The organism is Amycolatopsis silviterrae (assembly GCF_042684085.1).
Lineage (GTDB): Bacteria > Actinomycetota > Actinomycetes > Mycobacteriales > Pseudonocardiaceae > Amycolatopsis > Amycolatopsis silviterrae.
In genome coordinates this window covers 160,572-271,971 of the sequence record NZ_JBHUKS010000016.1, presented here as the reverse complement: position 1 = coordinate 271,971, position 111,400 = coordinate 160,572, and the positions used below count along the sequence as shown (strand labels likewise).

General features: G+C 70.0%; 106 protein-coding genes (2 of these 106 only partly in view). 53 read left to right on the top strand and 53 right to left on the bottom strand.

Going from position 1 to position 111,400, the window contains the following annotated elements:
- Positions 1-547 carry the 5' portion of an SDR family NAD(P)-dependent oxidoreductase gene (locus tag ACFSVL_RS24035; RefSeq protein ID WP_378307777.1) on the bottom strand. It extends 278 nt beyond the left edge of the window, so 547 of the gene's 825 nt are visible here — the first part of the coding sequence; the start codon lies at positions 545-547; its stop codon lies off the left edge, out of view.
- A gap of 69 nt (positions 548-616) precedes the next feature.
- On the opposite strand from ACFSVL_RS24035, the gene ACFSVL_RS24030 reads away from it, so the two are divergent.
- Both ACFSVL_RS24030 and ACFSVL_RS24025 read left to right on the top strand, forming a co-directional pair.
- Positions 617-1,387, top strand: coding sequence for an SDR family oxidoreductase (locus ACFSVL_RS24030; RefSeq protein ID WP_378307775.1), 771 nt, complete (start codon positions 617-619; stop codon positions 1,385-1,387).
- 13 nt (positions 1,388-1,400) lie between these two features.
- On the top strand, positions 1,401-2,606 hold the full coding sequence (locus ACFSVL_RS24025; protein WP_378307773.1) for an acetyl-CoA C-acetyltransferase: 1,206 nt from the start codon (positions 1,401-1,403) through the stop codon (positions 2,604-2,606).
- Between the two features lie 51 nt (positions 2,607-2,657).
- On the opposite strand, the gene ACFSVL_RS24020 is transcribed toward ACFSVL_RS24025, so the two are convergent.
- A complete protein-coding gene (locus ACFSVL_RS24020) occupies positions 2,658-4,226 on the bottom strand; it encodes an AMP-binding protein (protein ID WP_378307771.1) in 1,569 nt (522 codons plus the stop codon).
- A 73-nt stretch (positions 4,227-4,299) separates the two neighbouring features.
- Between ACFSVL_RS24020 and ACFSVL_RS24015 the strand changes: the two genes are divergently transcribed.
- A complete protein-coding gene (locus ACFSVL_RS24015; RefSeq protein ID WP_378307769.1) occupies positions 4,300-4,911 on the top strand; it encodes a TetR/AcrR family transcriptional regulator in 612 nt (203 codons plus the stop codon).
- 5 nt (positions 4,912-4,916) lie between these two features.
- Here the strand turns inward: ACFSVL_RS24015 and ACFSVL_RS24010 are convergent, their stop codons facing one another.
- Genes ACFSVL_RS24010 through ACFSVL_RS23980 form a run of 7 tightly spaced genes read right to left on the bottom strand, consistent with a single transcriptional unit; the run spans position 4,917 to position 11,033 of the window.
- On the bottom strand, positions 4,917-5,687 hold the full coding sequence (locus ACFSVL_RS24010) for a CoA-transferase subunit beta (protein WP_378307767.1): 771 nt from the start codon (positions 5,685-5,687) through the stop codon (positions 4,917-4,919).
- On the bottom strand, positions 5,684-6,556 hold the full coding sequence (locus tag ACFSVL_RS24005) for a CoA transferase subunit A (RefSeq protein ID WP_378307765.1): 873 nt from the start codon (positions 6,554-6,556) through the stop codon (positions 5,684-5,686). Before ACFSVL_RS24005 ends, ACFSVL_RS24010 begins: the two co-directional genes overlap by 4 nt.
- A 23-nt stretch (positions 6,557-6,579) precedes the next feature.
- Positions 6,580-7,011 (bottom strand): VOC family protein, encoded by a 432-nt coding sequence (locus ACFSVL_RS24000; protein WP_378307763.1) that lies wholly within the window; start codon positions 7,009-7,011, stop codon positions 6,580-6,582.
- On the bottom strand, positions 7,008-8,054 hold the full coding sequence (locus ACFSVL_RS23995; protein WP_378307761.1) for an acyl-CoA dehydrogenase family protein: 1,047 nt from the start codon (positions 8,052-8,054) through the stop codon (positions 7,008-7,010). The genes ACFSVL_RS24000 and ACFSVL_RS23995 overlap by 4 nt, the downstream gene beginning before the upstream one ends.
- Entirely contained in the window at positions 8,054-9,007 is a 954-nt protein-coding gene (locus ACFSVL_RS23990) for an acyl-CoA dehydrogenase family protein (RefSeq protein ID WP_378307759.1), read from the bottom strand. The genes ACFSVL_RS23995 and ACFSVL_RS23990 overlap by 1 nt, the downstream gene beginning before the upstream one ends.
- A complete protein-coding gene (locus ACFSVL_RS23985) occupies positions 9,004-10,158 on the bottom strand; it encodes an acyl-CoA dehydrogenase family protein (RefSeq protein WP_378307757.1) in 1,155 nt (384 codons plus the stop codon). The genes ACFSVL_RS23990 and ACFSVL_RS23985 overlap by 4 nt, the downstream gene beginning before the upstream one ends.
- Positions 10,155-11,033, bottom strand: a complete 879-nt coding sequence (locus ACFSVL_RS23980) for an enoyl-CoA hydratase (RefSeq protein WP_116202405.1) — start codon at positions 11,031-11,033, stop codon at positions 10,155-10,157. Before ACFSVL_RS23980 ends, ACFSVL_RS23985 begins: the two co-directional genes overlap by 4 nt.
- Before the next feature lie 97 nt (positions 11,034-11,130).
- On the opposite strand from ACFSVL_RS23980, the gene ACFSVL_RS23975 reads away from it, so the two are divergent.
- From ACFSVL_RS23975 to ACFSVL_RS23965, 3 genes are read left to right on the top strand one after another with little or no spacing between them, the layout of a single operon-like run.
- Positions 11,131-12,309, top strand: coding sequence for an acyl-CoA dehydrogenase family protein (locus ACFSVL_RS23975; RefSeq protein ID WP_378307755.1), 1,179 nt, complete (start codon positions 11,131-11,133; stop codon positions 12,307-12,309).
- The gene (locus ACFSVL_RS23970; RefSeq protein WP_378307753.1) at positions 12,306-13,106 is read left to right on the top strand and encodes an SDR family oxidoreductase; all 801 of its coding nucleotides are present in this window, start codon (positions 12,306-12,308) and stop codon (positions 13,104-13,106) included. Before ACFSVL_RS23975 ends, ACFSVL_RS23970 begins: the two co-directional genes overlap by 4 nt.
- Positions 13,107-13,123: 17 nt before the next feature.
- Positions 13,124-14,275, top strand: coding sequence for an acetyl-CoA C-acetyltransferase (locus ACFSVL_RS23965; protein ID WP_378307751.1), 1,152 nt, complete (start codon positions 13,124-13,126; stop codon positions 14,273-14,275).
- 264 nt (positions 14,276-14,539) lie between these two features.
- On the opposite strand, the gene ACFSVL_RS23960 is transcribed toward ACFSVL_RS23965, so the two are convergent.
- Both ACFSVL_RS23960 and ACFSVL_RS23955 read right to left on the bottom strand, forming a co-directional pair.
- Positions 14,540-15,598 carry an NAD(P)H-dependent flavin oxidoreductase gene (locus tag ACFSVL_RS23960; protein WP_378307749.1) on the bottom strand — a complete coding sequence of 353 codons (1,059 nt, stop codon included), beginning with the start codon at positions 15,596-15,598 and terminating at the stop codon, positions 14,540-14,542.
- A gap of 18 nt (positions 15,599-15,616) precedes the next feature.
- Positions 15,617-16,375, bottom strand: coding sequence for an enoyl-CoA hydratase family protein (locus tag ACFSVL_RS23955; protein WP_378307747.1), 759 nt, complete (start codon positions 16,373-16,375; stop codon positions 15,617-15,619).
- 93 nt (positions 16,376-16,468) lie between these two features.
- Between ACFSVL_RS23955 and ACFSVL_RS23950 the strand changes: the two genes are divergently transcribed.
- Genes ACFSVL_RS23950 through ACFSVL_RS23940 form a run of 3 tightly spaced genes read left to right on the top strand, consistent with a single transcriptional unit; the run spans position 16,469 to position 19,072 of the window.
- Positions 16,469-17,377, top strand: coding sequence for an SDR family oxidoreductase (locus ACFSVL_RS23950; RefSeq protein ID WP_378307745.1), 909 nt, complete (start codon positions 16,469-16,471; stop codon positions 17,375-17,377).
- Entirely contained in the window at positions 17,374-18,159 is a 786-nt protein-coding gene (locus tag ACFSVL_RS23945) for a MaoC/PaaZ C-terminal domain-containing protein (protein ID WP_378307743.1), read from the top strand. The genes ACFSVL_RS23950 and ACFSVL_RS23945 overlap by 4 nt, the downstream gene beginning before the upstream one ends.
- Before the next feature lie 10 nt (positions 18,160-18,169).
- Complete coding sequence (locus ACFSVL_RS23940; protein WP_378307741.1) at positions 18,170-19,072, top strand: NAD-dependent epimerase/dehydratase family protein; 903 nt, start codon at positions 18,170-18,172, stop codon at positions 19,070-19,072.
- A gap of 44 nt (positions 19,073-19,116) precedes the next feature.
- On the opposite strand, the gene ACFSVL_RS23935 is transcribed toward ACFSVL_RS23940, so the two are convergent.
- A complete protein-coding gene (locus tag ACFSVL_RS23935; protein ID WP_378307739.1) occupies positions 19,117-20,034 on the bottom strand; it encodes a 3-oxoacyl-ACP reductase in 918 nt (305 codons plus the stop codon).
- Between the two features lie 654 nt (positions 20,035-20,688).
- Here ACFSVL_RS23935 and ACFSVL_RS23930 point away from each other — a divergent pair.
- The 13 genes from ACFSVL_RS23930 (at position 20,689) to ACFSVL_RS23870 (ending at position 35,241) form a co-directional block, all read left to right on the top strand.
- Positions 20,689-21,825: a steroid 3-ketoacyl-CoA thiolase gene (locus ACFSVL_RS23930; RefSeq protein ID WP_378307737.1), complete on the top strand. Its 1,137-nt coding sequence runs from the start codon at positions 20,689-20,691 to the stop codon at positions 21,823-21,825.
- Between the two features lie 5 nt (positions 21,826-21,830).
- Complete coding sequence (locus tag ACFSVL_RS23925) at positions 21,831-23,894, top strand: acyl-CoA dehydrogenase family protein (RefSeq protein WP_378307735.1); 2,064 nt, start codon at positions 21,831-21,833, stop codon at positions 23,892-23,894.
- 22 nt (positions 23,895-23,916) lie between these two features.
- Positions 23,917-25,116, top strand: a complete 1,200-nt coding sequence (locus ACFSVL_RS23920) for an acyl-CoA dehydrogenase family protein (protein WP_378307733.1) — start codon at positions 23,917-23,919, stop codon at positions 25,114-25,116.
- Between the two features lies 1 nt (position 25,117).
- Positions 25,118-26,221 (top strand): acyl-CoA dehydrogenase family protein, encoded by a 1,104-nt coding sequence (locus ACFSVL_RS23915; RefSeq protein ID WP_378307731.1) that lies wholly within the window; start codon positions 25,118-25,120, stop codon positions 26,219-26,221.
- Positions 26,222-26,230: 9 nt separating this feature from the next.
- A complete protein-coding gene (locus ACFSVL_RS23910) occupies positions 26,231-27,082 on the top strand; it encodes a MaoC/PaaZ C-terminal domain-containing protein (RefSeq protein ID WP_378307729.1) in 852 nt (283 codons plus the stop codon).
- Entirely contained in the window at positions 27,082-28,206 is a 1,125-nt protein-coding gene (locus tag ACFSVL_RS23905; protein WP_378307727.1) for a steroid 3-ketoacyl-CoA thiolase, read from the top strand. Before ACFSVL_RS23910 ends, ACFSVL_RS23905 begins: the two co-directional genes overlap by 1 nt.
- Before the next feature lie 10 nt (positions 28,207-28,216).
- Positions 28,217-29,029, top strand: coding sequence for an SDR family NAD(P)-dependent oxidoreductase (locus ACFSVL_RS23900; RefSeq protein ID WP_378307725.1), 813 nt, complete (start codon positions 28,217-28,219; stop codon positions 29,027-29,029).
- A gap of 19 nt (positions 29,030-29,048) precedes the next feature.
- A complete protein-coding gene (locus ACFSVL_RS23895; protein WP_378307723.1) occupies positions 29,049-30,662 on the top strand; it encodes a class I adenylate-forming enzyme family protein in 1,614 nt (537 codons plus the stop codon).
- Positions 30,663-30,959: 297 nt separating this feature from the next.
- A complete protein-coding gene (locus tag ACFSVL_RS23890) occupies positions 30,960-31,508 on the top strand; it encodes an FAS1-like dehydratase domain-containing protein (protein ID WP_378307721.1) in 549 nt (182 codons plus the stop codon).
- Positions 31,508-31,933, top strand: coding sequence for a Zn-ribbon domain-containing OB-fold protein (locus ACFSVL_RS23885; RefSeq protein ID WP_378307719.1), 426 nt, complete (start codon positions 31,508-31,510; stop codon positions 31,931-31,933). The genes ACFSVL_RS23890 and ACFSVL_RS23885 overlap by 1 nt, the downstream gene beginning before the upstream one ends.
- Complete coding sequence (locus ACFSVL_RS23880) at positions 31,930-32,313, top strand: acyl dehydratase (protein ID WP_378307714.1); 384 nt, start codon at positions 31,930-31,932, stop codon at positions 32,311-32,313. Before ACFSVL_RS23885 ends, ACFSVL_RS23880 begins: the two co-directional genes overlap by 4 nt.
- An 82-nt stretch (positions 32,314-32,395) precedes the next feature.
- On the top strand, positions 32,396-33,571 hold the full coding sequence (locus ACFSVL_RS23875) for a lipid-transfer protein (protein ID WP_378307708.1): 1,176 nt from the start codon (positions 32,396-32,398) through the stop codon (positions 33,569-33,571).
- Positions 33,571-35,241, top strand: a complete 1,671-nt coding sequence (locus ACFSVL_RS23870; RefSeq protein WP_378307706.1) for an AMP-binding protein — start codon at positions 33,571-33,573, stop codon at positions 35,239-35,241. Before ACFSVL_RS23875 ends, ACFSVL_RS23870 begins: the two co-directional genes overlap by 1 nt.
- Here the strand turns inward: ACFSVL_RS23870 and ACFSVL_RS23865 are convergent, their stop codons facing one another.
- Together ACFSVL_RS23865 and ACFSVL_RS23860 are read right to left on the bottom strand one after the other, a co-directional pair.
- Positions 35,242-35,847: a TetR/AcrR family transcriptional regulator gene (locus ACFSVL_RS23865; RefSeq protein WP_378307705.1), complete on the bottom strand. Its 606-nt coding sequence runs from the start codon at positions 35,845-35,847 to the stop codon at positions 35,242-35,244.
- A 52-nt stretch (positions 35,848-35,899) separates the two neighbouring features.
- Complete coding sequence (locus tag ACFSVL_RS23860) at positions 35,900-36,496, bottom strand: TetR/AcrR family transcriptional regulator (protein WP_378307703.1); 597 nt, start codon at positions 36,494-36,496, stop codon at positions 35,900-35,902.
- Between the two features lie 61 nt (positions 36,497-36,557).
- Here ACFSVL_RS23860 and ACFSVL_RS23855 point away from each other — a divergent pair, with 61 nt between their 5' ends.
- A complete protein-coding gene (locus tag ACFSVL_RS23855) occupies positions 36,558-37,421 on the top strand; it encodes an oxidoreductase (RefSeq protein WP_378307701.1) in 864 nt (287 codons plus the stop codon).
- Positions 37,422-37,425: 4 nt separating this feature from the next.
- Here the strand turns inward: ACFSVL_RS23855 and ACFSVL_RS23850 are convergent, their stop codons facing one another.
- Both ACFSVL_RS23850 and ACFSVL_RS23845 read right to left on the bottom strand, forming a co-directional pair.
- A complete protein-coding gene (locus tag ACFSVL_RS23850; RefSeq protein ID WP_378307699.1) occupies positions 37,426-38,286 on the bottom strand; it encodes an alpha/beta fold hydrolase in 861 nt (286 codons plus the stop codon).
- A 77-nt stretch (positions 38,287-38,363) separates the two neighbouring features.
- Positions 38,364-38,696, bottom strand: a complete 333-nt coding sequence (locus ACFSVL_RS23845; protein WP_378307697.1) for a VOC family protein — start codon at positions 38,694-38,696, stop codon at positions 38,364-38,366.
- Between the two features lie 140 nt (positions 38,697-38,836).
- Here ACFSVL_RS23845 and ACFSVL_RS23840 point away from each other — a divergent pair, with 140 nt between their 5' ends.
- The 4 genes from ACFSVL_RS23840 (at position 38,837) to ACFSVL_RS23825 (ending at position 44,377) form a co-directional block, all read left to right on the top strand.
- Complete coding sequence (locus ACFSVL_RS23840) at positions 38,837-39,493, top strand: TetR/AcrR family transcriptional regulator (RefSeq protein ID WP_378307695.1); 657 nt, start codon at positions 38,837-38,839, stop codon at positions 39,491-39,493.
- Positions 39,494-39,909: 416 nt separating this feature from the next.
- Positions 39,910-41,436: a Re/Si-specific NAD(P)(+) transhydrogenase subunit alpha gene (locus tag ACFSVL_RS23835; RefSeq protein WP_378307693.1), complete on the top strand. Its 1,527-nt coding sequence runs from the start codon at positions 39,910-39,912 to the stop codon at positions 41,434-41,436.
- A gap of 19 nt (positions 41,437-41,455) precedes the next feature.
- Complete coding sequence (pntB, locus tag ACFSVL_RS23830) at positions 41,456-42,874, top strand: Re/Si-specific NAD(P)(+) transhydrogenase subunit beta (protein WP_378307691.1); 1,419 nt, start codon at positions 41,456-41,458, stop codon at positions 42,872-42,874.
- A gap of 528 nt (positions 42,875-43,402) precedes the next feature.
- Positions 43,403-44,377 carry an NADPH:quinone oxidoreductase family protein gene (locus ACFSVL_RS23825; protein ID WP_378307689.1) on the top strand — a complete coding sequence of 325 codons (975 nt, stop codon included), beginning with the start codon at positions 43,403-43,405 and terminating at the stop codon, positions 44,375-44,377.
- Here the strand turns inward: ACFSVL_RS23825 and ACFSVL_RS23820 are convergent.
- From ACFSVL_RS23820 to ACFSVL_RS23810, 3 genes are all read right to left on the bottom strand, one after another.
- A complete protein-coding gene (locus ACFSVL_RS23820; protein ID WP_378307687.1) occupies positions 44,355-45,209 on the bottom strand; it encodes a helix-turn-helix transcriptional regulator in 855 nt (284 codons plus the stop codon). The two genes, ACFSVL_RS23825 and ACFSVL_RS23820, sit on opposite strands and share 23 nt — an antisense overlap.
- A 54-nt stretch (positions 45,210-45,263) precedes the next feature.
- Positions 45,264-46,133 carry an NADP-dependent oxidoreductase gene (locus ACFSVL_RS23815; protein ID WP_378307685.1) on the bottom strand — a complete coding sequence of 290 codons (870 nt, stop codon included), beginning with the start codon at positions 46,131-46,133 and terminating at the stop codon, positions 45,264-45,266.
- Positions 46,134-46,202: 69 nt separating this feature from the next.
- Complete coding sequence (locus ACFSVL_RS23810) at positions 46,203-49,217, bottom strand: BTAD domain-containing putative transcriptional regulator (protein WP_378307683.1); 3,015 nt, start codon at positions 49,215-49,217, stop codon at positions 46,203-46,205.
- 58 nt (positions 49,218-49,275) lie between these two features.
- Between ACFSVL_RS23810 and ACFSVL_RS23805 the strand changes: the two genes are divergently transcribed.
- Positions 49,276-50,460 carry an MFS transporter gene (locus tag ACFSVL_RS23805; protein WP_378307681.1) on the top strand — a complete coding sequence of 395 codons (1,185 nt, stop codon included), beginning with the start codon at positions 49,276-49,278 and terminating at the stop codon, positions 50,458-50,460.
- Here ACFSVL_RS23805 and ACFSVL_RS23800 read toward each other — a convergent pair.
- The 8 genes from ACFSVL_RS23800 to ACFSVL_RS23765 are packed head-to-tail and all read right to left on the bottom strand — an operon-like array spanning position 50,457 to position 57,646.
- On the bottom strand, positions 50,457-50,954 hold the full coding sequence (locus ACFSVL_RS23800) for a GNAT family N-acetyltransferase (protein ID WP_378307679.1): 498 nt from the start codon (positions 50,952-50,954) through the stop codon (positions 50,457-50,459). The two genes, ACFSVL_RS23805 and ACFSVL_RS23800, sit on opposite strands and share 4 nt — an antisense overlap.
- A complete protein-coding gene (locus ACFSVL_RS23795) occupies positions 50,951-52,138 on the bottom strand; it encodes a M20 metallopeptidase family protein (RefSeq protein ID WP_378307677.1) in 1,188 nt (395 codons plus the stop codon). The genes ACFSVL_RS23800 and ACFSVL_RS23795 overlap by 4 nt, the downstream gene beginning before the upstream one ends.
- Positions 52,135-53,202 (bottom strand): LLM class flavin-dependent oxidoreductase, encoded by a 1,068-nt coding sequence (locus ACFSVL_RS23790; RefSeq protein ID WP_378307675.1) that lies wholly within the window; start codon positions 53,200-53,202, stop codon positions 52,135-52,137. Before ACFSVL_RS23790 ends, ACFSVL_RS23795 begins: the two co-directional genes overlap by 4 nt.
- Complete coding sequence (locus ACFSVL_RS23785) at positions 53,199-54,101, bottom strand: ABC transporter substrate-binding protein (RefSeq protein ID WP_378307673.1); 903 nt, start codon at positions 54,099-54,101, stop codon at positions 53,199-53,201. The genes ACFSVL_RS23790 and ACFSVL_RS23785 overlap by 4 nt, the downstream gene beginning before the upstream one ends.
- Positions 54,098-54,817: an ABC transporter ATP-binding protein gene (locus ACFSVL_RS23780; protein ID WP_378307671.1), complete on the bottom strand. Its 720-nt coding sequence runs from the start codon at positions 54,815-54,817 to the stop codon at positions 54,098-54,100. The genes ACFSVL_RS23785 and ACFSVL_RS23780 overlap by 4 nt, the downstream gene beginning before the upstream one ends.
- The gene (locus ACFSVL_RS23775) at positions 54,814-55,659 is read right to left on the bottom strand and encodes an ABC transporter permease (protein ID WP_378307669.1); all 846 of its coding nucleotides are present in this window, start codon (positions 55,657-55,659) and stop codon (positions 54,814-54,816) included. Before ACFSVL_RS23775 ends, ACFSVL_RS23780 begins: the two co-directional genes overlap by 4 nt.
- Positions 55,656-56,645, bottom strand: coding sequence for an NrtA/SsuA/CpmA family ABC transporter substrate-binding protein (locus ACFSVL_RS23770; RefSeq protein ID WP_378307667.1), 990 nt, complete (start codon positions 56,643-56,645; stop codon positions 55,656-55,658). Before ACFSVL_RS23770 ends, ACFSVL_RS23775 begins: the two co-directional genes overlap by 4 nt.
- Complete coding sequence (locus ACFSVL_RS23765; RefSeq protein WP_378307665.1) at positions 56,642-57,646, bottom strand: ABC transporter substrate-binding protein; 1,005 nt, start codon at positions 57,644-57,646, stop codon at positions 56,642-56,644. Before ACFSVL_RS23765 ends, ACFSVL_RS23770 begins: the two co-directional genes overlap by 4 nt.
- 208 nt (positions 57,647-57,854) lie before the next feature.
- Between ACFSVL_RS23765 and ACFSVL_RS23760 the strand changes: the two genes are divergently transcribed.
- Positions 57,855-58,640 (top strand): IclR family transcriptional regulator, encoded by a 786-nt coding sequence (locus tag ACFSVL_RS23760; RefSeq protein ID WP_378307663.1) that lies wholly within the window; start codon positions 57,855-57,857, stop codon positions 58,638-58,640.
- Here ACFSVL_RS23760 and ACFSVL_RS23755 read toward each other — a convergent pair.
- Genes ACFSVL_RS23755 through ACFSVL_RS23745 form a run of 3 tightly spaced genes read right to left on the bottom strand, consistent with a single transcriptional unit; the run spans position 58,637 to position 61,898 of the window.
- On the bottom strand, positions 58,637-59,683 hold the full coding sequence (locus ACFSVL_RS23755) for an LLM class flavin-dependent oxidoreductase (protein ID WP_378307661.1): 1,047 nt from the start codon (positions 59,681-59,683) through the stop codon (positions 58,637-58,639). The two genes, ACFSVL_RS23760 and ACFSVL_RS23755, sit on opposite strands and share 4 nt — an antisense overlap.
- Positions 59,680-60,945, bottom strand: a complete 1,266-nt coding sequence (locus ACFSVL_RS23750; protein ID WP_378307659.1) for an LLM class flavin-dependent oxidoreductase — start codon at positions 60,943-60,945, stop codon at positions 59,680-59,682. The genes ACFSVL_RS23755 and ACFSVL_RS23750 overlap by 4 nt, the downstream gene beginning before the upstream one ends.
- On the bottom strand, positions 60,942-61,898 hold the full coding sequence (locus ACFSVL_RS23745; RefSeq protein ID WP_378307657.1) for an LLM class flavin-dependent oxidoreductase: 957 nt from the start codon (positions 61,896-61,898) through the stop codon (positions 60,942-60,944). Before ACFSVL_RS23745 ends, ACFSVL_RS23750 begins: the two co-directional genes overlap by 4 nt.
- 180 nt (positions 61,899-62,078) lie before the next feature.
- On the opposite strand from ACFSVL_RS23745, the gene ACFSVL_RS23740 reads away from it, so the two are divergent.
- Positions 62,079-62,210 (top strand): hypothetical protein, encoded by a 132-nt coding sequence (locus ACFSVL_RS23740; protein WP_378307656.1) that lies wholly within the window; start codon positions 62,079-62,081, stop codon positions 62,208-62,210.
- Positions 62,207-63,286 (top strand): YeiH family protein, encoded by a 1,080-nt coding sequence (locus ACFSVL_RS23735; RefSeq protein ID WP_378307654.1) that lies wholly within the window; start codon positions 62,207-62,209, stop codon positions 63,284-63,286. Before ACFSVL_RS23740 ends, ACFSVL_RS23735 begins: the two co-directional genes overlap by 4 nt.
- A 52-nt stretch (positions 63,287-63,338) precedes the next feature.
- Here ACFSVL_RS23735 and ACFSVL_RS23730 read toward each other — a convergent pair whose 3' ends face one another.
- Complete coding sequence (locus ACFSVL_RS23730; RefSeq protein WP_378307652.1) at positions 63,339-64,703, bottom strand: aspartate aminotransferase family protein; 1,365 nt, start codon at positions 64,701-64,703, stop codon at positions 63,339-63,341.
- Positions 64,704-66,065: 1,362 nt separating this feature from the next.
- On the opposite strand from ACFSVL_RS23730, the gene ACFSVL_RS23725 reads away from it, so the two are divergent.
- The gene (locus ACFSVL_RS23725; RefSeq protein WP_378307650.1) at positions 66,066-66,743 is read left to right on the top strand and encodes a LysM peptidoglycan-binding domain-containing protein; all 678 of its coding nucleotides are present in this window, start codon (positions 66,066-66,068) and stop codon (positions 66,741-66,743) included.
- A 271-nt stretch (positions 66,744-67,014) separates the two neighbouring features.
- Here ACFSVL_RS23725 and ACFSVL_RS23720 read toward each other — a convergent pair whose 3' ends face one another.
- Positions 67,015-67,818 (bottom strand): helix-turn-helix transcriptional regulator, encoded by an 804-nt coding sequence (locus ACFSVL_RS23720; RefSeq protein WP_378307648.1) that lies wholly within the window; start codon positions 67,816-67,818, stop codon positions 67,015-67,017.
- A gap of 78 nt (positions 67,819-67,896) precedes the next feature.
- Here ACFSVL_RS23720 and ACFSVL_RS23715 point away from each other — a divergent pair, with 78 nt between their 5' ends.
- The 7 genes from ACFSVL_RS23715 (at position 67,897) to ACFSVL_RS23685 (ending at position 73,644) form a co-directional block, all read left to right on the top strand.
- Positions 67,897-68,643: an SDR family NAD(P)-dependent oxidoreductase gene (locus tag ACFSVL_RS23715; RefSeq protein WP_378307646.1), complete on the top strand. Its 747-nt coding sequence runs from the start codon at positions 67,897-67,899 to the stop codon at positions 68,641-68,643.
- A 25-nt stretch (positions 68,644-68,668) separates the two neighbouring features.
- A complete protein-coding gene (locus ACFSVL_RS23710; protein ID WP_378307644.1) occupies positions 68,669-69,409 on the top strand; it encodes an SDR family NAD(P)-dependent oxidoreductase in 741 nt (246 codons plus the stop codon).
- Positions 69,410-69,454: 45 nt separating this feature from the next.
- Positions 69,455-70,066, top strand: a complete 612-nt coding sequence (locus tag ACFSVL_RS23705; protein ID WP_378307642.1) for a M23 family metallopeptidase — start codon at positions 69,455-69,457, stop codon at positions 70,064-70,066.
- Positions 70,067-70,140: 74 nt separating this feature from the next.
- On the top strand, positions 70,141-71,088 hold the full coding sequence (locus ACFSVL_RS23700) for a cation diffusion facilitator family transporter (protein ID WP_378307640.1): 948 nt from the start codon (positions 70,141-70,143) through the stop codon (positions 71,086-71,088).
- Positions 71,089-71,157: 69 nt separating this feature from the next.
- The gene (locus tag ACFSVL_RS23695) at positions 71,158-71,505 is read left to right on the top strand and encodes a BlaI/MecI/CopY family transcriptional regulator (protein ID WP_378307638.1); all 348 of its coding nucleotides are present in this window, start codon (positions 71,158-71,160) and stop codon (positions 71,503-71,505) included.
- On the top strand, positions 71,502-72,422 hold the full coding sequence (locus tag ACFSVL_RS23690; protein WP_378307636.1) for a M56 family metallopeptidase: 921 nt from the start codon (positions 71,502-71,504) through the stop codon (positions 72,420-72,422). Before ACFSVL_RS23695 ends, ACFSVL_RS23690 begins: the two co-directional genes overlap by 4 nt.
- Before the next feature lie 49 nt (positions 72,423-72,471).
- Positions 72,472-73,644, top strand: a complete 1,173-nt coding sequence (locus ACFSVL_RS23685; RefSeq protein ID WP_378307634.1) for a L,D-transpeptidase — start codon at positions 72,472-72,474, stop codon at positions 73,642-73,644.
- Positions 73,645-73,798: 154 nt separating this feature from the next.
- On the opposite strand, the gene sbnA is transcribed toward ACFSVL_RS23685, so the two are convergent.
- The 13 genes from sbnA to ACFSVL_RS23620 all read right to left on the bottom strand — a co-directional run bounded on the left by sbnA (position 73,799) and on the right by ACFSVL_RS23620 (position 89,909).
- Positions 73,799-74,773, bottom strand: coding sequence for a 2,3-diaminopropionate biosynthesis protein SbnA (gene sbnA, locus ACFSVL_RS23680; RefSeq protein ID WP_378307632.1), 975 nt, complete (start codon positions 74,771-74,773; stop codon positions 73,799-73,801).
- Between the two features lie 41 nt (positions 74,774-74,814).
- Positions 74,815-75,882, bottom strand: coding sequence for a 2,3-diaminopropionate biosynthesis protein SbnB (gene sbnB / locus ACFSVL_RS23675; protein WP_378307630.1), 1,068 nt, complete (start codon positions 75,880-75,882; stop codon positions 74,815-74,817).
- Complete coding sequence (locus tag ACFSVL_RS23670) at positions 75,879-76,892, bottom strand: TauD/TfdA family dioxygenase (protein WP_378307628.1); 1,014 nt, start codon at positions 76,890-76,892, stop codon at positions 75,879-75,881. The genes sbnB and ACFSVL_RS23670 overlap by 4 nt, the downstream gene beginning before the upstream one ends.
- A gap of 26 nt (positions 76,893-76,918) precedes the next feature.
- A complete protein-coding gene (locus ACFSVL_RS23665; protein ID WP_378307626.1) occupies positions 76,919-79,399 on the bottom strand; it encodes a non-ribosomal peptide synthetase in 2,481 nt (826 codons plus the stop codon).
- Positions 79,400-79,431: 32 nt separating this feature from the next.
- Positions 79,432-81,951: a Pls/PosA family non-ribosomal peptide synthetase gene (locus tag ACFSVL_RS23660; protein ID WP_378307624.1), complete on the bottom strand. Its 2,520-nt coding sequence runs from the start codon at positions 81,949-81,951 to the stop codon at positions 79,432-79,434.
- A 919-nt stretch (positions 81,952-82,870) separates the two neighbouring features.
- Positions 82,871-83,458 (bottom strand): nitroreductase family protein, encoded by a 588-nt coding sequence (locus tag ACFSVL_RS23655; RefSeq protein WP_378307622.1) that lies wholly within the window; start codon positions 83,456-83,458, stop codon positions 82,871-82,873.
- A gap of 613 nt (positions 83,459-84,071) precedes the next feature.
- Positions 84,072-84,458, bottom strand: coding sequence for a histone-like nucleoid-structuring protein Lsr2 (locus ACFSVL_RS23650; RefSeq protein WP_378307620.1), 387 nt, complete (start codon positions 84,456-84,458; stop codon positions 84,072-84,074).
- Between the two features lie 130 nt (positions 84,459-84,588).
- Positions 84,589-85,845 carry a bifunctional 3,4-dihydroxy-2-butanone-4-phosphate synthase/GTP cyclohydrolase II gene (locus tag ACFSVL_RS23645; RefSeq protein ID WP_378307618.1) on the bottom strand — a complete coding sequence of 419 codons (1,257 nt, stop codon included), beginning with the start codon at positions 85,843-85,845 and terminating at the stop codon, positions 84,589-84,591.
- Positions 85,846-85,923: 78 nt separating this feature from the next.
- Entirely contained in the window at positions 85,924-86,364 is a 441-nt protein-coding gene (locus ACFSVL_RS23640) for a MarR family winged helix-turn-helix transcriptional regulator (RefSeq protein ID WP_378307616.1), read from the bottom strand.
- 3 nt (positions 86,365-86,367) lie between these two features.
- Complete coding sequence (locus ACFSVL_RS23635; RefSeq protein ID WP_378307614.1) at positions 86,368-87,603, bottom strand: CynX/NimT family MFS transporter; 1,236 nt, start codon at positions 87,601-87,603, stop codon at positions 86,368-86,370.
- Entirely contained in the window at positions 87,600-88,283 is a 684-nt protein-coding gene (locus ACFSVL_RS23630) for a FadR/GntR family transcriptional regulator (RefSeq protein WP_378307612.1), read from the bottom strand. Before ACFSVL_RS23630 ends, ACFSVL_RS23635 begins: the two co-directional genes overlap by 4 nt.
- A gap of 276 nt (positions 88,284-88,559) precedes the next feature.
- Positions 88,560-89,141, bottom strand: a complete 582-nt coding sequence (locus ACFSVL_RS23625; protein WP_378307610.1) for a TetR/AcrR family transcriptional regulator — start codon at positions 89,139-89,141, stop codon at positions 88,560-88,562.
- Positions 89,142-89,150: 9 nt separating this feature from the next.
- Positions 89,151-89,909: a creatininase family protein gene (locus ACFSVL_RS23620; protein WP_378307608.1), complete on the bottom strand. Its 759-nt coding sequence runs from the start codon at positions 89,907-89,909 to the stop codon at positions 89,151-89,153.
- Between the two features lie 117 nt (positions 89,910-90,026).
- Here ACFSVL_RS23620 and ACFSVL_RS23615 point away from each other — a divergent pair, with 117 nt between their 5' ends.
- From ACFSVL_RS23615 to ACFSVL_RS23595, 5 genes are read left to right on the top strand one after another with little or no spacing between them, the layout of a single operon-like run.
- Positions 90,027-91,199 (top strand): LLM class flavin-dependent oxidoreductase, encoded by a 1,173-nt coding sequence (locus ACFSVL_RS23615; RefSeq protein ID WP_378307606.1) that lies wholly within the window; start codon positions 90,027-90,029, stop codon positions 91,197-91,199.
- Positions 91,196-92,008 (top strand): enoyl-CoA hydratase/isomerase family protein, encoded by an 813-nt coding sequence (locus tag ACFSVL_RS23610; RefSeq protein ID WP_378307604.1) that lies wholly within the window; start codon positions 91,196-91,198, stop codon positions 92,006-92,008. Before ACFSVL_RS23615 ends, ACFSVL_RS23610 begins: the two co-directional genes overlap by 4 nt.
- Before the next feature lie 11 nt (positions 92,009-92,019).
- Complete coding sequence (locus ACFSVL_RS23605) at positions 92,020-92,799, top strand: enoyl-CoA hydratase/isomerase family protein (protein WP_378307602.1); 780 nt, start codon at positions 92,020-92,022, stop codon at positions 92,797-92,799.
- Positions 92,792-93,292 carry a flavin reductase family protein gene (locus ACFSVL_RS23600; RefSeq protein ID WP_378307600.1) on the top strand — a complete coding sequence of 167 codons (501 nt, stop codon included), beginning with the start codon at positions 92,792-92,794 and terminating at the stop codon, positions 93,290-93,292. Before ACFSVL_RS23605 ends, ACFSVL_RS23600 begins: the two co-directional genes overlap by 8 nt.
- A gap of 43 nt (positions 93,293-93,335) precedes the next feature.
- Positions 93,336-95,138, top strand: a complete 1,803-nt coding sequence (locus tag ACFSVL_RS23595; protein WP_378307598.1) for an AMP-dependent synthetase/ligase — start codon at positions 93,336-93,338, stop codon at positions 95,136-95,138.
- Positions 95,139-95,640: 502 nt separating this feature from the next.
- On the opposite strand, the gene ACFSVL_RS23590 is transcribed toward ACFSVL_RS23595, so the two are convergent.
- Positions 95,641-96,006 (bottom strand): VOC family protein, encoded by a 366-nt coding sequence (locus ACFSVL_RS23590; RefSeq protein ID WP_378307596.1) that lies wholly within the window; start codon positions 96,004-96,006, stop codon positions 95,641-95,643.
- A 72-nt stretch (positions 96,007-96,078) separates the two neighbouring features.
- On the opposite strand from ACFSVL_RS23590, the gene ACFSVL_RS23585 reads away from it, so the two are divergent.
- Positions 96,079-96,270, top strand: coding sequence for a DUF2795 domain-containing protein (locus ACFSVL_RS23585; RefSeq protein ID WP_378307594.1), 192 nt, complete (start codon positions 96,079-96,081; stop codon positions 96,268-96,270).
- Between the two features lie 81 nt (positions 96,271-96,351).
- Here ACFSVL_RS23585 and ACFSVL_RS23580 read toward each other — a convergent pair whose 3' ends face one another.
- The 3 genes from ACFSVL_RS23580 to ACFSVL_RS23570 form a co-directional block, all read right to left on the bottom strand.
- Positions 96,352-96,711: a hypothetical protein gene (locus tag ACFSVL_RS23580; RefSeq protein ID WP_378307592.1), complete on the bottom strand. Its 360-nt coding sequence runs from the start codon at positions 96,709-96,711 to the stop codon at positions 96,352-96,354.
- Positions 96,712-96,774: 63 nt separating this feature from the next.
- Positions 96,775-97,965 (bottom strand): zinc-dependent alcohol dehydrogenase, encoded by a 1,191-nt coding sequence (locus ACFSVL_RS23575; RefSeq protein WP_378307590.1) that lies wholly within the window; start codon positions 97,963-97,965, stop codon positions 96,775-96,777.
- Between the two features lie 44 nt (positions 97,966-98,009).
- Entirely contained in the window at positions 98,010-98,621 is a 612-nt protein-coding gene (locus ACFSVL_RS23570; protein WP_378307588.1) for a UdgX family uracil-DNA binding protein, read from the bottom strand.
- 84 nt (positions 98,622-98,705) lie between these two features.
- Between ACFSVL_RS23570 and ACFSVL_RS23565 the strand changes: the two genes are divergently transcribed.
- The 4 genes from ACFSVL_RS23565 to ACFSVL_RS23550 all read left to right on the top strand — a co-directional run bounded on the left by ACFSVL_RS23565 (position 98,706) and on the right by ACFSVL_RS23550 (position 102,244).
- Positions 98,706-99,833 (top strand): NAD(P)-dependent malic enzyme, encoded by a 1,128-nt coding sequence (locus ACFSVL_RS23565; protein WP_378307586.1) that lies wholly within the window; start codon positions 98,706-98,708, stop codon positions 99,831-99,833.
- A gap of 14 nt (positions 99,834-99,847) precedes the next feature.
- Positions 99,848-100,810, top strand: coding sequence for a CHAD domain-containing protein (locus ACFSVL_RS23560; protein ID WP_378307584.1), 963 nt, complete (start codon positions 99,848-99,850; stop codon positions 100,808-100,810).
- Positions 100,811-100,825: 15 nt separating this feature from the next.
- Entirely contained in the window at positions 100,826-101,233 is a 408-nt protein-coding gene (locus tag ACFSVL_RS23555) for a DUF6292 family protein (RefSeq protein ID WP_378307582.1), read from the top strand.
- Positions 101,234-101,437: 204 nt separating this feature from the next.
- A complete protein-coding gene (locus ACFSVL_RS23550; protein WP_378307580.1) occupies positions 101,438-102,244 on the top strand; it encodes a SigB/SigF/SigG family RNA polymerase sigma factor in 807 nt (268 codons plus the stop codon).
- A gap of 470 nt (positions 102,245-102,714) precedes the next feature.
- Here the strand turns inward: ACFSVL_RS23550 and ACFSVL_RS23545 are convergent, their stop codons facing one another.
- On the bottom strand, positions 102,715-103,170 hold the full coding sequence (locus ACFSVL_RS23545; RefSeq protein WP_378307578.1) for a hypothetical protein: 456 nt from the start codon (positions 103,168-103,170) through the stop codon (positions 102,715-102,717).
- Positions 103,171-103,327: 157 nt separating this feature from the next.
- Between ACFSVL_RS23545 and ACFSVL_RS23540 the strand changes: the two genes are divergently transcribed.
- From ACFSVL_RS23540 to ACFSVL_RS23530, 3 genes are all read left to right on the top strand, one after another.
- Complete coding sequence (locus ACFSVL_RS23540; protein ID WP_378307576.1) at positions 103,328-104,566, top strand: helix-turn-helix domain-containing protein; 1,239 nt, start codon at positions 103,328-103,330, stop codon at positions 104,564-104,566.
- 111 nt (positions 104,567-104,677) lie between these two features.
- Positions 104,678-105,907: a metal-dependent hydrolase family protein gene (locus tag ACFSVL_RS23535; RefSeq protein WP_378307574.1), complete on the top strand. Its 1,230-nt coding sequence runs from the start codon at positions 104,678-104,680 to the stop codon at positions 105,905-105,907.
- 145 nt (positions 105,908-106,052) lie between these two features.
- A complete protein-coding gene (locus ACFSVL_RS23530) occupies positions 106,053-108,116 on the top strand; it encodes a prolyl oligopeptidase family serine peptidase (RefSeq protein WP_378307572.1) in 2,064 nt (687 codons plus the stop codon).
- Here ACFSVL_RS23530 and ACFSVL_RS23525 read toward each other — a convergent pair.
- Positions 108,106-108,885 (bottom strand): helix-turn-helix domain-containing protein, encoded by a 780-nt coding sequence (locus ACFSVL_RS23525; protein ID WP_378307570.1) that lies wholly within the window; start codon positions 108,883-108,885, stop codon positions 108,106-108,108. The genes ACFSVL_RS23530 and ACFSVL_RS23525 overlap by 11 nt on opposite strands.
- Before the next feature lie 58 nt (positions 108,886-108,943).
- On the opposite strand from ACFSVL_RS23525, the gene ACFSVL_RS23520 reads away from it, so the two are divergent.
- Positions 108,944-109,837, top strand: coding sequence for an alpha/beta fold hydrolase (locus ACFSVL_RS23520; protein ID WP_378307568.1), 894 nt, complete (start codon positions 108,944-108,946; stop codon positions 109,835-109,837).
- On the opposite strand, the gene ACFSVL_RS23515 is transcribed toward ACFSVL_RS23520, so the two are convergent.
- Both ACFSVL_RS23515 and ACFSVL_RS23510 read right to left on the bottom strand, forming a co-directional pair.
- Complete coding sequence (locus ACFSVL_RS23515) at positions 109,830-111,176, bottom strand: MFS transporter (protein ID WP_378307566.1); 1,347 nt, start codon at positions 111,174-111,176, stop codon at positions 109,830-109,832. The two genes, ACFSVL_RS23520 and ACFSVL_RS23515, sit on opposite strands and share 8 nt — an antisense overlap.
- Positions 111,177-111,192: 16 nt before the next feature.
- Positions 111,193-111,400: the 3' end of a hydroxyacid-oxoacid transhydrogenase gene (locus ACFSVL_RS23510; protein ID WP_378307831.1), read on the bottom strand. It continues 1,058 nt past the right edge of the window; 208 of the gene's 1,266 nt are visible here — the last part of the coding sequence; the start codon falls outside the window, past its right edge — the gene reads right to left on this strand; it ends in the stop codon at positions 111,193-111,195.

The window sequence follows — 111,400 nt, the reverse complement described above, 5'->3', positions numbered from 1 at the left end:
GGACGCCATGTCGGCCGACCTCGACGGCCAGGCTCTTCGTGAAGGCGGAAACCCCGGCGTTGTAAGCGGAATACACCGCATGTCCGGGAATGCCGCGGAAGGCTTCCACCGTCGAGTTGTTCACGATGACGCCCGCGCCGTGCGAGATCATGTGCGGCAGCACCCGGTGGGTGACCTTGAAGACGTGCAGCAGGTTCAGTTCGTGCAGCCGCGCCCACTGTTCCGGTGTGCTGTGCAGGAAATCCCGGGAAGCGGGACGGAAATCGCCGACGTTGTTGACCAGGACGTCGATCCGGCCGTCGCCCAAGCGCAGGGCGGCAGCGGTGACGGCCTCGGCCACCTCGTCCACCACGATGTCGCCGATGACCGTTTCGCACACCCCGCCCGCCGCCTCGATTGCGGCCTGAGCGTCAGCAGCGGCGGCGGAATCGAGGTCGTTCAGCACCACCGCGTCCCCGCGTGCGGCCAGGCGGCGGCTGGTCGCCCCGCCGATCCCCAGTGCGCCTCCGGTGACGATGCTGACTCGGCGGATTGCTTCCTGTGGCATGGAAAACCTCCTCGTCCTCAACCTAGCATTTGTTTGGTAAGCTGAGCGCTCCCGGCGAGAAGGAGCAGCATGCCTGTCAGCTTCGACCTGTCCGATCGCGTCGTCCTCGTCACCGGCGGAGCGCGCGGCGTCGGCGACGGCATCGTGGCGACGTTTCTCGAAGCGGGGGCCGAGGTCGAGATCTGCGGGCGCACCGAGCCGGAGAAGCTCCGCGAGGTGGACGGCCGGACGGCGCGGTTCACGCAGGTCGACGTGCGGGAGCCGGAGCAGGTCCAGGCCTGGCTGGCGGCGGTCGGCGAGCGGCACGGGCGGCTCGACGTCGTGGTCAACAACGCCGGCGGCGCGCCGTTCGCGCAGTTCGCCGAGGCCTCGCCGCGGTTTCATCGCAAAATCAACGATCTCAACTTCCTGGCCGCGGCGTACGTGCTGCATTCGGCGTATCCGCTTCTCAGTGAGACACCGGGAGCCTCGGCGGTGAACGTCACGTCGATTTCGGCGCGGCGGGCTAGTCCGGGCACTGCGGTGTATGGCGCGGCCAAGGCGGCGCTGGAGAGTCTTACCACCAGCTTGGCGGTCGAGTGGGCGCCGCGGGTGCGGGTCAACGCGGTCAGCTGCGGGTTGGTCGAGACGCCCGGTTCTGAGGACCACTACGGCGATCCGGCGCAACGTGACGCGGTCGCCCGGACTATCCCGCGTGGACAGTTCGCGTCGCCGGCCGAGGTCGGACAAGCGTGTCTGCTGCTCGCGTCGCCGCTCGCGAGCCATGTCAGCGGAGCAGTGCTCAATGTGGACGGAGGCGGCGAGTGGCCGGCTTTCCTCCAGCACACCCCCAACGCCTGAGGAGGGCCCAGCTGTGCCTGAAGCCGTGATCGTCTCCGCCGCCCGTTCGCCGATCGGGCGGGCGTACAAGGGATCGCTCAAGGACCTGCGGCCGGACGACCTCGCCGCGCAGATGGTCGAAGCCGCGCTGGCGGCGGTTCCGGAGGTCGACCGGATCGACGACCTGATGCTCGGCTGCGCGCAACCGGCCGGGGAGCAGGCGTACAACCTCGGCCGGATGGTCGCGCTGCGGCTCGGTCTCGACGCGGTGCCTGGCACGACGGTGCACCGGTATTGCGCGTCTTCGCTGCAGACCACGCGGATGGCGATGCACGCCATTCGCGCGGGCGAGGGCGACGTGTTCGTGTCGGCGGGCGTGGAGTGTGTTTCCCGGTTCTCCCAGGGCAAAGCCGACGGGATGCCGGACACGAAGAACCCGCTGTATGCCGACGCCATGGCGGTGACGGAGAAACGCGCCGGTGGCGGTCTGCAGTGGACAGACCCGCGGAAAGACGGTGCGCTGCCGGACGTCTACATCGCGATGGGCGAGACCGCGGAGAATGTCGCTGACCATTGTGGAGTGTCCCGGGCGGACCAGGACGCGTTCGCGGTGCGCAGCCAAAACCGCGCGGAAAAGGCGGGAGCGTTCTGGCAGAAGGACATCACGCCGGTGACGCTTCCGGACGGCACCGTGGTGTCCACAGACGACGGTCCGCGAGCGGGAGTGACGCTGGAGAAGGTGTCGCAGCTGAAGCCGGTGTTCCGTCCAGATGGGACAGTCACGGCGGCGAACTGCTGTCCGCTCAACGACGGGGCGGCCGCGCTGGTCGTGATGAGCGACGTCCGGGCGCGGGAGCTGGGGATCCAGCCGCTGGCGCGGATCGTCGCCACCGGGGTGTCCGCGTTGAGCCCGGAGATCATGGGGCTCGGGCCGGTCGAGGCGAGTCAGCAGGCGCTGGGCCGGGCGGGACTGTCCGTTGAGGACATTGATCTGGTGGAGATGAACGAGGCCTTCGCCGCGCAGGTGCTGCCGTGCGTGGATCAGCTGGGACTGGAGATCGACCGGGTCAACGTGCACGGCGGGGCGATCGCGCTGGGGCATCCGTTCGGCTCGACGGGAGCGCGGATGGCGACGACGTTGCTGCACGGCCTTCAGGAGAGGGACGCGACGTTCGGGCTGGAGACGATGTGCGCGGCGGGCGGGCAGGGGATGGCGATGGTGCTGGAGCGCCTGGCCTAGAAGCTCGTGAGTGGCAATCCCGGTTAGAACCGGGATTGCCACTCACGAGGCTCAGCCCAGCTCCCGCTTCACGATCTTCCCGCTGGCATTGCGCGGCAGTTCGGCGATAGCCACGAACTCGCGCGGCACCTTGAAGTTCGCCAGCCGCTCCCGGCAGTACTCGCGCAGCGCGGCCGGATCCAGCTCGATCCCCGCCCACAGCGTCACGTAAGCGCGGCCCACCGAGCCCATCCGCTCGTCGTCCACGCCGATCACCGCGGCCTCCACGACGTCCGGGTGCGTGCTCAGCACGTTCTCCACCTCGGCCGGGTACACGTTGAACCCGCCGACGGTGAACATGTCCTTGAGCCGCCCGGTGATCTTGACGCAGCCGTGCTCGTCCAGCCGCCCGACGTCGCCGGTGTGCAGCCAGCCGCCGTCGTCGATCGCCGCCGCGGTCGCGTCCGGGTCGTCGAAATAGCCGAGCATCACGAACTCGCCCCGGATGAGGATTTCGCCGTCGGCGCCGACCGGCACGTCCTTGCCCTCCCCGTCGACCGCCCGGATCTCCAGCCCGGGCACCGCCGGACCGGTCGTGTGCGCGACGTGCTGAGGGTCTTCGTTCGGCCGCGACTGGGTGGCCACCACGCATTCAGTCAGCCCGTACGCCTGCGCGACCTGCTCGAAGCCGAGGATTTCCAGCATGTCCGAGAACAGGTTTTCCGGCACCGACGCCGCGCCGGCGATCGCGAAGCGCAGCGACGACAGGTCGAACTCGCCGCGCCGCGGGTGGTTGATCAGCGTGGTGAAAATGGTCGGCGCGCCCGGCAGGACCGAGATCCCGGCCCGCTGGACCAGCTCCATCAGCGCGACCGGGTCGAAGGTCAGCACCGGGTAGATCGTCGTGCCCGCGGTGATCGCCGCGACCACCCCGGCTTTGTAGCCGAACGAGTGAAAGAACGGGTTGACGATCGCGTACTTGTCGGCGGGGGTGAGCGAAGCGCCCTTCGCCCACACGTCCGCGACACCGATCGTCTGGGCGTGCGTGCTCATCACGCCCTTGGGGACGCCGGTGGTGCCCGAGGTGTACAGAATGTCCGCCACCGTGGAAGGCGTCACCACGGATTCGTCGACAGCGGGCACCGACTCCGCTCCGGCGAGGAATTCGTTCCACGGCAACGCGACACCGTCGGATCCGAGGTCGATCACGGTGTGCAGCTGCGGAAGCCCGGGCACCGCACCCGAACCGCCGGAACCCGAACGGGCGGCGGCCTCGGTCAGCATCCCGAGGTAGTCGTTGCCGAGGAATCCGTTGCACAGCACCAGTACCGAAGCGCCGGACCGCTCCAGCACCACCCGGGCCTCCTCGCCGCGGTACCGGGTGTTGATCGGCACGAGCGCCGCGCCGAGACACTGCGCGCCCAGGAACGCGAGAATGAACTCGACCCGGTTCGGCGACCACACCGCGACCCGGTCGCCGGAGCGGACGCCGGCCGCGGCCAGCGCGCGGGAAACGGTGCGTACCCGCTCCCGCAATTCCGTCCAGGACAGCTGTGTCGTACCGTCGACCACAGCCGGAGCGTCGCCGTGGCGGCGGGCGGCTTCGTCGAGCAGGGCGGGCATCGTGCGAGGTGTCGACACGCGGGTCTCCTCACTGAACAAGTGCTTGTTCGGTAGCATAGGGGAAAGCAGCGGGCAGGAAGGGATCCATGCGATGACTCCGCGAACCGGCCGGGCCCCGGCCAAAAACGGCGGCACCCGGCGCGGAGAGCTGCTGGGCATCGCCGCCCAGCTGTTCGCGACCAGGGGCTACTCCCAGACCACCGTCCGCGACATCGCCGACGAGGCGGGCATCCTTTCGGGGAGCCTGTACCACCATTTCGCGTCCAAAGAAGACATGCTCCGCGAGATCCTCAAGGAGTTCATGGACGACCTGCTGGCCGCGTTCACCGAGATCGCCGGGAAGGACGGCACGCCGCGCGAGCAGTTCGACGCGCTGGTGTACACCGCCTTCGCGACCATTCACGAGCGGCCGTTCGCGGTGGCGCTCTACCAGAACGAATCGGCCGTCGTCGGGAGCCTCGCCGATTTCGAATTCGTCGGGAAAGCATCGCTGAAGATCGAAAAACTGTGGCTCGGCGTGCTGCAGGCGGGCCGCGAGACCGCCGAGTTCCGCGCCGACCTCGAGACGAGCCTGGTGTACCGGTTCATCCGGGACACCGTCTGGTCGTCGGTCCGCTGGTACAACCCGCGCGGCAAGCTCCGCCACGACGTCGTGGCGGAGCAGTACCTCTCGATGCTGTACGGCGGTTTGCTCGCCGGCTGAGCGGTTCAGGACCGGGACACCTTGACCTCCCGGTCCCGGGCGCCCTTCGGATCGAGCACGGTGCGGATCAGCTCCAATTCGTGCTCGTCCGGCTCCCGGGAGACCCCGGCGTCGCTGAAGTCCAGCTCGAAACCGGTATTCGAGCGCACCTCGTCCTCGGTCACGCCCGGGTGCAGCGAACGCACCTTGAGCCGGCCGTCGGCGTCGTAGTCGAGCACCGCCAGATCGGTCACCACCACGCCGAGGTGGTGGAACCGCAGCGCCGTCGAGGGATGCGCGCGGGCCCGGTCGTTGCCGACGCCGGACACGATGTCCACCCGGTCCACGAAGACCCGGCTCGAATGCCGGCTCACCCAGTAGTCGGTGCGGTGGTTGACCGTGTTGCCCGGTGCCCCGCGCATGCCGATGAGCTGGCGTTTCGGCTTCCGCCAGTCGCCGATGAGCGAGATGTTCTGGTTGCCGAACCGGTCGATCTGGCTCGCGCCCATCATCGAATGCCGACGCCCGGTGTTGAGGATGTCGAAGATCCGGCCGAACGGGGCCCACGCCTCGACGGTGCCGCCGGCCGCGGCCGTCTTGCCCAGTGGCGGCGGGTCGGCCATGAAGTGGCATTCGCCGTCGGACAGCACCAGTTCGGGGGAGTGGGTGAGCCGGGCCAGCCGCGCGCTGATCGCCGGCACCGTGCCGACCGCGTGGGCCAGCACCTCGCCGGAGCCGCGCCACGCGTCGGAGCACGCGGCGATGCAGACCTCGGCGCGGGTCGCGGTGGCATTCATGCGGACTCCTTTTCGGTCGCGCGGTGGAAGGCGCGCACTGCTTCGTGGTAGCTGGCCTCGTCGCCGGTCAGGAAGGTTTCGCGGAAGCGCTGCCACGATTCCTCGTCCTGCGCGGACTGCGCGTAATGCCGCTGGAACGCCTCGTCGCGGCCGTAATCCGGGTCGCACGAGGTGAAGTGCGCGCCGTTCGGGGCCTCGATCACGCCGTTCACGAACATCCGGCTGATCAGCAGCGACGTCGACCGCTCGGTGGCGGTGAGGTCCTCGGTGTCCACGATCTTCTCGACGCTCAGCAGCGTTTTGTCCGACGCCATCGCGAACAGGTCGTCGAAGTACGGGTCCGGGCCGAGGAACTGGCCGTTGCCGAGGGTGTCGCTGCGGTTCAGGTGCAGCAGCGAGACGTCCGGGCGCACCGCCGGGACCGCGATGTAGACGTCGTCGTCATAGGGCGACGCGACGGTCTTCAGCTCCGGGTTCATCAGCAGCACATCGCTTTCCAGCCCGGACCGCGTCGGCAGGAAGGACAGCCGGTTCGCGCCCGCGCGGAGCGAGGCGACGAACATGCCCTCGTCGTACTCGGTCGTCTCGACCCGGCCGCCCTCGCGCGCGGCGCGGAAATGCGGGTCGAGCGGGATCGTGTCGAGCGTGACGAACCCGTAGATCACCCGGCGCACCTTGCCCGCCGCGCACAGCAGCCCGACCTCGGGCCCGCCGAAGGTGACCAGCGTGAGGTCTTCGACGTCGCTGCGCAGCAGTTCGCGCACCATCGCCATCGGCTTGCGCCGCGACCCCCAGCCGCCGATCCCGACGGTCATCCCGGACCGGACGTACTCGGTGACGCCGTCCAGGGTCATGGACTTGCCGCCCATTCGTTCCTCCATATTCGTCTTGCTCAGCCGGGCAGTTGCACCAGTTCGACGCGGACCCGGTCCGGATCGAGCATGTAGACCGCGCGGCAGCCCGCCATCGGATGGCTGGTGACGATCGGCTCCGAGATCGCGACAACCCCACGGCCGCGCAGCCGCTCAAGCGTCGCGTCCAGGTCGGTTACGGTGATCGCGACGTGCGCGGCGCCCGCCTGACCGTGGTCCGGGTCGAGGCGCGTCGGCGACCCGTTTTCGTACTGCAGCAGTTCGACCACCGTGTCCCCGTCGTCCGCCGAAACGAAGCTCTGGCGCACGATCACGCCGGGATATCCGGTGACTTCGTCGATCCGCGGGCCGCTGCGTTCAAAGGGACCTTCGACGTTGCCGCCCAGCAGATCGCGGTAGAAGTCCGTCGACGCGGCGAGGTCGTGCACGGTGATTCCGACGTGGTGGATCATAGCCGCGCCCGGTGTTCGCGAGCGTCGCCGAAGAGGTGCGCCAGCGCGTGCGCTCGTTTGAAGTACAGCTGTGCGTCGTGCTCCCAGGTGATCGCGATTCCGCCGTGCAGCTGGACGGTTTCGGCCGCGACGGTGGTGAAAGCCTCGCTGCACCACGATTTCGCGTACGCCGCCTGCTGGACGAGATCGTCGCCGTTGCCGGCCGCGAACCCGGCCGCCCACGAGATCGAGCGGGCGGTTTCGACCTGCACCAGCATGTCCGCGACCCGGTGCTTCAACGCCTGGAACGAACCGAGCGGACGGCCGAACTGCTCGCGTTCCTTGAGATGCGCGACGGTCCGGTCCAAACAGGACTGAGCGCCGCCGACTTGCAGTGCGGTGCAAGCGATTGCGGCGATCGCGTGCAGCCGGGGGAGGGCTTCGGCGAAGTCGGCGGCAAGCAGGGTCGCCGGGGTGTCGCGGAATTCGACCTTGGCGAACCTGAGCGTCTGGTCGACCGCTGGGGTCGCCTCGGCGGTGGCGTCGGCTTGGAACAGCGCGGGGCGGCCGTCGGCCATCGCGACCACCAGCAGGTGCGCCGCCTGCGCGCCGTCCAGCACCAGCGTCGCGGTGCCGTTCAGCTTTCCGCCGGAGGCGACCACATCCGAACCGTCGGTGCGATGCCGTCCGGTACGATCCGCCCAGGCCAGCGCGACGACCTCGCCCGCCGCGATCCCGGGAAGCAGCTCCGGCGCGTCCGCGGCCAGCAATGCCTGCGCGGCAAGCACTCCGGACCCCAACAGCGGCGACGGCGTCAGGCTCGCGCCCAGCTCCTCCAGCACGACATGCGTTTCGAACAGGCTGAACCCGGCCCCGCCGTACTCCTCGGGAATGGCCAGCGCCGCGACGCCGATCTGCTCGCACAACGCGGACCACAGCTCGGTGTCGTACCCGGCCGGCGAATCGATCGCCGCCCGCAGATCGGTTTTCGCAGCCCGTCGCGTGACCAGGCCGCGGACGGCAGCGGCGAGTTCCCGCTGCTCGTCGGTCAACGCGAAGTGCATCAGCGACCCCTCATCAGGCTCTCCAGCACCCGCGCGCGGTGCACGGCCGGCGTGCCCCAGCACCCCACGAGCGCCCGGACACGCAATAGCCACAGGCTCAGGTCGCATTCGAGCGTGTACCCGATCGCGCCGTGCAGCTGCAGTCCGGTGCGCGCGGCGAGCTGGGCCGCGTCCGAGGCGGCGACCTTCGCGGCCGAGATCGCGCGGGCGCTGGGCTCGCGAGCGGCGCCCAGCAGCAGCGGACGGGCGAAGTCGAGAGCCACGCGGACGTCGGCGGCGGCGTGCTTGAGCGCTTGGTACTCGCCGATCACGCGGCCGAACTGGCGTCGTTGGCCGAGGTAGGCGACAGTGTCGGCCAGCATCCGCTCGCCGCAGCCCAGCAACTCCGCCGCGCAGGCGAGGCTGGCGAGGTCGAGCACCTCTGCGCGCCTTTCCGGCGTGAGCGGCTGAACCTCGGCACCGGTGGTCACCTCGAACAGGTGCCGAGAAGGATCGACCGACTCCAGCGGCCGACCGATTTCCGCGCGGGACAAGGAATCGCCGACCACGAAGACGTCCGTCGCGACATCCGCGTCCAGCGCGTACGGAGTGTCCGGCGGGCTCGCGAAGGTCACCACAGCGTCCCCGGAGGCTAGCCCGGACAGCAGCGCAGCGTCGGTGAGCAGTGCGGGAGCGGCGGCGATGGACTCGATCACCGGACCCGGCACGCCGTGGTACCCGAGACGCTCGAAGGCCACGATCAGGTCGACCGGGGTCCCGCCGACGCCGCCGTGTTCCTCCGGCACGCCCAGCGCGGTGACGCCCAGCTCGGCCAGCTGCTTCCACAGCAGCAGCCCGGATTCCGGCCGCTTGGCCGCCCAGGACCGGGTGACGCCGGGGACGTCGGCCGAGCCCAGCAGGGCGTCCAGCGCTTCGGCGAACGCGCGCTGTTCGGCGGACAGCCGGAACTTCATGCTTGTGCCTTCCTGCGTTCGCCGCGGGGGAGGCCGAGCAGCCGTTCCGCGACGATGTTGCGCTGGATTTCGTTGGTGCCGGCGTAGATCGGGCCGCCGAGGGCGAACAGGTAGTCCTCGCTCCAGCGTCCGCGCAGCTCCTGCTCCGGGCCGAGCAGGTCCAGCGCGGTTTCCTGGATGCCGAGGTCGAGGCCGGTCCAGAAGAGCTTGTTGACGCTGCCCGCCGCGCCGACGTCGCCGCCGTGCTGCACGTGGTCGACGGTGTCCCAGGTGTAGAGCCGGTAAGCCTCGGCCTTGATCCACGCGTCGGCCACGCGGTCGCGCAGGTGCGGGGCTTGGGCGCCGCGTTCGGCCCAGAGGTCCAGCAGCCGGTCCGCCGCGGCGAGGAACCGGCCCGGCGAACGCAGCGACAGGCCGCGTTCGTTGCCCGCCGTGCTCATCGCGACCCGCCAGCCGTCGCCTACCCCGCCGAGCACGTCCTGGTCCGGCACGAAGACGTCGTCGAAGAAGATCTCGGCGAACCCGCAGTCGCCGTCGAGCTGGGCGATCGGCCGGACGGTGACGCCGGCGGAGTCGAGCGGGAACAGGAAGTAGGTGAGGCCGCGGTGCCGTTCGGCTTCGGGATCGGAGCGGAACAGGCCGAAACCCCAGTCCGCGAACGGGGCGCGGGAACTCCAGATCTTCTGTCCGTTGAGGACCCAGCCGCCGCGTTCGTCGTCGCGCACGGCGGTGCTGCGGATCCCGGCGAGGTCGCTGCCCGCCTCGGGCTCGGACCAGGCCTGCGCCCAGATCCGGGTGCCGTTCGCGGTCAACGGCAGGTGGCGCTGGCGCTGGTCGTCGGTGCCGTGCTCGAAGATGATCGGGGCCAGCAGCGAGATGCCGTTCTGCGCGATCCGGGTCGGCGCGCCGCTGAGGTAGTACTCCTCCTCGAACAGCACCCACTCGGTCAGCGTCGCGTCGCGGCCGCCGTACTCGGCGGGCCAGGTGACCACCGACCAGCGGCCCTCGGCGAGCTTCGCCTCCCACTCGCGGTGCGCGCGGGCCCCGTCCTCGGTGTCCATCGACGGCAGCGGACCGGGGCTGTTCTCCTTCAGCCAGGCCCGGGCCTCCGCGCGGAACTCCTCTTCCGCGGCGGTGAATTCCGGGCTCATGACTCTCCCGCGGCTTTCTTGTTGGCCTTCGCCATCGAACGCGCGTCGAGGCCGGCGAGCGAATCGGTGTCCAGCTCGGCGTTGTGCGCGTGCGCGGCGTGGTGCAGGCCGAACACCGAGTCCATCCCGGACCGCATGCCCATCAGGTCTTCGGCTTGGTTGACGGCCTTCTTCGTGAGCGCGAGGCCCAGCTGCGGCATCTGCGCGATCCGCTCGGCGATGGCGAACGTCGCCTCTTCAAGTTCCGCGCGCGGTACGACGTGGTTGACCATGCCGAGCGCCTGCGCGCGGTCCGCGCCGAACCGGTCCCCGGTGTAGAGGAACTCCTTCGCCGCGCGCGGGTTCATCACCCACGGATGCGCGAAGTACTCGACGCCCGGGATGCCCATCCGCACCACCGGGTCGGAGAAGAACGCGTCGTCGGAGGCCACGATGAAGTCGCACGACCAAGCAAGCATCAGGCCGCCCGCGATGCACGCGCCCTGCACCATCGCGATCACCGGCTTCGGGATCTCCCGCCAGCGGCGGCACATGCCGAGGTAGACCTCCGACTCGCGGGCGAACCGCGAATCGACGCCCGCCCGGTCGGTGTGGTCCCACCAGATGACCGCTTTGCGCTCGAAGCTCTGGTCGACGTCGCGGCCGGGGGTGCCGATGTCGTGCCCGGCGCAGAAGTGCTTGCCGTTGCCCGCCAGCACGATCGCCTTGACGTCCGGGTCGTCCACCGCCTTGGTGAAGGCGGCGTCCAGCGCGTAGGTCATCTTCGAGTTCTGGGCGTTGCGGTACTGCGGCCGGTTCAGCGTGACGACCGCGACCGGACCGCGCACCTCGTACGTCACGACCTGTTCGTCAGTGCTTTCTTCGGTTCCGCTCAACGCGCATCACTCCTTCTCGGTTCGGCGGCGATGCTACCAAACAAGTGCTTGGTTTGGTAGCGTGGCGGGACCGGGCACCGGCGAACCAGGAGGACGGGTGGATCTTCGCTACACCCCCGAGGACGAGCAGTTCCGCGCGGACGTGCGCGAGTGGCTCGCCGACCACCTCGCGGGCGAGTTCGCCGCGCTGAAGGGCCTCGGCGGCTCCGGTCGCGAGCACGAGGCGCCGGAGGAGCGGCAGGCGTGGAACCAGCACCTGGCCGCGCACGGGTGGACGTGCCTCGGCTGGCCGGTCGAGCACGGCGGCCGCGGGCTGAGCCTGCTGCAGCAGGTGATCTTCCACGAGGAGTACGCCCGGTCCAACGCGCCGGCGCGGGTCAACCACCTCGGCGAGGAGCTGCTCGGGCCGACGTTGATCGCGCACGGCACGGACGAGCAGCGGCGGCGGTTCCTGCCGGGGATCGTCGGGGTGACCGAGCTGTGGTGCCAGGGGTATTCCGAGCCCGGCGCGGGCTCCGACCTGGCCGGGGTGCGGACGCGCGCCCGGCTGGAGGGCGGCGAGTGGGTGATCGACGGGCAGAAGATCTGGACGTCGCTCGCTCAGCACGCGCAGTGGTGTTTCGCGGTGGTGCGGACCGAGGCTGGGTCTCGGCGGCATGCCGGGCTGTCGTATCTGCTGGTGCCGATGGATCAGGCCGGGGTCGAGGTGCGGCCGATCCGGCAGCTGACCGGGACCAGCGAGTTCAACGAGGTCTTCTTCGACGGGGCTCGGACCGCGGAGTCGCTGGTGGTCGGCGCGCCTGGCGACGGGTGGCGGGTCGCGATGGCGACGCTCGGGTTCGAGCGCGGGGTTTCGACGATCGGGCAGCAGGTCGGGTTCGCCCGAGAGCTGTCGGGAATTGTCGCTACCGCCAAGGAGAATGGGCGCTATGACGATCCGGTGGTGCGGGATCGGCTGGCGCGGGCTTCGGTGGGGCTCGAGGTGCTGCGGGTGCACGCGTTGCGGACGTTGAGTGCTTACGAGGCCGGGTCGCAAGGGCCGGAGGCTTCGGTGTCGAAGCTGTTGTGGGCCCGGTGGCACCGGGAGCTGGGGGAGCTGGCGATGGACGTGCGCGGCGGGTCCGCGCTGACCGCGTCCGGGTCTTACGATCTCGACGCGCAGCAGACGCTTTTTCTGTTCAGCCGGGCCGACACGATTTACGGCGGGTCGGACGAGATTCAGCGGAATATCATTGCCGAGCGGGTGCTTGGCTTGCCTAAGGAGCCGCGACTGTGAGCGTTAAACCGGAACAGCCCGCGCCTGATTACGTGCCCGGGCACGGGTTGCTCGCCGAGCGCGTGGTCGTGGTGACCGCGGCGGCGGGCGCGGGGATCGGGGCGGCGGTCGCCCGGCGGTGCCTGGAGGAAGGCGCGCGGGCGGTCGTCATCGGGGACACCCACGAGCGGCGGCTTGGCGAAGCGGCTTCCAAGCTGGGTGCGGAGTTCGGCGCGGAGCGGGTCGTGTCGGTGGTGTGCGACGTGACCAAGGAGGAGCAGGTCGCCGCTCTGCTGGACGCTGCCGAGCCGTTCGGCGGGGTCGAGGTCATGGTGAACAACGCCGGTCTCGGGGGCACGGCTTCGATCACGGAGATGACTGACGAGCAGTGGTCTTTGGTGCTCGACGTGACCTTGACGGGGACTTTCCGGTGTATTCGGGCGGCTTCCCGGCGGATGATCGCGCGCGGCACTCGCGGGGTGATCGTCAACAACGCTTCGGTGATCGGCTGGCGGGCGCAGGAAGGTCAGGCGCATTACGCGGCGGCCAAGGCCGGGGTAATGGCGTTGACGCGGTCCGCGGCGATGGATCTGGCTGCTTCGGGGATTCGGGTCAACGCGGTGTCGCCTAGTTTGGCGATGCATCCGTTCCTGGAGAAGGTCACGACCCCTGAGCTGCTGACCGAGCTGAAGGGGCGCGAGGCGTTCGGCCGGGCCGCGGAGCCTTGGGAAGTCGCGAATGTGATGGTGTTTCTCGCTAGTGCTTATTCGTCTTATCTCACCGGTGAAGTCGTCTCGGTGAGCAGTCAGCATCCCTGATCCGGCTGGAGGATTTCGTGCCTGAGGCATATGTGGTCGACGCGGTTCGCACTCCGGTGGGGAGGCGTGGCGGGTCGCTCGCCGGAATGCATTCGGCTGATCTGGGGGCGCATGCGATCAATGCGCTTGTTCAGCGGACCGGTATTGATCCTGGTGCGGTGGACGATGTCGTGTTCGGGTGTTGCGACACGATCGGGTCGCAGGCGGGGGATGTCGCGCGGACTGCTTGGCTGGTGGCTGGGCTGCCGGATCACGTGCCCGGGGTGACTATCGACCGGCAGTGCGGGTCCAGTCAGCAGGCGGTGCATTTCGCGGCGCAGGGCGTGATGTCCGGTACGGCGGATTTGATTGTCGCCGGGGGCGTGCAGAATATGTCCGCGATTCCGATTTCTTCGGCGATGGTGGTGGGGCAGCAGTTCGGGTTCAGCACGCCGTTCGCGGAGTCGCCGGGGTGGCAGGCTCGGTATGGGGACCAGGAGGTGTCGCAGTTCCGGGCGGCTCGGATGATCGCGGAGAAGTGGGGGCTTTCTCGGTCCTCTCTGGAGGAATTTGCGTTCGAGAGTCATCGGCGGGCGTTGGCGGCGATTGATGCTGGGCGGTTTTCCCGGGAGATTTCGCCGGTGGGTTCGTTTTCGGTGGATGAAGGGCCTCGGCGGGATACTTCTCTGGAGAAGATGGCTGGGTTGAAGCCGTTGGAGGAGGGGAGTCCGCTTACTGCTGCGGTGGCTTCGCAGATCAGTGACGGGGCTGGGGCTTTGTTGATGGCTTCGGAGCGGGCGGTGGCGGAGTATGGGTTGACGCCTCGGGCTCGGGTGCATCATCTCAGTGTGTATGGGGCGGATCCGGTGTGGATGTTGACCGCGCCTATTCCGGCTACTCAGCGGGCGTTGGAGAAGGCTGGGATGTCGGTGGGGGATATCGATTTGTTCGAGTGCAATGAGGCGTTCGCGCCGGTGGTTTTGGCTTGGATGCGGGAGATTGGGGTGCCTTGGGAGAAGGTGAATGTTAACGGCGGGGGGATTGCGTTGGGGCATCCGATTGGGGCTACTGGGGTGCGGTTGATGACTACTTTGCTGCATGAGCTGGAGCGGAGTGGGGGGCGGTTTGGGTTGCAGGTGATGTGTGAGGGTGGGGGGCAGGCCAACGTGACTGTTCTGGAGCGGTTGTAGGGCTCGTCGCCTGGCGGCGACATTGCGGCCGGGTGTTGCGGTGGGGCACCCCGAAGCCCGAGTGTGCTGACAGTTCGGGGGTGCTTGTCAAGGCGGGAAAGATGCCTTGACAAGCACCCCCGAACTGCAGGGCGGCTTCGTATCGGGGTGCGGGGGTGGGGCTGGGTGCCTCGCTGGGGTGGGTGCGCGGGTGCGGTTTGGGGCTGTGAGGGGAACCCTGAGGGAATCAGCGTCTGTGAAGGTTCCCCTCACGGACCTTCGGGGTTAGGTGAGCAGGGCGCTGGTGGCTTTTAGGCGGTCTTGTGCGCTGTTGACGATTCTGGTTACTAGTTCCGCGCAGGTTGGCAGGTCTTCGATTACTCCTACTACCTGGCCTGCGGCCAGCATTCCTGCTTGGGTGTCGCCTTCTACCAGGCCTGCTTTGAGGAGCATGGGGGTGTTCGCGGCCAGCATTGTTTGGGTCCAGGAGCGGTCGCTGGCGCGTTTCATGCGCAGGCCGTCGTTGATCAGGGCGGGCCAGGATTGGCCGCTCAGGCGTTTGAAGTCCTTGGTGCGGCGCAGGGTTCGGGCCAAGCGTTGGACGACGCCTTCTTTGGTCAGGCCCTCGATGAAAGGCGTGCGCAGCAGGCGGTGTGGCATGCCGTCTGCCTTGGTGGTGACTACTGTGCCGTCCAGACCGAAGCCTAGGTAGGTGCGTTTGATTTCGTCTGGCACTGCGCTGTCGCTGGTGAGCAGGAAGCGTGTGCCCATACCGATTCCGGCGGCACCGTAGGACAGTGCGGCGGCCAGGCCCCGGCCGTCGAAGAAGCCTCCGGCGGCTACTACTGGGATGTCGACCGCGTCCAGCACCGACGGGAGCAGCAGGGTCGTGGCGGTCGGGCCGGTGTGGCCGCCGCCTTCGCCGCCTTGCATCATCACCATGTCCGCGCCCCAGGAGGCGACTTTTTCGGCGTGTCGGGCGGCGCCGACGGTTGGCATTACTACTAAGCCGTGGTCTTTAAGGCGGGCGATGAGGTCTTTCTTTGGGGCCAAGGCAAAGGACGCCACCTTGACACCGTGCTGGATGAGCAGGTCGGCGCGTTCGGGGGCGTCGGCGGCGTCTGCGCGGAGGTTTACGCCGAAGGGTTTGTCCGTGCGCTGCTTGACTTCCTTGATGGCGTGGTCCAGCTCGTCGTAGGTCATCGTGGCCGAGGCCAGGATGCCTAGGGCGCCGGCGTTGGCCGTCGCGGAGACCAGGCGCGGGCCGGCTACCCAGCCCATGCCGGTCTGCACGATCGGGTGGGTGACGCCGGTCAGTTCGGTGAGCGGAGTGCGGAGAGGCACGGGGGTCTCCCGGAGGGGTCAGTCGTTCATCGGGCGGCCGGTGGCGACGAAGGCGTCGCGGTGTTCGTCGGCGGCTCCGATGAGGTTGAGTTCGAAGGTGTAGCCCTGTTCGTAACGGTAGCTGCGGTTGACGTCGATCGGGTCGATGCCGTTCAGCGCGGCTTTCGCGGCCCGGATGACGCGCGGGTCCTTCGCGGCCACCTCGGCGGCCAGGGCGAGTGCGGCGTCGTGCAGGTCGGCGGCGGGGACGGTTTCCAGGACCGAACCGTGCTGGACCAGGTCGTTCGCCGAGATGGTGCGGCTGGTGAAGTAGAGGGTGCGCATCAGGTGCTGGGGGACCAGGCGCGCGAGGTGGGTCGCCGCGCCCAGTGCGCCGCGGTCCACCTCGGGGACGCCGAAGTACGCGTCGTCGGCGGCGATGATCGTGTCGCAGTTGCCGACCAGGCCGACGCCGCCGCCGAGGCAGAAGCCGTTCACCGCGGCGATCACCGGCACGGCGCATTCGTAGATCGCCTTGAAAGCCAGGTAACAGCCGCGGTTCGCGCCGACGAGGGCGTCGAAACCGGTGGTGCGCTGCATTTCCTTGATGTCGACGCCGGCGTTGAAGCCCCGGCCCTCGGCGCGGAGCAGGACGACGTGCACCGCCGGGTCTTCGCCCGCGTCGCGCACGGTTTCGGCGAGGTGGAACCATCCGGCGACCGGCAGGGCGTTCACCGGCGGGTAGTCCATGGTGACCACGAAGGTGCCGTTGTCGTGGAGCTGCGTGGAAATCGTCACGTGCGTTCCTAACCTAGCGATTGCTTGGTAGCCTAACACTTGCTTGGTTTACGGGGAACCGCCTCGCCGGACTGGTTGACGAACGGAGAAGATGTGAGCGGGATCTTGGAGGGCCGGGTCGCGATCGTGACCGGCGCCGGCCGCGGACTCGGCCGCGAGCACGCGCTGGAACTCGCCCGCCAGGGGGCGCGGGTCGTGGTCAACGACCTCGGCACGTCGGGCGCGGGCGAAGGGGCGTCGGACGGTCCGGCGGGCGAGGTGGTCGAAGCGATCCGTGCGCTGGGCGGCAAAGCGGTGGCCAACGGGGCCGACGTCGCGGACTTCGCGGCGACGGAAGCGTTGGTGCGGCAGGCGGTCGAGGAGTTCGGCGGGCTGGACATCGTCGTGAACAACGCCGGATTCGTGCGCGACCGGATGATCGTGACCACCAGTGAGCAGGAGTGGGACGCGGTCGTCGCGGTGCATCTCAAGGGGCATTTCGCGTTGATGCACCACGCCGGCGGCTACTGGCGTGCGGAGTCGAAAGCCGGGCGTACGCGGGCGGCGCGGATCGTCAACACCACGTCCGGTGCCGGTCTGCAGGGCAGCGTCGGTCAGGGCAGCTACAGTGCGGCCAAGGCCGGGATCGCGGCGTTGACGCTGGTCGGAGCCTCGGAACTGGGTCGCTACGGCGTCACGGTGAACGCGCTGGCCCCGGCCGCGCGCACCCGGATGACCGAGGGACCGTTCGCGGACAAGATGGCCGCGCCGGAGGGCGGGTTCGACGTGATGCACCCGGGCAACGTGTCGCCGGTCGTCGCGTGGCTCGCCAGCGAGGACGCCGCGGACGTCACCGGCCGCGTGATCGAGGTCGAGGGCGGCCGGATCTGCGTGGAAAACGGCTGGAGCCACGGCCCGTCCCGCGAGCTGGACCGGCGCTGGACCGCCGCCGAAGTCGGCCCGGCCGTGCGCTCGCTGCTGAGCGAAGCGCCCACCCCCGAACCGGTTTACGGGGCACAGTGAGCAGCCCCGCGGACTGGAAGGGCCGCGTGCTCGGCGAGCGCACGGTCGCCTACACCGACCGGGATCCGATCCTCTACGCGCTCGCCATCGGCGCCCGGCCGGACGAACTCGACTTGGTGTTCGAGGACCGGCTTCGGGTGCTGCCGCCGTTCGCGCTGACGCTCGCCCAATGGGCCCCCGACGTCCTCGGCTCGGCCGGGGCGTTCGAGGTCGGCAACGCGGTGCACGGTTCGCAACGGCTCGAAGTCCTGAAGCCGCTGCCGCCCTCGGGGGAGATTTCCATGCGGGCCCGGGTGCCAGAAGTGTGGGACAAGGGCAGCGCGGCGGTGTATGACGTGGCCGTCGAATCGGACTACTTTGTCGCTACGTGGTCGTTGTTCTGTCCCGGTATCGGCGGCTTCGGCGGCGAACGAGGTCCTGGCCGTCCGGCTGCTTTGGACAGTCCGGAGTGGACTGTTCCACTGTCTACTGCGGACAACCAAGCCCTGCTCTACCGGTTGCTCGGGGACCGGCACCACATTCACGTCGACCCAGCGGCCGCGGCTGGAATCGGCCAGCCCCGGCCGATTCTGCACGGTTTGGCCACTCTCGGTGCTGGCGCGTTGGTCGCCGCACGCCAGCTCGGCGCGCACCCGGCGGACCTGACGTCGTTGGAAGGCCGCTTCGCCGCGCCGGTGTTCCCCGGCGAGGAATTGCAGGTCGAAGGCTGGTCGGACGGCGCGCTGCGGATCACGTCGGGACGCGGCCCGGTCGTCGACGGCGGACGAGTCCACTTCGGATAGAGGAATGCGCATGAAGGTCCTGGTCATCGGCGGCACCGGCATGATCGGCGCGAACACCGCCGTGCACCTGAGCCGCTCCGGGCACGCCGTGACGGTCGCCGGACGACACGAACCCGACGCCGATTCACTGGTGGCTGGCCTGCCGGTACTGCTCGGCGACTACGCCCACGGCGGTTTCGACGAGGCCGCGCTGGCCCCGTTCGACGCGATCGTTTTCGCGGCCGGGCAAGATATCCGGCATGTCTCCGGCTGGGGCGACGAGGAGTTCTGGCGGACGTATCAGATCGACGGCGTCACCGCGATCGCGGCGCGTGCGAAACGCGCCGGGGTCGGCCGTTTCGTGCAGATCGGCAGCTATTACCACCAGGTCCGGCCGGATCTCGCCGAAACGAACCCGTACGTGAACGCCCGTCGCCTGGCTGACGAAGGCGCGCGTGCGCTCGCCGGGGACGGGTTCGCGGTGTGCACGCTGAACCCGCCGTCGATCGTCGGGATGGCCCCCGGCCGGTCGACCCGGCAGTTCGCGAAAATGCTGGCCTGGGCGGACGGGGACCTGGTCTGCAAGGTGCCGGACTTCGCCCCGGCGGGCGGCACGAACTACCTGTCCGTGCGGAGCCTGGCGGAGGCCGTCGAAGGCGCCCTGCTGCGCGGGGAATCCGGCGCGGCGTACCTGGTCGGCGACGAAAACCTCAGCTTCCGGGACTACTTTCAGCTGGTTTTCGACGTCTCCGGCTCCGGTCGGACCCTGGAGGAACGCGACGAGGAACACCCGTTCCTGCCCGACCGGGTGCTTGTTCCGGGCCGGGGCGCGACGATCTCGTACGAACCGGACGCCCGCGAGACGGCGCTGCTGGGCTACCGCCGCCGGGACATCCGGCCGATGCTGGAGGAGATGACGGCGGCGGTGCGGTGAGCCGGGTCGTGAGTGGCAATCGCGGTTCTAACCGGGATTGCCGCTCACGAGGTCTCGGTGTCGTCGAGAGCAACGATCTCGCTGGCCGCAAACGTTTTCCGTGGGTCGCGGTCGGCGAAGTACGGCGTGATCGTCCGTTCCAGTTCGGCTGGGTCGAACGCGCCTTGGCCGGAGACGAACCGATGCTCGACGGTCGGCGGAGCGAGCAGCGCGACCATGTCGCCGTACACCACGAACACCTGCCCGTTCACCGCCTCCGCCGCCGGTGAGGCGAGGTATGCGACGAAGGCCGCGACCCGTTCCGGGGCGAGGATGTCCAGGTCGCCTGCGGTGCGTCCGGTGGTGAAGATTCCGTCCGTCATCGCGGTGCGGGCGCGGGGGCAGATCGCGTTCGCGCGGACGCCATAGCGGCTCAAACCCCGTGCGCAGGAGAGGGTCAACGCGGCGATCCCGGCCTTGGCCGCGGCGTAGTTCGGCTGGCCCGCTCCGCCGAGGAGGAATGCCTCCGAGGACGTGTTGATCAGACGTCCATAGGTGGGCTGGCCAGTGCTTTTGCTGATCTGCCGCCAATGCCGGGCCGCCGCGCGGGACAGGGCTGCGTGACCCTTCAGGTGGACTCGGATGACGTCGTCCCAGGACTTTTCGTCGAGGTTGAAGAGCATCGCGTCGCGGGTGATGCCGGCGTTGTTGACGACGACGTCCAGCGTTCCGAAATGCTCGGTCGCGGCGGTGACGAGGTCTTCGGCGTACTGCCAGTCGCCGATGTCGCCCGGTACGGCCAGTGCCCGGCCGCCCTGCGCCTCGATTTCGGCGGCCACCTTGTCCCCGGCCTCGCTGACGTCGTTGACGACGACGTTCGCCCCCGCCGCGGCGAGCGCCAGCGCTTCGGCCCGGCCGAGCCCGGCTCCGGCGCCGGTGACGATCGCGGTGCGGCCGGACAGGGCGGTGCTGGGGTGGGACACGGGGCCTCCAATGCCGGGACGGGGATGCGGCCATGGTGCCGGGGGCGGGCCCGTGGCGGGCGGTCGCTCCCGGTGAGTGGCATCGGCGGCTCGGGGTTAGGGAGGGGTGCCGCACGCTGGCCGGGTGGCCGGGGCACGCGAGGCAGGCGCCGGGTGACTGGGCGATTCGGGCGGTCGGCCACGCGAGGCAGGTGGCTGGGCGATGCGAGACAGGTGCCGGGCGGCTGGGCCGCACGAAGCAAGTGGCTGGGTGGTGTGCGGGGCAGGCGCCGGATGGCCGGGCTGCACGAGACAGGTGCCGGATGGTTGGGCGATGGCTGGGCAGGTGCCGGACGGCTGGACCGCACGAGCCGGGTGCCGGGCCGCGCGGGGCGGATGCCGGGCGACCCGGCCGCGCAGGGCAGGCATCGGGCGACCCGGCAACGCGAGGCAGTCACCGGGCGACCCGGCAATGCGAGGCAGGCACCGGGCGCCCGGGCCGCACGGGGCAAGCCCGCCCGCCCCGAACCCCGCCCACCCGAAACGCCCCCCCAGGCCACTCCCGCTCACCAGTACGCGCGCTTGTCCCGCCCACGGCCCCGGAGCTAACCTCCAACCAAACGCTTGCTCGATTACCCGCGAGGCCGGCACGGCCCGCGAGAAGGAGATCCGGGCTTGAAAGACACCACGCCAGTCCTCGTCGACGCGGTTCGCACGCCGTTCGGCAAGCGCGACGGCTGGGTTTCCGCGCTGCACGCCGTCGAGTTGCTCAGCCGGGTCCAGCGCGGCGTCCTCGACCGCACCGGTGTCGAGCCGGACGCGGTCGACCAGGTGATCGGCGGGTGCGTCACGCCGCTGGGCGAGCAGTACGGCCATGTCGTCCGCACCGCTTGGCTCTACGGCGGTCTCCCTCCCGCGACCGGAGCCACCACGATCGACGCCCAGTGCAGCACCTCGATGCAGGCGTCCTTCCTGCTCACCGGCCAGATCGCGAACGGAACAGCCGATGCGGGCGTCGCGTGCGGAGTCGAGTTGATGTCCCGCGTGCCGCTCACCCCGAAGCAGGGGACCGGCGCGGGCACGCCGAGGCCGGCCGACTGGGCGCTGGAAACTCCCGACCAGTACACCGCCGCGGATCGCATCGCGCGGAAGCGCGGGCTGACCCGGGCGGATCTCGACGCGTTCGGCCTCCGTTCCCAGCATTACGCCCGAAAGGCTTGGGACGCGGGGCTTTTCGACCGTCAGGTGCTCCCGCTGGAGCTGCCGGACGGGGAGCCGGTCACCCGCGATCAGGGGCTCCGTGAGACCTCGACGGAAGCGCTCGCCGGTCTCCGGCCGACCGTCCCGGACGGCCTGCACACGGCGGGTACCTCGTCGCAGGTCTCCGACGGCGCGAGTGCCGCGTTGTTCCTGTCCCGGAGCCGCGCCGACGAACTGGGCCTCCGGCCGCGGGCGCGGCTGCTCGGGCAGTGCGTTATCGGCGGCGACCTGGAGTACCTCCTCGACGGGCCGGTCGACGCGGCGCGGAAGCTCCTCGACCGCACCGGCCTGACGATCGGCGACATCGATCTTTTCGAGGTCAACGAGGCATTCGCCGCCGTCCCGCTGTCCTTCGCGCGGGCGCACGACGTCCCGGAGGACAAGCTCAACGTGCTCGGCGGCGCGATCGCACTCGGCCATCCGGCGGGCGCGACCGGCATCCGTCTCCTCGCGACGGCCGTTGAGGAACTCGAACGCCGCGACGCCAGTCTCGCGATGATCGCGATCTGCGCCGCGGCCGCCACCAGCTGCGTGCTCGTCGAACGGATCTGACCCCCATGCCCATCGCCCTGTCCGAGGAACACCGCGACCTGGCTGAATCCGCCGCCGGGTGGGCCTCTCGCTACGCGCCGGGTGCCGAGCCGACGGAGTTCTGGAAAGCTCTGACTACGCAAGGCTGGCATTCGCTGCACTTGCCGGAATCCGCTGGTGGGCAAGGTGCTGGGCTGCTCGAACTCGCCGTGGTGGCCGAGCAGTTCGGCCGATATCTCGTGCCTGGTCCGTTCCTGCCGACGGTCACCGCCAGCGCCGTTCTCGCCGTCGCCGGACCCTCGGAAGGGTTGACCGCGTTCGCTGCCGGTGCCACCGGAGCGGTGGTGCTCGACGGTCTGCGCGCGGCCAAAACTGCTGACGGCTGGCGGATCGACGGCACCAGCGCTCCGGCGCTCGGCCTCGCGGAGGCGGAGATCGCGGTGGTCCGTGCTCAAGAGGTCTGGTTCGTGCTGCGCCCGGAGCCCGGTCAGCTGGTCGCCGTCGAAGCGGTTGATCTCACCAGGTCGGTGGCCCGGCTCAGGCTGGAGAACTTCCTGGTGCCCCGGGAAAATGTCGTCAAGGTCAGTTCCGAGAGCGCGGAGCTGGCGCTTGCGGTTCCGGCGGCGGCCGAGGCGGCGGGACTGTGCGGCTGGGCCTTGGACTGCGCCGTCGACCACGTCCGCACCCGCGTCCAGTTCGGCCGTCCGATCGGTTCCTTCCAAGCCGTCCAGCATCGGGCGGCGGGGATTCTCCTGCACCGCGAGCGCGCTACGGCCGCCGCCTGGGACGCGGCCCGCGCCGAGCGGCATTCCCGGGCGCAGCAAGCGCTTGCTGCCGCGCAGGCCCGGCACGCCGCGCTCCCGGCGGCCGTGGACGCGTCCGTCAGCTGCGTCCGCCTCCTTGGCGCGATCGGCTTCACCTGGGAACACGACGCGCATCGCTACTGGCGGCGCGCCGTCGCGCTGTCCGGGTCCCTCGGCCGTTTCACTGCCCGAGCCCTCGGCGAACGCGACGTGCCCCGCGACCTGACCCTCGCCAGCCCGGACGACTGTCCCGAACTGCGCCGTCAGGTCGCTTCCGTGCTCGACCAGGCGGACGAGCGCTTGCTCGCCGACGCCGGTCTGGCCGCCCCGCACTACCCAAAGCCGTACGGGCTTGACGCCGGACCGCTCGAACAAGCCGTCATCGCCGAGGAGTTCGACCGGCGCGGAATTCCCCAGCCAACGACAGTGATCGGCGAATGGGTCCTGCCGACCCTGCTCACGCACGGCTCCCCGGACCAGCGCGAGCGGTTCGTGCTGCCGACCCTGCGCGGCGATCTCCGCTGGTGCCAGCTGTTCAGCGAACCGGGCGCGGGCTCGGACCTCGCCTCGCTCCGCGCCCGCGCGACCAAAGTGGACGGTGGCTGGCGGATCTCCGGGCAGAAGGTTTGGACGTCGCTGGCCCACGAGGCGCACTGGGGCGTCTGCCTCGCCCGGACCGACCCGGACGCGCCGCGCCACCGGGGAATCTCGTACTTCCTCGTCGACCTGGCCGCCGACGGCGTCACCGTCCGGCCGATCCGGCAGGCCACCGGACGCGCGGAGTTCAACGAGGTCTTCCTGGACGACGTGTTCGTCCCGGATCGCGATCTGGTCGGCGAGCCGGACAGCGGCTGGCGGCTCGCGACGACCACGCTGGCCAACGAGCGGCACAACATGGGCTCGACCCTCGCGCACGGTTCGTCGGACCGGATCCGCCAGCTGCTCCGCGACGATCCGGCGCTGGCCGGCGACCCGGAGGCGCTGGCCGCGCTCGGCCGGTGCGTCTCGCGGGAACTCACGCTCGCCACCCTGGGCCTTCGCACCGCGCTGGCCCGGCTCGCCGGGCTGGACCTCGGGGCCGAGGTCAGCGTGCAGAAGGTGCTCAGCGCGCTCGCTCAGCAGGAGGGTTCGCGCGAGCTGATCGCCCTGCTCGGCCCCGGCTCGGCGAGCGCGGAGGACGGGCACGTCCTCGACCATCTCGGCCTGCCCGCGGTGCTGTTCGGCGGCGGCACCGTGGAAATCCAGCTCAACGTCATCGCCCAGCGGGTCCTCGGCCTGCCCCGCTGACCCCCCGACCACGAGGAGAGACATGCATCCGGAGCTGTCGGAGCGCTCGCGAACGCTCCGCGCCGAACTGCGCGCGTACTTCGCCCGCGTCATCGACGAGGACGACCGCCGAGCGCTGGTCGAGCAGACCGAGGGCGGCCCGGTGTTCGACCGGATCCTGCGCCGGATGGGCGCGGACGGCTGGCTCGGCCTCGGCTGGCCGGAGGAGTACGGCGGCCGCGGCGAGGACCCGGAAGCGCTTTTCGTGTTCTACGACGAGGTATTGCGCGCCGGTGCCCCGCTGTCGCTGGTCACCCTGAACACCGTCGCGCCGGCGTTGATGCACCACGGCACCGAGGAGCAGAAGAAGTTCTTCCTGCCGCCGATCCTGCGCGGCGAGCTGATGTTCGCCATCGGCTACACCGAACCCGGCGCGGGCACCGACCTGGCGTCGCTGCAGACGCGGGCGAAGATCGACGGCGACTCGCTCGTCATCAACGGCAACAAGATCTTCACCAGCGCCGGGATCTTCGCCGACTGGATCTGGCTGGCCGTGCGGACCGATCCGGACGCACCGCCGCACCGCGGCATTTCGGTCGTGCTCGTGCCGACCGACACCCCGGGCTTCTCCGCCACCGAAATCCATACCGTGGGCGGGATCAGCACCTCCGCGACGTACTATGCGGACGTCCGCATTCCACTGTCCAATGTGGTCGGCGAGCTGAACAACGGCTGGCGGCTCATCACCAGCCAGCTCAACCACGAACGCGTCGCCCTCGCCGCGCGCGGCGGCATCGCGAACCAGATGTACGACGCGGTCCTGAAGTGGGCTCGGGAGGAACCCTTCGGACCGGGAACGGTGTACGACCTGCCGTGGGTCCGGCACACCCTGGCCGAGGTGTACGCGCTGCTGAGCGCCACCGACCTGATCAACCTGCGCCTGGTCGCCGACGTCGCCGCGGGCACGCTCGGCGGCGGGGATTCCGCCGCGGCCAAGGTATTCGGCACCGAAGCGGTGGTCACCGCGTACAGCAGGCTCCAGGAAGTGCTCGGTGCGCGCGGCCTGCTGCGGCCTGATTCGCCCGGCGCGGCGGTGAACGGACGCGTCGAGACGCTCGCCCGGCGCGCGCAGAACAACACCTTCGGCGGCGGCACCAACGAGGTGCTGCGCGAGATCGTCGCCGCGAAGACTCTCGGCATGACGCTGTCCGCCCGCCGTCGTCCGGAAAAGGCCAGGAGCTGACATGGATTTCGACCTCAACGACGATCTGGACGCGGTCCGCGAGCTGGCCGCCAAGATCTTCGCCGACCGCGCGACTGTCAACCGGGTGGTGGCCGTCGAGAAGCAAGGCGGCTTCGACGCCGACCTCTGGCGCGTGCTCGCCGAAGCGGATCTCCTCGGCATCTGCCTGTCCGAAAAGGACGGTGGAGCCGGGGTGGGCGTGACCGGGATGGCGGTGCTGCTGGAAGAACTGGGCCGACAGGTCGCGCCGGTTCCATTGTGGAACGTCCTGGCGGGCGGCGTGCTTCCGGTCGCGCAGTTCGGCAGCGAAGACCAGCGGAACCGGATCCTGCCGCGCGTGCTGGACGGTTCGACGCTGCTGGTCGGCGCGTTCGACGACACGGTTTCGGTCACCGCAACTCGGCGCGGTGACGATCTCGAACTCACCGGTGAAGTGGTTTCGGTCCCCGCCGGGGCGCAGGCTGATCTGGTTTTGGTGCCGGTGAAGGAAGCCGATCAGGTCCACTTAGTACTCGTCCCGACCGTTCACCTCAGCGTGACTCCGGTCCAGGTCACCAGCCGTGAAAGCCACGCGTCGATCGTCTTCACCGGCGCGGTGGTCACTCCGCAGGACATCCTGGCTTCCGGCGCGGACGCTCTGCAGTGGACACTCCGGCGGCTCCGGGTCGCGCTGGCGGCGGTCAGTGTCGGCGTGTGCGCTCAGGCGTTGTCGACCACCGCGAAGTACACCTCCGAACGAGTCCAATTCGGACGTCCACTGTCGACAAATCAAGCTGTCGCTCTGCGGGCCGCCGACGCGTATCTGGACACCGAGGCGATCCGCGTCTGCACGCAACGCGCCGCCTGGCTGATGGACGAGGGCCGCGAGGACGAAGCGGAGATCGCCGCGGTGGTCGCCAAATGGTGGGCGTCGCGGGGCGGCCTGCGGGTGGTGCACGCGACCCAGCACCTGCACGGCGGCATCGGCGCGGACGTCGACTATCCGATCCACCGCTACTTCCTCTGGGGCCGCCAGCTCGCCTTCACCCTCGGCACCGCCGACGCGCTCGCCGCCGAACTCGGGGACCGGTTGCCGTCCGCGCCCCCGATCGGCGCACCGGCCTAGGAGACCACCGTGCCCATCGATGTCGACAAGGCGCTCAACGCCCCGCCGCGCACCCAGCGGCTCGCCTGGACCACGCGGGACGTGCTGCTGTACCACCTTTCCCTCGGTTCCGGCACCGAACTCCGGTACGGCTACGAACGGGACCTCGAAGTCCTGCCGACCTTTGCTCTCGTTGCCGGACAAGGCATTTCCGCCGGAGACCGCCCGTCGGAAGGGCTGACGCTGCCGGGCGTGGACGTAGACCTGGCGAGGCTGCTGCACGCCGGGCAGGTCGTCACGCTCCACCGGGACCGGCTCCCGGCGTCCGGCGAAGCGGAACGAACCACGCGGATCACGGAAGTGCAGGACAAGGGCAAGGCCGCCGTCATCGTGCTGGCCCACGAGGTCGCGGACGATGACGGTCCACTATGGACGTCCACAATGTCCATCTGGGCCCGCGGCGAGGGCGGCTTCGGGGGAAGCCCAGGCACCGCGGCCAAACGGAAGCCGGAGGGCGACCCGACGCACGTCCTGGACGTCGCCACCACCCCCGACCAGGCCCTGCTTTACCGGCTGAACGGGGACCTCAACCCGCTCCACGCAGACCCGGAGTTCGCCGCCGCAGCGGGCTTCGCCGCACCGATCCTGCACGGCCTCGCGTCCTACGGCCTCGTCGGGAAAGCCGTCGTGGACCACTTCCTCGACGGCCGCCCAGCGCGGCTCCGGGAACTCGGCGCACGCTTCGCCGGCCCGGTCATCCCGGGCGAAACGCTGCGGATCTCGTTGTGGCAGCAGGAAGACGGCTTCTCACTACGGGCGACCTGCGGCGACCGGGCGGTCCTCACCGACGCTTGGGCCCGCACGACTTCAGGAGGCGCATGATGGGCACCCCAGTCCTGGTGGACGCGATCCGGACCCCGTTCGGGAAGCGGCGCGGCGCGCTGTCCGGCATTCACGCCATCGAGCTGCTCGGCTACGTGCAACGCGGGATCGTCGAGCGCACCGGCATCGACCCGGCGCTGATCACCGACGTGGTCGCCGGATGCGTCACGCAGGCCGGGGAGCAGTCGGGCAACGCCGGCCGGTTCGCCTGGCTGCACGCCGGGCTCCCGGAGGAAACCGCGACCACCACCATCGACGCGCAATGCGGATCCGCGCAGCAGGCTGTGCACCTGATCGCCGCGCAGATCGCGGCCGGGCAGGTGGACGTCGGCGTGGCGTGCGGGGTCGAGTCGATGAGCCGGGTGCCGCTCCTGAGCAACCTCGGCGACGCGGGACGGCCGCGGCCGGAGTCCTGGCAGGTCGACCTCCCCGCCCAGTACGAGGCCGCCGACCGGATCGCGGGACGGCGCGGGCTGACCCGTACGGACCTGGACGCGTTCGGGCTCCGCTCGCAGCAACGGGCTCGCCGCGCCTGGGACGAGGGCCGGTTCGGCCGGTCGATCCTGCCGGTCCCGCTCGACGGCGGCCAGCCGTTCGACCGCGACCAGGGCCTGCGCGACACCAGCACCGAGGCCCTCGCCGGGCTGGCCTCGATCGAGGAGGGCGGCCTGCACACGGCGGGCACGGCATCCCAGATCTCCGATGGCGCGTCGGCGGCGCTGCTGGTGGACGCCGACCAAGCGTTCGGGTTGCGGCCGCGCGCCAGGCTGGTCGCGCAGACGATCGTCGGCGCCGAACCGAAGTACCTGCTGGACGGCCCGATCCGCGCCGCCGAACGCGTGCTCGGCCGGGCCGGGATGACCATCGCGGACATCGATTTGTTCGAGGTCAACGAGGCGTTCGCGGCGGTCCCGCTGTCGTTTGCCCGCACGCTCGGCGTCGACGAGGACCGGCTCAACGTCAACGGCGGCGCCATCGCGATCGGCCATCCGGTCGGCGCGACCGGAATCCGGCTGCTCGCGGAGATCGTCGACGAACTGGAGCGGCGCGACCAAACGCTTGGCCTGGTCGCGATCTGCGCCGGCGGCGCGCAGGCGACCGCGGCGATCGTGGAACGGCTCTGAGATGTACCCGTTGAGCGGTTTCGACGGCAAAGTCGCGGTGGTGACCGGGGCGGGCCGGATGCGGTCGATCGGCCGGGCCATCGCGGTCGAGCTGGCGAAGGCTGGCTGCGCGGTCGCGCTGACCGGCAGCGGCCGCCCGCCGGAGCAGTACCCGCCGGACGAGCAGGCTGCGAGCTGGCGCGACATCCAGTCCGTGGCCGAGGAGATCCGGCAGTTCGGCGGGCAGGCCCTGCCGGTGGTGAGCGACGTCGCCGACCCGGCGGAGGTCGACCGTCTGCTGGCCGCCGTCCTCGACGCGTTCGGCCGCGTGGACATCGTCGTCAACAACGCCGCGGCCGCGCGCGGCCCGGATCGCCTGCCGGTGCTGGACCTCGACGTCGAGACCTGGGACCGGGTCATCGCGGTCAACCTGCGCGGGCCGTTCCTGATGACCAGGGCGTTCGGCAGGCAGCTGGTCGAGCAGGGCGACGGCGGGGTGTTCGTGAACATCTCCTCGATCGGCGGGAAGCTGTCCGGGGCCGGGTCGGCGGCCTATTCGGCGTCGAAAGCCGCGCTGCAGTCGCTCACCTCCTCGACGGCGAAAGAGCTGGGCCAGCACGGGATCCGGGTGAACGCGCTGTGCCCGGGCGTCGTCGGCACGAGCCGGCTCGACGACGTGGACCCGGCTTCGTGGACCGAGTACGTTCGCGCGCAGGTGCCGTTGCGGCGGGTGGGCGAGCCCGCCGACATCGCGGCGGCCGCGGTGTTCCTGGCCAGCGCCGAGGCGGGCTGGGTGACCGGGCAGTGCTGGAACGTCGACGGCGGGCAGCTGACCATCCGATGAGCACTACGGGAGGCGACCGATGACCGATCGGGACGACATCATCGCGCGGCTGACCGCGCCGGGCGCGAAGTTCGAGATCCGGCCGGAACCGGTCGCGGGCCGCCCGGCGAAGGTGTTCGCGCGGCGGCATCGCAGCCTGACCGAACTGCTGGAGGCTTCGCGGGAGTTCGGCGATCGCGAGTATCTGGTCACAGTGGACAGTCGGCTCACGTTCGCCCAGCATTACGACCAGGTCGCCGCGCTCGCCTCGGTGCTGCGGACCGAATACGGCGTCGGACGCGGGGACCGGGTCGCGTTGTGCGCGGCGAACTGTCCGGAATGGATAGTCGGATTCTGGGCGGCGGTGTCGCTCGGCGCGATCGCGGTCGGGATGAACTCGATGTGGGCCGCGCCGGAGATCGCGCACGGCGTCGACCTGACCACGCCGAAGGTCGCGCTGACCGACGCGGCCCGGAAACCGCTGGTCGCCGGGTGCCCGGTGCTGGAGGTCGACAGCCCTGAGTACCGGGAACTCCTGGCGCGCCACGAGGGTGCCGCGCTGAAGCCGGAGCTGGTCGACGAGGACGACCCGGCCGTCATCCTGTTCACGAGCGGCACGTCCGGGCATCCGAAGGGCGCGACGCATTCGCATCGCAACGTGCTCGCCGCGGTCTGGTTCCACCTGTTCAACGACGCGCTCGCCGCCGAATTCGGCCGCCCTGCGCGGGGTCGCCGGTTCCTGCTGGCCACGCCGTTGTTCCACATCGCCGCCTTGCACAACCTCGCCGTCGTCCGGCTCGCGGTGGGTGACACTGCGGTGCTGTACCAGGGGAAATTCGACATCCACCGGGTGCTGGACCTCGTGCAGGCCGAGCGGATCACCAACTGGGGCGCGGTCCCGACGATGCTGTCCCGCCTGGTCGAGGCCGATCTCTCCGGCTACGACCTCAGCACGCTCAAGACGGTCTCGGTCAGCAGCGCGCCGTCGACCGCCGAGCTGAAAGACCAGCTGCGGGACGCGTTGCCCGGCGCGGCCGCTTCGCTGAGCACGAATTACGGCCTGACCGAATCGTCCACTGCGGCCACCCTCGCGACTCCCGCCGAACTCCTCGCCGACCCGGACACCGCGGGCCGCCCGGTGCCGAACATGGAAGTGCAGATCCGCGACACCGAAGGCCGTCCGGTCCCGGACGGCACTGACGGCGAGATCCACCTCCGCGGCCCGCAGGTGATGCTCGGCTACTTCAACGATCCGGCGGCGACCGCGGCCGCGTTCACCGAGGACGGCTGGTTCCGCACCGGCGACCTCGGCCAGCTGCGCGACGGCGCACTGACCGTGCTGAGCCGCCGGAGCGACCTGATCCTGCGTGGCGCGGAGAACATCTACCCGGCCGAGGTGGAGGAACAGCTCGCCGGGCATCCCGGGGTCGCGGAGTGCATCGTGGCCGGGCTGCCGGATGCGGACTACGGGCAGATCGTCGCGGCGAAGGTCGTCTTGCGGGAGCAGTCCGAAGTGGACGCGGACAGTCTGCGGGCCTACCTCGGCGACCGGCTCGCCCGGTACAAGGTGCCGACGGCGTGGTTCCTGACCAGGGATCCGTTGCCGCGCAACGCGACCGGGAAGGTGGTCCGGCGGCTGGTGCGGTGGTCGTGAGCGGCAATCCCGGTTAGAACCGGCATCAGCACTCACGAGTCACCCACCCAGCGGGACCGCCGCGCCCGCCCCTAGCCCCAGCCTCGCGTTGCCGGGCGCGACGCTGCGCGCCCGTGCGGCGACGTCGAAGGCGGATGCCGCGACCAGCCAGGCCGCCGCTCGAAGGGGCTCGTGAGCGGCAATCCCGGTTAGAACCGGCATCAGCACTCACGAGTCACCCACCCAGCGGGACCGCCGCTTGCCCGCCCCGGCTCCCGCTCCTAGCGTCCCTGCCAAACGCTTGTTCAAGGAGGGGTGATGACCGGTCTCCGGACGGACTTCGCCGAGTTCACCGGCCAGCAGGCCGAGCCGCCGCGGGTGGCCCGGTACGCGGTGAACGAGGCGATGATCCGCAACTGGGTCGAGGCGGTCGGCGACCGCAATCCGGTGTACGTCGACGACGCCGCGGCGAAGGCGACCGGCCGCCCCGGAGTCATCGCGCCGCCGGCGATGTGCTCGACCTGGATCATGGCCGGGTACCGGCGCTACCGCGAGATCCAGGAGCTGCGCCGCGAGGGCGCGGTGGAGGACTTCGCGTACTCGCGGCTGATGAGCGTGCTCGACGCGGCGGGCTACACCTCGGTGGTGGCCACCGACGTCGAGCAGGAGTACGTCCGCGAGATCACCCCGGGCACGCACGTGACCTGCCATTTCACCATCGAAGCCGTCTCGGAGGCCAAACGCACCGCGCTCGGCTACGGGCACTTTGTCACGCTGCGCAAGCACTACCTGGACGAAGCGGGCGACCTGCTGGTCGACGAGCGCTTCCGGATCCTGCGCTTCCGCCCGGCCGAGCGGAGCGCGTGATGGGGGAGCACACCGCGGTCCCGCGCCTCACGATCACCCAGGACAACCAGTTCTTCTTCGCCGCCGCGCGCGAGGGACGGCTGGAGATCCAGCGCTGCACCGACTGCGGCACCCTCCGGCATCCGCCCGGCCCGGCATGTCCGGCGTGCCGGAGTTTCGGATGGGACACCGTCGTCGCGAGCGGCCGGGCGGTCTTGCACAGCTGGACGGTGCTGTATCACCCGAAGGACCCCGCGTTCGACTACCCGCTCGCGGTCGGCCTCGCCGATCTGGAGGAGGGCGTCCGGCTGGTCGCGGACCTCGCCGGGGTCGACCACGACCGGCTCGAGGTCGGGCTGCCGCTGCAAGTGGGCTTCAGCGAGCACGCGCACGGCGAAATCCTCCCGCAGCTTCGGCCGCGAGACCCGAAGGAGCACACCCGATGACCCTGGCTCTCGGGGACCGCCTGCCGGAGCTGGCGATCCCGTTCGACCGCACCACGATCGTCGCCACCGCGATCGCGTCGCAGGATTTCGAGGACGTGCACCACGATCCGGGCAAAGCTCAGGAACGCGGGATGCCGGACATCTTCATCAGCATCAACGCGACCAACGGGTTCATCGACCGTTATGTCACCGACGTCTGCGGCCCGGCGACGCGGATCCGCAAGGTGTCGCTGCGGCTCGGGCTGCCGTTGTTTCCCGGGGACACGCTCACGTTCGCCAGCGAGGTGATTGAGGTGACGGAGGACGCGGCGACGATCAAGGTCACCGGAAGTCACGATCGCGGCGTGCATGTGTCGGCTCGAGTGACGGTGGCGGCATGAGCGCAGCTTGCAAGCGAATCATGGATATTCATGCCGGCACCTCCCGATTGGCCAGCGTGCAACTCCTTATGGAGGTGTCGGAATGAGTTTTGCGAGGCAGGCCGCGATCGCCGGGATCGGTGCGACGGAGTTCAGCAAGAATTCCGGCCGCAGCGAATGGCAGCTAGCCTGCGAATGCGTGCTCGCCGCCCTTGCTGACGCGCAGATCCCCGTCGAGGAGGTCGACGGATTCGCGTTGTTCACCATGGAAACCAATCCGGAGATCGCGGTCGCGCGGGCGCTGGGGATTCCGCAGCTGAAGTTCTTCAGCCGTATTCCGCACGGCGGCGGCGGGGCGTGTGCGCCGGTGCAGCAGGCGGCGCTCGCGGTCAGCTCCGGTGTCGCGGACGTGGTTGTGGTGTACCGGGCGTTCAACGAGCGTTCCGGGCATCGGTTCGGGGCCGGGCCTCCGCCGTTCGCGTACACCGCGAACACCGATCAGGAATACCGGAACTGGATCAATCCGTACGGCCTGCTCACCCCGGCGCAGCAGGAAGCCTTTCTTGCCCGGCGGTATATGCACAAATACGGGGCCACGAGCGAGGATTTCGGCCGCGTTTCGGTGCTTTCGCGCAAACACGCGGCGGTGAACCCGAAAGCCTGGTTCCACGAACGCCCGATCACTCTCGAAGATCACCAGTCGTCGCGGATGATTGCCGATCCGTTGCGGTTGCTTGATTGCTGTCAGGAGAGCGACGGCGGGCAGGCATTGGTGATCGTGAGCGCGGAGCGGGCGCGAGACCTGCCACATCCGCCCGCGGTGATCGCTGGGGCTGCGCAAGGCGTTGGTCCGCAACAGATTTCGATGAGCAGCTACTACCGGGACGACATCGACGAAATGCCCGAGGTACAGCTGGTCGCCGAGCAGTTGTGGGCGCAGGCCGGAGTGGGCCCGGAAGGCATCGACGCCGCGATTCTGTATGACGCCTTCACGCCGATGGTGTTGTTGCAGCTGGAGGAATACGGATTCTGCGGCCGAGGCGAAGCGAAGGACTTCATCGCCAGCGGTGCGCTCGAACTCGACGGACGGCTGCCGGTCAACACACACGGCGGCCAGCTGGGGGAGGGGTACATCCACGGGGTCAACGGGATCGCCGAGGGCGTCCGGCTGATTCGCGGCAGCTCGGTCAACCAGCCGGCGAAGGCGCTGGAGCACGTGCTCGTCACCGGCGGATCCCCGGTGCCGCACTCCGCGCTCGTGCTCGCGGCGGACCGCTGATGGAGACGTTCGCGGAGGTCGTCCGGTCCCGGCGCGGGGACTCGCACGAGGCGTTGCGGTTCGAGGGCCGGAGCTGGACCTGGGACGAGGTCGTCGGCGAGGCCGCCGCGCGGGCCTCGCTGTTACGCAGCTTCGAACCGGGCGCTGGCCGGACGCAGCGGCACGTCGGAGTGCTGCTGCAGAATCTGCCGGACTTCGTGTTCTGGATTTTCGCCGCCGCGCTGACCGGCGACGTCCTGGTCGGCATCAACTCCACCCGGCGGGGCGCGGAGCTGGCGGCGGACATCAGCCACACGGACGTCGACGTGCTGCTCACCGAACCGCTCTACGCCGAGGAGGTCGCGAGCCTCGACCTGCCGGCCGTCCGCCGGGTCCTCGACGTGGAGTCCGCCGAGTATCGGGAGCTGCTGGCCGGGCACGCGGGTGCGGAGGCACCCGCGAGCCTGCCGGACCCTGCGGCGATCTTCCTGCTGCTGTTCAGCTCCGGCTCCACCGGCACGCCGAAGGCGGTGATCTGCGGCAACGGCCGCCTCGGCCGGTTGACCGACGCGCTGGCCGAGCGCGTCTCCCTGCACCGCGATTCGGTCACCTACCTGTGCCTCCCGCTGTTCCACGGCCACGCGATCATGATGAACCTGGCCGCGGCGGCGAAGGTCGGCGCGACGGTGGTGCTGGTGCGGAAGTTCTCCGCATCGCAGTTCGTGCCGGACCTCCGCGCGCACGGCGTGACCTACTTCAACTACGTCGGCCGGGTGCTCAGTTACGTCGTCGCGCAGCCGGAACAGCCGGGCGATGCGGACAACCGGCTGGAGGTCGCTTTCGGTTCGGAAGCCGCGCCGGGCGAATCCGCCGAATTCCGCCGTCGATTCGGCTGTGAAGTGCGGGAAGGCTACGGTTCCAGCGAAGGCGGAATCCGCATCGTGCCGGACCCGGATGCGCCGCCGAACGCGCTGGGCCGCCCCGCGCCGGGAATGCGCGCGGAAATCCGCGACCCGGACAACCGGGAATGCCCGCCCGCCGAATTCGACGAGAACGGCCTGCTGCGCAACGGCGAGGAAGCGACCGGCGAGATCGTCGCGGTGGGCCGCGGGAAAACGTTCGAGGGCTACTACCGCAACCCCGCCGCGATGGCCGAGCGGCTGAAATTCGGCGGCGCGGACTTCTGGACCGGCGACCTCGGCTACCGCGACCGCGACGGCTACCTGTACTTCGCCGGCCGGGCCGCGGACTGGCTCCGGGTCGACGGCGAGAACTTCGGCACCGCCCCGGTCGAGCGGATCCTGGGCCGGTACCCGGGATTCGCGGTGGCGCACTGCTACGGCGTGCCCGACCCGAAGACCGGGGACCTGCTGATGGCCGCTGTCGTCCTGGCGGAGGATGTCGTGTTCGATCCGGCCGGGTTTGACGAATTCCTTGGCGCACAACCGGATCTCGGTACGAAATGGCGACCGACGTTCGTCCGGATCCTCGACGAGGTGCCGGTGACCGGCAGCGGCAAGGTGGACAAGGCGCCGCTGCGTGCGCAGGGCTGGGAGGGCGGCCGGGTCTGGTACGCGCCTCGCCGGACCAGTCCGTACCGGCTGCTCACCGAGGAGGACCGGAGGGAGTTGCGGGCGGAGTTTGTGGCCCATGGCCGGGAGAATTCGCTGCCTGCGGCGTCTCGGCGTTGATCACCGGGGCGGCAGTCCGCGTGCGAGTGCGGCGAAGGTTTCGCGCAGTGTCGCCGGTACGGTCTTCTCCAGGCTCTCGTCCAGGAACCGGTTCAACACCGTCGTCATCGCCGCGATCGCCACGTCCGACACCAGTTGCGGATACAGATCGCCGACCCGCGTGCCGGTGCGGTCGGCGATCGCCGCGACCAGCTCGGCGGTTTCCACCCGGGCCAGCGCGGTGCGCATCTCCGGGGTCGCGCTCCACGCCTGCACCGCGCTGAGCTGCTCGGACGGCGGCTGACCGTAGGGCACGCCGTCCACGCGCAGCGGTTCGATGAGCGCTTCGGCGAGCGCGGTCCACAGCGGTTCGTCCGCCGGGCGTTTTCGCAGCAGGCCGGCGCTCAGCCGGATCCGATGGCCGTGCCGGTAGGCGACCGCGTCGTATTTCGTGGCGAAATAGTTGCTGAAGGTGCGCAGCGAGACCCCGGCGCGCTCCGCGATGTCCTCGCGGACGACGTTGTCTGGACCTCTCTCGTACATCAGCGCCACGGCGGCGTCGCTCAGCGCTTTGCGCGTGTCGAGCTTCTTGCGTTCTCGCAAGCCGAGCGGTCGTTGGTCAGCCATGCCGACCACGGTATCCAACCCGCCGCCACATTCGCCGGAATGACCGGTTTCGTTATGGACGCGCGCCGCGCAGGAACTGTTCGACCGCGGTCTCCACGAGCCCGTCGAGCAATTCCGGCGGAACGAGGTCGCCGTTGCCGAGGGTCGCGATTCCGTGCATCGTCGCGAACAGCACGACCCCGATCCGCTGCGGCGGCCCGTCCTGCAGCGCACCTTGTTCCTGTCCTTCGACGATCAGATCGTTCATCAGCCGGAACGGCGCTTCGGCGGCTTCGACGATCCGGGACGCGCCCGGGCGGTGTTTGCTGGTGTACATCAGTTCGAGCAGCGCCGAGTTATCGGTGGCGAAGCGGGTGTACGCCATTGCCGCCGCGCGCACGCGGGCCGGGAAGCCGTCCGCGGCCTTCAGCGCGGTGCGCAGTGCGGTGTCCAGCCGGGCGAATCCCGCTTCGGCGAGCGCGTCGAGCAACGCCTGCCGATCCGGGAAGTGCCGGCGCGGCGCGGCGTGGCTGACACCGATCTCCCGGGCCAGGTCGCGCAGCGACAGCTGGTCGGCTCCGTGCGCGCGCAGACCGCGCTCGGCCGCGTCGAGCAAGGCGGTGCGGAGGCTGCCGTGGTGATAGGGGCGGTCGTCGGGCGGGGCGGGCACCCGATCAGTCTAGCAGCATGTTTCCGTTGACAACATTGTTGCCGGTGCCTACTTTGGGGGCATGGACCTTCTTCCGCAAAACCAGAACGGCCGCACCGCCGTGATCACCGGTGCGAACAGCGGGCTCGGCCGCGAAACCGCCGCGGTACTGGCGGCGAAGGGCGCGCGGGTGGTGCTCGCGGTGCGCAATACGCGCAGCGGCCGCGAGGTCGCCGCCCAGCTGCCCGGCGACGTCGAAGTCCGGCGGCTCGACCTCGCCGATCTGGCGTCGGTCCGCGCGTTCGCCGCGGAGTTCACCGAACCGATCGACCTGCTGATCAACAACGCCGGCATCATGATCCCGCCGCTGTCGCGCACCGCGGACGGCTTCGAATCGCAGTTCGGCACCAACCATCTCGGCCATTTCGCGCTCACGAACCTGCTGCTGCGCCAGATCCGCGGCCGCGTGGTGACAGTTTCGTCCCACGGGCACCGGGTCGGCTCGATCGACTTCGACGACCTGAACTGGGAGCGCAGGCCGTACCGGGCGACGGCCGCCTACGGGCAGTCGAAACTCGCGAACCTGCTGTTCACCGCAGAACTTCAGCGCCTGCTGAAAGAGGCCGGTTCGCCGGTGCTCGCGACCGCCGCTCATCCCGGCGTGGCGGCCACGAATCTGTTGAAGGTCGACTCGTCGGTGGCGCAATTCGGCACTCGCCTGCTCGCGCGATCCCCGGCCGACGGTGCCCGGCCGACGCTTTACGCCGCCCTGGCCGAAATTCCCGGCAACAGCTTCGCGGGCCCGCGTCACCTCCTGCAAAACTTCGGTGCGCCGAAACTCGTTGGCCGGTCGCGGAAAGCGCGTGACCGGGAGACTGCTCGTCGCTTGTGGACAGTCTCCGAGGAGTTGACCGGGGTGCGCTTTCCGCTGACCGTTCCGGCCTGACGCGTTATTTCGCGGTCGCGCCGGTTTCGGCCAGGAACGCGGTCAGTTCCTTGGCCAGCCGTTCCGGCTGGTCCTCGGGGATCAGCGTGCCGCTGTCCGGGATCTCGACCAGCCGGCCGTCCGGAAACAGTTCGGCGAGCCGCCGCCCGTGGCCGGCGGGCATCATCCGGTCCTTGTCCGCCCATACGACGAGAACCGGCCGCTCGAACGCCCGCAGCCGCTCCGTCCAGGCGAGGAGTTCGCGCCGCGGCGGGCTTCCGGTGGCGAATTTGACCAGATCCCGGCGGATCTCCTTGTCCCGCAAGGCTGGTGTGAACCAGCCGTCGAGGATGTCGTCGGGAATCCGGTTTTCGCACATTCCGCCGTACGCGGCTTTGGCGTGCCGGTAGAACCAGGTCCGGGTGAGCTGGGCGTGCAGTGCCGGTCCGCCGGGGAGCCGGAGCAGTTTCACCGCCGGTCGCGCGGGTTTGGGCGGGAAATTGTCGAACGCCTCGCAGGCGACCAGCACAAGCCGGCCGACCCGCGCGACATGGTCCGCCCGCGCCATCCCGTCGGCGACGAGGAATTGGCCGCCGCCCCAGTCGTTGAGCACGACAGTCGCGTCGCGAAGGCCGAGTTCGGCGAGGAATTCGCCGAGCAGCCGCGCGACGCCGAACTGGGTCAGGTCCGCGTCGGGCCGCATGGGCGCGAGATGGGCGCCGAGCGGCAGCGTGGGCAGGATGCAGCGGTAGCCGTCCAGCAAGGGGACGACCTTGCGCCATTGCGTGCCGGACATCGGAAACCCGTGCCCGAACACCAGTGCCGGTCCGGTGCCGCCGGTGTCCGCGTAGTCGATCGGCCCGGCGGACAGTTCCACGCGCGGCATCGGCCCTCCTCGGTCTCGCGACTAGAGCGTTCTCTCTAGTCGCGAGACTAGGCCGGGCGAGGGCGGCCGCGCAACGGTCACTTCCCGGTGAAGACCACGCGGTTCCCGTCCGGGTCGGTGAGCGGCAGGATGCGCGCGCCGCCGCCGGGCTGCGGGCCGTCGTGGGCGGCGCCGGCCTTCGTCGCGTGCGCGGCGGCGGCGTCGAGGTCTGTCTCGTCGAGGACGACGGTCGAGCGGCCCGCGCGATCGGGTTCGGACCACACCTGCAGCCCGAAAGTGTCGCCGAGGTGCCATTCGAGCAGGCCGGGCATCGGCCGGGTGTCGGGACCGCGGCCGAACAGGGCGGTGTACCACTTCTCGGCGCGCTCCAGGTCGGAGACGGTGCACTGGGCGAGTGCTCGGCGGATCATGGCGGTCCCTCCTGGAGTGATTGTGATCTGCAAGCACTCTCAGGGGACCATAAGTGCTAGCGAAGTGCAAGCACTTGCCTCGCGAGGGCTGATCAGCGGCCTATTATGAGCAAAAGCTCATCTCGTTCAGGAGGTCCGTGATGGCCGGAAAGCGGCTGCAGCCGCGCAAGGAGCCCCGGCAGGTGCGCGGCGAGCTGACCCGGCGGCGGATCCTCGCGGCCGCCCGGCAGGTGTTCGCCGAGCTGGGGTACGCGGCGGGCACCACGAACCGCATCGCGGAGCGGGCGCGGGTGTCGATCGGGTCGCTGTACCAGTACTACCCGAACAAGGACGCGATTCTCGTCGCGCTGGTCGCGGAGCATCTCGACGCGGGCGAGGAAACCCTGCGGCGGCACCGGGAAACCGCCGGGGAGCCGGAGACGCTGGAAGGCGCGCTCCGGGAACTCGTGCACGTGGCGATCCAGAACCACCTCGACGATCCGCAACTGCTGCGCGTGATGGTCGAGCAGGCCCCGCGCGCGCCGGAATTGCTGGAGCAGGTCGCCCGGCACGAGCAAGAGCGGATCGCGGACGTGCGCGGTTTGCTCGAGCGGTTCCCGGAGACCGCCGTGCCCGCCGCGTCCACTGTGGACATGGCGGCGCGGATCGTGGTGAACACCGTGGAACTGCTCGTGCACAAGCTGATCGCCGGGCCGGAGCCGCTCGATCTGCCCGTGTTCGAGGACGAGCTGGTGACCATGCTGACCCGCTACCTCGCGCCGGCGGGGTCCGAGCGGAGCAGCGGGTTGCGCCGTTGAGTCGGCCGAGGCCGCGACGCCGGTTGTCAAGTGTCGGACATCACTGTGGACGTCGTGATCGATCAGGCAATCGATCCCGAAATCACCGGGGTGGCGCAACGCGGGCGACGAAGGCCGGGACCCGCTGGGCGGGACCCGGGGCGGTTCGGGCGGGTAGTCGGCGGTTTCGCGCGAACGCCGGCGCGGCGCGGGGACCTCGGCGCTTCCGGCGGCCGGGGCGGTAGCCCGGCGCTATGACCGTGCTCTCTTCGCGCCCGTCTTGGGAAAACGGCCTCCGGTTGGCTGCCGGAGCCGGGGCGGCGTGGGAGTATCCAGCGCATCTGTACCTGAAGCGGGCGAAGTCGGACCAGTGGCGACCCAAAACGCCGTCAGGCCCGGCCGGCGGATCTTCCGCGGACGAGCGGGAAGGAGACAGCATGCTGATCGGGGTGCTCAAGGAGGCCCAGCCGGGGGAGACGCGGGTCGCGGCGACTCCGGAAACGGTGGGCAAGCTGCGCGGGCTGGGTTACGACGTGGCGGTGGAGCCGGGCGCGGGGCTGGCGTCGGGGTTTTTCGATGAGGCGTATGTGGACGCGGGTGCGACGTCCGGGCCGGTGGCGGATGCGGATGTCGTGTTCGGGGTCAACGCGCCGTCCTCGTCGCAGTTGGACGCGGTGAAGTCTGGCGCGACGGTGGTGAGCTTGCTGGCTCCGGCGTTGAAGCCGGAGCTGGTGGAGGATCTGGCGAAGCGGCCGATCACGGCGCTGGCGATGGACGCGGTGCCGCGGATCTCGCGGGCGCAGTCGCTGGACGTGCTGTCGTCGATGGCGAACATTGCCGGGTATCGGGCGGTGGTGGAGGCGGCGCACACGTTCGGGCGGTTCTTCACCGGTCAGGTGACGGCAGCGGGGAAGGTGAACCCGGCGAAGGTCCTGGTGGTGGGTGCGGGTGTCGCGGGGTTGGCGGCGATCGGCGCGGCTGGGTCGCTGGGGGCGATTGTGCGGGCGACGGACCCGCGCCCGGAAGTCGCCGATCAGGTGAAGAGCCTGGGCGGTGAGTATCTGTCCATCGAAGACCCGAACGCGGAGGTTTCCGCTACCGGGTACGCGAAGGAGATGGGCGACGACTACAAGGCGCGCGAGAAGGAGCTGTACGCGACGCAGTGCCGCGAGGTCGACATCATCGTCACGACGGCGTTGATCCCGGGGCGTCCGGCGCCGCGGATCATCACCGGCGAGATGGTCGCGTCGATGAAGCCAGGTTCGGTCATTGTGGACATGGCGGCGGCGAACGGCGGCAACGTCGAGGGCTCGGTCGCGGGCGAGAAGATCGTCACGGACAACGGCGTGACGATTCTCGGCTACACGGACCTCGCGGGCCGTCTTCCGGCGCAGGCGTCCCAGCTGTACGGCACCAACTTGGTGAACCTGATGAAGCTCATGACGCCGGAGAAGGACGGCCAGCTGGTGGTCGACTTCGAGGACGTGGTGGTCCGGTCGATCACCGTGGTGCGCAACGGTGAGCTGACGTGGCCGCCACCGCCGGTGCAAGTCTCCGCGGCGCCGCAGAAACCGGCGGCAGCGGTGGAGAAGAAGGAAGAACCGGCGAAGGAGCCGATGTCCTCGGGCCGTCGGCTGGGGCTGGTTTTGGGCGTGGCGGCGGTGTTCCTGCTGCTGGCGGCGCTGGCTCCGGCGGCGCTGCTGCCGCATCTGACGGTGTTCGCGCTGGCGATCGTGATCGGCTATTACGTGATCGGGCACGTGCACCATGCGCTGCACACGCCGTTGATGTCGGTGACGAACGCGATTTCCGGGATCATCGTCGTGGGCGCGCTGCTGAATCTGGTCAGCGGCAACACGGTCGTGGTGGTGCTGGCGGCGGTGGCGACCTTGCTGGCGACGATCAACATTTTCGGCGGCTTCGCGGTGACGCGACGGATGCTCGCCATGTTCTCCCGCAGCTGACCCGAGAGGCCTTCTTCAGATGACTGTGCACACTGCGAGCCAGGCCGCCTACATCGTGGCCGGGCTGTTGTTCATTCTCGCGCTGGCCGGGCTGTCCCGGCACGAAACCGCGCGGGTCGGTAACTATTTCGGCATGGCCGGGATGATCGTCGCGCTGATCGCGACCATCGCGCAGGCGGTGTCCGGGGAGATCACCGGTACTTCCATCGCGTTGATGATCATCGCGATGGTGATCGGCGCGGGGATCGGGCTGCGCCGGGCGGCCGTGGTCGAGATGACCGGGATGCCCGAGCTGATCGCCCTGCTGCATTCGTTCGTCGGTCTCGCCGCCGTGCTGGTGGGCTGGAACGGGTACCTGCAGGTCGAGTCCGACCCCTCCGGCGGCGAAGCGGCGCACCTGGATTCCCTTGGCACGTTGGGGATTCACCACGCCGAGGTGTTCATCGGCGTGTTCATCGGGGCGGTGACGTTCACCGGCTCGATCGTGGCGAACCTGAAGCTGTCGGCGAAGATGAAGTCCGCGCCGTTGATGCTGCCGGGCAAGAACTTCCTGAACCTCGGTGCGCTGGTGTTGTTCGTGGCGTTCACCGCGTGGTTCGTCGTGAGCCCGGCGTTGTGGCTGCTGATCGTGGTCACCGTGCTGGCGCTGGCGCTGGGGTGGCATCTGGTCGCGTCGATCGGCGGCGGGGACATGCCGGTGGTCGTGTCGATGCTGAACTCGTATTCCGGGTGGGCTGCGGCGGCGTCGGGGTTCCTGCTGGAGAACGACCTGCTGATCATCACCGGCGCGTTGGTGGGTTCCTCCGGTGCGTATCTGTCCTACATCATGTGCAAGGCGATGAACCGGTCGTTCATCTCCGTGATCGCGGGCGGTTTCGGCATCGAAGCCGGGCCTAGTGGCGACAAGGATTACGGCGAGCACCGGGAAATCAACGCCGAGGGCGCGGCGGAGTTGTTGACCGCTGCCTCGCGGGTGATCATCACGCCGGGCTACGGGATGGCGGTCGCGCAGGCGCAGTACGGGGTGGCGGAGCTGACCCGGAAACTGCGTGACAAGGGCATCGAGGTCCGGTTCGGCATCCACCCGGTCGCCGGACGTCTGCCGGGCCACATGAACGTGCTGCTGGCCGAAGCGAAGGTTCCCTACGACATCGTGCTGGAGCTGGACGAGATCAACGACGACTTCTCCGACACCGACGTGGTGCTGGTCATCGGCGCGAACGACACGGTGAACCCGGCCGCTGCCGAGGACCCGGGCAGCCCGATCGCGGGGATGCCGGTCCTCACAGTGTGGGAGGCGGAGAACGTCGTGGTCTTCAAGCGCTCCATGGCTTCCGGGTACGCGGGGGTGCAGAACCCGCTGTTCTTCCGGGAGAACTCGGCGATGCTGTTCGGGGACGCCAAGGACCGGGTCAACGACATTCTCGCCGCGCTGTGAGGCCGCGAAGGGCCCCTTGCGCCGGGGCCGGCGCGGACGGCGGGAGCTGAGCGTGTCAGTCCGTGAGGGACTCCCTGAGGGAATCTGATTCCAATGCCAGGGACTTAAGGCGGGCGCTGCGGGTGCCGTTGAGGCTCGTCTTGCCCAGGTCGCAGGGGCTGGCCAGGGCCGGTGCCGTTCTTGGCGGGCCGGCGGGAGCGGGTTTAGTCGTCCGTGAGGGGAACCCTGAGGGACTCTGATTCCCTCAGGGTTCCCCTCACGGACCTCCGGATATGGCCATGCGGGCACAAAACGGGCAAATCGCCGGTTCTGGCGTCCTTTGTGGATGGTCCAGCCGACGTGCGGCCACGCGGCTTAAGTCCCTGGCATTGGAATCAGATTCCCGCAGGGGTCCCCTCACGGACTTTAAAGAAACGGGCATTCTGGCATTAATCGGGTAGCTTTCACCGAAGCCGGGGCGAAGTCCGCGACCCGCGACAGCCGGCGGCTGCTTCACTTCGGCGGCCGGGGACCTTAGAGTCCGGAACCATGAAAGCCGTACACATCAAGGACCTCGAAGGACCGTCGACCGTCGCCGTGTCCGAAGTGGACGCACCGGCCCGGGCGGACGACCAGGTGCTGATCGACGTGCACGCGGCCGGGGTGGCGTTCCCGGACGTGTTGCAGACCCGTGGGCTCTACCAGGTGAAGCCGGAGTTGCCGTTCATTCCGGGCGCCGAGGTCGCCGGGGTCGTGGCGGAGGCTCCGGAGGGCGCGGCGGTGAAGGCCGGGGACCGGGTCGCGGCGCTGCCGTTCCTGGGCGGGTTCGCCGGGCAGGTCGCGTGCGCGGCGGACGCGGTGTTCCCGATTCCGGACGACCTGAGCTTCGAGCACGCGGCGGCGATTCCGTTCAACTACCTGACCGCGCACTTCGCGCTGTGCCGGCGCGGGCGGATGGCGGCCGGCGAGACCGTGCTGGTGCACGGTGCGGCCGGTGGCGTCGGGACGGCGGTGATCCAGGTCGCGAAGGCGTTCGGCGCGGGCAAGGTGCTCGGGGTGGTGTCGACGCCGGAGAAGGGCGAGGCGGCGGTCGCGGCCGGGGCGGACGAGTACGTGCTGGCGGACGGGTTCAAGGACGCGGTGAAAGCGGCGACCGGCGGGCGCGGAGTCGACGTGATCGCGGACGTCGTCGGCGGGGACCGGTTCACCGATTCGCTGCGCTGCCTCGCCGCGGACGGGCGGATGCTGGTCATCGGGTTCACCGGCGGGTCGATTCCCGAGGTGAAGGTGAACCGGTTGCTGCTCAACAACTTGGACGTCATCGGCGTCGGATGGGGCGCGTACGCGCTGCCGCGGCCGGGGTATCTGCAGGGGCAGTGGGCGGAGCTGCTGCCGAAGCTGGCGGCCGGGGCGATCGTGCCGCCGCTGGGCGGGAGTTACCCGCTGGCGGAGGTGCGGGACGCGCTGGAGGCCATCGAAAACCGGAAGGCGATGGGAAAGCTCATTCTCGCTGTGCGTCCATAGTGGACTGTGCGAAGCTCTGGGTGCCGACGGCGGCCAGCAGTTCCAGGTGATCGCTGCCCGGCGGGGCGGTGAACCACAGGAGCCGCTGGCCGCCGTCCTCACTGAGGAGGTTCATGCAGTCGAGTTCGAGGGTGCCGAGCGTCGGGTGGATGAGCCGTTTGCGGTCGGTGCGCCTTACCGCTACCTCTCGTTGTGCCCAGTGGTGCGCGAATTCCTCGCTGCTGCTGCGGAGGGCGGTGACCAGCGCGTCGGCTAGCGCGTCGCGGCCGCGTTTGGCGATCGCGGCGCGCAGGTCGGCGACGAAGACGCGGGACTGGTGCTCGTGTTCGTCCGGGTGGTAGCGCTCGCGCGCGGCGGGGTCGGTGAACCACTGGTAGACGAAGCTGGCCTTGATGCCGTCGCCGGGCACCGGGGCGCCGAGCAGCGCCTCGGCGAGCCGGTTCTGCACGAGCGGGACGCTGAGGTCGGTCATCACCTGAGCCGGCGTCGCGGACAGCTGTTCGAGGAGGTTGAGCAGGGCCGGCTGGACGTGCGCGTTGCCGCTCGACGCGGGCGGCAGCGGACGGCCGGCCAGGTGGTAGAGGTGGTCGCGTTCGTCGCTGGTCAGCCGCAGCGCGCGGGCCAGCGCGGCCAGCATCTGCTCGGACGGCTGGGCGCCGCGGCCCTGCTCCAGCTGGCCGTAGTAGTCGACCGAGGCGCGGGCCAGGGTGGCCACCTCGTCCCGGCGCAACCCGGCCACCCGGCGGCGCGGCCCGGCGGAGAGGCCGACGTCCGCCGGGCTGATCCGGTCGCGTCGCGACTTGAGGTAGCCGCCTAGTTCACGCAGGTCCATGCCCGCCACTATGCCCGCGCGCGGCCGGCCGCAGCCAGGCGTCGCCGGCACCACCTACGCGACGCTGAGCAGGACTTTGCCTCGGGCGTGGCCCTCGGCGAGGTAGGCGAGGGCTTGTGCGCCGTCCGCCAGGGGGATTGTGCGGTCGACGAGCACTTCGAGGTCCGTCACCTTCGCCAGTCGGGCCGCGTCGGAGGTGTGGAATACGAACTCGGCTCCCTCGGCGGGGGCGGGTGTGGTGACGAGACGTCCGCCTGGCTTGAGGACGGCTAGCGACTTGGTTCCGGTCTCGCCGCCGACGGTGTCGAGTACGACGTCGATTCCGCGCAGGTGGCGGTCGAAGGCTGTTCGGCGGTAGTCGATGACCGAGTCGGCGCCGAGTTTTTCCGCGATGGCGACGCCGGTACCGGACGCGGTCGCGATGACCCGCGCGCCGAGCCGCCGGGCGATCTGGACCGCGAAGCTGCCTACCCCGCCGGCCGCGGCGTGGATGAGGACTGTCTGTCCTGATTGGACGTTCGCGACTTCGACCAGCGCCTGCCACGCGGTCGCGGCGGCGGTGGGGAGGCCTGCGGCGGTCTCCAGGCTGAGGTGAGGCGGTGCGGGGACCAGCTGGGCCGCGTCGATCACGACCTTCTCCGCGAAGGCCCCGCCGACGCCGGGATCGAGGCGGCCGAGGACGGGGTCGCCGATCTGCCAGCCGGGGGCTGGGGCGGCGATCCGTCCGGAGAAGTCGGTGCCGGGGGTGTAGGGGAACGGGGTGGGGAAGACGTCGCGCATGGTTCCGGCGGCGATTTTGAGGTCTAGGGGGTTGAGGGCTGCTGCCACGACGTCGACTACGGCTTGGTGCGGTTCCGGGGTCGGGTCGGGGACGTCGGTGAGGGTGGGCTGCTGGCCGAAATCGGTGCGGCGGAGGGCTTTCATGGTGCCAGCGTGCGGGAGATGGGGCGGGGGAGCTAGGCGGTGGTTGTGCTGGTGACGGCGTCGCCTGGCTTAGCCGTCCGCTAATACCGCCCTTACCGCTTCCTCCGCCGACAAGCGGGTGCCGCGGTCGAATTCGGCGGCGAATTCGGGGCCGAGAACTGCTTGCGCGGCTTCGGTGATCCGGTCCACGTCACCCCGCTCGGCAGCGGGGAGGGGCGCGTCGACGCTCCGCCGTGCCGCGTCGGCGGCACCGAGCAGCAGCGCCGCGGATTGCGGAATCACCGTGCCCGCCAAGCCTTCCAGCGACAACGCGTAAGCACGCGGCTCATCCAGCGCCCGGGCACAGTCCAGCCCACGAAGATGATGCTCCCGCGCCTGCGCCACATCACCCCGGAGTTCGGCCACGAAGCCGAGTTCCGCGTGCAGCAAATGGTCGCCCGCCGTGGAGGACAGGCCGCGGTATTCGTCGCGGATGCGGGTCAGGTGGCGGTCGGCGGAGTCGAGGTCGCCGGAGCGGCGGGCGCCAAGGGCGAGGCCCATTTCGGCGTGGATCCGGCCGTAGGTGTAGCCGTGCGCGGCCGCGGTGCGGCGGGCTTGTTCGTGCAGGTCACGGGCTCGATCCCAGTCTCGTTCGAGCAGGGCCAGGCGGCCTAGGCCGGACAGTCTCGCCGACACTTCCGCTTGCAGGTCCAGTCCGCGCGCGATGGCGAGTCCCTCGTGCTGGCGGCGGGCGGCTTCCGCGTAGTCGCCCTTGATCTCGGCGAGTGCGGCCAGCGGCGGGATGGCCTGCAGTTCGCCCCAACGGTCGCCTAGGCGGCGGAAGAGTTCAGCGCTGCGCAGGCCGTCTCGGCCGAGTCCGGCCAGGTCGCCGCTGACCAGGCTGAGCATGGCGCGCAAGCCGAGCGCGGCGGCGATGCCCCATTCGTCGCCGGACGCGGTCGACCGGGCGAGGGCGCGCGCGTTCACCTCGTGGCTGGCGGCGGTGTCGCCGACGCTGAACAGGCTGTAGGCGCGCAGCCACAGCGCCCGAGCGTCGTCCGGGGCATCGGGCGGGGCTGGCGAGCCGGTCAGCAAGGCGAACGATCCATTGAGGACGGTGAGTGCCGGATTCGGTTCGGTGACCCGGGAAACGGCGGACAGCATTCGCCTGCCTTCGGTGAGGCGGCCGCGCAGCAGCCACCACCAGGACAACGCCGTCGCCAGCCGCGTTGCCTCGTCGGGGGCTTGGCAGATCGCTTCGTCCAAAGCCGCGCGCAGGTTGCCTGCTTCGGCGTCCAGGCGGGTCAGCCACGTTTGCTGTGCTGCGCCGTGCAGTTGGGCGTTTTCGGCGAGTTGCCGGTAGTGGCGCAGGTGTCGGCGGCGCGTCGCAGCCGGGTCGGCCAGCCGTTCGACGGCGTAGGCGGCGACGGACTCCAGCAGCCGGTACCGAACTCCGGCGGGGCTGTCCGTGACGGTGACGAGGGAACGGTCGACCAGCCGCAGCACGAGGTCGAGCACGTCGCCGCCGCAGACGGCTTCGGCGGCGGCCAGGTCGAAGCTGCCGCGGTGCACGGCCAGCTTGCTCAGCACGGTTCGTTCCGGCTCGCTGAGCAGGTCCCAGCTCCAGTCGAGCACCGCGCGCAAGGTCTGCTGCCGGGCCGGGGCGCCGCGCGAGCCTCGGGTCAGGACGGCGAATCGGTCGTTGAGGCGGGCTGCCAGTTCGCGCACGCCCAAGCCGCGTACGCGGGTGGCGGCGAGTTCCAGGGCGAGCGGGAGACCGTCGAGGCGGCGGCAGATTTCGGTGATTGTGTCGGGGTCGCCCGCGAAGCCCGGGGCGGAGGCGGTGGCCCGTTCGGTGAACAGCCGGACGGCGTCCTCTGTCGGCAGGGGTTCCACCGCGAAGACCGTCTCGCCGGGCAGGCCGAGCGGTTCCTGGCTGGTGGCCAGAATGCGCAGGTGACGGGTGGTGCGGAGGAGCGTTTGGACGAGTTCCGCGGCGGCGTCGACGACGTGCTCGCAGTTGTCCAGGACCAGCAGCAGGTGCCGGTCGCGCAGGGCGTTGGCGAGCCGTTGGGGCGGGGAGGCGGAGTCGATCGTGTCGCGGATGCCGAGCGTGGCGGCGGTCGCCTCGGCGAGGTCGGCGGCGGTGCCGCGCAGGCCGGCGAACTCGACCAGCCAGACGGGTCGTGAGTGGCAATCCCGGTTAGAACCGGGATCAGCACTCACGACCCCCAGCGCCAGCCGCGACTTGCCGACCCCTCCCGGCCCAGTCAACGTCACCAGCCTGCCCGACAGCTTGCCCACCTCGGCGAGCGCCTTCTCCCGCCCGATCAGCGGTGTCAGCGCCTGCGGGAGATTGCCGCGCGGCTCGGGGTCCTGCCGAAGCAGCGACTCGTACAGCGCGCGCAGCTCCGGACTCGGGTCGACGCCCAGCTCCTCGGCGAGCCGGGTGCGGAGATCCGCGTACGAGGCAAGGGCTTCGCTCTGCCGCCCGCGCAGGTACAGCGCACGCATCTGCGCCGCCCGCAAGCCTTCCCGGAGCGGATGCTGCGCGATGACTTCCGCCAAGCTGTCCGCGGCGGAGTAGTCGCCTGCTTCGACCTGCGCTGCGGCCTGCTCTTCCCGGACGGTCAGCCGCAGTTCGGCTAGCCGGTGCGCGGCCGGTCGTGCGAACTCCTCGTCGGCGAAGTCGGCGAACGGTTCGCCGCGCCACAGGTCCAGCGCTTCGGTGAACCGGGCGGCGCGGGCTGCTGGATCCGGCGTCGCGCGGGCCTGGGTCACGAGGTCGTGGAACTGGGCGGCGTCCGAGTGCTCGATCCGCAGCCGGTAGCCCGCGGGGTGCCGTTCGACGCCGTCGCGGCCGACGATCCGCCGCAGCTGCGACACCTTGGCCTGCAACGCGCCCGCGGGTTTGCCCGGCGGGTGCTCGCCCCACAGGTCCTCGATGAGCCGGTCCGGGGTGACGGGGCCGCCGTCGTGTGCCAGCAGTGCGGCGAGGAGCGCGCGGACTTTCGTTTCGGGGACGGTGATCGGCGTGCCTGTCCCGTCCCAGACCGCGAGCGGGCCGAGCACCCCGAACCGCATCCATCGCTCCCGTCGCGCCATCAGGTCACCGTCAGTCGATCGTAAGCATTCCCGAAGCCCCGGTCCGCACTGTGGGCGCATGAGCCCCACCTCAGTCGCCAGCCCGGTCCAGCGGCTGCCGCTTCTCGCGTTGCTGTCCCTCGCCACCGCGGTCTTCGTCACCAGCCTCACCGAGACGCTGCCCGCCGGGCTGCTGCCCGCGATGAGCGATTCGCTCGGCGTCAGCGAATCGGCGACCGGGCAGACCGTCACGGTCTACGCGCTCGGCACGGTGCTGACCGCGATCCCTCTGTCCACAATCACCGCCGGCTGGCGGCGCAAACGGTTGCTCCTCACCGCGATGGCCGGATTCACCGTGGCCAACACCGTGACCGCGGTGTCGTCGGACTACAGCCTGACGATGGTCGCGCGCTTCGCCGCCGGGGTCGCCGGCGGTCTCGCGTGGGCGTTGCTCGCCGGGTACGCCCGGCGCCTGGTCGCCCCCGCCCAGCAGGGCCGGGCCCTCGCGATCGCCATGGCGGGCATTCCGGTCGCGTTGTGCCTCGGCGTGCCCGCGGGGGCCTTCGTCGGCCAGCTCAGCGGATGGCGCACCGCGTTCCTCACGATGTCGGCGCTCACCCTCCTGCTGCTGGCGTGGATCGGCGCGGCGGTGCCGGACTATCCGGGCCAGGCAGGCGGAGCGCGGCCGAGGCTGCTGCCCGCGCTGCGCGTCCGGGGCGTCGCGCCGGTCCTCTTCGTCACGCTGGTTTTCGTGCTGGCGCACACCGTCCTGTACGCCTACCTCGCCACCTTCCTCACCGGGCTCGGCATGGGCGGCGAAACCGACCTGGTCCTGCTGGTCTTCGGCCTCGCCTCGATCGCGAGCATCTGGATCGTCGGTGCGCAGATCCATCGGCGGCTGCGGTTGCTGACGATCGTCAGCGCGCTGCTGGTCGCTGTCGCCGCAGCGGTGCTCGCGACCGAACCGGCGCTGGTTTACGCGGCTGCCGCGCTGTGGGGACTCGGCTGGGGCGGCGTGCCGACCTTGCTGCAGACGGCGGCGGGAGATGCGGGCGGCGAGTCCGCTGACGCGGTCCAGGCGATGCTCGTGACGCTGTGGAACGCCGCGATGGCGGCTGGCGGTGCCGTCGGCGGAGTGCTGCTGGACGTCGCGGGCAGCGGTTCGTTCCCCTGGGCGGTGCTGGTGTTGATGGCACCGGTGCTGGCGGTCGTGCTGCTCGCGCGGCGGCACGGTTTCCCGGACGCGCCGCGGGGAACCTCCTAAACGCTCTTCGTCAGGTAGACCGCCCCGCGAATGTGCTTCCCGAGCGTGTTCGCGGGCGGTTCGGCTTCCCAGTAGCCGGCCCGGCGGTACATCGTCAGGTTCCGTTCGCTGCCCGACCCGGTGTAGAGCACCAGGCTGGCCGCCTCCGGCGGGGCCTGCTGCTCGGCGTGGCTCAGCAGCCACCGGCCGACGCCTTGCCCGGCGAGATCGGGGGCCACCATCAGGCGGCCGATCTCCCAGCGGTCCTCTTCGAGATGGGCGCGGACCGCGGCGACGAGCCGTCCGCCGATCCGGACCGTCCACACGCGCGTGGACGCGATCCAGCCGCGCACCGTGTCGAGGTCCTCGTGCAGCGCGGGCACGTCGAAGGTGTCGTTGACGATCGCCTGCGGGACCCAGCAGCACCGTTGCAGCACCAGGAGTTCGGCGGCGTCGGCGGATTGGGCTTCGGACAGCTGGGCATCGGCGAGCGGCAGGGCGGCGAGGTCGGTCACGTCTCTTGATCTTGCGCGCCGGAAGCACCGGTGTCCACCGAATATCCGGCCGCGAGCCGCCGCTGCGCGAGTTCGGCCAGCAGCGTCGCACCGTCGGGGAGAACGGCGTCGTCGAACTCGGCGTCCGGCGCGTGATTTCCGGGCGCGGTAACGGGATCCCGGCCGGGCGGGCACGCGCCGACGCTGGTCATCACTCCGGGGACGGCGGCCAGGATCCGGCCGATGTCGTCCGAGACCAGCGCCGGTGCCGAGGTACGGACGAACCGGTCCGGGCCGAAGAGATCGTGCACGGTGTCGCGCACGAAATCCGCTTCGCCGATGTGGTTCACCGTGGCCGGATAGCCGGGCCGATAGGTGGTTTCAGCGCGGATTCCGTGTGCGTGCGCGACACCTTGCGCGGCGCGGTCCACGGCGGCGGCGAGCCGTTCGAGGGTGGTGTCGGACAGCGCCCGGAGCGTCGCGTCGAGCTGCGCCTCAGCGGGGATGATCGTCGCCTGCGTTCCAGCGTGGACGCTGCCGACGGTCAGGACCACCGGCTCCTGGACGTCGAACTCCCGGTTGACCACTGCATACAGCGCGGTGATCAGAGCACCGGCCGCGGGCACCGGATCGGCGGTGCGGTGCGGCCAGGCGCCGTGTCCGCCCCGGCCGCGCAAGGTGATCGTGACGCTGCCCGAGGCGGCTAGTGCGGGACCGGCGGTGTTGGCGAAGGTGCCCAACGGACCAGAAGCGGCGGAATGCAGGGCGTAGGCGGCGATCGGTTGGGTGCCGGTCGCGTCGAGGAGGCCTTCGTCGAGCATGTGGCGCGCGCCGTCGTGACCCTCCTCGCCGGGCTGGAACATGAGCAGTACGTCACCCGCCAGCTGGTCCCGGCGGGCGGACAGCAGGTGTGCCGCACCGACCAGCATCGCCGCGTGCTGGTCGTGGCCGCAGGCGTGCCGGGGCCCGCCGGGGAACGGCAACGCGTCGAGGTCGGCGCGGAGCAGCACGGTGGGGCCGGGCGAGGCGCCGCGCACGATCCCTACCACCGAACTCAGCGCGCGGCCGGTGCGGATCTCGATCGGCAGGCCGTCGAGCGCGGCGAGCACGGTTTCCTGCGTGTGCGGGAGGTGGAGCCCGACCTCCGGCTGCGCGTGCAAGCGCGCTCGCAGCCGGGACAGGTCAGCGGCAGGCAGCGGGCTCATCCGCGCAACGCGGGCAGGATCGTTTCCCCGACCCGGTAAGCCTCTTCCAGCAACGGATTGCCGGACAGGATGAACACGTCGACCCCGAGGTCCTTGAACTCGGCGAGCCGCTCCAGCACCTGCTCGGTGCTGCCGACCACGGCGGTGCCCGGGCCCGGGCGGAACAGGCCCATGCCGGGCCACAGGTTCGGATGCTGTTCGAGTTCCCGCGCGCGGGCCGGGACGACGCCGCCGTGCTGGCGGAACTGCCGCCGCCAGCCTTCGCCGTCGTTCCCGGCCGCGTCGCCGAGCATGCGTTGGTACGTGCGGTCGCTGGTGACATCGAGAAGCCGGTCGGCGGCGGCCCACGCTTCTTCCTCGGTGTCCCGGACGATCAGGTGCAGGCGCAGGCCCAGCCGGAGTTCGCGGCCGTGCGCGGCGGCGCGTTCGCGGACCCGGGCCAGTTTTTCCTTGAGCAGATGCGGAGGTTCGCCCCAGGTCAGGTAGACGTCGACGTGCTCGGCGGCCATTTCGATCCCGGCCGGGGAGGACCCGCCGAACCACAGCGGGACGTGCGCGCCGCCGTCCGGGACCAGTTCGGCGAGCCCCTGCCCGGCCCCGGTCAGCTCGTAGAACTGTCCTTTGTGGTCGAACGTCTCCCCGGCGGTGAGGCGTTTGACCAGCGACCAGTACTCGGCGCTGAGCGCGTACCGTTCGTCGTGCTCCAGCTGCAGTCCGGCCTGCCGAAGGGCCGGGGTGGAACCGTTGACCACGTTGAACCGCAAGCGGTCCCGGCCGAAGAGCTGTTCGAAGGTCAACGCCATTTTCGCCAGCTGGGTCGGCGAAATCAGCCCCGGGTGCACGGCGAGCAGCGGTTTGAAGGACGGCCGGGTGACCGCGGCGAGCGCGCTGGCGAGCGGCCACACGTCGTAGAGATCGGTGGCGAACAGTGCGCCGTCGAAGCCGAGGCGGTCGGCCGCGGCGCCGAGCTGTTGCAGATAGGTCAGATCGACTTCGCGGCGGCCTTCGGGCTCCCACGGATAAGCACCTTCGCGGGGGATGAGGTACCAGAGGATTTCGGTCATCGGTTCACCCCGAGTTCGGTGGTGACGGCCTGGTCGAGGCCCGCGTGCCGGATCTGTGCGACCTCGATCGGCTTCGCCAGGAAGCCGGCCGCGGCCAGGATGTCGGCGGCTTCCTGCTGCTCGGCGAGGAAGGCGTCGCTCACCGGTTCGAGCCGCCAGGGCAGCACCGCCAATGCCGCGTACCAGTCGGCGACGGTGCCGCCCTGGTCACCGGCGGTGAACTCGGCTGCTTCGGACAGGTTCGCGGCGACCCGGTCGTCGGCCTGCTGCAGTGCTTTCACGACGGTGCCGACGATTTCGGGTCGCGTGTCCGCGAAGTAGCGGCGGGTGAAGAACACCGAGCGGTCGGCGATCACGTCCCCGGCCTCGACGAGCGTGCGCACCGCTTCGGCGCGGCGGGCGGCGAACAGTTCGGCGCCTTGCGCGACCCACGCGCCGATCCGGCCTTCGCGGAGGTCGTCGGCGGAGGACGGCCCGGCCCGGCGCGCGGTGATGTCCCGGCCGTAGTCGAGTCCGTGGCTGCTCAGGAGTTTGCTGACGAAATGGGTCTGCCACGAGCCGATCGCGAGGTCGACGGTCTGGCCCTTCAAGTCTTCGACGGTCTGGATACCGGTGTGGATGCCACTGTGCACGAGCAGCGCGCCGTGGCCCGGCCGGGGCGCGGAGACGGCGGCGTAGACGAGGTCGTGGCCGTCGGCCTGTGCGGACAGCGGCGGGGTCGACCCGGTGCCGCCGAAGTCGATCCGGCCGTCGGCGAGCGCGGCCGCGGTGTCGAGCCCGCCGACCCGGTGCCACTCCACCTGTTCGCCGAGCGGGCGCAGGAGGGTTTCGAGCAGCCCGAGCCGGGACAGGTGGTAGAGCGAGGGATTGTGCGGATGGACTCCGATGTGGACAGTCATGGCGAGGTCTCCTCAAGCGAGTGCACGCCGAGGTCGGCGAGCAGGCGGGAACGAAGGGCGGCGAAAGCGGGGTCGGCCGGGTCGCGGGGCCGGTCGAGGGTGATGCGCTCGTCGGTGATCAGGCGTCCCTCGCGCAGGACGCCGACGCGGTCGGCGAGCCGGACGGCCTCGTCCACGTCGTGGGTGACCAGCAGGACGGCCGGGCGGTGGACGCGGCACAGGCGTTCGACGAGGTCTTGCATCCGCAGCCGGGTCAGCGCGTCGAGCGCGGCGAACGGTTCGTCGAGCAGCAGCAGTTCGGGTTCGCGGACGAGCGCGCGGGCCAGCGCGACCCGCTGGGCCTCGCCGCCGGACAGCGTGGCGGGCCAGGCGTCCGCATGGCTGGCGAGGCCGACCTCGGTGAGCGCTTCCCGCCCGGTCTCGCGGGTCGCGCCGCCGCGCGGCATGCCGACGGTGACGTTGGCCAGCACGCGTTTCGACGGCACCAGCCGGGGTTCCTGGAACACCACCGTGCGGACCTTGGGCACCAGCACGGTGCCGCCGTCGGCGCGGTCGAGCCCGGCCAGCAACCGCAGCAGGGTCGTCTTCCCGCTGCCGCTGGCGCCGAGCAGGGCGAAGAACTCGCCGCGCCGGATGTCGAGGTCGAGGCTGTCCAGCACCGCGCGGTCGCCGAACCGCCGTTCGAGCGCGCGCAGGTGCACTGCCGCCGCGTTCACCGGGCGCCCCGCCCGGCCGTCCGCCACGGCATGACCAGCCGTTCCAGCAGCCGGACCGCGCCGTCGGCGAGCAGGCCGATCACGGCGTAGATCAGGATGCAGACAGTCAGCACGTCGGTGCGCGAATACTCCTGCGCGGTCGACATCAGGTAGCCGATGCCCGCCGTCGAGTTGATCTCCTCGGCGGCGATGAGCGCGATCACGCTGAGCGTCATCGACAACCGCAGCCCGGACAGCAGCGACGGCAACGCCCCGGGCAGCACGACCTCCCGCACGAGAGCAAGCCGGCCCATGCCGAACGTCCGCATCGCTTCGAGGAGGCCGCGGTCGGCGTTGCGCACTCCTCCGGAAGTGGAGACGTACATGGGGAAACTTGTCGCGACCGCGATCAGCACGACGCGCGCGGTTTCGCCGATCCCGAACCACACCATGAACAACGGGACCAGCGACAGGAACGGGACGGTCCGCAGCAGCTGGACGGACGAGTCGAGCAATTCCTCGCCCAGCCGGGAAAATCCGGTGAGGACGCCGAGCGAGAGCCCGACGAGCACCCCGATCGCCAGCCCGGCGCCGGCTCGGGCGAGCGAGACTTCCAGAGCGTCGCCGAGTTGTCCGCTGGTCCACAGTTCGCCCACCGCGGCCAGTACTTGGCCGGGCGAGGCCAGCAGCGTCGGGCTGAGCACGCCGGTCGCCGACCCGGTGATCCAGGCGAGCAACAGCACCAGCGGGCCGACGACGCGCAGCGCGAGTCGCAGTCCGCGCCGTCTGGTGCGGGTCGCCGGCGCTTCCGGGACAACGAGCCCGGCCGTCGGCGCGACGGAGATTTCGGTCGCCGTGCTCACTTCGGGCTCCCGGGCAAGGTGTTGACGTCGAGCACGTACGGCTTGACGTCGAAGAAGCCATTGGTGATGTGCTGATCGGCGAAGAACCGCGCGACGTTGTGGAAGCGGTCGAGCTCCGGCGCACCGATCGGGGCCGTGGGCGTGAGTGCCTTGTTGATCGACTCCGCGACGGTTTTCTGTGCTGGGGAAAGAGCTTCCGGCCCGGAAGAGGTCTTGACGTTCAGGAACGCGCCCGGGTCCTGCTGCTGACGCTGGCCCGCGCCGCGCAGATAGTCGTACAGCGCGCGCACGACTTCGGGATGCTGGTCGGCGAATCCGGTGCGCACGGCCCAGACCGCGTAGTTCTCGGAACCGACCTGGCCGCCGGTCACGAGGAAGCGGGAGCCGCCTTCGGCCAGCCGCGGCACCGAGAACTGCGCCCACGTCGACCACGCGTCGACCTGGCCGGACGCGAACAGCGGCGCGACCTGGCCAGGCTGCAGATACACCCGCTGCACCGACTCGATCGGCACGTTGGCCTGCCGCAACGCTTGCAGCAGCAGGTATTCGCTCGTCCCGCCGTGCCAGACCGCCACCTTCTTGCCGGCGAGGTCGCGCACGCTGGTGATCGGGGAGCCGTTCTTGACGAGGATGCCCTCGCCGAGTTTGTCCGGCTGGGTAGCGGAAAACAGCTTGAAACCGGGGTTCTGCGCGAGCGCGGCGGTCGCCGAAGTGATCGAGCCGGACGCGAAGTCGAGCGCGTTCGCGTCGAGCTGCTGTGCGGCGGGGGCGAACGCTCCGGCCGTGCCGGTCCATTCGACCGAGGCGTGCACCTTCGCTAGGGCGGCGGCGAGCGAACCGTCCTTGCGGCCCAAGGCGAGCAGGCCGGAGTTGCTGTCGTCGGGGATGCGGACCTTCACCGTGCCCGCGTCGGCCGAACTGGACGAGCAGGCGGCGGTTCCGGCGAGGGCGAGGACCGCGGCGGCGGCCAGGGCGAGGATTCTCATGGTCGGGCTCCGGGGGAGATCGGGGATACGGAAGCGAGTGCGCGGGCGGCCAGCAGCGGTTCGGGAGCCGCCCAGGCGGACACATCCACCGGGCGTTCGAGGAAGCCTTGCTGCCGCAGGAAAAGCTCTTGCTGCGCGAGCAGCTCCAGCCGGGTGTCGGACAGCGACAGCCCGAGGTTCGCGGCGGTTTCGGGGCGGTAGGCGCCGGTGACTCCTTCGACGCCCGCGCCGGTTTCGGCACGGAGGATTCGCGCGACGTCCTCGGGCCGGTCAGCTGCCCACGCGGCGGATTCCAGCAGGATCGCGAGGAACCGGGTCACCACGTCCGGGTGTTCGTCGAGCAGCCGCTGATGGACGGTCACCGGCCGCGGCGTGCCGTTGTTGACCCGCGCCCGGCGGTCCGGGGCGGCGTCGAGGTCGATCGCGACCCTGGCCCCGAACCGGCGCGCGGTTTCGACGGCGACCGCTCCCTTGACGTAAACGGCGTCCACGATGCCGTCCCGCAGCGCGGCCAGCTCGCCTTCCCACTGGCCGATCGGGGAACCGGGCACGTCGACCAGTTCGGCGTCGGCGAGGGTGAGCCCGGCGAGCGACAGCGCTCCGGCGTGGCCGTGCAGCGCCATCGCCCGCCAGAAGTCGATCGCGATTTCGTGGCGGGGCACGGCGAGCCGGAGTCCGCGCAGCTGTGCGGGCTCGCCGACCGGGCTGTCCGCGCGCACCAGGATGCTCTGGCGTTCTTCGATCCAGGTCAGCGCGATCAGCCGCGTGTCGGCGCCGCGCGAACGGGCCCAAAGCGCCGGGACGTTGCCGCCCTCGCGGAACAGGCCGGGCAGTTCGTGGGTGAAATGCGCGTCCCGCCGGTCGGCGGGCAGATCCTGGAGCGCGCGCACACGGATGCCGTCCGGGGCGAATGCGCGGGCCAGTTCGCCGCGGTCGGCGGCGATCCCGGTCGCGGTGGGCACGGGACAGCGGGTGAACCAGATTTCCGGCAGGGCGGGCACAGTTTCTCCAGCGGGTGGGGAGGGGAGACGGCCGAGACCGTCGCACGTGCTGTGCCGGGCCGACAATATTTTCCACATCATGAGAGATCTGTCGGCCGCTGCTGGTACTAGCCTGCGGCGGTCCGTGAGGGGAACCCTGAGGGAATCAGAGTCCCTCAGGGTTCCCCTCACGGACCTCCAGCCGGGGAAACTGTGCGAGACTTGCCACATGATGAGCAAAGCCGGTAACGCCGCCGAGGCCGTGCCCGCGGGCGCGCAGGCCGTCACCCGGGCGCTGGGCATGCTGCAGTGCTTCCGGGACAACCCGGGCGACCTCGGCGTGTCCGAGCTGGCGCGGCGGATGAACCTGTCGGTGTCGACCGCGCACCGGATCGCCCGCACGCTGGCCGCGACCGGCTTCCTGGCGCTGGCCGAGGGCAGCCTGCGCTACCAGCTCGGGCCCGCGGTCGCCGAACTCGGCCAGCTTTCCCTGTACCAGCGCGGAATCCACCTCGCCGCGGACGAACTCGCCGAGGTCGCCAAGGCCACCGGCACCACCGCCGACCTGGCCATCCGCAACGGCTCCGACGCGGTGATCCTGGCCGGCACGAGTGTCGCCCTCACCGCCGGGCTCGGACTGCGCCGCCCGCTGCACTCGACGGCGCTGGGCAAGGTCCTGCTCGCGTGGGCCCCGCCGGGGGAGGACGACCTGGACGCACTGCCGCCGCTGACCGCCTACACGGCACGCACCATCACTGCGGTAGCCGATCTGCGTGCGGAGCTGGACCGCGTCCGGGAGGCCGGTTACGCGCTGAACGACGGGGAATCAGCGTTCGGCGTAAGGACGATCGCGGTGCCGGTATTGCGTGCTTCCGGCCACGTGCACGCGGCGCTGGCGCTTCGGTCCACTTCGGACACATTGACGGACGACCGGTTGCCGTGGTTCCTCTCGCGCGCGCAGCGATGTGCCGACGCGTTGGCGGTGTTGTTGCTGGAGCCGGGGCAGCGGTACTAGTTCGACGGCCAGGGCGGCCCGGGTATCGTCCGCCGCAACGCCGGCGCCACCTCGGCCTGAAACAGCTCCAGCGCCGCACGGTGTTCCTCCGGCGTCCGGCCGTCGCGGTCCGCGGACAGATGCGTCACGCGGTGGCCGAACTGCTCGTGGTACCGCAGCACCTTCTCAGTGACCTGCGCCGGGCTTCCGATCAACGCGGAGCTGCGTTCCACGAAGTCCTCCAGCGTCGGGAAAACCACCTCCTGGCCGAGTTTCCGCTGAAGCGCCAGCCGGGCCGCGAAGATCGGCCGGTACGCCTCCAGCGCGTCCTGTGACCGGCTGGCCAGGTGGAATCCGGCGGTGCCCGCGCCGACCACCGCGTCGGCGGGATCGCGGCCGTGGAAGGCCCAGCGCTGCCGGTAATGCCGGATCAGCTCGGCGTACGGTTCGATCGGGTTGGTCACGTTGGCGGAGAACAGCGGATCCCCGTGTTTCGCGGCGAGTTCGACGGATTCGCGGCTCGTGGCGCTGCCGTGCCAGATCCGGATCGGCTGCTGCAACGGCCGCGGCCACACCTCGGCGGCGTGCAGCGGCGGCCGGAACCGGCCGGACCAGGTGACCCGGTCGGCCTGCCACAGCTTGCGGAACAGTTCGTAGCCCTCGGCGTTGCGGTCCCACTGGTCCTCGGGCGTGACGTCGAACAGCTCGCGCTGGGCGGAGCCGTTGCCCTTGCCGATGATGAGTTCGAGCCTGCCGCCAGAAAGGTTGTCCAGCATCGAGTAGTCCTCGAACGCGCGCACCGGGTCGAGCAGGCTGAGCGTGGTGACCGCGGTGAACAGCCGGATCCGGCGCGTGCGGGCGGCGATGTGGCTGAGCACCACGGGCGGGGACGACGACAGGAACGGCCGCTCGTGCCGTTCGCCGACGCCGTAGCCGTCGAAGCCCAGCTCCTCGGCCAGTTCGGCGTTGTCGATGACCTCGCGGAGCCGCGCGTCGGGGGCGGCGAGTTCGCCGGTGACGGGGTCGGGGGCGTGCGTGATGAGGGTGATCAGGAGGAATCTCACGGCAGCTCCAGGTGTTCGCGCAACGTGGTGCCGGTGTATTCGGTGCGGTACACGCCGCGGTCCTGCAGTTCCGGCACCAGCCGGTCCACGACCTCGTCGATCGTTCCGGGCACGAGGTGCGGGGTGAGGTTGAACCCGTCGACCACCCGGTCTTTCGCGTAGCGGGCCCATTCGTCGGCGACCTGGCCCGGCGTGCCGACGAACGCATGGTGCCGCGGTTCGACCTCCAGCACCAGTTCGTGGATCGACAGTTTTTTGGCCTCGGCGAGGTCGCGCCACTGCTGGATGCGTTCGAGCTTGCCGGTGCGGTGCTCGACGGAGATCGTGCCGCGCGACGGATCCAGCTCGCCTTCGGCCGGTTCGATGTCCGGCAAGGGCCCGTGCGGGTCGAAGGAGGACAGGTCCTGGCCCCAGTACTGTTCGAGGAAGGCGATGGCGCGCTGCGGATTGAGCTGCCGCCGGCGGATCTCCTCGGCGCGTTCGGCAGCGTCGCACGGCGTGTCGCCGAGGATTACGGACGCGCCGGGCAGAATGCGGACCGCGTCGGCCGACCGGCCGTGGCGGGCCAAGCGATCCCGCAGGTCCGCGGCGTAGGCGGCGGCTTTGTCGTAGGCGGTGTTCGCGGAGAAGACGACGTCGGCGTGCCGCGCGGCCAGCTCCCGGCCGCCGGGGGAGTCGCCGGCCTGGAACAAAACGGGGCGGCCCTGCGGGCTCGGCGGGACGGTCGGTTCGGCGCGCAGCCGCACCAGGTCGGTGTCCGCTTCGGCGGGTCCGGCCCACAGCGCTTTCGCTGCTTCGACGAACTGGGTCGCGCGTTCGTAGCGGCGTTCGTGGGCCAGCCAGCCGCCGTGCCGGAAGTTGGCTCCGGTCCAGGCATTGTCGGTGGTGACGATGTTCCAGCCGGCCCGTCCGCCGGAGACGTAGTCGAGCGAGGCCAGGCGACGGGCGAGGTCGGCCGGGTAGTTGTAGGTGGTGTTCTGCGTGGCGACGAGGCCGATTTTCGTGGTGGCCCCGGCCAACGCGCTCAGCTGCGTGATGGCGTCCGGGCGGCCGGCGACGTCGAGGGCGTGCACGCGGCCGCGGTTCTCCCGGACCCGCAGGCCCTCGCCGAGGAAGAACGCGTCGAACAGCCCGCGTTCCATCGTGCGGGCCACTGACACGTACGTCTCGATCTCGGTGTGTGCCGCGTTCGACGGGTCGTCCCACAGGAACTGCGGCCCGACACCGGTGTAGAAGACTCCGAGGTGCAGCTGCGCGGTCATGCGATTCCCTTCGACGACACGGCGAATCGGTTCTCGGGACGCGGAAGACCCAGCGTCGCGCGGAGCGTCGCACCCGGCTCCGGTGGCGTGAGCAGACCGCGCCGGCGCAGTTCGGGCAGCACTTCCTGGTTCAGCAGCGGCAGGTCTTTTGCTGCCGGGTGCAGGCGTACGCCGTCGAGGTCGAGCTGTGCCAGGAACGGGACGAGGCCAGCGGGGTCGCCGGTGTAGCGGGTGCGGCCGCTCGGCGGCCGGGCGGCGGAATCGAAGCGGACTTCCAGCTCCCCGAACACCAGGGGAGCGGCCTGCCTGCGGTGCTGGAGATTGCCGGTGAGGACAATGTCCGGCCGGACGACGTCGGCGAAGTCCTCCGCGGCGAGTACGACGAGGCTGCCTTGGGGCGGGCGCGGGGTGATCAACGGGCCTTTGACGGAGAACGTTTCCCCGGTGAAGTCCACGTGGTGGACCTTGTCCGGATCCAGGTAACGGCCGGTGGCGAGGTCGGTGATGACCGCGTCGTCCTCCCACGAATCCCACAGCCGCCGGATCACCTCGACGACGTCGGCCACCTCTTGGCGGAGGTTCGCCGGTGCCGCGCGGCCGACCGTCGCGAGCGCGGCGGGAGTGGCGGCGGTGCCCACGATCCAGGCGGCGCGGCCGTGCGTGGCGTGGTCGAGGCTGGCCAGCTGGGCGGCGAGGTGGAACGGTTCGGCGGTCAGCACGTGCGACGTCGGGGCCAAGCCGATGCCGGACGTCTGGGCGGCGGAATAGGCCGCGCGGACCGTGGCGTCGACCCGGAATCCGCTGGCAGGCGGGACGGGTGCGTCGTCGAAGGTGGCGAAGGCGAACCCGGCTCGTTCGGCGTCGGCGACCGCCGCCGCCAGCGCGGGCGGGCTGGTTTCGGGATGCGCTCCGTCGAGTTCGACGGCCAAGTGCAACGTTTTCGGTGAACTCATGCGGGCACGGCCCTCTCGATTCGTTTGTGCCAGAGGTAGCCGCCGCCGGGGGTCCGCCGCACTGCTGCTCAGGATGTGGGCGGCCGGGCGGTGTTGTTCCGGCGGTGTCCACAAAGGAGGCTGTCCCAGCTGGTGGACGACAGGGAACGACGGCGCCGGCCCGCCTACAGTCCTGCGGTCATGAGTTCCGATTCGAAGCCGAAGGGCGCTGGGCGGATCAGCGCCGACTGGGCCGCGGTGCTGGTCGCGGCCGTGCTGGTGGCGCTGGCCGCGTTCGGCGTGCTGCCGACGATCCCGTTCCTGGTCAAATGACGGCCGCGGTGGAGGGCCGCCGCGCGGCGCCCGCGGTCGTGAAGTACGTGCCGGGACTGCTGCTGCTCGCCGCGGTGGGCATCGTGGGAACGCTGGCACAGAACGGAGTGCGCAGCCTCGGACAGGCGACCGGGACCGCGCTGCCGGACATCGAGTACGTGCTGTGGGCGATCGTCCTCGGACTGGTCATCCGCAACACGATCGGCATCCCGGCGCTGTTCCGGCCCGGCGTGGGCACCTACGAGTTCTGGCTGAAGACCGGCATCGTGCTGCTCGGCGCGCGGTTCGTGCTGGGCGATCTCGCCAAGCTCGGCGGGTTCAGCCTCGGCCTGATCCTGGTCGACATGGCCGTCGCGACCACGGTGATCCTGCTGGTGGGCAAGGCTTTCGGACTGGGCGGGAAACTGTCGTCGCTGCTGGCGATCGGCACGTCGATCTGCGGGGTGTCGGCCATCATCGCCGGCCGCGGCTCGATCGACGCCGACGACGAGGACTCCGGATACGCCATCGCCGCGATCCTCGCACTGGGCGCGGTCGCGCTGTTCACCTTCCCGGCGATCGGGCACGCGCTGAACCTGACCGACACCGAATTCGGCCTGTGGGCGGGACTCGCGGTGGACAACACCGCTGAGACGACCGCGACCGGCGCGGCGTATTCCCCGCACGCGCAGGACGTCGCGGTCGCGGTGAAGAGCACGCGGAACGCGCTGATCGGGCTCGTGGTCCTCGGCTACGCGGCGTACTGGTCCACGCGCGGCGGCAAGGCGGTCGCCAGCGGGGCGAAGGGCCGGGCCGGCTTCGTGTGGCGCACCTTTCCGAAGTTCGTGCTGGGGTTCATCGCGGTTTCCGCACTGGCCACCGCGCACGTGTTCACCAAAGCGGAGGTCGCCGACCTCGGGAATCTCTCGAAGTGGGCGTTCCTGCTGTGCTTCGCCGGGGTCGGCCTGAACTTCGACCTCCGGCAGATGGCGCGCAGCGGGCTGCGGCCGCTGGTCGTGGCGGCGCTCGGGCTGGTGGTGGTCGCGGGATGCTCGCTCGGGCTGGTGCTGCTGACCTCGCAGTGGTTCAGCTTCTGACTCCGCCTGAGACTGTGCCGCCGCCAGACCCCGGGCGGCGGCACAGTCATTCTCAGCGCGCTTCCCGGGTCGCGGAGTCGAGCGCGGCCAGCAGGATCCCGACCGCCGTGCGCACGACTTCCGCGGCGACGTTGAGGGGCGGAAGCAACCGCACCACGCCGTCGCCGCGCCCGCCCAATTCGACGATGAGCCCGCGACGCAGCGCGTGGTTCTGCACGGCCAGCGCGAGTTCCGAGGCCGGCGCACCGGTGCGCGGGTCGGTCAGCTCGATGCCCCACATCAGGCCGGTGCCGCGCACGTCGGTCACCCACGGGTGGCCGGCCAGCGGGGAAAGCAGCTCCTCGAGCTGGTGCCCGCGCTCGACGACGTTGTCCAGCACGCTGTCGCGGTTGACGACCTCGATCGCCCGCGCGCCCGCGGCGAAGGCGAGCTGGTTGCCGCGGAAGGCGCCGGTGTGCGCGCGGGGAGCCCAGTTGTCGAGCCGCTCGTCGTAGATGATCAGCGAGACCGGCGAACCGATTCCGCTGAGCGCCTGGGACGCGACGATCACGTCGGGTTCGATGCCGTAGCGCTCGAAGGCGAACCAGGTCCCGGTCCGGCCGCAGCCGGTCTGCAGTTCGTCGACGATCAGCGGGATCTCCAGCTCCCGGGTCAGCTCGCGCACCCGGTGCACGAATTCCGCCCTTGCCGGGACCACGCCGCCCTCGCCCTGCACGAGTTCGAGCACCACCGCCGCGGGCAGCGGGACGCCGCCGTCGGGGTCGTGCAGCGAGCGTTCGAGCAGCTCTGAGCAGCTCGCCGCGCAGGTGTCCGGATCGAGCCCGACCGGGCAGCGGTGGCAGGAGGTGTACGGGAAGTACTGCGTGCCGCTGGAGACCGGGCGCTGCCGTCCGGCCAGCCCGGACAAGCTCAGCGCGGCGGGCGTGCCGCCGTGGAACCGGCCCTGGAACGCCACGACGCCGCCGCGCCCGGTCGCGGTCTTGCACAGCTTCAGCGCGGCTTCGACCGCGTTCGTCCCGGCCGGCCCGCAGAAGTGCAGTTTCATCCGCGAGCGCAGCGCCGGGGGCAGCATCGCGAGCTGGGCCTCGGAGAACTCGTCCTTGACCGGGGTCGGGAAGTCGAGCGCGTGGGTCAGCTTGCTCAGCTGCGCGGTCATCGCCGCGACCAGTTCGGGATGGTTGTGCCCGAGGGACAGCACCCCCGCCCCGGCGAGGAAATCGATGAACACGTTGCCGTCGGCGTCGCGCACGAAGCTGCCGGAGCCCTCGGTGATCGCGATCGGCAGCCGCCGGGGGCCGCCGCGGGCGTTCGGCTCCCGGCGGTCCTGCCGGGCGAGGTACTCGGCCGAGCGCGGGCCGGGCAGGTCGCAGTACACGGCGGGGCCGGTGAGCGGCGTGGGGTGCTCGAGGGTCGTCATCTGGCCTGTTCTCCCCTGACAGTGGTGGCGGGGCGGCCGCCCCGGTGCTCGGCTGCCGTCGTCCCTCCACAGTGGACAAAGACATTCCGCCCGGCGCGTTTCTCCCCGAATAACCGGGGCGGCCGTTCGCCCGGGTGCGGCGGTATTGTGTTTCCGGCCCGGGGACGGGCCGGACGCTCGCGCGTTCGCGGATGCGTTCCGCCGGCGTCGGGCGGCGCGTCCGGCGTCGAGTCCGTCATGCACTCCTCCTCGTTTTCCGCAGGGATTCGCGAGCCGCCGGAAAACGGCTCGCGGCGGCCGGGAACTGTTTGTTCTCGGGCAGACCGAGGGAGGGCCGCGCGGGGCGCAGCCCTCCCTCGGTCGACCTCGCTGAAATACCGCGGGGCACAGCGTAGCGCAGGCGGTTACGGTCGAACGGGGTGTCCGCCGGGTGCCCGCCGGGCTTGGCTCCGGTCCGAAAAGAATCGTCCGGGGTAAGGCAAGGCAATGCGCCAGGCGAGTGAAGACAACGATTTCACGGAGTTCGCCGCACTGGGCTGAACGACTGAATGCGCGACGGTGTTCGCGGAAAAGGGAAACGGAACGTGAATATTCACGTTCCGTTTCCGCGGTGTGAATCCGGGGACGAAGACCGCATCGTGGGACATTTTCCGGCCGGGGGCGAAAGGGGTTCGGGATATGACGAAACGGAGAAATGCACGACGGTCGTGGCCGGGGCGCTGATTTCGCCGCCGGGACCCGGCTGGGCCGCTGTTTCCGCGACGGGCGGGCGGCGGGCTGCGGTATCGGCGGCGGCGGGTCGGCCGGGTGGTCCAGACCAAGCCGATGGTTCAGACCGGTCGGCCACTGGTTCAGACCATCGCGGCCGCTGTTCGCCCGCGGTCGAGCCGGGGGAAGGGGTCTGGTCCGGCGGGACGCGTGCCGCCGGACCCGGATGACGTAGTGCGTCGTGAACGCGGGCCCGCGGATCGAGGTTTTTTCCGGCCGTAACAGCGCCTCGGGATGCTTATGGCTGACAATGTTGACTGTACGAAAGTTGCCAACGTTCGATGTTTGAGACAGTTCTACGTTGCTCTAGCGAGGAAAATGCCTGCTGTAGAGCGGTGAATAATTAACCGGATAGTGCACTGCGGGCATGACACACCGTCGCCCTCTTGCTACGCGCCGGGGCGATCTGTGGCCCATCCCACTGCCTCTGTACACCCGCTGTTTCCGTTTCGTAATCTTCTCGCGCTTTTGCGGTGACCTGCGATCTACCCCGAGGATCAGCGACCCGGAGCCGCCGCGCACCGTCGCGGCTCGCTGCCTGAAGAAGGCGGCGGGGACGGTGCCGTGGTGTGACAGCGAAGGAGCCCACCTACCGTGGGACGGCACAGCAAACCCAGCAAGACGAAATCTGTTCTCCAGCGCACCGGCGCGACCGCGGCTCTCGCGGGCGCCACCCTCGGCGGCATCGGCCTCGCCGGGGCGGGCACGGCCAACGCCTTCCCGGGGCAGGCCGGCATCGTCAAGTGCGAGAGCAGCGGCAACCCGACGGCCGTGAACAACACCGCGGCGGGCCAGCGCGCGGGCCGCCCGGCGGGCCTGTTCCAGATCGTCACGAAGACCTGGCTCGCGAACGGCGGCGGCCAGTTCGCCCCGACGGCCGACAAGGCCACGCCGGCGCAGCAGCAGATCGTGGCGGACCGCATCTACGCGAAGCAGGGTTCGGCCCCGTGGCAGTGCCGCGGCGGCTCCGGCCCGGCGAAGTACGCGAACTTCGGCGGCGACACCTCCGGCGGCTCGGCGGAGGTCGAGGCCGTGGCCGCGAAGCCGAAGTCCGAGGTGAAGGTGAAGGCGAAGGTCAAGTCCGGCCCGAAGCACGCGGCCCCCGCGTCGAACCCGGACGGCACGTACACCGTCGCGGCCGGCGACACCCTCTCCGGAATCGCGAAGAACCTCAACGTCGAAGGCGGCTGGCAGCACCTGCAGCAGCTGAACCAGAAGTTCATCCCGGACGCGAACCTGATCCTGACCGGGCAGAAGATCGTCACGAAGTAACCCCGCCGAGGGCCCCGGGCCGCGCCCGCGTCGCTTTCCCCCGATCGACGCGACCGCGCCCGGCGGCCGCCGGTGCACGCGCGCGAAAGTGCGCTCGGGCACCGCGCGCACCCGGCGGCCAGCGTGCGGTGCGGACGGGTCTGCTTCGTGGGAACACGGGCCCGTTCGCGCCGCACGCCTTGCCGGAAGGGCGGAGACGTCAGCCTTGGCTGCCGTCGCGATCCATCGGCAGCGGTCGACGAACTGCCCGATCAGCTCGCCGTAATGCCGCCTATCGGCGCACCCGAAGCGGCACACTGTTCAACAACGAAAGCGCATCAGCACTAGCACTGCCCGGCTCAGCCAGATAGACGATCAGCTGCTGCCCAGGCGCACTCCGCACGTCGAACGCCTGATACGTCAGCGTCAGCGGCCCAACCGCGGGATGTACGAGCTGCTTCGGCTCGCGAGTCTTCCCCCGCACCTGATGCGTCTCCCACAAGGCCCGGAACTCCGCACTGCCCTCGCTCAGCTCCGCCACCAGCGACGGCAGCGCGGGATCTACCGCGGACCGCAGGTTTGCCACGGTCGCCTGTGCGGTCCAGTCCCAACGGGCGTAGAACTGCCGCCCCGCCGGGTCGAGGAACGTCATCCGCGCGAGGTTGTCCGCGGACTCGAACGGGGAGAACAATGCATCGGCGAGGGTGTTTGTCGCCAGGATGTCCAGGATCCGGTTGAGCACGAACGCTGGGGACTGCGAGTAGGTGTCCATGAGTTGGCGCAGTTCGGGGCTCACGGTCTGGGGCGCCGGAGCGCTCTGCCAGACCACTCCGGCGAGGCGGTACAGGTGGGCGCGGGCGTCTAGGTCCAGGTCCAGTGCGCGGCACAGCGCGTCGAGCACCTGTCCCGACGGCCGGGTTTCGCGGCCTTGTTCCAGGCGGGTGTAGTAGTCGACATTCACCCCGGCCAGCACGGCGACTTCCTCACGGCGCAGGCCGGGGACCTTGCGCCGGCCGGAGTAGTGCACGCCGGCGTCTTCCGGGGACCGTTGTGCGCGGCGGGCGCGCAGGAAGTCGCCCAGTTCGGTGCTGGCCATGCCGTCCAGGGTAGGCGGCGGCTGGGTGGGTGTGACACGTCCTGTCAACGAGGTCCGCCGCCGATGAGACTGGCGGGCATGACGGAGGAGATGCTGGCGGGGAAGGTCGCCGTGGTCACGGGGGCGGCGCGCGGGGTCGGTGCGGCGACGGTCGAGTGGCTGCACGCTCGTGGCGCGCGGGTGCTGGCCACGGACGTCCGGCCCCAGGTCGGGGAGCTTGCCGACCGGTTCGACGGGGTGTCGGCGCTGGTCGGGGATGTGTCCAAAGAGGATGTCGCGGTGCGGACCGCGGCCGCCGCGCTGGAACGGTTCGGCGGGTTCGACATTCTGGTCGCCAATGCGGGCCGTTCGGTGAACAAGCCGGTCACCGAGACTACGGCGGCCGATTGGGACGAGCTGATGTCCATTAATGCTCGCGGCGCGTTTCTGCATGCGCGGGAGGCATTCCGGGTGATGCGGGAAAACGGCGGGGGAGCGATCGTGACGGTCGGCTCGTTCGCTTGCACGGTCGGGCTTGCCGAAGCGGCGGCTTACAGCGCGTCAAAGGGAGCATTGGCGCAGTTGACCAAAGTGCTCGCGCTGGAAGGCGGTCCGCACGGAATTCGCGCGAATGTCGTCGCGCCCGGGGTGATCGAGACCGATCTGCTCGATACGTTCCGGGCCGACAGCCGGGCGTATTTGCGGTCCTTCGGCGACGCCCATCCGCTGGGCAGGGTCGCACAGCCCGAGGAAATCGCCGAGGTGATCGGGTTTCTTGCCTCGCCCCAGTCGGCGTTCATCACGGGAGCGGTCGTCGCTGCCGACGGTGGATATACCGCGGCATGATTCTCGAGGAAAGGAAAGGAAAGGCATGAGGCTCGACGGAAAGGTCGCGTTGCTGACCGGGGCGACCGGTGGCATCGGGCAGGCCACGGCGGAACTGTTCGCGAGCGAGGGTGCGAGGCTGGTAATAACCGACGTTGATCAAGCAGCGGTGGAGAAGCTCGCCGAACGGTTGGGAACGGAGGTGCTGGCCGATCGGCTGGACGTTTCCTCGCCGGAGAATTGGCGCGAAATCGTCGAGCGGACCCGGCAGCGTTTCGGTCGCCTCGACGTTCTGGTCAATATCGCGGGAATCGTGGACTGGCCGGGGATCGAGGAAACCGGAAAGGACGCCTGGGACCGGGTGATCGCGGTCAACCAGACCGGGACCTGGCTCGGGATGAAGACCGCGATGCCGCTGCTGCGCGCCTCCGGAAACGGATCGGTCGTCAACACTTCCTCGGTGCTGGGCCTGGTCGGCAGCGGCGCGGCGGCCGCGTACCAGGCGTCCAAAGGCGCGGTGCGGTTGCTGACCAAAACCGCCGCGGTCGAGTACGCGACCCGTGGCGTCCGGGTCAATTCGGTGCATCCGGGCGTCATCGCCACGCCGATGATCCAGGACCTGCTCGACGAGCAAGGCGACCGGCAGCCCGACATCGTCCGCACGCCGATGCGCCGCGCGGGCCGCCCGGCGGAGGTCGCGCAGGCGATGCTTTTCCTGGCCAGCGACGAATCCTCGTTCGTCACCGGGACCGAACTGGTCGTGGACGGCGGCCTCACCGCGTACTGACACCGGGCTCATCTACTATCCGAAGTAGTAGATGAAAGGAGCACGATGACGGGCGCCCGCGGAAGGATCCGGGCCGGGCTCGTCCTGGCCGGGTTCGCGGGCGGGGCGGCGCTCGCCGCGGCTGCGGAGCGAGTGCCCGAGCGGCCAGCCGTTACCGGGCACGACGTTCTCCCGACAGCGGCGCGCCCGCCGGAGGCAGAGCTGGCGCTGCTGAAGTCCGCGGCCAAGGTGCGTGACAACCGGAAAGCGCGCGAAAAAGCCCGCGCCTACGCACCGACGAACGGCGTGATCACCTCGAACTACGGGGCCCGTTGGGGCACCACGCATTACGGCCTGGATGTCGCGAACGCGATCGGCACCCCGGTCCGGACGCCGCTCGCCGGAACCGTGCTCGAAGCCGGACCGGCGAGCGGGTTCGGGCTGTGGGTCCGGGTCCGGCACGAGGACGGGACCGTCACGGTGTACGGCCACCTCAACCGTTACTCGGTCGCCGCCGGGCAGCGGGTCGCGGCGGGGCAGGTGATCGCCGAGGTGGGCAACCGCGGGCAGTCGACGGGGCCGCATCTGCACTTCGAGGTCTGGGCGGCGGGGGAGCGCAAGACCGATCCGCTGCGCTGGCTGCGGAGGCTCGGGGTGCGGATCGAACCGGGCGGGTGACCCAGGGTGGACGGCGGGCGACGCATGCGAGACAATGCATGCACGTTTCACTATATATCCTGGTAGGGGGTTCGATGGGCGAGCAGCACGGGCACGGGCACGGAGTAACGGCGGGCGCGGATCGCAAGTGGCTGGTGCGGGCGCTGGTGCTGATCGTCGGGTTCATGGCCGTCGAACTGGTCGTCGGCCTGATCGCCGGGTCGCTCGCGTTGATCACCGACGCGGGCCACATGCTGACCGACGCCGCCTCGATCGTGCTCGCGCTGGTCGCGATCCGGCTGGCCGCGCGTCCGGCGAAGGGCGGGTTCACCTATGGCCTCAAACGCGCGGAAATCCTGTCCGCGCAGGCCAACGGGATCACCTTGCTGCTGCTGACCGCGTGGTTCCTGTACGAGGCGGTCACCCGGCTCGTCGAACCGCCGGAAGTCCAGGGCGCGCTGGTGCTCGTGACCGCGCTGGCCGGGATCGCCGTGAACGTCGCGGCGAGCTGGTGCATCAGCCGGGCGAACCGGTCGAGCCTGAACGTCGAGGGCGCGTTCCAGCACATCCTCAACGACCTCTACGCGTTCATCGCGACCGCGGTGGCCGGCGCGATCGTGTGGTGGACCGGATTCGCCCGCGCGGACGCGATCGCCGCGCTGGTGGTCGCGGCGCTGATGGCGAAGGCGGGCTGGGGGCTGGTCCGCGAATCGGGCCGGATCTTCCTGGAGGCCGCGCCCGCGGGCATCGACCCGGAGGCGGTCGGGGAGCAGGTGGCGTCGGTCCCGGACGTGGTGCAGGTGCACGACCTGCACATCTGGCAGATCACCTCGGGCGAGCCCGCGCTGTCCGCGCACGTGCTGGTGCGGCCCGCCGCCGACTGCCACGCGGTGCGCGCCGGGATCGAGGAGATCATGCGGTCCCGGCACCGGCTCGACCACACGACCCTGCAGGTGGATCACGCGGACGAGGACCGGACCGAGCATTGCGAACGGTCGCACGGCCCGGTCTACCGCTTCACCGGACCGGTGCCGGGAACCTGAGCAGGCAAGCTGCCGGAAGCCGAAACAACCGCTGACGACGCTGGATGACCGAGCCCTAGGATGCGGGGCGTGCAGGGACTGGGCGAGCTTGAATCGGCGGCGATGGACGTCTTGTGGCGCGCGGGCGAAGCGCGCACGGTCCGCGAGGTGCTGGAGGAGCTGAACCGGGACTTGGCCTACACGACCGTCCTCACCGTGCTGGATCACTTGCACGGCAAGGGCTGGGTGGAACGTGAAAAGCACGGCCGCGCCTACTGCTACACGCCGGTGTGGTCGCGGGAGGAAGCCGCGGCGCGCGCGATGCGGAGTCTGCTCGCCGACGTCGGCGATCCCGAGGGCGTGCTGCTGCATTTCGCGCAGTCGGCGTCGGAGGGGGAGCGGGCGGCGTTGCGGCGCGGGCTGCGGAAGCGCTCGTGATCGTCTCCGCGGCACTGGTCGCGACCGTGGCCGTGGTGGGTTTCTGCGGACCGGCTCTGCTGCGCCGGGCGTTGCGGGCCCGGATGCCCGGACCGCTGCGGTTCGGCGCGTGGATTCTGTTGCTGGGCAGCATGATCGCCGCCGGAGCCGGTGCGGTGGCGACGGCGTTCGGGCCGGGACACGAGGCGGCGCGGCACCTTGTCGCGCGGCTGCGGATCGATGCCTTGCGACACCAGGAAGTGTTGCATTTGGACGAAGTGCTCGGCGTGTCCGGCGCGTTGTTCGTGGCGGGCGCGGCCGGGGCGTTCGCGGTGGCCTCGGTGCGGCTGTACCGGCATCAGCTTCGCTTGCGCGACCGGCATTTCGCGGAGCTGTCGATCGTGTGCCAAGCCAGCCGCGCGGGAGTGTGGTGGCTGCCGCTGGAGGAGAAACTCGCCTACAGCATCGCGGGAAAACCCGATCTGGTCGTGCTTTCCGAAGGACTCGCGAAGGACCTTTCCGCGCCGGAACTCGCCGCGGTGGTCGATCACGAGCGGTCCCATCTGCGTGGACGGCACCACCGGCTGGTCGGGTTCGCGCACGCGGTGTCGGCGGCGCTGCCGTTCGTCCCGCTGGCCCGGCAGTCGCCGGAATTCGTTGCCGCCGCGGTGGAATTGAGCGCGGACGCCGCCGCGGGCCGACGGCACGGACCGGCGACCGTCGGCGCGGCGCTCGACCGGATGCATCCGGTGCGGTCCAAGGCCGTCGCCTTGCGGCTGGGGCACCTCGCGAGCAGTGGCCGTCGTCACAAAAGCGCGCTCCGCGTCCGGGACAGCGTGCTCGTTCTCCTTGCCTCGGCGGTACTTCCGCTCGGCACCGCCGCCGCGCTCGTGGTCGCCGGGGCCTGGACGGCTACTCCCGCCCTGCTCCACGCCTGACCGCTATGACTACTATGTCCGGTAGTACGCGCGAACGGGGGTTGATCAGGTGCTGGGCCGAAAAACGCAGATCATCGCGGGTGTCCTCGCCGGGCTGGTGCTGACGACGGGGTGCACGGCCGCATCGGACCCCGGCCCGGCCGCCGGCACCGAGCAGAAGAGCAGCGTCGCGCCCGTGCCCGCCACCCTCGACTTAGGACCGAAGGACGGCGCCACCGACGTCGCGCCCGGCGAACCGGTCACCGCGGTCGCCGGAGGATCCACTCTCAGCGAGGTCACCCTCGCGGCCTCGGACGGCGCCGCGGTCCCCGGCGAGATGGACCCCGCGAAGCAGCGCTGGAACTCCACCAAACCGCTGGAGTACGGCACGAAGTACACGATGACCGCGCGTTCGGCCGGCGCGGACGGCAAGCCGGTGACCCGCACCAGCACCTTCACCACCGCGACCGCCCGGGCGCAGGCGTATCCGTCGGTCATCCCGCTCGACGGCGAGACCACCGGCGTCGGCATGCCGATCACGATCAAGTTCTCCGCGCCGGTCTCGGACAAGGCGGCGGCCGAGAAGATGCTCACCGTCACCTCCGACAAGCCGGCCACCGGGGCGTGGCGCTGGTTCGGCGACGACGAGGTGCACTACCGCACCAAGGAATACTGGCCCGCGTACTCCTCGATCACCCTCGACATCAAGATCGCCGGCCGCTCGCTCGGCAACGGGGTGTTCGGCAAGGCCGACCGCAAGATCTCCTTCAAGACCGGTCCGTCGATCATCTCGAAGGTGTCCGACCACGAGAAGCAGATGCGGACGTACAAGGACGGCAAGCTCGTCCTGACCTCCCCGGTGAGCCTCGGCAAACCGTCGGCGCGCAGCGTTTCGGGCACCATGCTGATCATGACCGTGCAGTCGCCGTACACAATGGACTCCAGCACGTACGGCGTGCCCACCGACGCGCCCGGCGGCTACCGCACCACGGTCAAGTACGCGCTGCGGCTCACCAACTCGGGCCAGTTCCTGCACTCCGCGCCGTGGTCGGTGCGGCAGCAGGGGCATTCCAACACCTCGCACGGCTGCCTCAACGTCAGCGTCGACAACGCGAAATGGTTCTACGAGAACTCCCATCGCGGGGACATCGTCACGGTGACCGACACCGGCGCGGATCTCAAGCCCGGCGACGGCTGGACCGACTGGCGCTTCAGCTGGGAAGACTGGCAGAAGAAGGCCTGATCCCGGGAGACGGCGCACCGGGGATGCCGGGTGCGCCGCCCGTGCGGATCACGCGGGCCTGGCGTCAGGTCCGTGAGGGGAACCCTGAGGGAATCAGAGTCCGTGAAGGTTCCCCTCACGGACGGCGGCCGATGCGCCGCCCGCGCGGCTCAGCTCAGACCGACTGCCGGGGCCGGGGCGAAAGCACGTCCTCTCCGTAGATGCCCTGCAGCCAGTTGGTCTGGTAGATCGTGTCGAGATAGCGCTCGCCGAGGTCAGGGGCGACGGCCACCGCGGTCAGATGGTGCGCGTCGTGCTCGGACAGCCAGCTGGTCGCCCCGCTGACCACGGTCCCGGTCGACCCGCCGAACAGGAACCCGTTGCGCGCCAGCCGGTGGCACGCCCGGACCGAGTCCGGCTCCTCGACCGTGACCACGTCGTCCACATAGGACTCGTCGAGGATCGCCGGGCGCACGCTGGTGCCCAGCCCCGGCAGCATCCGGCGGCCGGCGGGGCCGCCGAAGGTCACCGAGCCGACGCTGTCGATCGCGACGATCCGCACTGGCCGGTGCCACTGCCGGAAGAACCGCGCGCAGCCCATCAGGGTGCCGGTGGTGCCCGCCCCGACGAACAGCACGTCGAGGCTCGGGAACGCGGCCGCGATCTCCGGGCCGGTCCGGTGGAAGTGCGCGCCCCAGTTGTCCGGGTTGGTGTACTGGTTGAGCCACACGTAGCGGTCGTCGGACGCGCACAGCGCGCGCACGTGGTCGATGCGCGCCCCGAGGAAACCGCCCTCGGGACTGGGTTCGGTGATGATGTGCACCTCGTTGCCGAGCGCCTCGATCGCCCGGCGCGTCGCGAGGTTGCAGCGCGAATCGGTGACGCACAGGAACCGGTACCCCCGGCTGGCCGCGATCATGCTCAGCGCGACGCCGAGATTGCCCGAAGAGGACTCGACGATGATCGAGCCCGGCCGCAGCAGGCCGTCGCGCTCGGCGGCGTCGACCATTTCGGTGGCGGCCTTCAGCTTGATGGAGCCGGCGAAGTTGAACCCCTCGCACTTGAGGAACAGCGAATAGCCGAAACTCCAGCGGAGGTCGACGTACAGCGCCTCCTCGTTGAAGGCTTCGGGAACGGTGATGACTGGCACGGTGATCTCCCCTTCAGACAAAGCTCAGTGGCGGACGGCGCTCAGCCATACCGGCGCAGTTCGTGGAAGAAGTCCTCGATGACATGCAGTCCGCCGGCGTCGGCCACTCTCTCGTGGACGAAGGCTCCGACCGCGAGGTCGAGGACGCCGAGCCCGAACGGCGAGAAGATCAGCGGCTGGTCCGCGGGCGGGCTGATCCGGCCGGACAGCACGTCGTCCAGGGTGCCGAGCAGGAAATCCCGGCTCCCCGTCCGCTGTTCGACCAGATGCGGCGAGGTGTTGGCCTTGAGGCAGTGGTCGACGTCGTCGACGATGTTCGCCGACGCCAGCAGGACCTCCGGCGCCAGATCGCGCAAGGAGACGTGCAGGACCAGCGGATTGTGCGCGAACCACGAGGGATCGTGCACGTGCGGTTCGCCGGCGATGGTCGCGAAGACCACCAGATCGCTCTCGCGGATCAGGTCTTCGGCGGTCTCGCGCACGGTGATGCCGCCGCCGAACCCGGACTGTTCCAGATAGCCGCGGAACCCCGCCGCGCTGTCCGGGTTCAGGTCGTGGACGTTGATCTCGTCGAACTCCCAGCCGGTGCCGGCGAGGAAGGTGTGGATGTAGCGGGCGATCAGGCCCACTCCGAAGAACCCGATCCGCCTTGGCCGTTCCCTGGTCCGGCTGAGCCAGTCGGCGGCGAGCGCGGCCGACGCCGCGGTCCTGGTCGCGCTGATGATGGAGCTTTCCAGGCAGGCGAACGGATAACCGGTCGCGAGGTCGTTCAGGATCAGCACCGCCGACGCCCGCGGGATCCCGGCGGCGACGTTGCCGGGGAAGCTGGAGATCCACTTCAGCCCCGCCACGTTCGTCTTCCCGCCGAGGGAGGCGGGAAGGGCGATGATCCGGTCGGCCGGCCGGTCGGGGAAGCGCAGGAAATAGGACGGCGGGTTGACCGAATCGCCGGAGCCGTGCACCCGGTAGGCGGTCTCGACGAGGTCGACGACCTCGCGTTCGCGCCCGGCCAGCGCCTGCTGGACCTGCGCGCCGGAGATCACCGCGAACGGCGGCACGGCGACCGGCGCGGCGGATTCGGACGCGCCGGCGGAAGAGAGCGTGGTCACTGGGTTTTCCCCTCGGAAGCGAGCGAGCAGTCGGAAAGTCGTACCGGGTCGGCCAGCCCGACGAGCACCTCGCGCAAGCCCTCGTAGGCGTCCCGGCTGTGCGCGGTGCGGACGTTGTCCACCAGCAGGAGATCTCCCGCCTCCCACGGTTCGCGGACGGTGTGTTCCTCGTACACCTCGTTCAGCAGTTGCACGACGTCCTCGCCGATCGGCTCTCCGTCGCCGAAGCAAGTGTTGAACGGAAGCCCGTCGGCGCCGTAGATGTCGACGAGGTACTCGTGCACCTCGGGTGCCATCGTCCATTCGTTGAGGAAGGCGATCTGGTTGAACCAGCAGCGCTGCCCGGTGACCGGATGCCCGACGATCGCGCTGCGCCGCTGCCGGGTGCGCAGGCCGCCGTCGGACTGCCAGGCGAACTCGATCCGGTTGGCGCGGCAGTAGTTCTCGATCGCGCCGCGGTCCTCGGTGCCGAACGCTTCGGCGACCGAGGCCCCGATCTCGTCGTTGAAGCTGCGGGTGAGCAGCCAGCCGTCGCGTTCGAACCGCGTGCGCAGGTCGCCGGGCAGGGCGGCCAGCACGGCGGCGGAATCGCTGACGCCGGTGACCCCGCCCGAGGACGGCGGGCGGACGCAGGCGAACAGCATCAGGCCGGGGAATTCGAGGGTGTAGCTCAGTTCGTGGTGCATGCACATCGGCTGGTTCGGCGGCCATTCGGTCGAGGAGTGCACCCCGCCGGGATGAGCCGTGCGGGGCGCGAACGCCTCCCGTTCGGTCATCAGCAGGTCGGCCAGCCTGCCGAAGACCGCCGCGACGACGGCCTGTTCGGCGAGCCCGAGGCCCCGGACCAGCACCGCGCCGTTTTCGGCGACGAGTCTTCGCACCGCCTCGCGGTGCGTGCTCGCCCAGCCCGCCGGGTCGCCTCCGGCGTCGGCCCGCAGCAGCGCGGGCAGCCCGGGACGGACGTCCAGGTCCGGCGGAGAGGTCTTGGGCAGGGATTTGGACAACGACATCGTGGAATCCTTTCGATTTCCGCGGTTCAGGAGGGGGTGGCGCCGGGCCGGCTGTCGAGCAGCGCGGCCAGGTCGGCGAGGACCGGATGCTTCGCGACATCCTTGATCGAGACCGCGCGGTCGAGCGCGATCGCCAGCTTCACCGCGGACAGCGAGGTGCCGCCCCGGTCGAAGAAGTGGTCCAGCCTGCCGATCTGGCCGGGCCGGACGCCGAGCACCTGCGCCCAGGCCCCGGCGAGCCGCTGCTCGGTGCCGGTGGCGGGGGCGCGGTAGTCCTCGTCCGTCGCGTCGAGTTCGGCGGCCAGCACGGCGAGGTTCTTCTTGTCGATCTTCCCGTTGGCGGTCAACGGCAACTGCTCCCGCCAGTGGAACGCCGAGGGCAGCATGTACTCCGGCAGCGCGGCGGCGAGCTGCTCCCGCATCAGGCCGAGGTCGAGGCGTTCGCGGCTGGAGTAGAACGCGACCAGCCGCTTGCTCTGCCCGCCCCCGCCCGCCACGACCACCGCGCCGTCGCGCACCCCGGGCACCTGCAGCAGCGTGTTCTCGATTTCGCCGATCTCGATCCGGAACCCGCGGATCTTGACCTGCGAATCGCGTCTGCCGAGGAACTCCAGCTTGCCCTCGGGCAGCCAGCGGCCGTGGTCGCCGCTGCGGTAGAGCCGGGTGCCCGGCCGGTGCGGGTCGGTGGTGAAGGCCAGCGCGGTGCGTTCCGGATCGTTGACGTAGCCGCGCCCGACGCACACGCCGGAGAACACGATCTCGCCGGGAGCGCCGAGCGGGACCGGGTTCAGCCGTTCGTCGACGACGTACACGCGCACGTTCTGCACCGGCGGTCCGAGCGGCACCCGTTCCCGCTCCGGCGCACGGTCCATCACCTCGTGGTTGGTGTCGTCCGAGGTTTCGGTGAGGCCGTAGGCGTTGACCAGCTTGACGTCCGGCATCGTGGCGAACCAGCGCTGCGCCAGCTCGGTCTTGAGCGCCTCGCCGGTCACCGAAACGCAGCGCAGGTCCGGCAGCGCGACCGGGTTCTTGTCCACCGCGGACAGGACGACCTCGAGGTAAGAGGGCACGACCTGGGCCACGGTGACCCGGCCCGCGCCGAGTTTGTCCACGAACCGGTCCGCGTCCAGGATCACGTCCTGTTCGATCAGCAGCGTGGTTCCGCCGACCAGGAGCGCGGAAACCAGCTGCCACAGCGAGATGTCGAAGCACTGCGGCGCGACCTGCGCCACCACCGAATCCGCGGTGACGCCGAGGTCGTTGATCTTGGCGTAGAGATGGTTGACCATCCCGGCGTGCTCGCACATCGCGCCCTTCGGCTCGCCCGTGGAGCCCGAGGTGAAGTAGATGTAGGCGAGCTGGCCGGCGTCGACGGCGATGTCGAGGTCGTCTTCGGAGTGGTCCTCCTCGTATGCGGCGTCGACGAACAACGTCCGCACGCCGGGCAGCAGTTCGACGGCCTTGCGCAACGTGGTCGTGCTGCCCAGTTCGGTCAGCACCAGCTCGCAGCCGGCCCGGCGCAGCGTGGTCGCGATGCGGTCGGTCGGGAAATGCGGCTCGATGGGCAGGTAGACGCCGCCCGCCTTGAACACCGCGAGCACGGCGGCCATCCAGTCCAGATTGCGTTCGGTCACCACCGCGACGACGTCCTCGCGCCGCAGCCCGCGCGCCACGAGCGCCCTCGCCAGGCGGTTGGCCCGCCCGTTGAGTTCCCGGTACGTCCACTGCCGCTCGCCGTGCACGGCGGCGACCGCGTCCGGATGCCGGGCGACGTTGCGCTGGAACAGCTCGTGGCAGCGCAGGTCCGGCAGTTCTACGCGGGGTCCGGCGAGCCCTTCCAGCTGCAGTTTGAGTTCCGCGGCCGACAGCAGCGTCGTTTCGCGGTGCGGCGCGCTGACGTCGGTGCGGATCAGCGTGAGCGCGCTCAGGTGGTAGCCGAGGACGCGTTCGGCGCTTTCGGAGTCCAGCACCCCGGTCCGGAAGCGCAGCCGCAGCGTCTCCAGCCCGGGCGAGACGTCCACCTGCAGCACGGTGTCCCCGGCGAGGTCCCCGGCGGTGCCGGTCGGGTCGAAGACCGTCTCGAACGGCGGCGCGAGGATGCCGAGTTCGGCGCGCAGTTCGTCGACCGGGAAATCCCGGAAGGCCAGCGTTTGCGCGTCGATCCGCGCGGTGTGCTCGATGAGGTCGCGCCAGGTCTCGGACTCGGTGCTCAGCCGGCAGGGCAGCGGCTTTCCGCCGGGCCCGGCGACGTAGCCGGTGCACACCTCGGCCTCGCCCGACAACGCGGACAGCACCTTGGCGTGAGCGGCGAGCAGCACCGAACTCAGCGGCACGCGCAGCTGTTCGGCCAGCCGCCGCAACGAGGCAGCGATGCCCGGCGGGATCGGCGTTTCGTGGTCGCCGACGGCGGAGCCGGGGTCGAGCGTCCATCTCGGGACGCTGGTGCGGCCGCCGGCGGTGAGTACTTCGCGCCAGTGCTCGCGCCCCGCTCCCAGTCCGGTTGTCATGGGTCTTCCTTCCCGTGGTTGTCGGTGGCCGGTCACGATTTCCCCGCCAGCTGACGGCGGCCGGCCCGGAGTTCGTGCGCCGGGTTCCCTCCCCAGTGCTCGTGGGCCGGGACCTCGGCGCCCTTCATGAGGAAGGAGTCCGGGGCAAGCGTCGAACCCTCGCCCATCGTCACGCCGTAATGCACCAGCGCTCCGACGCCGACCGTGCAGCGGCTGCCGATCTCGATGCGGTCCATCTTGAAACCGCCGTCCTCCTGCGAATGGCACTGGATGACGGACCCGACGTTGAGCGCGACGTCGTCGCCGAGGCGCACCAGCGTCTTCTCGATGATCCCGGTGCCGTCGTCGAACAGCCGCTTGCCGACCTTGATGCCCTGCATCCGCCACACCGCGGTCTTGAACGGAGTGCCGTCGAGCGAACGCATGACCGTCGCGGTCGCGGCCGCTTTCCAGAAGCGTTCCTGCCGCCAGAACCGCCGGTCGTAGATCGAGCAGGACACCGGGCGCAGCGGCTGGATGAGCACGGTGATCCGTTCCAGCGCGACGAAGAAGAGGATGCCGTAGGACAGGAAGACCACCGTGTCGAGCGCGAACAGCGGGGCGCCGAGGTGCACGTAGTAGAGGTCCGAAGCCCAGGTCAGCAGCAGCAATCCGTAGAAGAACAGCCAGTGCGACCCCGCATACAGCAGCATGGACACCGCGTTGTGCCGGTTCTTGGCGGCCAGCCTGCGCCGGAATTCCTCCGGGGTCTTCGGATGGTCGAACTGGCTGTCGCGTTCCACCGAGCGCGGGATCTCGAAGCTGGGAGAGCCGAGCAGCCCGACGCCCTCGCGCATCGGGCCGTCGAGCGGGACGAGGACCTTGGTGGCCAGCAGGCAGTTGTCCCCGGTCCTGGCTCCGGCCGGGTAGACGACGTGGTTGCCGAGGAAGTTCTGCGCCCCGACGCGCACCCGCGACAGCCGGAACGAGGTATTGGTGTATTCGGCGTTGAGCACCGACAGGCCGTCGGCGACCATCGTGCCGGCGCCGGCCTCGAACAGGAACGGGTTCTCGTATTTCTCCTCGAGCCCGAAATTGGATCCGGTCTGTTCTTTCTTGGAGATCCGGCAGCCGACCGCGCGCAGGTAGTGCACGATCGCCGAACTGTCGCCGAGAAGGGTCTTGAAGAACCGCAGATTGGTGAGCGCGCGGATGACGCGGTGCGCGGTGTAGCGGAGGGTGTAGAGGCGGTAGACCTCGCCGGGCTTGAGCGCGCGGTTGAGCAGCCGCGGCAGGAGCACGACGATCAGCAAGCCGATCAGCCGCAGGCCGAAGTACAGGATGAAGGAGACGACGAGCGCCTTCCAGTAGAACATCGGGTGGGTGAAGTCCATGTCCGCCGTGCCGAGCCCCATCGCCGGGCTCAGGTGCGGCAGGACGTTCACCTCGAGGCCGAGTAGCCCGAGCATCAGCGGGGCGCCGAGGAAGATGACGGTCAACGCCTGGCGCACGGCGAAGAACGCCCGCCGGAAGCTGCCGCAGGCCCGCGGCCCGACCCGCCGGTACCGCACGTCGGAGGGCACCGCCGGCACGCCGTGCCAGCTCTGCCCGTCCGGGACCGCCTGCCCGGCGTGCAGGGACGAGGCGTGCCCGAACTGGGCGTCGTCGCCGATCCGGGTCTCGATGTCGAGGACGGACATCTCGCCGACGTAGGAGTGCGACCCGATCGCGACCGGGCCGGTCCGGATCACCCCGTCCTGTGCGCGGTAGGTGGTGAAATAGGTGTCCTTGCAGATCACCGTGCCTTCCCCGACGGTGAGCAGATCGGTGCACACCGGGACGTACCGGGAAAAGATCGTCACGCCCTTGCCGATCTTCGCGCCCAGCGCGCGCAGGTACATCGAGTAGAGCGGGGAACCGGCGAACAACGGGACGAGCGGGTTCCGCTGGACGAGGGTTTTGACCATCCAGAACCGGACGTAGCCGAGGCTCCAGATCCGGATTTCCCCCGGTTTCCACCGGCCGACGATGATCCATTTCAGCGCGATCGGCAGCGTGCACAGAATGATCAGCAGGGCGGCGCCGAAGCCGACCGCGCGCAGGTAGAAGTCGGCGAGGCCGGTTCCGGCGATGATCCAGTCGGTTCCCGCGCCGAGCACCTGGGCGACCAGGAAGGAATAGGCCAGGAAGATCAGCACCTGCAGTATCCCGCAGCCGAAGTATTCGAGCCGGCTCGCCCGCTTCGGCGGCTCCGCGGGGACGGGCGCGGAGGCCGGCTCCGGCTCCGGCGGCTCGGCGGCGACCGGCGCGGTCTCGGCCAATGCGGAGACGAGACTGGCGATGGTCGGATTCCGGTAAATGTCCTTGATGGTGACGGCGGGAAGATCGGCACGCTTGCGCACCCGTGCGCAGAACTGTGCCAGCACGAGCGAGTTGGCCCCGAGATCGGCGAAGAAGTTGCTGTCGGCCGACACGCTTTTCTGCCCGGTGACATCGGCCATCACCTGAGCAAATGCTTCTCCGGTGTCGGGTGCCGGACCGGGGCGGGCGGTCGGGTACTCGGTGAGATCCATATCTCTAATAATCGGTGGATGTAACGCCGACGTAACCTACGGACGTCGGTGTTGACAATTTCGTGACCTGTTCGATGCGCGTCGCGGTGGACAAATGCCGCGCGGGCGAAGATTGAGGTCTAGACCACGCAAAGAGACATTAACCTGGCAAAGAGGACTAATACCGCGAATACGATTTATTTTTCAACATCCGGTGGCAGCTTTCCACGGATTCGGGACGCTTCCGGCGAACGGTTCCCGCGAGTCTGTTCGTCGTCGTGCATTTACCGCAAACCCATCCTCCGCCCGGGCGATGCTACCAGGATTTCACCGGTTCCGGGGACAGGATTCCCCGGTTGGCCGCAGTCGAACTGCTCCGCGGGGGTGAAATCCGCGGCACTGACGAGTGGCGGAAGTTCGCTCTGCGAAGGGGGTTTCGCGCGGCGGCCGGTCCCCGTTGTGCCCGGAACCGGGCGGTCGTCAAGTTCCGATGGTCCCGGATTCGGTGACATTGTGCTTCAACCGGAATGCGCAAGTGCTGCTTCGCGGGATTGATGGCACTTTCGAGGGAATTGCCGTCTCCGGCGCGTTTTTGTGCCATGTGGGTGAGCGATGCGGCAGGCGGCCGTCCCGGCTGCGCTGTTCGGCCGGTGCCGGGCTGCTCCGCGCGTTTCGCGGCCCGGTTTCGCCGGAAGTGCCCGGCGGCGTCCCTCGCGGTTTTCCGTCCGCCTCGGCGGGCTTCGGCACGCTTTTAGAATTATTTTCGCGTTGCTGGAGTGCCCGGCGTGCGGACAGCCGGAAAATGGAGCCGGCTGCCCGGTCCGCCGGGATATTCGCAGTCTCGCCCGCGCCGACGACGATTACCGCGCTGCTCGGGTGCCTGGACGTCGTGGCTGAGGCACGGCTCGGCGCACCGAGCGCAACTGCCCTTAGTGAACGCCTACCACTGTCCGAAGTGGACGGTCTCGGTCATCGGCCGCCGCTTGCGAGACGCCGGAGAGGCGCCCGCGGAGACCTTGGCGTCGGCATCGTGGCCGATGGCGATCGCACCGATCGGCTCGTGGTCGGCCGGCACGCCGAATTCGGTACGTACCTTGTCGAAATCCTCGGCCCCGATGCCGAAGTACACCGCGCCGAGGCCCTCGTCCACGACCGTCTGCAGGATGAGCAGGACGGCCATGCCGGTGTCGATGTACCAGAACGGCACCGGCCAGTGGTCCTCGCTGCGGTCGGTCCAGCCCTTGTCCGGCTGGGCGTAGCGGTCGAGGTAAACGTCCTTCACCGAAAACGGGATCACGATCACCGGCGCGGCCTTGGTGGCGTCGTCCAGCGTCCAGGACGCGAGGGTGTCGGCGAACCGCCGCACGTCGTCGCCCCTCAGCACCAGGAAAGCCTGCCCTTGCGAGAAACCGGCGGACGGCCCGCGCAGCGCATTGCGCATGATCCGCTGGACGCTCTCCTCGGACACCGGTTCGTCGGTGAACTTGCGCACCATGCGCCTGCGCCGCACAACGTCCTGAAACTCCATCGCAGCCCCCCGGGGTGTGGAAGTCGTCGTTTCGGCCAACTCTAGCGGGCTCGGGCGGCGACGGGTGCGGCTGAGGCGTATCCGCCCAGTCCGAAGTGGCTGGCGGGCCGGGTTGGCTTGCGCCGGGGCCGTCGCGGGCGGCGGGAGCTGGGTATGTCGTCCGTGAGGGGCACCCTGAGGGAATCAGATTCCCTCAGGGTGCCCCTCACGGACTCGAAGAAACAGGCATAGTGGCGTTGATCGGGCATTTCGCTGACGTTGGCGTCCTTTATGGACGGTCCGGCGGCTGAGGCCACCCGGCTTGGGTCCCTGGCGTTGGTTGCCGAACCTCGGCGGGGGAGCGATCTCAGCGGGGGCTGCGGCCGAATCCCGGCGGGGGTGATCTCCGTCGTCGGTCTTTCCGGAGCTGCTTCCGGCGAGGATCGTCGGCACTTCGGCTCGCTTGACGGCCGCCGCTGATGCCGAAACCCCGGCCGGCGTGATCTCCGCCTTCGGCTTTCCGGAACCGCTCCCGCCGAGAAGCCTCGGCTCGTCCGCCGCCGAAACCCCGGCGGCGGAGCGGGCTTCCCGGAAATGATCTCGGCGGGCGCCGCCGGGATCATTTCCGGCGATGTTATTTCCCGGCGCCCTTTTTCGCCGCGCGCTTGCGGCGGGGTTTCGCCTCCTCCTTCTGGCTTTCCTCGTAGGCGGCGACCACCTCGCGCGGGATGCGGCCGCGTTCGGCGATGGCCCAGTTGTTGTCGAGGGCCCAGGTGCGGATGGCCTTGGAGCGCTCGCGTTCCTCGGCGGTCGGCGCGGCCGAGGCCCGCAGAGTCGTCTTGCGTCCGCCGGTGCGGCGGGCGGAGGCGATGAAATCCGCGAGCTGCTCGCGCAGGGCGGCGGCGTTGTCGTCGGACAGGTCGATTTCGTACTGGACTCCGTCGAGTCCGAAGGGGACGGTCTGCCCGGCCTCGGAGCCGTCGAGGTCGTCGATCATCTCGACGAGGACTTTCTGTGCCATCGCGGTGATTCCTCCTGAAAACGGGACGTGGTCTCCGCAAACCATAACAGGAGTCCACTGTGGCTGGTCGGCGGCGATAATGTCCGGCCGCCGGACGAGGGCCGCGCACCGCAATTCCCGGGAGGGGGCGTCAGGAGCTTTTCTGCTCCAGGACGGGATCGGCCAGCGCCGCGAAGCGGTGTCCCATCCGGTCCCGTTTCGTCCGCAGGTAACGGAGGTTCTGCGGAGTTTCGACCGCGCGCAGCGCGACCTGCTCCGCCACCTCGAGCCCGTATTCGGCGAGCCCGGCGCATTTCGCCGGGTTGTTGGTGATGAGCCGCACCCGCCGGACGCCGAGGTGTTCGAGGATCTGCGCGCCGGAGCCGTAAGACCGGGAATCCACCGGCAGGCCCTGCGCGACGTTCGCGTCGACGGTGTCGAGGCCGGATTCCTGCAGCGCATAAGCCTGGATCTTCGGCGCGAGCCCGATTCCGCGACCCTCGTGACCGCGCAAGTACACGATTGCTCCGCAGCCCTCGTCGGCCACCGCGCGCATCGCTTGTTCGAGCTGAGTGCCGCAGTCGCAGCGCAGCGAGCCGAGGATGTCGCCGGTGAGGCATTCGCTGTGCACGCGCACCAGCGCGCCCCGATCGGAGCGGCCGGCGGCGGCGACGTCGCCCATCACGAGGGCGAGATGCTCGGTGCCGTCCAGCTTCGATCGGTAAGCGACGGCACGGAAGTCGCCGAAGGCGGTCGGCATCGACGCGGTCGCGACGGGTTCGACCAGCCGCTCGGTGGTGCGGCGATAACGGATCAGGTCGGCGATGGCGAGAACGGGCAATCCGTGTTCGGCGGCGAATTCCCGCACGGCCGTGCCGCGGAGCATTTCGCCGTCTGCGCCGATCAATTCGCTGATGACTCCGACCGGTTCGCGACCGGCCAGCTGCAGCAGATCGACGGCGGCTTCGGTGTGCCCGGCCCGCACGAGCACCCCGCCGTCCCTGGCGCGCAACGGAAAGATGTGGCCCGGCCGGCGAAGGCGCTCGGGCGGCGTGGCCGGGTCGGCGAGCGCGCGGCAGGTGTGCGCGCGTGCCGTCGCGGAGACCCCGGTTCCCGCTTCCAAGTGATCGACGGACACGGTGAACGCGGTGCCGTGTGCGTCCTGATTGTCGGCGACCATCGGTGGAAGCCCGAGGTCGTCGGCGCGTTCCGCGGTCATCGGCGCGCACACGATCCCGGTGGTGTGGGCGACGAGGAAAGCCATCTGCTCGGCGGTGACGCTTCCGGCAGGGAGCACGAGGTCGCCCTCGTCTTCCCGATCGGCGTCGTCGACCACCACGATCATGCGGCCTTCCTCGAGTGCGAACACGGCCGCGCGCACGTCCGCGGCTCCTGGTGGGGTGAGCATGTCTCGAACCTCCCGCGCTAAGTTACTGAATAATAACCTCAGAAGATGCAGTGAGCTGGTAAATCAGCTGTGAGAATGTTATCGCTCAATAACATCGAGCGGAAGAGGCCGGGTCCGCTGAAGATCGCTGACGAAACAGCCGAGCAGATCCGCGAACCGGGCCCGGGCTTCCGGAGACCATCCGGCGAGGGCGGTGCCGAACTGCGCGGCCCGGCGCTGGTGCTCGGCGTCGAGGATCCGGCGGCCCGCGGCGGTCACGACGAGCGGGCTGGCGCGGCCGTCCTCGGGATCGGCCCGGCGCTCGACCAGTCCGGCCCGGACCAGCCCGGCGACCTGGCGACTGACCGTCGACGGGTGCACGCCCAGCGTCGCGGCGATTTCCCCGGCCCGGAACGGACCTTCCTCGGCGAGCATCGCCAGCAGCGGCAAGCACATCGGCTCGACCGGCGCCGGTTCCGCTCGCTTGACCAGGCGCGCCAGCGCGAGCAGCTGACGCGCCACCTGGTCGGCGTCCGACATCGCTCAGCCGCCAGCCCGAACGTGCCGGTCGCGCCCGGCGCCGTACCCGGTGAAGGCCATCACCACGCTCAACGCGGTGAGCGCGAGAAGCGCGCCGGACCAGCTTCCGGTGGCGTCGTGGAGAATGCCGAGCAGCAGCGGTCCGGCGGCCGCGACCAGGTAGCCGATGGACTGCGCCATCCCGGCCAGCGCGGTGGTTTCGCTGGGGCCGGTCGCGCGCTGGCTTTGGAAGCTCAGCGCGAGCACGAGGCACACCCCGGTGCCCAGCCCGAGCAGCGTGCACCCGACGATCGCGATGCCCGGCGCCAGCAGCAGAATCGCGAACCCGGCGGCGGTGACGACCGAGGCCGCCGCGGCAGGGAAGCGCTGGTCAGCCCGGCCGCGGGTGAGCAACGGCAGCACCATGCCGGTGGCCAGCGCGACGAGCTGGTAGTAGAAGAGCATCCAGCCGGCCGCCGCGGTGCTCATGCCCTGTCCGCTGAGGATGCTGGGCAGCCAGGCGACCGCGGTGTAGAAGGCGAGCGACTGCAGGCCCATGAACAGGGAAACCTGCCACGCCAGCCAGGATTTCCACGGGGTCCGCGCGTGCGCGCCGCGGGTCCGCGGGGTGTGGTCCGGACGCGAACCGCGCAGCCGGGGCAGCCATCCGGCCAGCGCGGCCACGGCGACGAGCACCGCCCAGGCCAGCGCGGAATGCCAGCCGCCGGGCAAGATTCCGGCCAGCGGAACGGAAATCCCGGACGACACCGCGGCGACCACGCCCATGACCGTGACGTAGAGGGCGCTGACGGTGTGCACCCGCGAGGCGGGGACGTGCGTGCGGATCACCGTGGGCAGCAAGACATTCCCGACGGCGATCGCGGCCGACAGCAGTACCGTCCCGGCGAACAGGCAGGCGATCGACGGCAGCGACCGGACCACCGTGCCCGCCGCCAGCACCGCCAGGGAAAGCACGAGCAAGCGGGTAGAGCCGATCCGGTGCGAGACGCGGCCGACGAGCGGCGAAGTCACCGCGAACATGAGCAGCGGCAAGGTGTTCAGCACGCCGCCCGCCGAGGCCGGCAGGCCCGTGTCGTGCTCGATCGCCGGCAGCAGCGTGCCGACGCCGGTCAGCGTCGCGCGCAGATTGGCCGCCACCAAGAGGATCGCGAGCAGCGCCCCGGCCGACCACTCGGGTTTGCTGATCGGTCTTCCCCGGGCGGCCGGGGCCTCGGTCTCGGCGGAATTCGCGACGGTCACTTCTCCCGCTCCGTTCCGGCCTGCGTGAGCTTCACGATTTCGGCGGCGCAGTAACGGGCCCCGACCTCGTCCTTGGCGGCGATCGCTTCGACCAGCCGGCGGTGCAGCCGGGTGTGCTCGGCGGCGGTCGCTTCGGGCCAGAGCGTGTCGCCGATCTGCTCGGCGACGGAGGCGCTGAGGACGTCGTACACCTCGGTGAGCAGGGAGTTCCGCCCCGCTTCCACCACGGCCTGGTGGAAGCGGACGTCAGCCTCGGCGGCGGTCTCGGCGTCGTCCCGGACCTCGGATTCGTCGAGCAGCCGCCGCAGGCTGGCCAGGTCGTCGTCGGTGCGGCGGACCGCGGCCAGCCCGGAGGCGTACTCCTCCAGCACGGCCCGCAGCTCCAGCACGTCGTCGCGCCGCGAGGAGTTGGCCCGCCGCGTCAGGACGGACTGCATCTCGCTCGACGCGCGGACGTACGTCCCGTCGCCCCGGCGGGCTTCGAGCAGGCCGAGGTGCACCAGCGCGCCGAGCGCCTCCCGCACCGTCGTCCGCCCGACGCCCAGCTGCTTGACCAGGTCGTTCTCGGCCGGGATCCGCATCCCGACCGGCCATTCGCCGGAGGCGATCTGCTCCCGCAGGGTGTCCACGAGTTGCGCGGCGAGGCTCGCCACCCGGTTCGGCGCACGAAGATCGTTCATAAGGCGACCCTAACACCGAATGTCAGACATTTGTATGTGACCGCGGTCGCTGAGCTGGTTCCCGGGGCGCGGGGATCAATGCCAGGGACTCAAGGCGGCGCTGCGGGTGCCATTGTCGGGCCTGCCTCGCCCCGGGTTTGGTCGTCCGTGAGGGGAACCCTGACGGACTCTGATTCCCTCAGGGCCGCAGTGGCGGGCCCGCCACGATGCGTCCCGCCGGGTGGCCCGGGCGCTGGGGTTCCGGGAACTCGGCGTGCAGGTGAGCGGGGCGCTCGGCTAGACCGTGCCGGGCGGGACGAGCAGCGCGTTGATCGCGGCCGTGCGGATCGTCGTCGCGACGCTTTCCGGGTCGAGTCCGCTGTTGAACTGGGGAACCGAGTTGATCATCGAGAACACCGCGTGCGTCAGGACCCGGTTCTGCGCGTCCGACAGATCCGGCCGCAGCCGCTCCACCAGCGCGCTCCACTCCTCGGCGTAGAGGCGCATCATGCGGCGCATCCGGTGCCGCTCCTCCTCCGGGACGTTGTGCTCGTTCTTCAGGAACACCAGCGTGGACGGCACGTTCTGAAGGCTGCGCGTGACGTGGTAGTCGATCATCGCCTCGAGCGCCTTGCGCGGGTCGGTCACCTCCGCCGCGGTCTCGCGCGCGTTGGCCAGCAGGTCCTTCAGCGGGTCTTCGAGCACGGCGATCAGCAGCGCCTGCTTGCTCGGGAAGTGCCGGTACAGCGCGGGGCCGGTCACGCCTGCCCTCGATCCGATCATCTCGGTGGTGACCGCGTCGAAGGCGCGCTCGTGGAACAGCTCGCCGGCGACTCTGATCAGCGTCTGCCTGCGCGAGGAGCGCGGAGAACTCGTCATGAGCAGAGTCTAGGTGAGAGGCCGATAACGTGCCGCCGCATACGCCGCGAGCAGGTCGGCGACCGCGCTGAGGCAGGCGAACCCCAGGTCGGACGCCATGCCTCGCGGGTTGCCGAGCACGCCGTTGGGCGCGACCGCTTTGACGCCGCCGGTTAATACCCGGGCCAGCAGGGCGTCGTTCATCGGTTCGGCGAGACCGGCGGTGGCGCGGTCGCTTCGCACGGCTTCCGGCCGGAGGGCGAGCATGATCGAACTCTCGGCGATGTCGGCATGTCCGCCGACGTGGCTCGCGAGGCCGGCGGAGGCGGTGCGCCAGGCGTCGAGTACGGCGGTCGAGTCGGAGAAGGCGATGACGTCCAGGTCGGCGGGCAGGCGCGCGGCGAGTTTGGGCTCGATCTCGCTCAGCACCGGGTAGTTGCCGATGTGTGCGGAGAAGATCAGCACCCGGCGGAAGCCATGTGCGGCAAGGCTTTCGCAGCAGTCGAAGCAGATTGCTTCCAGTGTCTCGGGCCGGAGGGACAGGGTTCCGGCGAAGCCGAGGTGATGCGCGGAGCAGCCGACGCGGACGGTCGGCAGCACGAGTGCGTCGCCGAGGCGTTCCGCGACGAGGACGCCCAGCCGGTCGGCGTGTTCGCTGTCGACCGACAGCGGCAGGTGCGCGCCGTGCTGTTCGGTGGCGCCCAACGGCAGGATCGCGGTCCGCTTGCCGCCCGCGATCGCGTCGGCGATTTCCGGCGAGGTCAGGTGCTCGATCCGCAGCTCGCTCATGCTTTCCTCCGGCTGAAGTTAGTGATTAGTAACGCGTTTGGTGGCCAGGTGAGCCTTGACCACGGGTTGTCTCCGACCTATGTTATTGCTCAATAACATTGGCCGGAAGGAGCGATCATGGACTTCATCCTCATGTCGGAGGGGGACACCCCGGTCGGGCTCACCCACGAGCACCGCTACCGGGAACTGATCGAGGAGGTGCTGCTCGCCGAACAGGTCGGCTTCGACGCGTTCGGAAGTTCGGAGCAGCACGTCGCGATCGGCACGGCGACGGTGTCCGCGCCGGAGGTGCTGTACCCGTACCTGATGGCGCTCACCAGCCGGATTCGCTTCATTCACCTCGTGACGCTGCTGCCGACGCGAATGAATCACGCGCTGCGCGTCGCGGAGCGGATCGCGACCGAGGACATCCTGTCGAACGGCCGGGTCGAACTCGGCACCGGCCGCGGCAACACGACGCTCGCGCTGCGTGCGTTCGAAGTGGACCCGACCGAGAACAAAGCCCAATGGCGGGAGGGGATCGAGCTGATCCGCCGGGCGTTCCTCGAAGACCCGTTCTCCTTCGTGGGCGAGCACTACAAGGTTCCGCCGCGCAGCCTCGTCCCGAAGCCGCTGCAGGCGCCGTACCCGCCGATCTCGGTCGCCACCGGCAGCCCGAGTTCGGTCGAAACCGCGGCCTCGTTGGGCATCGGCGCGATCATGGGCGGCTTCTACCTCGGCTACGACCTCGTGGCGAACATGCTGAAGCTCTACGACGAGACGCTCGCCGCCACCACCCACCCGTACCCGATCACGCCGCGCAAGATGGTCCTGGTCAGCGGTGGCATGCACTGTGCCGAGACGACCGCGCTGGCCCGCGAACAGGCCCGGCCGCTGTTCGAGATGTCCAAGCTTTCCACCGACGCCTTCGGCCGGCTTGCGAAACTTTCACAGGACTACGCGTACATGGGCGCGGTCAAGGACGTCGACTTCGACGACGAGGAGTACCTGTTCGAGCGTTCGCAGGGTTTCGTGGTCGGCGATCCGGAGCACTGCATCGAGCACGTCCAGCGCTACGCGGACATGGGCGTGGAAGCGCTGGTGTTGCGAGTGGACAGTCTTCCGCACGACCAGCTGATGCGTTCGATCGAGCTGTTCGGCAAGTACGTGATCCCGCGGTTCAAGCACCCGCGCAACGTGGTGCGCCCGGCCGAGGACGTGCTGGCCGGGATCCGGGCCGCGCGTCCCGCGCACGAGGAAGCGCTGCGCCGGTTCCAGTCCGAGGGCAAGATCGTGGAGGCAGTCCGATGAGCGAGCTTTACCAGCACGGCACCGGGAATGTTCTCGTCGAACGTCCGGCTGACGGCGTTCTGTTGATCACTATCAATCGGCCAGAGCGGTACAACGCGATGCTGATGCCGATGTTCGAAGAGCTGAGCGAGACCTGGGCCGACGTCGAACGCGACGACGAGACGCGGGTCGTCGTGGTGACCGGGGCGGGCGACGCCTTCTGCACCGGCATGGACGTCCGGGAGCCCGACCCGACGCCGGAAGCGGCGCTCGCGATGCTGGAGTCCGAGCGCAGGCGGATCTCGACCGTGCTGCGGATCGAAAAGCCGATCATCTCCGCGATCAACGGCCCCGCCGTCGGCTACGGCCTGTCGACCGCGCTGCTCGCCGACATCAGCATCGCCGCCGAGGACGCGGTGCTGATCGAGGGGCACACGAAGGTCGGCGTGACCGCGGGCGACCACGCGACGCTGATCTGGCCGCTGCTGGTCGGGATGGCCAAGACGAAGTATTACGTGCTCACGTCGGAGAAACTGACCGGCGCCGAGGCGGAGCGGATCGGGCTGGTGAGCCTGGCTGTTCCCCGCGAACAGGTGCTGCCGCGCGCCCTTGAGATCGCTGCTCAGCTCGCGCGGGGCCCGCAGCAGGCGCTGCGATTCACGAAACGCGCGCTCAACATGTGGCTCACCAATGCGTTGCCCCAGCACGAATTGTCCGGTGCGCTCGAGATCCTCGACTTCGCCGGTGCCGACTATCGCGAGGCGCGCCAAGCGTTCCGGGAGAAGCGTCCGCCGGTGTTCCCCTCCGCTTCCGGCGTACCGGCGAAGTGAGCGGGGGCGACGTGACCACTGCCTCGCTCAGCGCTGTCCCCGTCCCTGTCTCCGTCTCCGGCGAGGCGGACGGCGTGGTGGTCTTGACCCTGAACCGTCCGCCCGCGAACGCGCTCAGCGATTCGCTCATCCGCGAGCTGACCACTGCCCTCGAAGACCTCGCCAGCGGTCCGGACGCGCCCGCGGTCGTCCTGACCGGGGCGGGCGAGCGGTTCTTCTGCGCGGGCGGAGATGTGAAAGAAGCGATCGGCTATGACGCCGGGTCGATGGTCGATCGGATGACTTCTTTTCACGCGCTGCTCTGCGCACTGGAAAAATTTCACAGGCCGCTGGTGTGCGCGGTGAACGGATGGTGCGTCGGCGGCGGGATCGAAATGGCGCTGTTCGCCGACGCCGTGTACGCGTCGTCGGAGGCGCGCTTCGTTTTCCCCGAGGTCGACCACGGGATGCTGCCGGCGGTGAAGGGGATCGCCCGGGTGCGCGGGATCGTGGGCGATCGCGGTGCCCGGCGGTTGTTGCTGAGCGGAAAACCGGTCGACGCGTTCGAGGCGAAAGCGCTGGGCATCGTCGACGAAGTGGTGGAACCGGGGGAGTTGCTGGAGGTCGCAGCCGCGGATGCGCGCGCGGCGGCGGCGAAACCGCCCGCGGTGTTCGCGGCCTTGAAACTGGCCCTGCACCAGGAGGTCGCCGGATGGCCGGGCGAGGAGCAGCTCCGCGTCACGGCCGCCGACGCCCGCACGATTTTCCTCGATCCTGCCGCACGAGCTGCCCGGGAGGCATGGCATGACTGACGTATCGCACGACCTGGACCCGGCGGTTTTCCGCTCGGCGCTGTCCAGTTTCCCGTCCGGCGTCACGATCGTGACGACCCGGGGCGAGGACGGAACGCTGCACGGATTCACGGCGAGTTCCTTCGCTTCGCTGTCGCTCGACCCGCCGCTCGTCCTGGTGTGCCTCGACCGGGGTGCGACGTGTTTCCCGGTTTTCCTCGCGGCCGAGCGGTTCGTGGTGAACGTTGTGACTCCTTCACACGCGGAGCTGGCGACGAGGTTCGCGACGAAAGGCGAGAACAAATTCGCGTACGGGACCTTCGAGTTCGACGAACAGGGGCATCCGCTCCTGCCGGACGCGGCGGCCGTCCTGCGCTGCGAACTGGAACAGGCCGTGCCCGGCGGCGACCACGTGATCCTCATCGGCCGGGTGCGCGAGGCGCGGACCGGCGAGGGCAAACCGGTGATGTGGTACCGGGGTGACTTCCGCCACCTCGGCGAGCGTGCCGCGTGAACGCCGCCGGATCTAGGCTCGCCGCGGGAAGAGAGGCCGGATCATGGAGCTGACCGGGTTCGAACCGGACCGGACGCTGCCGGGACTGCTGCTCGAGCGCGCGAGCCGCGAGCCCGACGCCGTCGCGCTGCGGTATTCCCGCGACGGCGTAGTGCGGACGATCACCTGGCGGACCTACCTCGACCAGGTGCGCGAACTGGCGCTTGGCCTTGTGGCGCAAGGTGTTCGGCATGGCGACCGGGTCGCGGTGATGAGCAGCGCGCGGCCGGAATGGGTGTTCGCCGCGCTGGCCGTGCAGAGCGTCGGCGGGGTCGTGATCGGGGTGTATCCGACCAACTCGCCCGCGGAGATCGAACAGGTCCTCGTGCACAGCGAGGCGGTCGCGTTCCTCGGCGAGACCGACACGGAACTGGCGAAGGTCGCGAAAATCGCCGCGAACACCCCGGCCCTGCGGCTCGTCGCCGGAATCGACGCCGCACCACCGGACCTGCCTCCGGAGATCACCGGCGCGACCTGGGACGACCTGCGTTCGGCCGGTGCGTCCTCCTCGGCAGACGGCTTCACCGAACTGATCGCCGCCACCGCGCTCGACGACCCCGCGGTGCTCTTTTACACCTCAGGCTCCACCGGCGCGCCCAAGGGCGTGACTCATTCACACCGCACCATCCAGCACGCGATCCAGAGTGTGATCGGTTTATACCCGGACAGCCGGACCACGCGACACGATGTGGTCGGTTTTCTCCCGCTGGCCCACGTCGCGCCTGCGGTGTTACTCGTTTTCACGCCGCTGCACACCCGGTTGGTAGTGACCTTCTGCCGCATCGAGGAGTACGGCGAGGTACTGCGCGCGGTACGCCCGACCGTGATCCTTTGGCCGCCCCGGTTTTACGAAAAACTTGCCGCCGAACTGATCAGCCGAGCCGAATCCTGGAACCCTCTCCGGCGCGGCGCGTATCGGCTCGCGATGCGCGTCGGCCGCCGCGTGGCCGAACGCCGCTGGTCCGGCCGCAGCGCGTCTCCGGCATTGAGAATTATTTACACCGCTGCCGTTCGCGGTGTTTTCCTTCCCCTGCGGGCGACTCTCGGTATGGACCGGATCCGCGTCGCGTGGACGGCTTCGGCGGCGATGCCGGAGAGCGTCGTCGCGCTGTGGCAGATCTGGGGGCTCGACCTCCGTGAGAACTACGGGCTCACCGAAACCGCCGGCTGCCCCATCGGGCAGTTCGGACAGCCGTTTCCGCGCCCCGGTCGGATCGGACGGGAGTTCCCGGACCCGCGTTTCCAGGTGAAACTGGCCGACGACCGGGAAATGCTGATCCGCGCCCCGCTGCTGTTCGACGGCTATTGGCGGAACCCGACGGAAACCGAGGCAGTCTTCGAGGAGGGCTGGTTCCGCACCGGAGACCTGATGGAACGCACGGCGGACGGGGACATCCGGCTGATCGGCCGGAAGAAGGACGTGATCATCACGCGGGGAGGGAAGACCGTCGATCCGCAGCCGATCGAACTCCGGTTGAAGGAGAGCCTGCTGATCGAGGAAGCGATCGTGGTCGGCGACGGGCGAAAATATCTCACAGTCCTGCTCGAACCGGGTGCCGGAGCGGAGTCCGCAGGGCGCCTGCGGGCGGAGCTGGACCGGGTCAACGCGGATCTGGCGCGGGTGGAGCAGCTGAAGGATTTCCGCGTCTTGCCGCGCCCGCTGGAAGCCGCCCGAGGCGAGCGGACGGCAAACGGAAAGGTGAAGCGTGCGGCGGTGGTGGAGTCGTTCGCGGGGCTGATCGACGAGATGTACGGCACGGATGACGATGCGGCGATCGCGGACCATGTGCGGCGGGGGCCGAGGTAGGGGTTTCGTGGTGCGGGGGCAGGTGAGGCGGGCTGTCGTGCGGGGGTCGCGGGCGCATGTGCAGTGGGGTTGTCGCGGTGAGATGTGCGCGGGGGTTGCCGGGCCGTGTGCGGTGGGACTGTTGTGGCGGGCTTTGGTGCGGGAGTCGTGGGGCTGTCGCGGTGGGGCGTGGTGCGGCAGTCGCGGGGGCATGTGCGGTGGGGATCTTGGATGGGGTCGTCGGGGCGTGCGCAGTGAGGATGTGGTGCGGGAGTCGTGGGCCATGTCCGGCGGCGTCGGGGTAATGCCGAAGTGGTTGCTGTGAGGGGAACCCTGCGGGAATCAGAGTCCGTGAAGGTTCCCCTCACAGCTGTGACACGGCGCGTTAGCGAGTGACAGCACCCGGCGTCTCCCGCCTGACCGCGGTGGGCCGGGTACGGACCTCTGGCGGAGAGAAGCCCCGTCTCAGGCTCAACCGCTGGCGGACATCGCGACCGGCAAGACCGCCGCTACGGGGTAAACCTCACTGTGGTCCGTAAATCACGACGGTATTCCCCCAGGGATCCCGGGCCACCGCGCGGACCTCGTGTGGGCCCTGTTCCGGTTGCCGCACAACGGTTCCGCCGCCTGCCACCAGCGCGGTCAAGGCCGCGGCCACCTCGGGGACTTTGAATGACGCAGCGGGGACGCCGTCCGTGACGTCCTCGTCCGGGCCGGCTAGGGCGAGTGTCGTTCCGCCCGCGTCCAGGGCTGCGTAGCGGTCTCCGTCGACGAATTTCGTGGGCAGGCCGAAGGTCGTGGCGTAGAACTGCACGGCTGCGGCGACGTCGGCGACCGGGTGCAGCACGTTCCCGATTTTGGCCGGGGCGGGGTTCGCGGAATCGTTCACCAGTCGAGCGTAACTCGCATTGATGTCTGGCCGGGCGGGTATGTGAAGGAAGAACACGAGGAAGGGAACGCGATGTCGGACGTCTGTGAATATTTGACAGAGGTCGAATACCCGTGTGAGCGCGGCGAACTCCTCCGTCGCGCGGCCGCGAAGGGCGCGGGGGACGACGTGATCGGCCATCTCGGCAAGTTGCCCGAGCGGCGGTACGAAAACGTGGACGCGGTCCGTCGGCTGCTTGGCGGTGACGTTGATCCGCATTCGTGAGGCAACGGAGTGCCGTGGGCGGGTTGAGGTCGACCCCGCGGGCGCGACTGGGTGAGCAGGAGGGGTGGGGCATCGCCGAGGTCAGGTAGTCGCACACCAGGCGGCGGGGCCCATCAGCCGGCGACGCTTTGCTTCTGGCCGATGAACGTCTGCCGTTCCGGGGTCACCTGGAGGAGGACGCGTTCGGAGTTGATCGCCGCCAGAGTGCTTGCGGGCGAGTTCGTCGACCTGCAGCGGGAGCGTTCGCCGGTCTCGACGGCGCCCGCGGATCTCGGCGTAGCGGTACGGGTCCTGCTCGTCGCGGATCAGGACGGTGATCCGGTCGTCGCGGACGACGTTGCGGTACTTCGCCCGGTGCGTTTCGGTGTTGAGCACGACACTCCCGTTCTCGACGTGCACCCAGATCGTCTGCAACCGTCCGCTCGGCCGCACCGTCGGCACCGCGGCGAAGTTCGCGCCGGTGGCCAGTTCTTTGGTGGTTTTTCGGCCGTCGGCCGCCGCGCCTCAAGCCGCAGGTTCCAGCAACACCTTCTGCACGCCTTCCAGCTTCTTCTGGAACATCTCATACGCCCGCGGCGCATCCGCCAGCGGCAGCTTGTGCGTGGCGAACCCTTCCACCCCAAGGGGATCGCCGTCCGCGGTCACCACCGGCAGGATGTCGCCGATCCACCGGCGGACGTTCGCCTGCCCGCTGTGCAGCCGGATCTGCTTGTCGAACAGGTCCATCATCGGGAGCGGGTCGGCCATCCCGCCGTACACCCCGGACAGCGAGATCGTGCCGCCTCGCCGGACGCTGTCGATGGCCGCGTACAGCACGCTCAGCCGGTCGACCCCGGCCTTCTCGGTGACCTTGGCGCCGATTTGCTGCGGCAGCAGCGAGACCAGGTTGTGCGCGAGTTTCCCGATCGGGGCGCCGTGGGCCTCCATCCCGACCGCATCGATCACCGAGTCCGCGCCGCGGCCGCCGGTCAGGTCGCGGATCGCGTCGCCGATCCGGCGGTGGTCGCGCAGGTCCAGGGCGGTCGCCCCGTGCGCGCGGGCCCGCGCCAGCCGTTCCGGCACGAGATCGACCCCGAGCACCTCGCCCGCGCCCTGGTGCAGCGCGACCCGGGCGGCCATCTGGCCGATCGGGCCGAGGCCGAAGACCGCGACGGAGCCGCCGTCGGGGATGTCCGCGTACGCCACGGCCTGCCACGCGGTCGGGACCACATCGGACAGATAGACAAACCGTTCATCCGGCGGGCCGTCGGGCACCTTGATCGGCCCGTACTGCGCTTGCGGCACCCGGAGGTACTCGGCCTGCCCGCCGGGCACCTGGCCGTAAAGCTTCGTGTAGCCGAGCAGCGCCGCGCCCTTGCCCTGGTCCTTGACCTGGGTGGTCTCGCATTGCGACTGGAGCCCGCGTTCGCACATCCAGCAGTGGCCGCAGGAGATGTTGAACGGCACCACCACCCGGTCGCCGGGTTTCAGCGCGCTCACCCCGCTGCCCACTTCCTCGACGATCCCCATCGGCTCGTGGCCGAGGATGTCGCCTTCGGTCATGAACGGGCCCAGCACCTCGTACAGGTGCAGGTCCGAACCGCAGATGCCGGTCGAGGTCACCCGGACGATCGCGTCGGTCGGCTCCTCGATTTTCGGGTCCGGGACGTGGTCGACTCGCACGTCCCGCTTGCCGTGCCAGGTCACTGCTTCCATGGCGGCCGGATTCCCCTTGCTAGGGCGGGCAAACGTCCGCCGGTTCAGAGGCCGCGCAGGTCGGCGACGAACTCGTCGTAGGCGGCGGCGCGGTCAGGCGCGCGCAGCACCGCGGACGGGTGCACGGTGGCGACCGCGGCGGCGAACAGGCCGGCGAACTCGTCCGGCGGGTCCATCGGCTCGCCGCGGTGCCGGGTGAGCCGGAAACCGCTGCCGTACACCGATTGCGCCGCCGTCGCGCCCAGCAGCAGCACGAGCCGGGGCCGGATCGCCTGGAGTTCGGCGACCAGCCACGGACGGCACGCGACCACCTCGGAGCGCGCCGGTTTGTCGTGGATCCGGCGCTTGCCGCGGAGCTGGAACTTGAAATGCTTGACCGCGTTGGTCAGGTACAGCGAATCGCGGTTCAGGCCGACGTCGCCCAGCGCCCGGTCGAGCAGCCGCCCGGCCGGGCCGACGAACGGTTCGCCGCGCCGGTCCTCCTGGTCGCCGGGCTGCTCGCCGACGGCGAAGATCTCCGCCCGGGTCCCGCCCGCGCCGAAAACGGTGGCCGTGGCGTCGCGGTACAGCCCGCAGCCGCGGCATTCGCGGGCGGCTTGGCGGAGCGTGCCGAGACTGGTGGTGTCCGGCGGTTCGGCTCCTGGTTCCGTGGCCACCGGATGGCTTTACCCGCGCGGAGCCGCGGGCAAACGCGAGGCCGAGCACGATTCCGCCGCCTCGCCGCCGGGTATCCGGCGGCTATGAACGGAAGCCGTGGAAAGATCCAAGTCACCACCCGGGTGCGGCTCGACGACGCCGACGACCTCGCCGAGCACTACACGCCCGGTGTCGCCAAGCTGGCCAAGCGCGTCGCCGACGATCCTTCGGTGCTCGCGCGTGAAACGGTGCGTGGCAATTCCGTCGCGATCGTCTCGGACGGTTCCGCGCTGCTCGGCCTCGGCGACCAGGGCCCGGCCGCCGCGCTGCCGGTGATGGAGGGCAAAGCGGCGCTGCTGAAGCGGTTCGCCGACGTCGACGCCTGGCCGATCTGCCCGGTCAGCCGCGAACCGGACGATCTGGTGCGCACCGTCAAGGACCTCGCCACGTCGTTCGGCGCGATCAACCTGGAGGACATCGCCGCGCCCCGCTGCTTCACGGTGGAACGTCAGTTGCACGACGAGCTGGACGTGCCGGTTTTCCACGATGACCAGCACGGGACCGCGATCGCCGTGCTGGCCGCGCTGGACAACGCGCTGAAGCTGACCGACCGCACGCCAGGGGAGACGTCGGTGGTGATCTCCGGTGCCGGGGCGGCTGGCTCCGCGATCGCCCGGCTGTTGCTGAAGGCGGACTTCCGCGCGGAACGGATCGTGGTCTGCGACAGCGAAGGCACCCTGCACGGCGAACGCGACCTGACCGGCGAGAAACAGTGGATCGCGGAGAACACCAACCGCGGCGACGCAGTCCGCGGCAGTCTCCGGGACGCCTTGCGCGACGCGGACGTCTTCATCGGCGTGAGCGCCGGCGGCCTGCTCAAGGGGGACGACGTCGCCCGGATGGCCGACCGGGCGATCGTTTTCGCGCTGGCCAATCCGGAGCCGGAGGTCGATCCGGAGGAGGCGCGCGAGCACGCGGAGATCGTCGCGACCGGCCGCAGCGATGAGCCGAATCAGATCAACAACGTGTTGGTGTTCCCCGGGATGTTCCGCGGGCTGCTCGATTCCGGCGCGGTGAGGGTGACTCCGCGGATGCTGCTCGCGGCCTCGCACGCGCTGGCCGCGACGGTGGGAGACGACCTCGACCGGGAGCATATCGTGCCCAGCGTCTTCAACGAACGCGTGGTGCCCGCGATCGCCGAGGGCGTCGGCGGTGCGGTGGAAAGCGACTGAACCAGGAGCAGGGAATGCATTACGACATCCAGGATTTCCAGCTGACCAGACCTGGCGGCCCGCGGAGAAGAAGCATCGGCTCCGGACGGCGGCTGAGATCGGTGGCCGCCGGGCAACAGCCGACCGGGGTGGTGCCCGCGTATCTGAACGAGCAGCTTGAGCGGTTGCGCCGCGCTGAGTTGGCCTTCCACGACGGCGCTGACGATTCGGTGCACCAGCTGCGGGTCGCGGCGCGGAAGCTGCGGAGCGCCATCCGGACCTTCAAACCCTTGGTGGGCAAGAAGAACGCCGATGCGGTCGCGGCGGAGCTGAAGTGGCTGGGCGGCGAACTCGCCCCCGCGCGCGACACCGGAGTCAGCCAAGCTCGTATCGAGGCTGGCCTGGACGACGTCCCGCCGGAGCTGGTTTTCGGTCCCCTGCGGCAATACCTGGCCCGCGGTTTCGCCCGCACTTCCCAGACGGGACTGACCCGCGCGGCGGAAGCGTTGTCCAGCACCAGATACGCGACCCTGGTGCAGTCGATCGCCACGCTGATCGAAACCACGCGGCCGGCCGGCGAGAAGGCGTTGCGGAAACTGATGCGCAAGGCCGCGCGCAAGCTTGAGCGAGCCACCGCCGCGACGGCCGGGCTCAGCGGCGACGAGTTGGAAAAGGCGCTGCACAACGTCCGGAAGAAGGCCAAGCGCGCACGGTACGCCGCGGACGTCGTCCGGCCGGTTTTCGGCAAGAGGCTCCGCGTCTGGCGCAAGCACGTCAAGGCCGTGCAGCGCACGTTGGGCAAGCATCAGGACAGCGTCGTCGACCGCGCGGCGTTGCGGCACTTCGCGATCGACGGCTTCAGCGAGAACCAAAACACGTTCACCTTCGGCCTCCTCTACGGCCGCGACGAAGCCGCCGCGAGCGTGTTGCGCGACAGGTTCGCCGACGAATGGCGCACGCTGACGACCGGCGCGCGCCCTGCCTGGCTGAAGATCTGACTGAGAAAGGCCCCCGTGACCCCGTACGCTGCCCTCGCCGCGCTCCGCGACTACCTCGCCGAGGTCACACGCGCGCTCGGGATCGGCCTGGAATCCTGCATCGTCGACCAGGACCCGACGCTGTCGGTGTACGTCGCCCTCGACGGATACCTGCCCGGTTACCCCGAGCGCGACGTCGCGCTCCGGTGGGACGAGGTCCGGGGCTGGTCGATCGCGGTCGAAGCCCGTTCCGGCGAGGACCTCGTCGTCGTCCGCTACCTCGGCGGCACGAGCGCCGCGCCGCCGCCGGAACGCCTCGTGCGGTTCGTCACCGCACTGCGCGAGGACGACCACCGGATCGGGCAGTGCGCCCCGCCGGTCTTCCGTTCCGTCGGCGGTTTCGCCGGAGCCGACACCCTGTCGCGCCCGCGCGGCCGGGCTTGAGCCCCCATTCGGGTGGCCGGCCGGTTGACCGGGCCGTCCGGCGGGTACCACCCCGCCATGAAGCTCCGGCTGCCCGGCGCCCCCTGCGCCGCGCCCGCCTTGCGGCGCGGCGCACTGTCCACTAAGGATGTTGAGCGTCGGTAACGCGATGCGCACCATGGCATTACCCGAGTCAGGTTCCCTTCGCCCGTCAGGAGGACCCGGATGACCGCGGCGACCATGACCCGCACCCGGCGCAGCGACGACTACCGGCACTGCGCCGCGTGGTTCGAGGAGATCCGCCATCTCGCCGAGGACACCGGCGAGCACGCCCGGCTCCGCCGCCGCCTCATCGAGGAGCATCTGCCGCTGGCCGAGCACATCGCCCGCCGGTTCGCCCGGCGCGGGCAGCCGTCCGAGGACCTCTTGCAGGTGGCGCGGATCGGCCTGATCAACGCCGTCGACCGGTACGATCCGGCCCGGCAGTCCGATTTCGTCGCCTTCGCCGTCCCGACGGTGATGGGCGAGGTCCGCCGGTACTTCCGCGACCACACCTGGTCGGTGCGGGTCCCGCGCCGGCTCAAGGAACTCCACCTGACCCTCGGCCAGGCCGCCACCGACCTCGGCCAGCGCTTCGGCCGCGCGCCCACCGCGCGCGAACTCGCCGAGCACCTCGGCCTCGGCCTCGACGAGGTCGCCGAGGCCCTGCACGCCGGAAACGCCTACCAGGCCGCCTCGATCGACTACCCGGCGCACGACGACACCGGCTCGCTCGCCCTGGCCGACACGCTCGGGGAAAACGATCCCGAAATCGAAAAACTCGAGGATCGCGAAACGCTCAAACCGCTGCTGCGGAATCTGCCCGAGCGGGAACGCGCGATTGTCGTCATGCGTTTTTTCTCGAATATGACGCAAAGCCAGATCGCCGAACGGGTCGGCCTGTCGCAAATGCAGGTGTCGCGGTTGCTGGCCCGGACGCTGAGCACCCTGCGGGAGCAGCTCACCGAGGCGGCGGCCCCTTCGGTTCGGTGAGTTCGGCAAGGCTAGTCGTCCGTGAGTGGAACCCTGAGGGAATCAGAGTCAATGCCAGGAGCTTAAGGCTGCGTCATGGGTGCGGCGTGAGGCGCGTCCGCCCAGGCCAAAGGGGTCGGCGGGCTCTTGCCAGGCCCAGCACGAGCGGCGAGAGCAGGATCATCGTCTGTGAGGGCCTCCCTGAGGGAATCAGTTTCCCATGCCGGGGACTTAAGGCGGGCGCTGCGGGTGTCGTTGAGGCTCGCCTTGCGGTAGCAGGGGCTGGCCAGGGCCGCTCGTGGCGGGCCGGCTGGTGCGGGTTTGGTCGTCCGTGAGGGGAACCCTGACGGACTCTGATTCCCTCAGGGTTCCCCTCACGGACCTCCGGACATGGCCACGCGGGCACCAATCGGGCAATTCGACGACCTGGCGTCCTTTGTGGATGGTCCAGCCGGCGTGCGGCCACGCACCTTAAGTCCCTGGCATTGGAATCAGAGTTCCTCAGGGTTCCCCTCACGGACATCGGCGGAGTCCCGGGCCGGGAGATCGGGCAGGCGGCTTTTGATCGTCGCCACCTGACGGCCGAGCGCGAGGACGTGTTCGAGCCGCTCCGCCAGCGCCGGGTCGCCGGTGGTTTTCTCGCCGACCGGTGGTGCTTCGACGCCGTCCTGCTGCGCGTGCAGCGCTCGCATGGTCGCCGTCCAGTCCGCCTGCACGAGGACGTCCGGCACCGGTGGCGCGGTCAGCTCGAAACGCAGACCGGCCGGGCCGGAGACGGTCGTCCAGTACTCGGTTCCGCTGGGAGCGCCGTCGAGCTGGTAGGTCATCGTGTACGTCCCGCCCAGCTCGGCGGCAGCGGCGCGCACCTCGGCTGATGCCGCGAGCAGCTGGTTCATCCGGTCGACGTGCGCCGGGGACATGAATCCGGGGATGTCCAGGGGGATCACTTCCTTCGCCGTTCGAGGCGAGTATCGGGCGGCGCGCCGCGCTGGCGCTTCCGGCAGGTGTCGGGAACCGCGCGGGCGCGACATCTGTCGTGTCGAACGGGGGATTCCGCGTCATCTGTCGCTCGCGATCCGGGGGCCGCCGGGGGAGAGTGGAGGCATGGCTGACGACCTGCAGGAGATCGTCGACGACCTGGCCGAGCGGCTGCGGCGGTCGGTGGCGATCGACGATCCGTCGATCCGGCTGCTCGCCGCGAGCCGGCACTTCGGGGACGAGGACCGCGTCCGCGTGGCCTCGGTGCTGAACCGGTCGGTCGACGCGGAGGTGCGGGACAAGGTGCTCGCCCAGGGCATCGCGGAGTGGACCGGGCCGGGGCGGCTGCTGACGCCGGTGGACGGCGTGCGGCCTCGGGTGTGCGCGCCGGTGCGCTGCGCGGGGCTGCTGCTGGGGTACCTCTGGCTGATCGACCCCGGTTCGGCGCTGGACGAGAAGCAGTTGGAGCTGGCCAAGGACGCCGCGAGCCGGGCGGGCGCGGTGCTGTACCGGCGGCTCGTCGTGCACGAGCGCACCCAGGCCCGGCAGGAGGCGATCCTGTGGGAACTCGTCTCGTCCGACCGCGGCATCCGCGCCCAGGCGGTCGAGGATGTGCGGGCCGAGCAGGTGTTTCCGGCGGGTGCGCGGTTTCAGGTGCTGGGCGTGCAGCACGCCGGACCGGACGGGGGTGCCGCGCCGCAGCAGGTGGCTCTGGAGGCGGCGGTCGAGGACGCTTCGGGGAATGCGTTGATAGCCGCCAACAAGTCCCGCGCGTGGCTGCTGTTCGGCAGGCGGGAAGCTCCGTCCCGCCGGGAGCTGGACGAGTCGTGCGCGCGCCTCGCCGCCCGGTTCGGCCGGCTGACCCGGCAGAGCGGGCAGCTCGTGTTCGGTGTCGGCAGCGTCGTCGACGGCATCGAGCAGGTCGCCGTCTCGTACCGGCAGGCGTTTCTGGCGGCGCGCGCGGCGCGGTTCGTGCCGTCGCTCGGCCCGGTCGCGCGCTGGGGCGAACTCGGCCCGTACGAACTGCTCCTGCAAATGCCCGCCGACGACCTCGTCGCCGCCTCGCACACGCCGGCGCTCGACGCGCTCGAACGGGAAGCCTCGCACGCCGGGTTCATCGCCACGCTGGAAAGGTTCCTCGACAACGCCGGCGACGTCGCCAGCACCGCGCGGCAGCTGAACATCCACCGCGCGACGCTGTATCACCGGCTGAAGCGGATCGAACAGCTCACCGGCTGCGAACTGAACCGGGGCGACGACCGGCTGACCCTGCACCTCGGGCTGAAGATGCGCCGGCTGGCCGAGGGCTACCGGGCGGAAACGGCCCCCGGCGGCGAGGCGCCGAGAATCCGGTCGGTGTCCTGACCCGGCCGCGCGACCGACGTCGCACGCTGCCCGGCCGATGCTCGACGTCCGTGCATTGGCCAGGGCTCCGCGGGCGGCGGAAGCTGGTGTTTTCCGTGGAAAGGAGCCGAAATGTGGTTGACCGGCGCGACAGTGGCCGACGGGACCGGCGCGGATCCCGTCGCCGGGCAAGCGATTCTCGTCGAGGACGGCAGGATCGCCCGGCTCGGCGGGTCCCCGCCGACCGGCGCTGAGGTGCTCGACTGCACGGGGCTGACGCTCGTGCCCGGCCTGATCGACGCGCACGTGCATCTCGGCATCTCCAGCGACATCGCGGCCGACACCGGCTACGGCCTGCCCGCCGCCGAGATCGCCGCGGACATGTTCGCGAACTGCGCGCAGACCCTCGACGCGGGCTTCACGACGGTGCGCGACACCGGCGGCATCGACGGCGGGCTGGCGGGCGCGGTGGCGAAGGGGAAGATCCCGGGGCCGCGGATCCTGCAGTGCGGACCGGTGCAATGCCAGACCGGCGGGCACGGCCATCTCGCCAGCGGCTGGGAACCGGCGCACCTGTGGGCCGGGCACGGCATTCCCGGCCTGCGGGAGCTGTCTTTCCTTTCGGACGGCCCGGAGCAGATGCGCGGCAACGTCCGGGAGGCGTTCCGGCGCGGCGCGGACTTCCTGAAGCTGTGCGTGACCGGCGGCGTCGTTTCCTACCATGACAAGCTTTCCGACACCCAGTTCACCGCGGAGGAAATCCGCGTCGCGGTCGAGGAGGCCGCCGCGCGCGGCACTTACGTGACCGTGCACGCGCACAACAACGCCGGCCTGCGCACCGCGGTCGAGGCCGGGGTGCGCTGCGTGGAGCACGGCACCGCCATTGACGACGAGATGGCTGCCTTGATGGCGGAACGAGGCGTCGCGCACGTGCCGACGCTGACGGTGGTGCGAGATCTCCTCAAGGACGCCCCGCGGCTCGGCCTCCCGCCCGAGATGGCGGAGCGCGCGAAGGGTGCGTGGCAGGGCCAGCTAGACGCGATCCGCGCCTCGCGGGCGGCCGGGGTCCGGGTCGGGCTCGGCTCTGACCTGGTCGGGCCTGGGCAGGACCACCGCGGGGACGAACTGGTGCTGCGCGCGGAAGCCGAATCGCCGATGGCGGCGCTCGTCGCGGCGACGTCGGCGAACGCGGAGATCCTCGGGATCGCGGACGAGACGGGCACGGTGGAGGTGGGGAAGCAGGCCGATCTGGTGGCTTTCGCGGGGGATCCGCTGGCGGCACCGGAGCTGTTTGGTGACCGGGAGGCTGTGGTGCTGGTCGTGCAGGGCGGGCGGGTGGTGAAGGACCGTCGTGTCTCGTGAGTGGCAATCCCGGTTAGAACCGGGATAAACACTCACGACAGGTGCCGCACCGCCCGCCCGAAACGTGCGGCACCTGTAGCGGGTCACCACCACCCCCGGCGCACTACCGTGAGCGTCCACAAAGGAGTGCGGGAAGGACGGGACCATGACAGGCGAACGGCTGGACTACCCGGCAGCCAGGACGGTAAAGGACCTCGACACCGTCGCAGGCCTCAGTTTCCCCGATCCCTACCGCTGGCTGGAGGACGACTCCGCCGAAACCGCAGCCTGGCAAGAAGCCCAGAACTCCCTGACCGACGCGTACCTCGAAAACCTCCCGCACCTGTCCGCCCTTCGCGACCTGGTGAGTCACTGCGTCGCCGACGGCACCGGCTCACCGAACTGGATGGTCGAGCCCGCGCCGCGCTTCGCAAACGGCAGGTGGTTCCGCCTCGACCGGCTGCCCGACCCGGACTACCCGGACCGCGCCGTTCTCGTGGTCTCCGGCGCACCGGACGGTCCGGGCCGGGTGCTGTACGACCCCAACGGCGACGGGAACCGGCAGGTCTCGTGGTTCGCGCCGGCGCCGGACGGGAAGACACTCGCCTGCGGGGTCTGCGCGGACGGCTCCGAACTCGGCGAGATCTGGTTGCTGGACACCGAAACCGGCGGACGGCTGCCGGACCGGATCCCGCATCCGACGATGGGTCCGCTGGTCACGCCGCAGTGGCTGCCGGACAGTTCGGGGTTCTTCTACACCGCGGGCGACCTGTCCGGGGAGTCGTTCGCGTTCCGCGCGTATTTCCACGCACTGGGCGAGAAACCCGCCACCGAACCCGAGCCGGTCGACGTCGCCAACGCGCCCGCCGTCCAGGTGGCCGCGGACGGCAGGCACGCCGTCGCGACCGCCGTGTGGCCGCTCCCGCAGTACGTGTGCGACCTGCCGGACCGGACGTGGCGGCCGTTCGTGCAAGGCATCGAGTCGTCGGTCGCGGGCGTCATCGACGGGGACCGGTACGTCGCGGTCACCAACCACGACGCCCCGCGCGGGCGGATCGTCGCGATCCCGTTCGCCGAGCCGAAGCCCTCGGACCCGGCGACCTGGCTCGAACTGGTCCCGCAATCCGGGCGGGTGCTGAGCCAGGTCCGGTTGATCGGCGGTCGCCTGGTGGCGACCGGTTCGGTGGACGCCGAGGCGCGCGCCTGGGTCTTCGACCGCGCCGGGCGGGAGCTGGAGGAGGTGCCGCTGCCCGGCCGGGGCGCCTTGCCGCTCGACGTGCTGCCGAGCGCGGCGCTCGCCCCCGACGGCCATCCGGACGACTTCGTGTTCGTGTTCTCGACGCCCACTTCCTCGCCCGGCCTGTACCGCTACCGCTTCGGGTCCGGGCAGGTCGACACCCTGCGCGCGCCGCGCGTGCACCTGCCGGGCGCGACGGTTTCGCTGCGCTGGGCCGAATCCGCGGACGGCACGCGCGTGCCGTACCACCTGGTCCTGCCGGACGGAGCGGACGGCGCGCTCCCGGCCCTCATCACCGCGTACGGCGGCGGCCGGGTCGCCTGGCCCGCGCAGTTCCCCGGCCCGGTCGCGGCGTTCGTCGCGGCCGGGGGAGTGCTGGCGATCTCCCACCAGCGCGGCGGCGGCGACCTCGGTTCCGACTGGGCCGACGCCGGGCGCGTCGAGCACAAGCAGAACAGCTTCGACGACCTCTACGCGATCGCCGAACACCTCCTCGACACCGGTGTCACCACCCGCGAACAACTCGCCGTCACCGGGTGGAGCAACGGCGGCATGATGGCCGGGATCGCCTACACCCAGCGTCCGGACCTGTGGGCGGCCGTGGTGGCGCAATGCCCGATCCTGGACGTCATCGGCTGCCACCGGCATCCGTACGGACGCTTCGCTATTGGCGCGGAGTACGGCGACCTCGGCGATCCGGAAGACGTCGCCCGGCTCGCCCGGATGTCGCCGTATCAGCTCGTGTCCGACGAGGTCGGTTACCCGGCGCTCTATGTGCACGCGGGCGGGGCGGACGTGGCGTGCCCGCCAGGGCCGGTGCGGAAGTTCGTCGCGCGGGTGCAGGCCATGGCGGAGACGAGCGCGCCGGTGCTGCTGCGGGTGTGGGACGACGTCGGGCACGGGACTGCGACGGGCCGGTCGGACAGTGTGGTCCACGCGGCGCATTGGCTGGCGTTCTTGCTGGAGCGGTTCGGGATGGACCTCAGCCGGTGACGTATTCGGTCGGCGTGCAGCCGGTCAAACTGCGGAAATCGCGGTTGAGATGGGACTGGTCGGCGTAACCGCACTGGATCGCCAGCTCCGCCCACGACCGCGCGGACGGCAGCCGGGACACCGCGCGGTGCAGGCGGGCGACGCGTCCGACCGTGCGGGGCGAAAGGCCGATGTCCTCGCGGAAGCGGGCGTTCAGATGCTGCCGCGTCCAGCCGATCTCGGCGGCGACCACGTCGACCCGGGCCGGGCCGGAGGTCAGCCGGTGCCACGCGGCCCGCACCGGCCGGGCCAGCTCCGGGCCGGACAGCACGCGGGGGAGCAGGAAGTCGTCGAGCAGGGCGAACCGCGTGGTCCAGTCCGGAGTGGACGCGAGGCGTTCGAGCAGCAGGTCGGCGTCGCGGCCGAGGAGGTCGGCGGCGGAGACGCTCGCGTTCGCCAGCAGGCGCAGCGGCAGTCCGAACAGTGCGTGCGCGGCGGCCGGAGTGAACGCGACGGTGAGCCCTCGCGCGGCGCCGCTTTGCGATACGAACAGCGGACGGTCCCGCAGGCCGAAGACCGGCGACAGCGGCAGCTCCCGGGAAAGCGGTTCCAGCTCCAGGACCATGGTGATCGCGCCCAGTGGCGTTACCCGCCAAGGCATGGGGTCGGCAGGCGGGAATTCGTGGCCGGTGTAGGTCAACACGCCCGGAATCCGCGAAACCCCGAAGACGTGCCGCCCCCGCGCGGTCGTGATTTCCCGGCGCGGCACGACCACCGACCATTCCGTCATGCCGCCATCTTACTTTCGTCCAAGACCGGCGAGGGACGCGCGAAATAGCGTCTCGGTCATGAAGAAAACTGGTCAGTTCAAGAATCCCGCGGCGCGGCAACGCTACTTCACCCTCTACGAGCAGGCGATGCGGGAATGCTCGCCACCCGACGAAGTGTTCGACGTCGGCTGCCGTCACGGGACCGCTCGCGTCTACCGCTTCGGCGACGGCGGACAGCCGACCGTGCTCCTGCCGGGCCTCATGGCGACCTCGGTCTGTTACGCGACGCTGATCCCGGGGCTCGAAGGCCCGGTCTATGCCGTCGACACGCTCGGCGAAGCCGGCCGCAGCGTGCAGACCGCCCCGTTCGCCGGCATCCGCGACCGCGCGCTCGGCCTCGACGAGGTGCTCGCCGGACTCGGGCTGAGCGACGTCTTCCTGGTCGGAGGTTCGACCGGCGGCTGGCACGCGGTCAACCAGGCCATCCACGCCCCGGACCGGCTCGCCGGGATCTGCCTGCTCGACCCCACCACCGTCAGCGCCAAGTTCTCCGCGGCCGCGCAATGGCACGGGCTGAAAGCGATGGTGCTGAACCGCGACCGCGACTGGCGGCGTTTCGTGGCCTGGTCCGCGGGCGAGGATGTCTTCGACCAGCCCGCCGCGCAGGTGGTCGTCGCCGGGATCCGGGCCTACCGCGCCCGGATCCCGTTCCAGACCCCGCCGGGCGACGACGCCCTCCGCTCGATCCGGACGCCGGTGCTGGCGTTGTTCGGCGGACGCAGCGTCGTCCACGATCCGGTCGCGGCGGCGGCGAATCTCCGCAGGCTCGTTCCGCACGCCGACGTCGAGATCCTGCCGGAAGCCGGGCACTACCTCTATCTCCGGCCCGCCGACCGGCAGCGGATCCTCGACGTGATCAAGGACCGCGTTCCGGGCGACGGTCCGCCGCCCGGAACGCGGCCGGTCAGCTGACCCGGGGCACCTCCTTGGCCGGCCGGGAAGCCCGCACCTCCTCGTCGTCGAACAGGTCGCTCTGCCGGATCGCCAGCGTGCAGACGACGCTGATCACGGTCGTCGCCGCGAGGTAGACCAGGATGCCGGTCGTGCCGGTCCGGCCCGCGAGGTAGGCGAGGATCAGCGGGGTGAGCCCGGAGGCCACGACGCCGGAGAGCTGGTAGACGACCGAAATCCCGGTGCAGCGGCGGGAAATCGGGAACAGCTCGGCGTAGAACGCCGCCTGCGGGCCGTACATCACCGGGTAGCTGATGCCCAGCACGGCGATCAGCGAGAGCGTGATCAGCACGGGATTGCCGCTGTGCAGCGCCGCCAGTGCCGGGATCGCCAGCACGAGCGTCGTCACCGCTCCGGTCGTGAACGTCTTCCGCCGGCCGAACCGGTCGGACACTCTGCCGAACACCGGGATGAACACGACCATCACCGCGGCCGCGATCATCACTCCGACCAGCAGCGGCTGCCGGTCCAGCTTCAGCGTTCCGCTGCCGTAGGAGATCACGAAGACCGCCCACGCGTTGAAGGCCACGCCCTCGGTGAACCGGCTGCCCATGCCCAGCAGCAGATGCCGCCGGGAGAGCTTGTCGCGGACCAGTTCGACCGCGGGCACGGTCGCGGTGCCTTCCTCGGCCGCCATGGTGCGGAAGGCCGGTGTTTCCATGACCTTGACCCGGATCACCAGTCCCGCCAGTACCAGCACGGCCGACAGCAGGAACCCGATCCGCCAGCCCCACGAGAGGAACGCCGCGTCGCTGGTGATCGCGTTGAGCAGGGCCAGCACGCCGGTGCCGAGGGTGAGCCCGATGGCCAGCCCGATCTGCGGGAAACTGCCGTAGAGGCCCCGTTTTCCGGCCGGGGCGTACTCGGTGGCCATCAGCACGGCCCCGCCCCATTCGCCGCCGACCGCGACGCCTTGGGCCAGGCGCAGCACGACGAGGATGATCGGGGCGGCCGGTCCGATCATCTGGTAATCGGGCAGCAGGCCGATGAGACAGGTCGCGGTGCCCATGATGAGCATGGTCGCCACGAGGATTTTCTTGCGGCCCACCCGGTCGCCGAGATGGCCGAAGATGAACCCGCCGATCGGGCGGGCCAGGAAGCCGAGCGCGAAGGTCGCGAAGGCCAGCACGGTGCCGACCAGGGGATCGGAGCCGGGGAAATACAGTTTGTTGAACACGAGTCCCGCGGCGGTGCCGTACAGGAAGAAGTCGTACCACTCGACGGTCGTGCCGAACACGCTCGACGCGACCACCAGGCGGACGTCGGTTTCGCCGTTGCGCGGAGCAGGAGTTGTCGCCATTGATAACTCCCGGTGGTCAGAGCGAACGGCGGAAGATGTCTTCGAGCGCGGCCCGGGTGACCGGACGGGGCACGACAGCCAGCTGACGGGTCTGCTTGAGCGTGCCGTCGACGAGGGTGTCGATGTCGTCCTCGCCGTACCCGAACGCGTGCAGTCCCTTCGGCATCTGGATGTCGGCCATCAGCTCGGTGAGCACGTGCGGCAGCGCGTCTGCGCCGTCCGTC

Excerpts from the sequence above, each read along its gene's own strand:
- ACFSVL_RS23865 (WP_378307705.1), bottom strand. The coding sequence starts at position 35,847 with ATGGCTGACCAACGACCGCTCGGCTTGCGAGAACGCAAGAAGCTCGAC.
- ACFSVL_RS24015 (WP_378307769.1), top strand. The coding sequence starts at position 4,300 with ATGACTCCGCGAACCGGCCGGGCCCCGGCCAAAAACGGCGGCACCCGG.
- ACFSVL_RS23585 (WP_378307594.1), top strand. The coding sequence starts at position 96,079 with ATGTCGGACGTCTGTGAATATTTGACAGAGGTCGAATACCCGTGTGAG.
- ACFSVL_RS23855 (WP_378307701.1), top strand. The coding sequence starts at position 36,558 with ATGGACCTTCTTCCGCAAAACCAGAACGGCCGCACCGCCGTGATCACC.
- ACFSVL_RS23795 (WP_378307677.1), bottom strand. The coding sequence starts at position 52,138 with ATGAGCCCGCTGCCTGCCGCTGACCTGTCCCGGCTGCGAGCGCGCTTG.
- ACFSVL_RS23840 (WP_378307695.1), top strand. The coding sequence starts at position 38,837 with ATGGCCGGAAAGCGGCTGCAGCCGCGCAAGGAGCCCCGGCAGGTGCGC.
- ACFSVL_RS23995 (WP_378307761.1), bottom strand. The coding sequence starts at position 8,054 with ATGCACTTCGCGTTGACCGACGAGCAGCGGGAACTCGCCGCTGCCGTC.
- ACFSVL_RS23625 (WP_378307610.1), bottom strand. The coding sequence starts at position 89,141 with ATGACGAGTTCTCCGCGCTCCTCGCGCAGGCAGACGCTGATCAGAGTC.
- ACFSVL_RS23630 (WP_378307612.1), bottom strand. The coding sequence starts at position 88,283 with ATGAACGATCTTCGTGCGCCGAACCGGGTGGCGAGCCTCGCCGCGCAA.
- ACFSVL_RS23715 (WP_378307646.1), top strand. The coding sequence starts at position 67,897 with ATGACGGAGGAGATGCTGGCGGGGAAGGTCGCCGTGGTCACGGGGGCG.
- ACFSVL_RS23565 (WP_378307586.1), top strand. The coding sequence starts at position 98,706 with ATGAACGGAAGCCGTGGAAAGATCCAAGTCACCACCCGGGTGCGGCTC.
- ACFSVL_RS23915 (WP_378307731.1), top strand. The coding sequence starts at position 25,118 with ATGGATTTCGACCTCAACGACGATCTGGACGCGGTCCGCGAGCTGGCC.
- ACFSVL_RS23870 (WP_378307706.1), top strand. The coding sequence starts at position 33,571 with ATGGAGACGTTCGCGGAGGTCGTCCGGTCCCGGCGCGGGGACTCGCAC.
- ACFSVL_RS23515 (WP_378307566.1), bottom strand. The coding sequence starts at position 111,176 with ATGGCGACAACTCCTGCTCCGCGCAACGGCGAAACCGACGTCCGCCTG.
- ACFSVL_RS23700 (WP_378307640.1), top strand. The coding sequence starts at position 70,141 with ATGGGCGAGCAGCACGGGCACGGGCACGGAGTAACGGCGGGCGCGGAT.
- ACFSVL_RS23770 (WP_378307667.1), bottom strand. The coding sequence starts at position 56,645 with ATGAGAATCCTCGCCCTGGCCGCCGCCGCGGTCCTCGCCCTCGCCGGA.
- ACFSVL_RS23620 (WP_378307608.1), bottom strand. The coding sequence starts at position 89,909 with ATGAGCGAGCTGCGGATCGAGCACCTGACCTCGCCGGAAATCGCCGAC.
- ACFSVL_RS23615 (WP_378307606.1), top strand. The coding sequence starts at position 90,027 with ATGGACTTCATCCTCATGTCGGAGGGGGACACCCCGGTCGGGCTCACC.
- ACFSVL_RS23525 (WP_378307570.1), bottom strand. The coding sequence starts at position 108,885 with ATGACGGAATGGTCGGTGGTCGTGCCGCGCCGGGAAATCACGACCGCG.
- ACFSVL_RS23720 (WP_378307648.1), bottom strand. The coding sequence starts at position 67,818 with ATGGCCAGCACCGAACTGGGCGACTTCCTGCGCGCCCGCCGCGCACAA.
- ACFSVL_RS23925 (WP_378307735.1), top strand. The coding sequence starts at position 21,831 with ATGCCCATCGCCCTGTCCGAGGAACACCGCGACCTGGCTGAATCCGCC.
- ACFSVL_RS23735 (WP_378307654.1), top strand. The coding sequence starts at position 62,207 with ATGACGGCCGCGGTGGAGGGCCGCCGCGCGGCGCCCGCGGTCGTGAAG.
- ACFSVL_RS23595 (WP_378307598.1), top strand. The coding sequence starts at position 93,336 with ATGGAGCTGACCGGGTTCGAACCGGACCGGACGCTGCCGGGACTGCTG.
- ACFSVL_RS23940 (WP_378307741.1), top strand. The coding sequence starts at position 18,170 with ATGAAGGTCCTGGTCATCGGCGGCACCGGCATGATCGGCGCGAACACC.
- ACFSVL_RS23790 (WP_378307675.1), bottom strand. The coding sequence starts at position 53,202 with ATGACCGAAATCCTCTGGTACCTCATCCCCCGCGAAGGTGCTTATCCG.
- ACFSVL_RS23705 (WP_378307642.1), top strand. The coding sequence starts at position 69,455 with ATGACGGGCGCCCGCGGAAGGATCCGGGCCGGGCTCGTCCTGGCCGGG.
- ACFSVL_RS23600 (WP_378307600.1), top strand. The coding sequence starts at position 92,792 with ATGACTGACGTATCGCACGACCTGGACCCGGCGGTTTTCCGCTCGGCG.
- ACFSVL_RS24000 (WP_378307763.1), bottom strand. The coding sequence starts at position 7,011 with ATGATCCACCACGTCGGAATCACCGTGCACGACCTCGCCGCGTCGACG.
- ACFSVL_RS23645 (WP_378307618.1), bottom strand. The coding sequence starts at position 85,845 with ATGCTCACCCCACCAGGAGCCGCGGACGTGCGCGCGGCCGTGTTCGCA.
- ACFSVL_RS23895 (WP_378307723.1), top strand. The coding sequence starts at position 29,049 with ATGACCGATCGGGACGACATCATCGCGCGGCTGACCGCGCCGGGCGCG.
- ACFSVL_RS23875 (WP_378307708.1), top strand. The coding sequence starts at position 32,396 with ATGAGTTTTGCGAGGCAGGCCGCGATCGCCGGGATCGGTGCGACGGAG.
- ACFSVL_RS23825 (WP_378307689.1), top strand. The coding sequence starts at position 43,403 with ATGAAAGCCGTACACATCAAGGACCTCGAAGGACCGTCGACCGTCGCC.
- ACFSVL_RS24005 (WP_378307765.1), bottom strand. The coding sequence starts at position 6,556 with ATGGGCGGCAAGTCCATGACCCTGGACGGCGTCACCGAGTACGTCCGG.
- ACFSVL_RS23520 (WP_378307568.1), top strand. The coding sequence starts at position 108,944 with ATGAAGAAAACTGGTCAGTTCAAGAATCCCGCGGCGCGGCAACGCTAC.
- ACFSVL_RS23835 (WP_378307693.1), top strand. The coding sequence starts at position 39,910 with ATGCTGATCGGGGTGCTCAAGGAGGCCCAGCCGGGGGAGACGCGGGTC.
- ACFSVL_RS23550 (WP_378307580.1), top strand. The coding sequence starts at position 101,438 with ATGACCGCGGCGACCATGACCCGCACCCGGCGCAGCGACGACTACCGG.
- ACFSVL_RS23890 (WP_378307721.1), top strand. The coding sequence starts at position 30,960 with ATGACCGGTCTCCGGACGGACTTCGCCGAGTTCACCGGCCAGCAGGCC.
- ACFSVL_RS23820 (WP_378307687.1), bottom strand. The coding sequence starts at position 45,209 with ATGGACCTGCGTGAACTAGGCGGCTACCTCAAGTCGCGACGCGACCGG.
- ACFSVL_RS23805 (WP_378307681.1), top strand. The coding sequence starts at position 49,276 with ATGAGCCCCACCTCAGTCGCCAGCCCGGTCCAGCGGCTGCCGCTTCTC.
- ACFSVL_RS24030 (WP_378307775.1), top strand. The coding sequence starts at position 617 with ATGCCTGTCAGCTTCGACCTGTCCGATCGCGTCGTCCTCGTCACCGGC.
- ACFSVL_RS23785 (WP_378307673.1), bottom strand. The coding sequence starts at position 54,101 with ATGACTGTCCACATCGGAGTCCATCCGCACAATCCCTCGCTCTACCAC.
- ACFSVL_RS23740 (WP_378307656.1), top strand. The coding sequence starts at position 62,079 with ATGAGTTCCGATTCGAAGCCGAAGGGCGCTGGGCGGATCAGCGCCGAC.
- ACFSVL_RS23905 (WP_378307727.1), top strand. The coding sequence starts at position 27,082 with ATGGGCACCCCAGTCCTGGTGGACGCGATCCGGACCCCGTTCGGGAAG.
- ACFSVL_RS23920 (WP_378307733.1), top strand. The coding sequence starts at position 23,917 with ATGCATCCGGAGCTGTCGGAGCGCTCGCGAACGCTCCGCGCCGAACTG.
- ACFSVL_RS24010 (WP_378307767.1), bottom strand. The coding sequence starts at position 5,687 with ATGAATGCCACCGCGACCCGCGCCGAGGTCTGCATCGCCGCGTGCTCC.
- ACFSVL_RS23850 (WP_378307699.1), bottom strand. The coding sequence starts at position 38,286 with ATGCCGCGCGTGGAACTGTCCGCCGGGCCGATCGACTACGCGGACACC.
- ACFSVL_RS23745 (WP_378307657.1), bottom strand. The coding sequence starts at position 61,898 with ATGAGTTCACCGAAAACGTTGCACTTGGCCGTCGAACTCGACGGAGCG.
- ACFSVL_RS23750 (WP_378307659.1), bottom strand. The coding sequence starts at position 60,945 with ATGACCGCGCAGCTGCACCTCGGAGTCTTCTACACCGGTGTCGGGCCG.
- ACFSVL_RS23880 (WP_378307714.1), top strand. The coding sequence starts at position 31,930 with ATGACCCTGGCTCTCGGGGACCGCCTGCCGGAGCTGGCGATCCCGTTC.
- ACFSVL_RS23560 (WP_378307584.1), top strand. The coding sequence starts at position 99,848 with ATGCATTACGACATCCAGGATTTCCAGCTGACCAGACCTGGCGGCCCG.
- ACFSVL_RS23885 (WP_378307719.1), top strand. The coding sequence starts at position 31,508 with ATGGGGGAGCACACCGCGGTCCCGCGCCTCACGATCACCCAGGACAAC.
- ACFSVL_RS23660 (WP_378307624.1), bottom strand. The coding sequence starts at position 81,951 with ATGGATCTCACCGAGTACCCGACCGCCCGCCCCGGTCCGGCACCCGAC.
- ACFSVL_RS23640 (WP_378307616.1), bottom strand. The coding sequence starts at position 86,364 with ATGTCGGACGCCGACCAGGTGGCGCGTCAGCTGCTCGCGCTGGCGCGC.
- ACFSVL_RS23815 (WP_378307685.1), bottom strand. The coding sequence starts at position 46,133 with ATGAAAGCCCTCCGCCGCACCGATTTCGGCCAGCAGCCCACCCTCACC.
- ACFSVL_RS23655 (WP_378307622.1), bottom strand. The coding sequence starts at position 83,458 with ATGGAGTTTCAGGACGTTGTGCGGCGCAGGCGCATGGTGCGCAAGTTC.
- ACFSVL_RS23990 (WP_378307759.1), bottom strand. The coding sequence starts at position 9,007 with ATGAAGTTCCGGCTGTCCGCCGAACAGCGCGCGTTCGCCGAAGCGCTG.
- pntB (WP_378307691.1), top strand. The coding sequence starts at position 41,456 with ATGACTGTGCACACTGCGAGCCAGGCCGCCTACATCGTGGCCGGGCTG.
- ACFSVL_RS23575 (WP_378307590.1), bottom strand. The coding sequence starts at position 97,965 with ATGGAAGCAGTGACCTGGCACGGCAAGCGGGACGTGCGAGTCGACCAC.
- ACFSVL_RS23540 (WP_378307576.1), top strand. The coding sequence starts at position 103,328 with ATGGCTGACGACCTGCAGGAGATCGTCGACGACCTGGCCGAGCGGCTG.
- ACFSVL_RS23665 (WP_378307626.1), bottom strand. The coding sequence starts at position 79,399 with ATGACAACCGGACTGGGAGCGGGGCGCGAGCACTGGCGCGAAGTACTC.
- ACFSVL_RS23710 (WP_378307644.1), top strand. The coding sequence starts at position 68,669 with ATGAGGCTCGACGGAAAGGTCGCGTTGCTGACCGGGGCGACCGGTGGC.
- ACFSVL_RS23530 (WP_378307572.1), top strand. The coding sequence starts at position 106,053 with ATGACAGGCGAACGGCTGGACTACCCGGCAGCCAGGACGGTAAAGGAC.
- ACFSVL_RS23650 (WP_378307620.1), bottom strand. The coding sequence starts at position 84,458 with ATGGCACAGAAAGTCCTCGTCGAGATGATCGACGACCTCGACGGCTCC.
- ACFSVL_RS23730 (WP_378307652.1), bottom strand. The coding sequence starts at position 64,703 with ATGACGACCCTCGAGCACCCCACGCCGCTCACCGGCCCCGCCGTGTAC.
- ACFSVL_RS23810 (WP_378307683.1), bottom strand. The coding sequence starts at position 49,217 with ATGGCGCGACGGGAGCGATGGATGCGGTTCGGGGTGCTCGGCCCGCTC.
- ACFSVL_RS23845 (WP_378307697.1), bottom strand. The coding sequence starts at position 38,696 with ATGATCCGCCGAGCACTCGCCCAGTGCACCGTCTCCGACCTGGAGCGC.
- ACFSVL_RS23985 (WP_378307757.1), bottom strand. The coding sequence starts at position 10,158 with ATGAGCCCGGAATTCACCGCCGCGGAAGAGGAGTTCCGCGCGGAGGCC.
- ACFSVL_RS23670 (WP_378307628.1), bottom strand. The coding sequence starts at position 76,892 with ATGTCGTTGTCCAAATCCCTGCCCAAGACCTCTCCGCCGGACCTGGAC.
- ACFSVL_RS23760 (WP_378307663.1), top strand. The coding sequence starts at position 57,855 with ATGATGAGCAAAGCCGGTAACGCCGCCGAGGCCGTGCCCGCGGGCGCG.
- ACFSVL_RS23610 (WP_378307604.1), top strand. The coding sequence starts at position 91,196 with ATGAGCGAGCTTTACCAGCACGGCACCGGGAATGTTCTCGTCGAACGT.
- ACFSVL_RS23535 (WP_378307574.1), top strand. The coding sequence starts at position 104,678 with ATGTGGTTGACCGGCGCGACAGTGGCCGACGGGACCGGCGCGGATCCC.